A 115,343-nucleotide genomic window follows, 5' to 3' on the forward strand; every position below is an offset into this window, starting at 1 on the left:
GCCGATCCGCATGCGGAGGCAGGCCAGCGATGGCGGGGCGTCTTCATGCGAATCGGTCAAACAGAACAACAAGAATCCCGGCATTCGCCACCCTCAGCAGGCAATCGGAATCCCTTGGAGGAACGACATGAGTTATCAGGCCCCGATCAAGGACATGCAGTTCGTCATGAACGAACTGGCGGACCTGACGAGCATCTCGAAGCTGCCCGGCTATGAAGAGGCTTCTCCCGAACTCGCACAGGCAGTCATCGAAGAAGCGGCGCGTTTCAATCAGGCAGTGCTCGCACCGTTGAACGTCATTGGCGATCAGCAACCGAGCACGTGGAAAGACGGTGTCGTGACCACCACGCCGGGCTTCAAGGAAGCGTTTCGTCAGTTCTCCGAAGCGGGCTGGCAAGGCGTGGTGCATCCGCAGGAATTCGGCGGTCAGGGCTTGCCCAAGCTCGTGGCCACGCCGTGCACGGAAATGCTCAATGCCGCGAACCTGTCGTTCGCGCTGTGCCCGCTGCTGACCGACGGTGCGGTCGAGGCTCTGCTCACGGCAGGCTCCGACGCGCAGCGCGCACTGTACGTGCCGAAGCTGCTCTCCGGCGAATGGACCGGCACGATGAATCTGACGGAGCCGCAGGCCGGCTCCGACCTCGCGCTGGTCCGCACGCGTGCGGAACGCGAAGCCGACGGCACCTATCGCATTTTCGGTACGAAGATCTTCATCACGTTCGGTGAACACGACATGGCCGAGAACATCGTCCACCTCGTGCTCGCACGCACCCCCGATGCGCCGCCGGGCGTGAAGGGCATTTCGCTGTTCATCGTGCCGAAGTTCAACGTCGACGCCGAAGGCAAACTCGGCGCGCGTAACGACGTGCATTGCGTGTCCATCGAACACAAGCTCGGGATCAAGGCCAGCCCGACGGCGGTGCTGCAATTCGGCGATAACGGTGGCGCAACGGGCTACCTGATCGGTGAAGAGAATCGCGGCCTCGAGTACATGTTCATCATGATGAACGCCGCGCGTTTCGCCGTCGGCATGCAGGGCGTGGCCGTGGCCGAGCGTGCCTATCAGCACGCGGTGGCGTACGCACGTGATCGCCTGCAAAGCCGTCCGGTGGACGGGACGTCGCGCGAAGCCGTATCGATCATTCATCACCCCGACGTCAAGCGCATGCTCATGACGATGCGCGCGCTGACCGAAGGTGCGCGCTCGCTCGCGTATGTCGCTGCCGCGCAGGCCGATATCGGCCATCACGCGAGCGACGCAGCCGAGCGCAAGCGCGCACAGGCTGTCTATGAGTTCCTGGTGCCGATCGTGAAGGGATGGAGCACCGAGATGTCGCTGGAGGTCACGAGCCTCGGCGTGCAGGTGCATGGCGGCATGGGCTTCATCGAAGAGACGGGGGCGGCGCAGTACTATCGCGACGCGCGCATTCTTCCGATCTACGAAGGCACGACCGCGATTCAGGCGAACGACCTGATCGGCCGCAAAACGCTGCGTGACGGCGGTGCCGTGGCCCAGGCGCTGTGCGAGCAGATCATGGCGACGGAAAACGAACTGCGTGCGGCCGGCGGCGTGGGACAAGTCGTGGCGGAGCGTCTGGCCAAGGGGCGTGAGGCGCTGTCGATCGTCGTCGACTACGTGGTCGCCAATGCCCAGGACAACGTGAATGGTGTGTTCGCCGGCAGCGTGCCGTATCTGAAGCTTGCCGGCATCGTGCTCGGTGGCTGGCAGATGGGACGTTCGTTGCTTGCGGCGCAGAAGCTGCGCGATCAGGATCCGCCGTTCTACGACGCCAAGATTGGCACGGCACGCTTTTTTGCCGATCACATTCTCACGCAAGCCCCGGGCCTGGCGCAGTCGATCACGGAAGGCGCGGATTCGGCGCTGTCGCTGAACGAATCGCAGTTCTGATCGGACCGGTCGGGCCACGCGCCCGCCGAAAAAACGATGGCGGCCTGCGGGCCGCCATTTTCATTGGGTGATGGAATTATCGTCCTTGCGGTCGCAACGAACGAAAAGCAGGAAAAAAAACGGCACTGCGTACGCAGTGCCGTGTATTGGGTCCCCGCCTCAGCCGCTAAGCCGGCATCCTGAACCGTGAGGTTCAAGGTGGTCGCGGTTAGTAGCGCTTTGGGTTCATCAGACAGAGTGACGCTCACGCCAGCACTACAAACTTCCGCAACCTGCAACAGAGCATTGGTTCAAGGAATCTATGACTTTCGCGAACCAGGCAGGGAAAACTAACCTTTTGAATCGAACGGTGGCTTGTGTTGTTCAGCTTTGATACTGATCGATCACTGCGCTCAGTCGTTCGTCCATGTGTTGAATTCTACTCTGAATTTCTTCGGCAGGGAATGCTTGTCCTGCAGCAATACTTTTTTCCAGGGCAAGCAATTCGGATGCCAGGCTCAGGGCTGCCATGACGGCAATCCGGTCGGTGCCGCGCACGCTGCTCTGGGCGCGAACCTTGCTCATCTCGGCGTCGACACGCGACACCGAAGCGAGCAGATCGGCTTCGTGCTCCGGGGGGCAGGCCAGGCGATAGGACTGTTCCAGGATATTGACTTCGAGCTGCTTGATCGTCATGCGTGTTCTCCACCGGGGGTGCCGAGAAGATCCATCTGCCCTTCAGTGGGGTTCTGGCTCGGGAGTTTTTCCAGGATGGCATTCAGGCGAACCTGTGCCTCGTCGATCTTGGCGGCGAGCTGGTCGCGCTGCAGTCGCAGGGCGTCGCGTTCGGCGCGCAACTGCTCGATGGCAGTGCGCGTGTCGTCGCATTCCGCGCGCGCGCGGTCGAGCTCGGCGAGCAGAGCCTGATTGTGTTGATGAAAACGTTGGCTGATCACAACCAACTGTTCAATTTTGTCGGTGAGATTGTCGAGATCGGTGAGCATCGGGCTGCGTCCTCTTGATTGCCCTACATTCTAACGGAATCGGCGGCCAACGCCCGAAGAACGAGCATTGACGCTCATTCGAATGGCCCCTACACTTGCGGCACTTCGGTGCTCGCGCACGCCCCCCCGGCATGCGCAGTTAAACGGGAAACAGGGAGCCGCGTCCCCACACGGGCTGGCCAACCTGTGCTGCCCCCGCAACGGTAAGTCATCCTTTCGGTCACAAAGGTTTCCGAAAACGCGCTTCGCCTCCATTGCCACTGTGAGCCATCCGCTCGCGGGAAGGCCGGTCAGGCGCCATGATGACCAGCCCGGATACCGGCCGCAAGTGAGTGGGGAAAGCCCATGCCGCCCGGCGTAGCCGTTGGCGGCATTCGTCGTTTTCATGTGTCGATGCCTTGCATTCGTGACGTGTTTTCGGCGCTCCCCTTGCGCCGGCGGCCCGCGGGGGAACGGGCCTGGGCAATAAGAAAACTACGGAAGTCACACCAGACCATGCGCTCCCACGATCGCGCGATGGCGCTGCACGCGCCTGCTTTTGCACGTCCCGCTTCGGCACCTGCCGCCTTTGTTTCCGCTCCGAGCCGTCTTGCGCATGTCGCGCTGGCTGCTGCCATGCTGGCCGCGAGTGTCGGCGCGCAAGCGCAGTCGAACGATGCTGCGCTCAACACGACCGTCGTGACAGCCTCGCGTACCGAGCAAAAGCTTGCGGACACGCTGGCGTCCACGTCCGTCATCACGCGCGCGCAGATCGAAGCCAGCCAGGCGCAGGACCTGCCGACGCTGCTGCGCGGTCAGGCCGGTGTGGAAATCGTGCAGAACGGCGGCTTCGGCACGTCGGCCAGCATCTTCATGCGCGGCGCGGCGTCGAACTCGTCGCTGGTGCTCATCGATGGCGTGCCCGTGAACTCGGCCACCAGCGGGACGACCAACATCGCGCAGATCCCCGTGTCGCAAATCGACCACATCGAAATCGTGCGCGGTAACGTGTCCGCCCTGTACGGCTCGCAAGCCGTGGGCGGCGTGATCCAGATCTTCACGCGCAAGGGCGATGGCGGTCCGCCCCGTGCCTACGCGGAAATCGGCTACGGCACGAACAACACGACGCAGGCCAACGCCGGTATCGCCGGTTCGTTCGACGAGGGCAAGACGCGTTTCTCGCTCGACGTCTCGCGCTTTCACACGAATGGCATTTCGGCGCAGGACCCGCGCTTCTTCCCCAAGGTCAACCCGAATCGTAACGGCGACGACAACACGAGCGTGAGCGCCTCGCTCTCGCGCAAGCTGGGCGATACGTGGGAAGTCGGCGCGCGCCTGTTCCAGAGCGACGGCAGCACCAGCTACGACAACGCCTACGGCAAGCCGACCGACCTGAACGACACCGATGCCCGCGTGCGTCAGATCTCCGCCTATGCCAAGGGCAACATTACCGACAAGTGGAATACGCGCTTCACTGTCACGCAGGGCGATGACTACAGCTACAACTACCTGAACGGCAATGGCAACGGCAACTTCCACACGTCGACCAACCAGATCGACTGGGCCAACGAATACGCCTTCATGCCGGATCACAAGCTGATTGCCGGTTACACGCGTCAGGAACAAACGGTCGAGAGCAGCTCGGTCTACAACCGCAACAACCGCCACCTCGACTCGTTCTATGTCGGCTACGAAGGCGTGATTGCGCAAAAGCACGAGGTTCAGGCCACCGTGCGCCGCGACATCTACTCCGACTTCGGCGGCGCGAACAGCTACTGGGTCGGTTACGGTTATCGCCTGACGAATCAGTGGAAGCTGATGGCCAATGCGTCTGATGGCTTCCGCGCACCGACCTTCAACGAGTTGTTCTATCCGGGCTATGGCGATCCGAACCTGCAGCCGGAGCGTTCGATCTCGAAGGAACTCGCCGTGCAGTTCTACGACGAGCACTTTGGCCTGGCCAAGCTGGCGCTGTTCCGCACCAGCTACACGAACCTGATCCAGTCGCTGCCCGTGTATCCGTTCACGGCCGCGAACGTGGCGAATGCCCGCGTCGAAGGCCTCGAGCTGACGTACCAGGGCAAGATCCAGTGGACGGGCACCGACGTGCATGCGTCGTTCACGCGTCAGAACCCGACCGATCTCGATGCGAACAAGGTACTGGCACGCCGAGCGAAGCAATACGCCTCGATCGGCCTGTCCCAGAAGTTTCTCGGCAAGTACACGGTGGGCGGCGACGTGTTCTACAGCGGCGAGCGTTACGATACGGGCGGCCAGCATCTCGGCGCCTATACGCTCGTGAACCTGCAGGCGCGCTACGATATCGACAAATCGTGGTACGTCTCGGCGCACCTGGACAACGTTTTCAACAAGAACTACCAGACGGTCTATGGCTACAACACCCTCGGACGGGCAATTTACGTCTCGCTCGGCTGGAAGCAGTTCTGACGACACGCCTGCGGGCGTTGCACGGCGTAGCGACGCATGACGTTGCGCCGCGCCCTCGTCATCTGGACGGGACTGGCCGGCATTGCGCTGGTCATTCTCGTGGCGTCGCTCATGCTGGGGAGCGTGCCGGTCTCGCTGCGTGAGATCGGCACGCTCGTACTCGGCCACGACGCCGGCCTCGCGGGCGACGTGGTCTGGCGCCTGCGCCTGCCGCGTGCGCTTGCGGCATTCGCGTGCGGCGGCCTGCTCGCCGTGGCCGGCACGCTCATGCAGACGTTGCTGCGCAACCCGCTGGCCGACCCCTACGTGCTCGGCATCTCCGGCGGGGCGGGCGTGGCCGCACTGGGCGCACTCGCGCTCATGCTGCCGTTCTTCTGGGTGCAGACAAGCGCTTTCCTCGGCGCACTGGCCGCCATTGCCATTGTGATGGCCCTCTCGCACCGCAGCTTCCTGCGTCCCGGCGATCAGGACAGCAGCACCAAACTCCTGCTCACCGGCGTGATGATGGCGGCCGGCTTCGGCGCACTCGCCACCCTCATTCTTACCCTCGCACCAGACGCCAGCCTGCGTGGCATGCTGTTCTGGCTCACGGGCGACCTGAACGGTGTCGACCGGGCGGCGTTGCCGCTCGCGGCACTCGCCGTGGCGCTGCTCATCGTTTGCCCCGTCGCCCATCGCCTGAACGTGCTGCTGCGCGGCGACGCCGTGGCACAGGCCGTCGGCGTGGCCGTCGGCCCGCTGCGTGCGCGCATCTACCTGGCTGCGTCGCTGGCCACGGCGGTCTCGGTGACCACCGGGGGAAGCATCGGCTTCGTCGGCCTCGTCGTGCCGCATATCCTGCGGCTGCGCTTCGGCAACGACCAACGCATGTTGCTTCCGGCGGCCGCGCTCGCAGGCGGCGCGTTGCTGATGGCAGCCGATCTGATCGCCCGCACGATCATCGCGCCGACGCAACTGCCCGTGGGTGTCATCACCGCCATGATCGGTGTGCCGGTCTTCCTCTGGCTGCTCTCGCGCAGGGCGATCCGATGAGCCATCCCACGAATTTCCCGGTGAACGTTGCGACGAGCGCACCGCTACTCCAAACGCACGCGCTGACGCTGCATGCGGGTGAGCGCGTGCTGGTCGACTGGCTCGACCTGAGCGTTGCGCCGGGCGAGTGCTGGTGTCTCGCCGGTCCCAACGGCGCGGGCAAGACCACGTTGCTCGGCACGCTCGCCGGGTTGCGCACGCTCGACGGAAAACCGCAACGCGACGCCACGCTCGCCGCGAGCGGGCGCGTCGACATCGGCGGCAAGCCGCTGGCGCAATGGCGTCCGGCGCCGCTGGCCAAGGTGCGTGCGCTCATGCCACAGCAGGCCAGAGACGCCTTCGGTGCGACCGCGCTCGAAGTCGTACTCGCCGGACGTCATCCGTACCTCGCCGCAGGACGCTGGGGCGCGTGGGAGTCGGACGACGACATCGACATCGCGAGGCAGGCGCTTTCGCAGGTCGGTCTGGCGGACTTCGCCGAGCGCGACGTGACCACGCTCTCCGGTGGCGAGCGCCAGCGCGTCTCGCTGGCCGCGGTGCTGGCGCAGGCAACGCCGTTGCTGTTGCTCGACGAGCCCGTCTCGCACCTCGACCTGCATCACCAGATCGACGCCCTCGAATTGCTGGCCGGCCATGCGTCTCGCGACGATGCGGCGGTCGTCTTCTCCTGCCACGATCTGAATCTCGCGCGACGCTTCGCCACGCACGCCTTGCTGCTCGACGGCCGTGGCGGATGGCGCGCCGGCCCCGTGCGCGACGTGCTGTCGGCCGAGCATTGCAGCGACGCCTTCGGCTATCCGCTACGGCTCATTCGCGATGGCGACGACGAAGCCCTCGTGCCGGTGCGTCTGCCGGGTTCGCGCGGATGAACGCCTCGCCGTGCCCGCGCCACCCGGCGTACACTCACATCCGCGTGCGACGACCCGTGTCGCACGCACGCTTTCGACAAGTTCCGACAGGTGCCGCCCATGACGCAAGAGACCTCCCCATCGTCCGCTGACGCTTCCGATACCCCTGATGACGCCGGCCGCAACGAGCGCCATCGCAATCGCATGGTGCGCAAGAAGGCCGTGGTCGACGACAAGATCGCGCAGGCGCAGCGCGACTGCGGCGTGATCGTGATCACGACCGGCAACGGCAAGGGCAAATCGAGCTCGGGATTCGGCATGGTCGTGCGCGCGATGGGCCACGGCATGAAGACGGGCGTCGTGCAGTTCATCAAAGGCGCGATTCCCACGGGCGAGGAAAAATTCCTGCGCCGCTTCCCCGACGAGTGCGAGTTCCATGTGATGGGCGAGGGCTACACGTGGGAGACGCAGGACCGGACGCGCGATATCGCCAAGGCGGAAGCCGCGTGGGAGCAGGCGCGCCGCATGTTGCGCGATCCGTCGTTCGGCCTCGTGCTGTTCGACGAACTCAACATCGCGCTCAAGCTCGGCTATCTCGACGTCGACACGGTGATCGCCGATCTGCAGGCACGCCCCGAGATGCAGCACGTGGTCATCACCGGTCGTGGCGCGCCGCAGGCGCTCATCGACGCGGCCAACACCGTGACCGACATGACACCGGTCAAGCACGCGTTTGCCGACGGCATTCGCGCGCAGCCCGGCGTCGAAATGTAATTTCAGCATCACCGTTTCAGGAAGTCCTTACGTATGACCGCTTTCAGCCCTTTGCTCACCGATCTGTTCGACATCGCCGCGCCGTCCACGGCGATGGACGCCGCCCTGCAGCACGCCATCGACATCAAGACGAAGCCGCCCGGCAGTCTCGGCGCGCTGGAGCGTGTGGCACTGCAGGTCGGCCGGATTCAACAGCGCGCAACGCCTGAGCTCACGCGTGCGGCCATGCTCGTGTTCGCGGGCGATCACGGCGTCGTGGCGGCGGGCGTGAGTCCGTATCCGCAGGCGGTGACTGCGCAGATGGTGCTCAACTTCCTGCGTGGCGGCGCCGCCATCAATGTGTTTTGCCGTGCGCAGAACATCGAGATGGAGGTCGTGAACGCGGGTGTCGCTGCTGATTTCCCCACGCATGCGTCGCTGGTCGATATTCCCGTGGCGCGCGGCACGCAGAACTTCCTCGATGCGCCCGCCATGACCCGGGAACAGCTCGAGACGGCGCTGACTGCCGGGGCCGCACGCGTGGTGACGCACGCGGCACGCGGCACGCGCATGATCGGCTTCGGTGAGATGGGGATCGGTAACACGTCGTCGGCGGCGTGCCTGATGCAACGCCTCACGGGCCTGCCGCTTGCGGCGTGCGTGGGGCGCGGCACCGGCGTGGACGACGCCGGTCTGGCGCGCAAGACCGCCGTGCTCGAACGCGCGCTGGCGGCGCACCCGTTGGCCGGCGACGTCCCCGATCCGCTCGAGACACTCGCCACGTTCGGCGGCTTCGAGATCGCGATGATGACGGGCGCGTATCTCGCGGCCGCGAAGCTGGGAGTCGTCATCGTGGTCGATGGCTTCATCAGCACGTCGGCACTGCTGGTGGCGGCGCGCGTGGCACCGGCAGTGCTCGATTACTGCGTGTTTGCCCACGCGTCTGACGAAACCGGTCATCGTGCCATGCTCGACGTGCTGGGTGCACAACCGTTGCTGCAACTCGGTTTGCGTCTGGGCGAGGGCACCGGCGCCGCGCTCGCGATGCCGGTTGTCCAGGCAGCGGCCGCGTTCCTGCGCGAGATGGCAACGTTTGAAGGCGCCGGCGTGAGCGACCGTGAGGCCGACGGGCAATGACAGGACCTTTCCCCGATCCGTCGCAGGATTCCCGCGAAGCCTCGCGTGAATCGTCGCGCGACCTCGTGGCGCAGACGCCACCGGCGCACGCGTCGTTCGGGGGAATTCGGGAACAATGGCGGCTGTTCCTCACCGCGCTCGGATTCTTCACGCGCGTGCCGATTCCGCAGTGGGTCGGCTATTCGCCGGAACAACTGAACGCCGCGACACGCTATTTCACGCTCGTCGGCGTATTCGTCGGCGCGCTCGTCGCATTGTTGACGGTCGCGATGGGCTTGCTGTGGTCGCCGCGCCTGGCCATCGCGCTGGGGCTCGCGGCGAGCGTGCTGCTCACCGGGGCGTTTCATGAAGACGGCCTCGCGGATTCCGTCGACGCCTTCGGTGGGGCGTTCGCTCGTGAGCGTGTGCTGGAGATCATGCACGACTCGCGCATCGGCACCTACGGTGCTGTCGCGTTGTGGCTGGCGCTCGCCGTCAAATGGCAGGCGCTCGTCGACATTCAGGCGGCGGTGGGATGGGGCGGTTTTGCCGTCGTCCTGATCGGCGCGCACGCCGCGAGCCGCAACATGGCGATCAGCCTGCTGCGCTCGCTCGATTACGTGCGTGCCGAGGGCAAGGCGAAACCGATCGCGCAGCGTCTGAGTCTCGGCGGGTTGATGTTCGGCGTGCTGTGCAGCGTGCCGTGGTGGGTCTGGCCGGACTGGCGCGCCGGCGTGACCGGTGCAGTGGTGCTGGTGGCGCTACGAGCGGCGTTCATTCGCTATTTGCGCAGGCGATTGGGGGGCTATACCGGCGACACGCTGGGCTTCGCACAACAACTCGGTGAACTCGCGTTGTATCTCACGGTGTGTGCATGGATCTGATCCTGTTGCGGCATCCGCCCCCCGACGTGTCGGCGGCGCTTTGCTACGGCCGGACCGATCTGGCGGTGGATGCGGCACGCTTCGATGCAACGGTCGCGTCGATGCGTGCGCGTCTCGTGCATCTGCTCGACGGGCGCACCCCCACCGCGATCCACAGCAGCCAGTTGCAGCGAGCGCGCGAGGCGGCGGGCGTGTTGGCGACGGCATTCGGCGTCGGTGTGACGGAAGACGAGCGTCTGGCCGAGATGGACTTCGGGGCGTGGGAAATGCAGCCGTGGTCTGGCATCGACCGTCACGATCTCGATGCGTGGGCGCGCGACGTGGCCGGATTTGCGGCCCCGGGCGGCGAGTCGGCGCGCGATGTTGTCTTGCGGATGGACGCGTGGGCGAGCGAGTTGCGCCGCAGCGCCAGCGGGAGTGACGCCGTGCATGTGGCCGTCACGCACGCCGGACCGATTCGTCTGCATGCGGCCACCGCATTGCGACTGCCCACGACCGCGTGCCTGTCATGGACGCTCGATTTCGGCGCCATCTGCCAGCTTCACGTTGCCGACGACGGCTACGCGCGACTGATCCGCTGGAACGCGTAGGCAGGCAGGCGGCCCCGGATTCCCGGAGCGCCGGCGCTGCGTTCGTCCGATCCCCGCCCGGAACGTTACTTTGTCGACGACGTGCGGCGCGAGCGCGCGATATCGAGGTCCTCGCACATCGTGCGCGCGCCGTCGAGAATGCGAGGGCTGGGACGATTGATGAGATCGCCGTCGATGCCGAACAGGTTGTTGTGCGCCACAGCGGGCAACTGCGGCCACTTGCGCCAGCTATCGAGCGTGGCGAGCGGCTTGTCGGACTTCGTCGCGCCCGGCGTTGCGGTGAACATGGCCTCCGGCTGCTTCGCGAGCACGGCTTCGACGGACACGCGCGGCACGAGCGCCGGTTCGTCGGCAAAGACATTCACGCCGCCGCAAAGGCGGATCACGTCGCTCACCATGTGCGTGCCGTTGAGCGTCATCAGCGGCTGCGTCCACACCTGATAGAAGACGGGCACCGGCGGGCGCGATGCGAATTGCTTGCGCAGCGCTTCGTAGCGGGCGCGGAAGGCTTCTGCCGACGCCTGCGCTTTCACGGGCGTGCCCATCAGGGTGCCCAGCGTCTCGATCGCCGCAGGCAGATCGGTCAGATGTTTCGGTTCCGAGTAAAACACCGGCAGCTTCAACTGGCGCAGGGCTTCGACCTGTCGTTGCGAGTTGCCGTGCATCCACACGACGATCAGGTCGGGTTTGAGCGCGAGAATGCGCTCCAGGTCCAGGGCGCTGTTGTCGCCGACGCGCGGTAACTTGCGCGCCGCCTCGGGATAGTCGGAGTAGGCGACCACGCCCACAACCTTGTCGCCGGCACCAGCGGCGAACAGCAGCTCGGTGGCATGAGGCGACAGGCTTACCACGCGTTGCGCGGGGGCAGGCAGGGTGACGGTGGCACCGGTGTCGTCCTTGACGGTGACGGCGGCGTGGGCGGCGTGCGTCGCCAACACGGCTGCACAGGTCGCGAAAGCCGCCAGCAGTTGACGGCACGGGCGTCGCAGGACAAAGCGGTTGCGCGGGGCGAACGGGGTGAGCGACATCGAGGTAGTGATGTGGGTGTTGGACGGCGCAGGCGCAGGACCGCCGCGTCTGCGGACGCGTCATTGTCAGTGGGTTATGCCATCCGGACAAGGTTTCCGCGCATTCCGCCCGCGAACCGATAGCGCGCCGATGCTGTCGAACGAAGCGTGACGTGACCTCCGAACGGCATTGTCCGTCGACGTCACGGGTTCAATCGAAGATTCCCCGGGCCGTGAGCGCGGGAGTTCAAGCGTAGAGGAGTCGAAGACGCGATGCGAAATATTGGAACGATCGGGGCGCTGGCACTGGTGCTGGCGACGATGCTCGGGGCATGTGCCGCACCGGGCGGCTCGGAAACTGGCAGCCGTTCGACCGGGACCGGGAAAGTGGAAGCCTACGGCGTGATCGACGGCGGCGTGACGGTGGTGAGGTAATCGCACAAGGCAGGCCCCAGAAACAACCGCGCCCCCTGACTCCGGAGAGTTCAGGGGGCGCGGTCGCTAACGCATGCATCAGGCGATTTCGGACAGTGTCGGCACGTTACTGGAGCCTGAATTCGACACTGGGAGACACGGTACACCGCATGACTGAACGCAGTCCGCGGCAGTGCCGTGCGCGTCTTTCTGCAGCGTTAGTTGGAGGCCGGGGCCGGGGCGTCTGCCGCCGGTTCCGATGCCGGTGCGCTCATGGCGCCGTTGGCGTCGCTGGCCGGGGCGTTATCCGCCGGGGCAGCTGCCGGTGCCGATGCCGACGTGTCGGCGGCCGGCGCGGCCGATTGATCTTCCTTCTTCGAGCAACCCACCGTCACAACAGCGGCGGTCAGAAGCGTAGCAAGCAACAGAGGCAGTTTTTTCATTTGGTCGTCCTTTTATCTTGGGAAAGCCCTTGCGAAAGAACCTTCAGTCTAACGGCGCCCTAAGGCGATGACTGTGTGCATTTGTTGCAGAAATGCTTCAATTTGTAACGAAAAGGGTGGCAACACGCGTCAAATAATACGGTGTAAGCCAACTGGGTCACCGCCTCGACGCGTCGCAACCTGTCGCACCCTAAAGGGAAGCATAACGGGAAAATTGGATGGCTGCGGTCCTGGGCAGTTCCCCAAAACGGTGTTTGGCCCTGTCAGGTGTTGCGCAAGGTGCCGAGCGCGGTCTGCAAGCGTTGCCATTCGGATTCCGTAGCGGGAAGTCCGAGACGCAGGCTAGGCGTGGCCTGCGCGCCGTCACCGGGCCGCGCGATGTCCGTGACAAGCGGGATGGGACGGGCGTCGAACAAGCGAGTCCAGACCCCTAGCGAGGCCAACTGCGCGTGCCATTGGGGCGTACTTGCGTGCGGCGTCCAGGCGAAGAGCGGGGTGCCGACGGCGGGCCAGCCATGATCCCGCAGCAGTTTCAGAAGCCGCGCTCCCTCCTGCAACAAACGTTGACGCGTGGCCGTTTGCCACGCCGTATCGCGCAACGCGGTTCGGACGGCGAACCGTGCCGGTCCGCTGACCGTCCACGCGCCGAGCGATACGGCCAGGCGCGTTGCCAGGGCCGGCGGGCACAAGGCGAATCCCGCACGAATGCCCGCCAGTCCGAAGAATTTCCCGACGGAGCGCAGCACGACCAGCCCGTCCTCGCCAACGTTCGACGTCATCGACGCTGCCGCAGGGTCGGCCAACGCGTCCGCGAACGCTTCGTCGACGATCAACACCCCCCCGCGTTCCGCCAGTTGCCCTTGCCATCGTGAGAGGGTTTCGCGCGCTACGTGTCGCGTCGTCGGATTATCGGGATTCACCCAAACGAGATAGTCGACGTCGGGCATGCCGGCTTCCGGCCCGGCCCAGGGAACGAGCGTATGCCCGGCGCGCGCAAACGCGGGCGCGTACTCGCTGTAGGTCAATGTCGCGACGGCAACGCGCCCGGGCTTCAGCAAAGTCGGCAACGTGCGAATGACGGCCTGCGAGCCCGCACACGGCACCACGGTCTGCGAGGCAACGCCGTAGTACGCCGCAGCAACGTCGCGCAGGTCGTCGAAGGCGTCGGGCAGGTCTCGCCAGGCGCTGGCGGGCGGCATCGGTACCGGATAGCCGCACGGATTGATGCCGGTGGACAGATCGAGCCAGTCTTCGCGAGGGCGCTGATACCGGAGGATCGCCTCACCGAGGTTGCCGCCGTGGCGTGGCACGAGAGGCGAACCGTCTGATGGGGGCGATGACGTTGATGCGAAGCCATCGTTTGCTGCCATTGAAGCCATTGAAGCCATTGAAGCCATTGCCTTTACACCACACTGATGGGCATCGAGTCGGCCTGCGACGCGGCGAAGAGCGCGAGCGCGCCGCTCACGATGAGCCACATCCACATGGCGCGGGAGATGAGCCGCCACGCAGCCTTGATGTGTTTGGCCGACGGCTCCATGCCGCAGCCCAGTGCCGGTCGCGTTTCCCATTCGCCGTGATAGCGCGCGGGGCCGCCCAGTTGCACACCGAGGCTGCCTGCGCCCGCAGCCATCACGGGCCCGGCGTTCGGGCTGGACCACGCGCTGGCCTGCGTGCGCCAACAGTCGATGGCACGCGCCACGTCGCCGAAGATGGCGTAACTCGCCGCCGTCAGCCGTGCCGGAATCCAGTTCAGGACGTCGTCGATGCGCGCGGCCGGACGTCCGAAATACAGAAACTTGTCGGTGCGATAACCCCACATGGCATCGAGCGTATTCGCGAGCCGGAACAGCACCACGCCTGGCGCGCCCGCAATGGCGAACCAGAAAAGCGCGCCGAAGATGGCGTCGTTGCCGTTCTCCAGCGTCGACTCCACGGCTGCGCGGGCGAGATCCGATGCGCTCGCGTCCTCCGTATCGCGCGAGACGATGCGTGCGGTGAGCGCGCGGGCTTGCGTGAGGTCGCCGTCACGCAGCGCTCGGGCGATGGGCATCACATGGTCTCGCAGGCTGCGCGCACCCAGTGCGGCGTACAGGGCCAGCGCCTGCCACAGCACGCCGCCCCAGCCCGGCAGGAACGTCAGCGCCCACGCAATCAGCACGGGCAGCAACAGCATGATCGTCCATGCCCACATCCCGCGCGTCATCGCGCTGAAGGGCTTGTCGCGCGTGGCAGGCTCGTTGAGCCAGGCTTCCACCCCATTGGCGATGTAGCCGAAACCGACGAGCGGATGCCAGCGCCGCGGCTCGCCGAGCCAGGCGTCGAGCAGCACGCCAATCAGGGCAGCGAGCCAGAGCGATTCGGGAGCGAGGCCGGTGAGCATCGGCGATTATCCTTTGACCGCCAGCGGCAGGCCGGCGACGACAAAGCGCACTTGCGGGGCCAGCGCGGCGACACGCTGGTTCAGACGTCCGAGTTCGTCGACATAACGGCGCGTGAGCGAACCCATCGGGATCACGCCGAGCCCGATTTCATTGCTGACGACGACGGTCTTGCCCGGTAACGCGGCGAGTGTCTCGGCAAGCGACTCGACCACATCGTGCCATTGCGCGTCGCTGGCCGGGCCGTCGGGATGGTCGTCGGGCGGGCACAGCCAGCCGGCGAGCCACAGCGGCAGACAGTCGACCAGCACGCATTGCCCGTCTCGCGCCACGTCGCGCAACGCGCCCGCGAGATCCCGGCCGACCTCGTGCGTCGGCCAGTGCGCAGGACGGCTCGCGCGATGGTGCGCAATGCGTGCGCGCATCTCGGGCTCATCGCTCACGGCCGCCGTGGCGAGATAAGTCACCGGCAGGCCGCAGTCTCCGGCGAGGCGCTCGGCGAACGCGCTCTTGCCGGAGCGCGCGCCGCCCAGCACGAAGGTCAGGTCGATGGCACTCATGGGCGATATTGTACGAGTGCCCGATGCGATAATTCGCGTCATGAGTGAAATCCCTGTCAATTTCGATGCGACGCCGTGCACGCGCCGCGGCACCCTGATGATTCAGGGCACGTCGTCGGACGCGGGCAAGAGCACGCTGGTCGCGGGACTGTGCCGCCTGCTGCATCGCGACGGCGTGCGCGTTGCGCCGTTCAAGCCGCAGAACATGGCGCTCAATAGCGCCGTGACCGCCGACGGCGGCGAGATCGGCCGCGCGCAGGCCTTGCAGGCGCAGGCGGCGGGCGTCGCACCGCACACCGACTTCAATCCCGTGCTGCTCAAACCGAGCAGCGATCGGGGCGCGCAGGTCATCATCGGCGGCAAGGTCGTAGCCGATCTCGACGCTCGCGCGTATCACGAGTACAAACCCCGCGCGATGGCGGCGGTGCTGGCCGCTTACGAGCGCTTGCGCAGCGGCTACGACGCCGTGCTGGTCGAAGGCGCCGGCAGTCCGGCCGAAGTGAATCTGCGGGCGCGCGACATTGCGAACATGGGCTTTGCGGAGGCGGTCGACGCACCAGTGCTGCTCGTGGCCGACATCGATCGCGGCGGCGTGTTCGCGCAACTGGTCGGCACACTCGCGTGCCTGTCGGAGAGCGAGCGTGCGCGCATCAAGGGCTTCGTCATCAACCGCTTTCGCGGCGATCCGTCGCTGCTGACGAGCGGCCTCGAATGGGTTGAATCGCGTACCGGCATTCCGGTCCTCGGCGTGCTGCCCTATCTGCACGGGCTGCATCTGGACGGGGAGGACATGTTGCCCGGCGAGCGCCATCGCGCGGCCAGTGGCGAAACCCGTCTGCGGGTGGCGGTGCCGGCGCTGCCACGCATCAGCAATCACACCGATTTCGATGCGCTGCGAGCCCATCCGCAGGTCGATTTCCGCTACGTCGGCACGGGCGAGCCGTGGCCGGCGAGCGATCTCGTGATCCTGCCCGGCAGCAAGCATGTGCGCGCCGATCTGGCGTGGCTGCGGGCGCAGGGATGGGAACCGGCGATCGCCCGGCATCTGCGTTATGGCGGCAAGGTACTGGGGATCTGCGGCGGTTTGCAGATGCTGGGTTCCGCGATTCACGATCCGCACGGGCTCGAAGGCGAGGCGGGTACCACGACCGGCCTTGGATGGCTGGAGATCGAGACGACGATGGCGACGCAAAAGCAACTGCGTGTGGTCGCCGGACGGTTGACCGCCGGCGATGCGCCGGTGCAAGGCTACGAGATTCACATGGGCGTGACGCGTGGGGCGGCGCTCGCCCGTCCGGCGGTCTGGCTGAAGGCCGGCGCGGGTGAGGGTGGTGATGGTGAAGCGCGCGCACCGGCTGACGAGGTGCCCGACGGCGCGCGTTCCGTCGACGATCAGGTCATGGGCACGTACCTGCACGGCTTGTTCGACACGCCCGAGGCGTTGGGTGCGCTGCTGGGCTGGGCGGGCGCTCGCGATCTGGAAATGCAGGATTACAACGCGCTGCGCGAGGCCTCGCTCGACCGGCTGGCCGACTCGCTGGCGGCTCATCTCGATCTACCTCGCGTGTGGGGTTGCCTGCGCTGACGCCGGACAATCTCGGAGGATCGCGTCCGATGGTGACGGATCGCGGGTCATGGGCCCGCCATCGAGCCGTTGTAAGATGAGCGGAAAATCGATTTCGGGGAGTCCAGAATGCCGGTGATCGTGGTAGCGAATCCTAAGGGCGGCGTGGGCAAGAGCACGCTCGCGACGAATCTGGCCGGGTTTCTGGCCGCACAAGGGCACGCCGTGATGCTTGGCGACACCGACCGACAGCAGTCGTCGCGGGCCTGGCTGGGGCTGCGTCCGCGTGAGGTGCGCCCGATTGTCACATGGGACGTCGATCACAACGAAGTCGCGCGTCCGCCCAAGGGCACCACGCATGCGGTGCTCGACACACCGGCCGGCTTGCACGGCAAGCGTCTCGACTCGATCCTCAAGCTGGCCGACCACGTACTGGTGCCGTTGCAGCCGTCGATCTTCGATATCCTCGCCACGCGCGATTTCCTGCAGAAGCTCGGGGAAGAGAAGGCCGTGCGTCAGGGCGATGTGCGCATCGGTGTGGTCGGCATGCGGGTCGATGCGCGCACGCGTGCTGCCGACCAGTTGGCGCGGTACTGCGAGGAGGCCGGGCTGCCGGTGCTCGGCATGCTGCGCAATACGCAGAACTATGTGCAACTCGCCGCGCACGGGCTCACGCTGTGGGATGTGGCGCCGGGGCGTGTCGAGCGCGATCTGCCCCAGTGGGACGGCATTACGGCGTTCGTCGGCAAGTGAGATCCGGCCCCGGTGGCGGGGCAGGGGGGCAGGGGGGCAGGGGGGGCAGCGGGGAAGTCTCGTCGCAACATCATGACAAAAGGGGCCCGAGGGCCCCTTTGTCGTGATTGCCTGCGGCATGCGGATCGGCCTGAAGCCGGTCCACCGTGGCCGGTATTACTTGGCGGCGGTTTGTGCGGCAGCTTCAAACGCGCGCGTTTCTTCCCAGGCTTGCAGCGGCACGTGATCGCGCTCGCCCTTCTGCACGTTCTTCTCGTCGACGAACACGAGCTGCGGCTTGAAGCCGGCGAGCACTTCCTTGTTTTCGACCTGCGCGTACGAGACGATGATCACGATATCGCCCAGTTGCGCGCGACGGGCTGCGGCGCCGTTCAGCGAGATCATGCCGCTTCCACGCTCGCCACGAATGGCGTAGGTGGTGAAGCGTTCGCCGTTGTTGACGTTGAAGATGTCGATTTGCTCATTTTCGACAAGGCCCGAGGCTTCGAGCAGGTTCTCGTCGATCGCACACGAGCCTTCGTAATGCAATTCGCAATGCGTCACGGTGGCGCGGTGGATCTTCGACTTGAGCATGGTGCGGTACATGGCTTGCCTCTTGTGTTGCAGTGTCGCGCGCTCGGCGCGACGAAAAGATGCGCTCGCTATCGCCGTTGGCGATACGGGCGCGACTTGCGCCAGGTACGCGGCGCGGGCCTTGCAGCCCTGCGGCGCGCACCCGGCGCTCAGATTTCCAGATTATCGATCAGACGCGTCGCGCCGAGCTTGGCCGCGGCGAGCACGACCAGGCTCTCGGCTGGTGCCGCGCCCGGGGCCGGTGCGCGCAGGTTCGCGCGCTGGCGAATCGCCACATAGTCCGGCTTCCAGCCGCGCTCGACGAGCGTTTGCATCGCAGCCGCTTCGAGCGCCGCGTAGTCCGTCTTGCCCGAATTCACCTCGTCGCGAACCTGGTTGAGCAGGCGATACAGCTCCGGCGCTTCGGCGCGCTCGGCATCCGACAGATAGCGGTTACGCGAGGACAGCGCGAGGCCGTCGTCGGCGCGCACCGTCTCGGCGGCGATGATCTCGATGGGCAGTGCAAACTGACGGCACATGCTGCGAATGATCATCAACTGCTGATAATCCTTTTTGCCGAACACGGCCACGCGCGGTTGTACGCACGAGAAGAGCTTGGTAACGACCGTACACACGCCCTTGAAGAAGCCCGGGCGGAACTCGCCTTCGAGGATGTCGCCCAGATCGTGCGGCGGTTCCACGCGGTATTCCTGCGGCTCCGGATACATCTCCCTTTCGTCGGGGGCGAACAGCACGTAGACATTCTCGCGCGTGAGCTTCTCGACGTCGTCGGCCATCGTGCGCGGGTACTTGTCGAAGTCTTCGTTCGGCCCGAATTGGAGGCGGTTCACGAAGATGCTGGCCACGACCGGATCGCCGTGCTGGCGCGCCAGGCGCATGAGCGACAGGTGCCCTTCATGCAGATTGCCCATCGTGGGCACGAAGGCGACGCGATTCTGTCCGCGCATCTGGTCGCGCAGTTCCTGAATCGAGGGAATGACTTTCATTGGGGTTCCGTTCGTGGCGTAAGGCAGTCAGGCAGGCCTTACGCGTTGGGGGAATAGGTCAGGCGCACATAGATCGGTGCGAACGGCTCGGCCTGCGTGATTTCCAGCAGCGACTCGCGCGAAAGTTCGAGCATGGCGATGAAGTTGACCACCACGACCGGCACGCCGCGCGTGACGTCGAACAACTCGGTGAACTCCATGAACCGCGCGCCTTGCAGGCGCCGCAGGATCTGACTCATGTGTTCGCGCACCGACAGCTCTTCGCGCGAAATCTTGTGATGCTGTACGAGCTTGGCCCGGCGCAGCACTTCGGCCCACGCAGCGCGCAGGTCCTCGGCGTCGACATCGGGGAAGCGCGGCTGCAGGCTCTGTTCGATATAAACCTGCGAGCGCAGGAAATCGCGCCCGAGCACCGGTAGCGTATCGAGCTTTTGCGCCGCGAGTTTCATCTGCTCGTACTCGAGCAGGCGGCGCACCAGTTCGGCACGCGGATCCTCGGCTTCCTCGCCGGTGTCGGTCTTCTTGACCGGCAGCAGCATGCGCGACTTGATCTCGATGAGCATCGCCGCCATGAGCAGATACTCGGACGCGAGTTCGAGATTTGTCCGGCGAATCTGGTCGACGTACAGCAGATACTGCTTCGTGACCTGTGCCATCGGAATGTCGAGCACGTTGAAGTTCTGCTTGCGGATCAGATACAGCAACAAGTCGAGCGGGCCTTCGAAGGCTTCGAGAAAGATCTCGAGGGCGTCCGGCGGGATGTAGAGATCGTTCGGCAGCGCGAAGAGCGGCTCGCCGTAAAGGCGCGCGCGCGCCACGCCGTCGACCGTGTCCGGGGTGGAGTCCTGCCCGTCTTGCGGTGCGGGCAGCTCCGTGGCGGTGCGCGGTTTTGCCGCAGCGGTGCCCTCGGCGCTTTTCTGACTCCCGGCGACTTCCGCCGCCGCGGCGGGAGCGGCCGGCGTTACTGCATCGTGGGCATCGGCCGGATGGGCGGACGCCTCATGCCCTTGTGCGGCATCGTCCTGCGGCGTTGCCGAAGACGCCACCCCGGATACCGGCGCGTGCTCAGACACCGGCGCGATCTCGGGGATCGGCTCGGACTGATGCGACGGGTCGTCGGGCGTGCTCGGATTCAATGCAGGACTCGGCCGGAGCGGGCGGACAACAGCGCCTTACTCGCCTTGGTAGACGTACGGCTGCTGGGCCACACGCGATTGTTGGGCGCGGCTGCGCTCGTCCATATCGATCGGCTGCTTGTCCCACAGCAGGGCGCGGCCCTGGCGCTGTTCCGCTTCCAGCGTCGGCTTTTCGGCCTTCAATTGCTTGATGAATTGGGTAATGTCGGACTCGTACATGGTCGGATTGCTTAAAAAATAGGCAAAAGCGACGCCGTCGCAACGGCGCCAATCGACGCAGATTCTACCGCAAACGCATCCGGATTCACCGATTCAGGTGGTTTCACAGGTTTTGGGACATACGGATGAACCGGCGTTGGGGATATGTTCAAATACGGCTCATCGCACCGCGCACGATGCGTGACGCCGCAACGCAGGCATGGCATCGTGTAACCGGGCACCGATTGGCACCATAAGCCGTATGCCGTTGGCTGGCGACACCGGCCGACGGACCAAGACTCCAAGGAAGGTTTTGACCGTCTCGCAGATCAAACCCGGAAACGACGTTTGCCGTCGCTTCGGTGTGCGTGCGTTGCGCACCCGTCCCGCCACGCTCGTGGCTCTGGCCGCACTCGCGTGCGGCCTTTCGCTGTCGATGCCCGCACGGGCCGACTACCGTGTCCGGATCGACGCCTCGAATGGCCTCGCCAAGCTTCTCAAGGACAATCTCGACCTCGTGCGCTTCTCCACGCGCGACGATATTGGCGACGCCCAATTCGAGCACCTCATCGCGACCGCGGGTGCGCAGGTGCAGGAACTGACGTCGACCGAAGGCTATTTTTCGCCGGTTACCCATATCGATGTCGCCACCATCAACGGCAAGCGCGATGTCCACGTGACGGTCGACGCCGGGGCTCGCACGCATATCAAAGACACCGACGTGAAGATCACCGGCCCGATCCTCGAACAGTGGCCGCAGCGCGCCGAGCAGTTGCACAACGCGTGGGAATTGCCGGTGGATGCGCCGTTCCGTCAGGCCGATTGGGACAAGGCGAAGAACGACACGCTGTTCCAGCTCGGACAGAAGCATTACCACGCGGCCAGGATGAGCTTTTCGCGCGCCGTGATCGACGCCGACAACCATGCCGCCTCGCTCGCCGCCACCTATGAAAGCGGACCGCCGTTCACGCTCGGTCCGCTCGTGATTACCGGCACGCGACGCTATCCCGAGCAGATCATCCGCAACGTGAACCCGCTGAACGTCGGCGAGCCGTTCGACGCCGATCGGATTCAGGAGCTGCAACGCCAGATTCAGGCCACGCCGTATTTCTCGAACGTCATCATCTCGGTGACGGAAGACCCCGAGAAGGCGGAGCTTGCCCCGGTCGAAGTGAAGGTGCGCGAGTTTCCGACGCAGCGCGTGCAAAGCGGTGTGGGTTACACCACCGACACCGGCGCCAGCGTGAACGGCCGCTATTCGTACTACAACCTGTTCGGTCGGGCATGGACATTCGACACGCAGGCGCGTCTGGAGCAGTTCCGTCAGGGCGGGTACGCGGAGATAGCGATGCCGCCGGACAGCACGGCCTACACCAACAGTGCGCGCGCGTCATACGAGCGCACCGACCTGAACGGCCTGGATCAGCGCTCGGCGCAGATCGGCATCAAGCGGGCCCGCTCGCGTGACCGGTACGACTGGGCCTACACGCTCGACTGGTACCACACGGACGAGCGTCCCGACGGCGGTACGCGCTTCGTCAACAAGGCACTGGTGCCCGCCTTCGCATGGACCCGGCGCGACGTGGACGACCTGATCTTCCCGCGCAAGGGCAACATCATCAACACGCAGATCGGTTTCGCGGCCAAGCCCGTGCTCACCGATCAGAGTTTCGCGCGGCTGTACGGCCGTATCCGCCAGTACTTCCCGGTGGGACAGCGCGATCTCGTACTCGCGCGCCTCGAACTGGGGGCGGTACTGACGAACGGGAACAGCAACCGCATTCCGTCGTCGCTGCTGTTCTTCGCGGGCGGCACGTCGTCGATTCGCGGCTACACGTTCCAGAGCATCGGCCGTCAGCAGAACGGTACGACCTTCCCGACCAAATATCTCGGCACGGCCAGCCTCGAATACCAGCGCTGGGTCACGCGCGAATGGGGCGGGGCAGTGTTCTGGGATGTCGGCACGGCGACCGATGACTACAAGCATCCCACGCCGCTGTATCACGGCGTGGGCTTCGGTCTTCGCTGGCGCAGCCCGGTCGGCCCCGTGAATGTCGACCTCGGCTACGGCGTGCAGGACCGGCGCTTCCGTCCGTCCATCTCGCTGGGGGTGGCGTTCTGATGACGACGACCTCCCTCGACACTTCGATGTCCGTCACCCGTCCGATGGCGGCGTCCGACGCCCGCGACGCAGGACAAGAGCCGACGATGACGCACCCCGGCGCGCAGGGCCCTTCGGCGCGCGGCGCAAGCCAGCCGCCTTCGCCACCCGGATCGGGTGGTCCGGGTGAGCCGGGGGGCAGCCCGCCGCCGCAGCGCCGTCGCTGGAGCCGCTGGCTGGCCGGCGCGGTGTTCACGGCGCTGCTGATCGTCGTGCTGGCGATCGGCGCATTGCTCTGGGCGATGTCCACCGAGCGCGGCAGCCGCTGGCTGTGGCAGACGGCCGTCGCGACGCTCGGCGGCAAACTGTCCGGCGACTGGCGCAGCGGCAGCTTCGCGCACGGCTTCACCGTCAACGACGTGAAGTATCTCGACGGCGCGACGCGCATCACGGTAAGCCATCTCGAGAGCCGTTGGGGACTGCGCTTGCGGCCGTTGCACTTCACCGTCGACAAACTCCACGCGGGCGACGTCGAACTGGCGTTCGCGCCGTCGCCGCCGTCGAACAAGCCTGCGACGATGCCGTCGAGCCTGCGGCTGCCGCTAGGCCTCACGCTCGACGACGTGCGCGTGGCGAAGCTCACGATGCACGCGCCGGCGCTGGTGCTGGAGGACATCCGCGTGGCCGCGCGTAGCGACGGCACGCAGCACACGATCCGGATCGAGCATGTCGGCACGCCGTATGGCGAGGGGCAGGCCAACGTGCAGTTGAACGGTCAGCGTCCGTTCGCGCTGGGCGGGGACGTCGGCTTGCAGGCGAAGGCGGGCGACATCCCCGTGGCACTGGCGGCGAAGTTGTCCGGCTCGCTCGACGCGCTCGTCGTCGATCTGACCGCCAGCGGCGAAAAGCTGAACGGCACCGCGCACATTGCGGCGTCGCCGTTCGGGGCGGTGCCGTTGTCGCGCGCGCAGATCGCGCTCGATCATCTGAACCCGCGCGACTTCGCGCCTTCCGCGCCGCAGGCCGACCTCGCCGTACAGGCCGATCTGCGTCCGGAGCCGGGGGCGAAGACGTTCCGCGTGCTGGGGCCCGTCTCGGTGACGAACGCCAAACCCGGCAGCATCGATGCAGGATCGCTGCCTGTCGAGAGCCTGCGCACACAGGTGCTGCTCGACGCGACGCGTCAGGCGCTGACCGGCATCGAGCTCAGGCTCGCCGGTCGCGCTGTGCTGACCGGCAGCGGCGAGTTGCGTCGCGAGACGATCGCAGCGGGTGGCACCGCAGTCGCTGCAGCGCCCGTGGCGTCGGCGGCCTCGGTGGCCTCGGTGGCCTCGGTGGCATCGGTGGCAAGCGGCGACGGTGGGGCATCGGCAACCCCCGAGGCAGGGACCGGCGCGCAGGCCACCGTGGGCGGCTTTGCGTTCACGATGCGCGGTCTCGACTTGCGCGCGTTGCACGGCAAATTGCCGGCAACACAGTTCAACGGGCCGCTCGACGTCAAGCTCGACGCCGCCGGCCAGCGCATCGTTCTCGACTGGCGCGACGCGTCGCGCCGCGTGACTGCCGATGTCGGCCTGGACGCGAAGGCCACGACGATCCATGCACTCTCACTCGACGCGGGTAACGGCAAGGTCGCGGCGACTGGCGTACTTGAGAACGGTGATACCGGCGCGTACCGCGCGCAAATCAAGCTCACTCGCTTCGATCCTGCGGCGTGGTACGACCTTTACGGTCCGCCGAGGCGCGGTGCGAAGACGCCGACGGCGAGCGTCACCGGGCAGTTCGACGCGCAAGGCACGCTGCGGCCTGAATTCGGGCTCGCGCTCAAGTTCGCGTTGCAGGACAGTGTCTATGCCGACCTGCCGATGAGCGGTGCGGGCAACGTGCGTCTTGCGGGCACGCGGCTGCTGCCGAGCGATGCCAATCTGCTCGTCGCCGGCAACAAGGTGGTGTTGCGCGGCAGCTTCGGCGCGCCGGGCGACCGGATGGCCGTGAACGTCGATGCGCCGTCGCTCGACAAGCTCGGTTTCGGTCTCGCGGGGCGTTTGCAACTCGACGGGCAGGTGTCGGGCACGATCGAGCGACCGGCCGTGGTGGCCACGCTCGCCGCCGACAAACTCGTCTTCGGGGCGCAGAAGCTCGAGCATCTGGCGGGCAAGGTCGACGTGAGCGGCGGCTTGCCGGGCGCCGCCGGCGATCGTCTGAACGTCACGCTCGACGGCAACGGCTTCACCAGCGGCATTGCACGTCTGGATCGCCTCTCGCTCGCGCTGGCAGGCACGCGCGGCGCGCATACGCTGCATCTGAAGGCCGCTGGCAAGCTGCGCCAGGCGCCGCTCGACATGAATCTGGACGCCGCCGGTGCCGTGACCAACACGCGTGGCAAGCCGGGCTGGCGCGGCACCATTCAGTCGCTCGAGAACGCGGGCGTGCCGAAGCTCAAGCTCGCGGCGCCGTGGCAAGTCGAGGCGAGTGCCGAACGCGTGCATCTCGGTGCGGCCAAACTCGTGACCGGCGCCGGGGCGTTGTCGCTCACGAACCTCGACTATGGCGACGGGCAACTCAAGACGGCCGGTGCCATCGACACACTCGACGTCGCGCAGGTGCTGCGCGTGGTGCAGTCGTACACCGGCGAATCGTCGCCCGTCGAGAGCAATCTCGTGCTCGACGGCAAGTGGGACGTGCGTGCCGGCCAGCGGGCCGATGGTTTCATCGAAGTCGTTCGCCGCAGCGGCGACGTGACGTTGCGCCGTGGCGGCATCGACGAGCATGTGAAGGTGACGATCACCGGCATGCCCGGGCTCACCGGAGAAACGGGCGGCGTAGGGGCGCGCGTGGCGCTCGGCATCTCGGAGTTGCGCACGCGTATCGACCTGTCGGGGCAGTCGGCGAACGCTACGGTCAAGGCCGTGTCGTCGCTCGTGGGTACGCTCGACGCCGACGTGAAGACCGGACTTCGCGTGCAAGACGGGGTGCCGTCGGTGCCCGATGACGCACCGCTGTCCGGGCGCATCGCCGTGGTCGTTCCGAACCTGTCGCGTTTCGAGGACATTGCGGGGGCGCAGTTTTCCTTCCGGGGACGTGCGAACCTGCAAGTCACGCTGGCGGGCACGGTGGCCAAGCCGCGTCCGACCGGCGAGCTGACGGCCGACGATCTCGCCGTGCAGATGTTCGACACCGGCGTGAGCGTAAAGGACGGCCGGGTGCGCATTGCGCTCACCCCCACCGAGATCGTGTTGAACGATGTCGTCGTGACCGGCGGTGGCGGTGGCACGGCGCGGGCCACGGGCAACATCCGGCTCGATACCCCCGAGCCGACGCTCGGCATCACGCTCACGGCCGACAAGCTGCAACTGTTCGCGGCACCCGACCGGCAACTCTCCTTGAGTGGCGAGGCCAAGGCGACGGGCGGCGGCGACGCCATGAACGTGAACGGCAGCTTCACCGTCGACCGGGCGCGATTCGCCTTGCCGCCGTCGAGCGCGCCGAGGCTGGGCGACGACGTCGTAGTGGTGCGTGGCGGCGCGCAGGCGCGTGCCAAGCCGCTCGATCCGCGCGACGAAGCCGCGCGTATCGGTGACAAGCCGGCGAGCCGCTTCTCGCCGCGTATCGACCTCGCCTTGAATCTGGGCCGCGACTTCCGCTTCCAGGGCGGTGGCGCCGACCTGCTGTTGCGCGGTAGCGTTCGCCTGCAAAGCGAGCCGCTGACGCCGATGCGGGCGACCGGCACGATCACGGTGGCGGAGGGGACCTATGAGGCGTTCGACCGCAAGCTCGCGATCGAGCGCGGCGAGATCAACTTCGTCGGCCCGCTCGACAATCCCAACGTCTACATTCAGGCCATGCGCCGCAATCAGGAAGTCGCGGCCGGGGTGCTGGTCACGGGCACCGTGCGGCAGTTGCGTGTGTCGCTCGTGTCGGAGCCGAACGTGTCCGACGAGGAGAAGCTGTCGTGGCTGCTGTTCGGTCACGGGCCGGAAAGTGCGGGCCTCGGCCAGCGTCAGGCGATGGCGGGCGCGGCCAGCGCGTTGCTTGGCGCCACGGGCGGGCGGCGCGTCATCCAGGATCTGGGGATCGACGAGTTCAGCATCGGCACCAGCGACGCCGGATTGCCCGACGACCAGCAGGTCGTGAAGGTCGGCAAGGCGATCTCGGACAGCTTCGCGTTAGGCTACGAACAGAGCCTGACCAGTGCAGCGAGTATCGTGAAGGTGACGTGGCAGGTCTCGCGGCGCTGGCAGTTGGTGGTGCGCACCGGTTCGCTGTCGGGCTTCGATGTGTTGTTCAACCGCCGTTTCGACTGACGGTGGATGACGACCGGAACAGACAAGAGGAGGGATGCCGATGACAACGTCGCGTAGTTTCGATCATTCGACGCGAGGGTCGCAACGCGGCCTTCGCCGGGGAGTCGCCATGGGTTTGCTAGCGGGGCTGTTGGGACTGTTCGGCTGCGATCAGCAGCAGATCGACAAGGTGCGTGAGAAAGCGCGCGACACGTTCAATGCGGTCAAGCCGGACGACATGCTGTTGCGCAATCTCACGCCGGGGGTCACGACCGAGGCGCAGGTGCGCGACCAGATGGGCAAGCCGGAGATCGTGTGGGAGAACGACGATGGTTCGCGTCGTCTGGAGTATCCGCGCGCGCCGGGCGGACTGCGGACCTACATGGTCGATATCGGGCCGGACGGCAAACTGCGCGACGTCATCCAGGCACTGTCGGCAGAGACTATTCAGCAGGTGCAGCCGGGAATGACGCAGGACGAGGTCCGGCGTTTGCTCGGCAAACCGACGAATGTCGCGGAGTATCGGCTGAAGAAGGAAACGGTGTGGAGCTGGCGTTGGCTCGAAGACGGCGTTAACACGCCGGGCATGTTCAACGCCCACTTCGGCCCGGACGGCCGGGTGACGGTCACGTCGCGCTCGCCCGATCCGGCGTCGGAACGGCCCTGATCACCGCAACGGCCGAACCGGCCGGCATGGCCGGAACGACCGCGAGCGTCGAACGCTGACGGCTTAGTGCGTTGCCTGTGTCGGCCGGGTAGCGTCGGCGGTGTGGTCTGTCTGGGCCGCATGGCGATGGCGATTCGTCACCATGCGCTCGTGCAGACGGACGATGATCCGGCTGCCGGTCTTTTCGAACAGGAACGGCAGGACGGCGTGTACGAGGCAAGCCAGAAACGCGCCGAGCAGCGGCAGCGCGAACGAGAGTGCCGAGCCCATGTGCTGGAAATAGTTTTCGCCGACAGAGGCGGGATGCTGGGTGAAGATTTTCATGACGACCCCTGATTTCGGAATGTTTACGAAGTCTACGTGCCATCACGGGGTAAAGGCTTTCAAATTTCCTCGCAAATCGGGTAGGATTTGGAAAAGTTTTCCTCCAGAGAGGCATCGTGGACAAAACCGATCTCGCTATCCTTGAAAATCTGCAAACCGATGCCTCACGCTCGCTGGGCGAACTGGCCGAAGCGGTGCATCTGTCGCCGACGCCTTGTTGGCGGCGCGTCCAGCGTCTGCGTGAAAGCGGTGTCATTACCGGACAGGTCACGCTCTGTGACCCGCAGCAACTCGACTTGCGCGTGACGGCTTTCGTCTTCATCAAGGCCGCCACCCACAGCGAAGACTGGATGGTCCGTTTCGTGGCCGGCGCACGCGAACTGCCCGAGATCGTGGAAATCCACCGCATGGCGGGCGAGATCGACTATCTGCTCAAGGTCTATCTGCCCGACATCGCCGCTTACGATCGCTTCTACAAGAAGCTCATTCGCGTGGCCGATCTGCAGGACATCAGCGCGAGTTTTTCGATGGAAACCGTCAAGTTCACGACGGCATTGCCGGTCGATCACCTGCGCTGACCGGCACACAGTGTTCGGCATCAAACAAAACGCCCCGAGGCCGTGAGGCACTCGGGGTGTTTTGCTTGGGAAAGCGGCGCTTCCCCGATCGTCGCACTCGCGCGTTATTTCACGCGCATGCCCGGCTTGGCGCCGTTGTGCGGCTCGAGGATGTAGATCCCCGGTTCGGCTTTCTCGTCGGCAGCCGACGCGGCCAGCACCATGCCTTCGGACAGACCGAACTTCATCTTGCGCGGTGCGAGGTTCGCCACCATCACCGTGAGCTTGCCCACCAGCGCTTCGGGCTGCGGATAGGCCGACTTGATGCCCGAGAAGACGTTGCGGGTCTGTGCTTCGCCCACGTCGAGCGTGAGCTGCAGCAGCTTGTCCGAGCCTTCGACCGCCTTGCAATCGACAATGCGCGCGATGCGCAGATCGATCTTCGCGAAGTCGTCGATGGTGATCACGCCGTCATCGGCAGCCTTTGCGCCCGTGTCAGCCTTTTCCGTGGCCTTGGCCGACTTGTCCTTGCCCTTGGCGGCAGCCGCTTGCGTGGCCGGTGCCGTGGCTTGCAACGAGTCGCGGTTGGCCGCGAGCAGCGCTTCGACCTGCTTGCCCTCGACACGCGTCATCAAATGCTTGTATGCGGTGATTGCGCTGTCGGCGGTCAGCGGGCGATTCACGTCCTGCCATGTCTGCGGCGCGATGTTCAGGAAGCGTTCCACGGCTTCGGCCGTCACCGGCAGCACCGGCTTGAGATAGAGCGTGAGCAGACGGAAAGCTTCCAGGCAGACCGAGCAGGCTTCGTGCAGGGCGGGAGCTTGCTCGGGATCCTTCGCCAGATCCCACGGCTTGACCGTGTCGACGTAACCGTTCACGGCGTCGGCCTGTTCCATCACCAGGCGCAGGGCCTTGCCGAACTCGCGCGCTTCGTAGTGCGCGGCGATCTGCGGGGCGGCGGCGCGAATCTGTTCGAGCAGGGCCGCTTGCATGGCGTCCGGCGACACGCGGCCGTCGAAACGCTTGATGAGGAAGCCCGCGGCGCGGCTGGCAATGTTCACGTACTTGCCGACCAGATCGCTGTTCACGCGTGCGATGAAGTCGTCGAGGTTCAGGTCGAGGTCTTCCATCGTGCTGCCCAGCTTGGCGCCGATGTAATAGCGCAGCCATTCCGGGTTCAGGCCCGTGTCGATGAAGCTCTGCGCCGTGATGAACGTGCCGCGCGACTTCGACATCTTCTGGCCATCCACGGTCAGGAAGCCGTGGGCGAACACGTTGGTCGGCGTGCGATGGCCCGAGAATTCGAGCATCGCGGGCCAGAACAGCGTGTGGAAGTACAGGATGTCCTTGCCGATGAAGTGATACTGCTCGGTGTTCGAGCCCGGCTTGACCCACTCGTCGAAATTCAGGCCGCGCTGCGCGCACAGGTTCTTGAAGCTGGCGTAGTAGCCGACCGGCGCGTCCAGCCAGACGTAGAAGTACTTGCCGGGCGCACCGGGGATCTCGAAGCCGAAGTACGGCGCATCGCGCGAGATGTCCCAGTCGGCCAGCGTGGATTCGCCGTCTTCACCGAGCCATTCCTTCATCTTGTTCGCTGCTTCGGGCTGGGCGAGACCGGCCACCCACTTGCGCAGGAACTGCTCGCAGCGCTTGTCCGAGAGCTTGAAGAAGTAGTGCGTGGACGTCTTGCGCACCGGCGTGGCGCCCGAGACGACCGAATACGGATTGAGCAGGTCGGTCGGCGCGTAGGTCGAGCCGCAGACCTCGCACGAGTCGCCGTACTGGTCCTTGGCGCCGCACTTCGGGCATTCGCCCTTGATGAAGCGATCCGGCAGGAACATTTCCTTGACCGGGTCGTACGCCTGTTCGATATCGCGGGCTTCGATCAGACCTTGATCCTTGAGCGCGAGATAGACGTTTTCGGACAGTTCGCGGTTTTCTTCGGAATCCGTCGAATAGTAGTTGTCGAACGAGATGCCGAAGCTGTCGAAGTCGCGCTTGTGCTCCTTCCAGACGCGCTCGATCAACTGCTTGGGCGTGAGCCCTTCCTTTTCGGCGCGCAGCATGACGGGCGTGCCGTGCGTGTCGTCGGCGCCCACGTAGTAGACCTCGTGTCCCTGCATCCGCATGAACCGTACCCAGATATCGGTCTGGATGTACTCCACCAAGTGGCCGATGTGAATCTGGCCATTGGCGTACGGCAGGGCGGAAGTGACAAGAATGCGACGGGACATGAGGATTGACTGTGCGTTGAGGGAACCGGGAAAGGACGATTCTAGCAGGCGGGGCGGGTTGACGCCCAAACGGACGCTGCGGTGCGGAATCCGGCGTCGCCGGGTGGCGGGAAGACGGGGCGATGTGGCCGGTGTCAGGCCGGTGTCAGGCCGGGGAGGCGGCAGAGGCAGCGGAGGCGGCGGAGGTGGGGTGAGGCCGGGACGAGCGGCCAAAAAAAAGCCGGAACGAGGTTCCGGCAGAACTAGGCACACGTAACGTCAATAACAAAGAGGAGATGGAAGCGCCCACGGTAGGCACTTCCGAAAGGTCTGAGCGGCGCGACACCGGATTAGTTCAACCGATGTGGTGACTTTCGATGCTGCGACGCAGCATTCAACGGACAGGCCGACGGAAGGGCGGCCGTTCAGCCCCTGAAATGCAACATGCCCGGCGAACCGGGCATGTATTCAAGCGACGAACCTTTCTGGCGGGCCTGGCGATCAGCGCGGCGCCTGCTGGTTCGGGGCGGCCAGCGTGATTTCCACACGACGGTTCTGCGCACGGCCGGCGGCGGTGTTGTTGTCCGCGATCGGGCGGGTCGAGCCGTAGCCCACGCCTTGCAGACGGTTCGCGGCAACGCCACGGCCGGTCAGGTACTGAATGACCGCATTGGCACGGTTTTGCGACAGCGGATTGTTGATCGCGTCGTTGCCGGTGCTGTCCGTGTGACCGGCGATGACAGCGGTAATGCCGGGGTTCTGGTTCAGCGACGTGGCAAGGTCGTTGAGCACGGCGGCGAAATTCGGCTTGATGGCGTAGCTGTTGGTGTCGAACGTCACGTCGCTCGGCACGGCGACCTTGAGCGTGCCGTCCGGCTGTTCGGTGATCGTGGTGCCCGTTCCGGCCGTGTGGCCGCCCAGCGTGTTCCGGATGGATTGCCAGTTGTAACCGGCCGCACCGCCCGCGGCGGCGCCCACGGCGGCACCGATCAGGGTGCCGGTGGTGTTGCCGCCGATGAGGTTGCCGAGCCCCGCCCCGACGGCCGCACCGACGCCGGTGCCGACCGCCGTGTTGGTGCCTTGCTGCGTCTGGCAACCGGCCAGCATGGCAGCAGCGACCAGGACCAGCGCGGAAGCGCGCAGAGTATTCTTATTCATGTGGAGCTCCTTCTCGATTAGCTAGCAGTGATGAGACACGCGTGAGCACTTCGTCGAAGCACGTGCGAACCGCAGGGGTTTTGAACCCGTCGGCGCGCCGTCTTTTACAATAGCGCTGAGTGTCGACCGCAGGCAAGGACAGATTGCCGCGACGGCTGGTTCCCCATAACACGCGCGCCCCGAATGCTAATCGAGAGCGTGCGCCACGGATGTTACAAGTTGTTAGCGCTTCGCCGGGCTTTGTCCGGCGCGGCCCGACAGAGTGAGAGACCATGGAAGTCGCCCAAATCAATGAAGTGCTGCGTGGCATCGTCGACCCGGATACGGGGCTCGATCTGATTGCCGGAAAGTATGTGAAACAGGTGGCGGCCGAGCACGGCCACGTCGGAATCCAGATCGAGTTCGGCTATCCGGCGAAAAGCCAGTTCGAGGCCATGCGCGCGCGCATTACCGAAGCCGTCGGCAAGCTGCCCGGCGTGGAGCGCGTTGCGGTCGAAATCGACCAGAAAATCGTGGCGCATGCCGTTCAGCGCGGCGTGAAGCTCATGCCCAACGTCAAGAACATCGTCGCCGTGGCGTCGGGCAAGGGCGGTGTGGGCAAGAGCACGACGGCGGTAAACCTGGCGCTCGCGCTGGCCGCCGAGGGCGCGAAGGTGGGCATTCTGGACGCCGACATCTACGGCCCGTCGCTGCCCACGCTGCTCGGCATTCACGGCAAGCCCGAGTCGAAGGACGGCAAGACGCTCGAACCGATGGTCGGTCACGGCCTGCAAGCGAGTTCCATCGGCTTTTTGATCGAGCCGGACAATCCAATGGTCTGGCGCGGCCCGATGGTCACGCAGGCGCTCGAACAACTGCTCAACCAGACCAACTGGCACGACCTCGACTACCTGATCGTCGACATGCCGCCGGGCACGGGCGATATCCAGCTCACGCTCGCGCAGAAGGTACCGGTCACGGGCGCGGTCATCGTGACCACGCCGCAGGACCTGGCGCTGCTCGACGCGCGCAAGGGGCTGAAGATGTTCGAGAAGGTCGGTGTGCCGATTCTGGGCCTGATCGAGAACATGAGCCTGCATATCTGCTCGAACTGCGGCCATGAGGAGCCGATCTTCGGCGTGGGCGGCGGCGAGCGCATGAGCCACGATTTCGATGTCGACCTGCTGGGCAAGTTGCCGCTGGAGATGAGCATCCGCGTGCATGCGGACGCCGGCATGCCGAGCGTGGTGGGTGACCCGGGCGGTCGCGTGGCCGAGCTTTACAAGGCCATCGCTCGCAAGGTCGCCGTCAAGATCGCTGCGAAGCAGAAGGACATGACGAGCAAGTTCCCGTCGATCGTGGTGCAGAACACCTGAGGAAAGCCTGCTGGAGGGGCTCGCGAGCCCCGCGCGGCGCGGTGCGGGGGAAAATCTCACCGCACCGCAACAATCGCGTAAAATACGCCCACTTTTTCACGTACTACCCCAATTCAGGCCCACCCATGAGCATCAAGTCCGACAAGTGGATCCGGCGTATGGCCGAAGAGCACGGCATGATCGAGCCCTTCGAACCGTCGCAGATCCGGTATTCCCAGGACGGGCAAAAGATCGTCAGCTACGGCACGTCGAGCTATGGCTACGATATTCGCTGTGCGCCTGAATTCAAGGTCTTCACGAACATCAACTCGACGATCGTCGACCCGAAGAACTTCGATGAGAAGTCCTTCGTCGACGTCGAGAGCGATGTCTGCATCATTCCGCCGAATTCGTTCGCGCTGGCCCGCACCGTCGAGTACTTCCGCATTCCGCGCAGCGTGCTTACCGTGTGTCTGGGCAAATCGACGTATGCCCGTTGCGGCATCATCGTGAACGTGACGCCGTTCGAACCCGAATGGGAGGGCTACGTGACTCTGGAATTCTCGAACACGACGCCGCTGCCGGCCAAGATCTACGCCAACGAAGGCGTGGCTCAGGTGCTGTTCTTCGAATCCGACGAAGTCTGCGAGACCTCGTACAAGGATCGCGGCGGCAAGTATCAGGGACAGCGTGGCGTCACGCTGCCGAAAACCTAGCCTGATACGCCAGACCCTCGCCGCCGGTGAGCATCCCCCAATTCGTTTTGCCCCAGAGCCACGGCCGTGTCGGACCGTGGCTCGTTCTTTTGTCGAAGGAACGCCAATGAAATTCCGTTTTCCGATCGTCATCATCGACGAGGACTTCCGCTCCGAAAACATCTCGGGATCCGGGATTCGCTCCTTGGCGGAAGCCATCGAAGCCGAGGGCATGGAAGTCAACGGCCTCACCAGCTACGGTGACCTGACCTCGTTCGCGCAGCAGGCCAGCCGCGCATCGAGCTTCATTCTGTCCATCGACGACGACGAGTTCGGCACTTTCTCGAGCGAAGCGGGCGGCGAAGGCGAGGGTGAGCTCGCGCTGGCCATCATCAACCTGCGTGCGTTCGTGCAGGAAGTGCGCCGCCGCAATCCGGACATTCCGATTTTCCTGTACGGCGAGACGCGCACGTCGCGCCACATTCCGAACGACATCCTGCGCGAGCTGCACGGCTTCATTCACATGTTCGAAGACACGCCGGAGTTCGTGGCGCGTCACATCATCCGTGAAGCCAAGTCGTATCTTGATTCGCTGCCGCCGCCGTTCTTCCGCTCGCTCACGCACTACGCGGCCGACGGCTCGTACTCTTGGCACTGCCCGGGCCACTCGGGCGGCGTAGCGTTCCTGAAGAGCCCTGTGGGCCAGATGTTCCACCAGTTCTTCGGCGAGAACATGCTGCGTGCAGACGTCTGCAACGCCGTGGAAGAGCTCGGCCAGCTGCTCGATCACAATGGTCCGGTGGGCGCGTCGGAGCGCAACGCAGCGCGCATTTTCAATGCCGACCACCTGTTCTTCGTGACGAACGGCACGTCGACGTCGAACAAGATCGTGTGGCACGCCACCGTGGCGCCGGGCGATATCGTCGTGGTCGACCGCAACTGCCACAAGTCGATCCTGCACGCGATCACGATGACGGGCGCCGTACCGGTGTTCCTCACGCCGACGCGTAACCATCTCGGCATCATCGGCCCGATTCCGAAGTCGGAATTCGAGCCGGAAGTCATTCGCGCCAAGATCGAGGCGAACCCGTTTGCGCGCGAAGTGCTGGAGCGCGACCCGAACGCCAAGCCTCGCATCCTGACGATCACGCAAAGCACGTATGACGGCGTGATCTACAACGTCGAGATGATCAAGGAAGTGCTGGGCAACAACATCGATACGCTGCACTTCGACGAAGCCTGGCTGCCGCACGCGGCGTTCCACGAGTTCTACCGCGACATGCACGCCATCGGCGAGGGCCGTCCGCGCTCGTCGGAAGCGACCATCTACGCCACGCACTCCACGCACAAGCTGCTTGCCGGTATTTCGCAGGCGTCGCAGATCGTGGTGCAGGATTCGGAGGCGCGCACGTTCGATACGTACCGCTTCAACGAGGCGTACCTGATGCACACCTCGACGTCGCCGCAGTACGCGATCATTGCGTCGTGCGACGTGGCCGCCGCCATGATGGAGCCGCCGGGCGGCACGGCGCTCGTGGAAGAGTCGATCGTCGAAGCGCTCGACTTCCGCCGCGCCATGCGCAAGGTGGCCAGCGAGTACGGCGATTCGTGGTGGTTTTCGGTCTGGGGCCCGGAGCATCTGGGCGACGAAGGCGCGATCCACCGCGACGACTGGGTGCTGCGTGCGAATGAGCGCTGGCACGGCTTCGGCGATCTGGCCGACGGCTTCAACATGCTCGACCCGATCAAGGCCACGATCATCACGCCGGGGCTCGACGTGGACGGCGAGTTTGGCGAGAGCGGCATCCCGGCGGCCATCGTCACCAAGTATCTGGCCGAGCACGGCATCATCGTGGAGAAGACCGGTCTGTACTCGTTCTTCATCATGTTCACCATCGGTATCACGAAGGGCCGCTGGAACTCGATGGTGACCGAACTGCAACAGTTCAAGGACGACTACGACCATAACCGTCCGCTGTGGCGCGTGCTGCCGGAGTTCGTCGCGCAGTTCCCGCGCTACGAGCGTATCGGCCTGCGCGACCTGTGCGATCAGATCCACAGCGTCTACAAGGCGAACGACGTCGCGCGCGTGACCACCGAGATGTATCTCTCGGACATGGAACCCGCCATGAAGCCCACGGATGCTTTCTCGAAGCTGGCCCATCGTCAGATCGATCGCGTGCCCATCGACGAACTCGAAGGCCGCGTCACCAGCGTGCTGCTCACGCCGTATCCGCCGGGTATTCCGCTGCTGATTCCGGGGGAGCGCTTCAACGCGGCGATCATCGAGTACCTGCGCTTCGCCCGCGACTTCAACGAGCGCTTCCCGGGCTTCCATACCGATATTCACGGCCTGGTGGTCGAGGAAGTGGACGGACGTCCCGAGTACTTCGTGGATTGCGTGCGCCAGTAATCGTCGTCCGGCGCCGGTTCGGGCGCCATTTCCGGACGCAGAATGCAGCCCCGTGTGAAAGCACGGGGCTTTTTTGTGCCGCGCCATATACGCCTGTTTTGGGTGTCCGGATTGCGTGGTTCGGGGGGGTGTCAGCGTATGCGCGTGAGGCCATGCGTGGGTGACATCGAATCTGCTGTGAATGGACGCGAAATCCTCGTAAATTGATGCGACCTGGATGAAAACGTGTACTTTGTGTTTTTGCTCGAGTCTCTTGTTTTTGGGATGTTTCCCATCTTTTTGCGTGGCCCGGATTGCTAAACTCGACGCATTTTTTGCGCAGGAGGGATCATGGACGTCACCGGAATCTTGGTGTTCAGCACTTACGGCACGCTGGTCTGTGCCACGTTGGTGCTGTTGATGGGACGCAAGCTCGTGGAATGGATCGGGCCGCTGCGCACGTACAGCATCCCTGAGCCGGTGGCCGCCGGCCTGCTGGTCGCCCTTGCCACGCTCGCCCTGCGCCAGTTCGGGCATTTCGAATTGCGGTTCGACACGTCGCTGCAAGGACCGCTGATGCTGGCGTTCTTCGCGACCATCGGCCTGTCGGCCAATCTGGCCAGCCTGAAGGCGGGCGGCAAACGCCTGGTGCTGTTTCTGGCCATCGTGGCGGGCATGCTGATCATGCAGAACGCCATCGGCCTGAGCCTCGCCATGGCCATGGGATTGCCGCCGGGCGTGGGGTTGCTGGGCGGATCGATCACGCTCGCCGGCGGACATGGCACCGGGGCGGCGTGGGGCGAGACGCTCTCGGCGCGCTACGGCGTGCAATCCGCACTGGAGATCGCGATGGCCTGCGCCACGTTCGGTCTGGTGCTCGGTGGCCTGCTGGGCGGGCCCGTGGCGCGCTTCCTGGTGGGGCGTCTGCGGGGCAAGGTGCCGGGCGCCGAGCGCGCGCAAAGCGACGTTCCGGAGGGTTTCGAGCAGCCCCATACCGTGCGTCTGATCACGGCGCAGGCGTTGATCGAGACGGTGGCCATGATCGCCATTTGCCTGCTGGGTGGCGAATTGATCGCGCAGTGGCTGTCGAGCACGCCGCTGGAACTGCCGACGTTCGTCTGTGTGTTGTTTACGGGCGTGGTCGTGCGTAACCTGCTGTCGCTGGTCGGTTACGAAGTGTTCGATCGTTCGCTGTCGGTGCTGGGTAACGTGAGCCTGTCGCTATTTCTGGCCATGGCGCTCATGTCGCTGCGACTCTGGGACCTGTCGACGCTGGCGTTGCCGATGATCGTCATTCTGGTCGTCCAGACGGTGGCGATGGCCACTTACGCGATCTTCGTCACGTTCCGGGTGATGGGGGGCAACTACGACGCGGCGGTGCTGGCCGCGGGCCACTGCGGCTTCGGGCTCGGCGCAACGCCCACCGCGATCGCCAACATGCAGGCGGTGACAGAGCGCTTCGGGCCGTCGCACATTGCGTTCCTGATCGTGCCCATGGTGGGGGCGTTCTTCATCGACATCCTCAATGCGCTCGTCATCAAGGGGTTCCTGTCGTTGCCGATGTTCTGAGCGAGGTGCCGATGTCCCGGTGTGCGCTGATGCACCGGGGCGCCGATACAAAAAATGCCACCCCTCGAGGTGGCATTTTTCGTTGGCGTGGACGCCGCGAGCGACTTACTTTGCGAGCTTCGCGCGGGCGGCCGCGATGGCGCGTTGTACTTGCGCCGGTGCGGTGCCGCCGATGTGGTTACGGCTGGCGACCGAGCCTTCGAGCGTGAGGTAGTCGAAGACGTCTTCGCCGACGAGCGGCGAGAACTTCTGCAGTTCGGCCAGCGACAGGTCCGCCAGATCGATATCGCGATCCGAGCAGATCTTCACGGCGTGAGCCACGATCTCGTGCGCATCGCGGAACGGCAGACCCTTCTTGACGAGATAGTCGGCCAGGTCGGTTGCCGTCGAGAAGCCTTGCAGCGCAGCGTTGCGCATGTTGGCTTCGCGCACCTTGATGCCCGGCACCATGTCCGCGAAGATGCGCAGCGTGTCGATGACGGTGTCGACCGTGTCGAACAGCGGCTCCTTGTCTTCCTGGTTGTCCTTGTTGTACGCGAGCGGCTGGCCCTTCATCAGCGTGAGCAGGCCGATCAGATGCCCGTTGACACGGCCGGTCTTGCCGCGCGCCAGTTCGGGCACGTCCGGGTTCTTCTTCTGCGGCATGATCGAGCTGCCCGTGCAGAAGCGGTCGGCCAGGTCGATGAAGCCCACGCGAGGGCTCATCCACAGCACCAGTTCTTCGGAGAAACGCGAGACGTGCGTCATCACGAGCGCGGCGGCCGCCGTGAATTCGATCGCGAAGTCGCGATCCGACACGGCGTCGAGCGAGTTCGTGCAGACCTCTTCGAAGCCGAGCGTAGCGGCAACGCGCTCACGATCGATCGGGTAGCTCGTGCCGGCCAGTGCTGCGGCACCCAGCGGCAGGCGGTTCACGCGGCGGCGCACGTCGAGCATGCGCTCGGCGTCGCGGCTGAACATCTCGAAGTAGGCCATCAGGTGATGACCGAACGTGACCGGCTGGGCAACCTGCAGGTGCGTGAAGCCGGGGAGAATCGTGGCGCTGTGCTGGTCCGCCAGATCGAGCAGGGCGCGGCGCAGATCGCCGAGGTGCTCGCCGATGCGATCGATTTCGCTGCGCAGCCACAGGCGGATGTCGGTCGCGACCTGGTCGTTACGCGAGCGGCCGGTATGCAGCCGCTTGCCCGCGTCGCCGATCAGCGCGGTCAGACGCGCTTCAATGTTCAGGTGAACGTCTTCGAGGTCCAGTTGCCACTCGAACTCGCCGCGCTCGATCTCACCGCGAATCTGCGTCATGCCGCGCTGGATATCGGCCAGGTCCTGCGCGCTGATGATGCCTTGTGCGGCCAGCATGTCGGCGTGGGCGAGCGACCCGTCGATGTCGAACAGCGCCAGGCGCTTGTCGAAGAATACCGACGCGGTATAGCGCTTGACGAGTTCGGAAACGGGTTCGGAAAAGCGGGCCGACCAGGCTTCGCCTTTCTTGTGGAGTTGGGAGGTCATTGTCGTAGCGTGGCTAATCGAGGCCCACCTGGGCGGAGTGAAGCAGACTGAAGCGAACCGTGGCAGGGCACGGCAAACCGCAATTATACAACCCCGGCGCCTGCGCTACGACACGCGAGACGCTCGGGTCGCCGGGGGCGTGCTTACTGCACCCACGAGAGTGTCCAGACACGCGGTGGTGCCGACAGGCACAGGCCGGAGGTCGCTTCGTCGAACGCCGCACGTTGCAACGCTTCGAGCTTGGCCGCCCGGGCGATACGCTCGCGTGCCTGATGAATGCGCGCCATGCGTTGCGGATCGTCGGGCAGCGCACACACGCGGCCGAGATCGTGGAGCAGAGAGGTGCCCAACCGGTCGAGCGCGGGGCGCAGACGCGTTGTCAGGTCCACCGGCTCGCCCGGCGCCCGGCCCTCACGGGTCCAGCGGGCCAGCAGGGCGGTCTGTACCAGCTTGCCCGCCTCGATCTGAATGCGGAAAAACGTGCGCGCCTGTGCTGGCGTCAACCCGAACTGCGTCGCCCGGTCTCCCACGCTGTCAAGCAAGGCCTGTTCGCGCGGCGGATCCTGGATCGGCTTGCCGGAAGCGAACTTGGTCCGGGCTACGGCTTCGCTGATCGCCAGACGCTCGAGAATGCCGTTCATCAACGGATCGAACACCGGATCGACCACCTGGCGGGGCTTGGTCGCGCGAGTGGGCGATGTGGAGAGCGTCTGCGAGACCAGGCGGATCGCGAAGCCACGCACCCCATGCGGGGCGGCAGCGAAGTGCGACGGCGTATCGAAGACGGCGGCGCTGACGTCTTGCCCGGCCGTCTGGGCAGCAGTGTCGGCCTGCGCCGTGGTTCCCAGCAGGCAGAGCAGTGCGCCCGCTACGGCAGCGGCCACACGTCGCATGGCACGGCGGTACGCCGTGCGCGCTGGGAAAGCAGTGGAATCGGAATGCATGATGGAGTGGCCCCCCGGCAGCCATCGGGTCGAATCCGTCGAAATATACCGTCCTATCGACCGCGTGTCGTTGGGGAGATTCCCAAGGGGTGATCGGAAACGGCCGTGAACTGGCGCCGCGCGATGCAGCGCCAGCTCACGGTCGGGCGGGGTCGACGCGATTCAGCCGGTATTGCGCAGGCCGGCCGCAATGCCGTTGATCGAAAGGTGAATACCGCGTCGCGCGCGCTCATCCGACTCGCCGGCACGGTGACGGCGCAGCAGTTCGACCTGCAAGTGGTTGAGCGGATCGAGATACGGGAAGCGGTTCTTGATCGAGCGCGCGAGCAGCGGGTTGTCTGCCAGACGCTCGTCGTGACCGGTGATCAGCGCGAGCGCCTGCGTCGTGCTTTGCCACTCGGCCACGATGCGGTTGAACACGCGCTTGCGCAGCTTCTCGTCCGGCACCAGCTCGGCGTAGCGGGAAGCCACGGCGAGGTCCGTCTTGGCGAGCACCATGTCCATGTTCGAGAGCAGGTTCGCAAAGAACGGCCAGCGCTTGACCATCTGACGCAGTGTATCGAGACGCTTGTCGCGGCTTGCTGCCTCTGCGTCACCGTCGAGGTAGGCACTTACGGCGCTGCCGAAACCGTACCAGCCCGTGATGAGCAAACGGCACTGCCCCCACGAGAAGCCCCACGGAATCGCGCGCAGATCTTCAATGCGGCGATGCTTCGGATCGGAGAACTTGCGCGACGCCGGGCGCGAGCCGATGTTGAGCTCGGCGATTTCCGCGATCGGCGTGGCGGAGAAGAAGTAGTCGGTAAAGCCCGGCGTCTCGTAGACGAGGTCGCGATAGGCGGAGAAGGCGGTATCGGAAAGCGCCTGCATGACCTGCTCGTAAGCTGCCAGACGCGGCGGCTGGTTCCGGCTGGGCAGCAGCGTCGCTTCGAGCGTGGCTGCGACGATCGTCTCCAGATTGCGGCGTCCGATCTCCGGGTTGGCGAACTTGCTGGCGATGATCTCGCCTTGCTCCGTCAGGCGAATCTGCCCCTTCACCGTGCCCGGAGGCTGCGAGAGGATGGCCTGATAGGTCGGGCCACCGCCACGACCGACCGTGCCGCCACGGCCGTGGAACAGGCGCAGCCGGATGCCCTTCTCTTCGAACAGATGCACGAGGGCAAGCTCGGCGTTATACAGCTCCCAGTTCGAGGTGAGGAAGCCGCCGTCCTTGTTGCTGTCGGAATAACCGAGCATGACTTCCTGCTCGCCGCCTTGCTGCACCACGACATCCGACATGCCGGGGATGTCGAAGAACTCGCGCATGATGACCGGCGCATTGCGCAAGTCGGCAATCGTCTCGAACAGCGGGATGACCATCGCGCCGACCTTCGGCTCGACGGCCTTGGCGCCCTTGGCCCCGAGCGCGCCCTGAAACAGCCCGGTCTCCTTTTGCAGCAGCATGACTTCGACCAGATCGCTCACGGTTTCCGTGTGCGAAATGATGTAGTTGCGCACGGCGCGCGGGCCGAAGCGGGCGCGAATCTCACGCGCGGCGGCAAATACGGCCAACTCGTCGCGGGTGCGCTGCGAGTAGTCGAGGTACGGCGAAAAGAGCGGACGCGGCTCGCGCAGCTCCTGCAGCAGCAGGGCGAGCTTGGCGTCTTCATCGAGCTTGGCGTAGTTCGCCTCGACGCCGGACCTGGCAAACAGCTCCGCGATGACCGCCTCGTGCACGTCGGAGCTTTGACGCAGGTCGATGCTCGCGAGATGGAAGCCGAACACCTCGGCCGCACGCACCAGCGGGCCGAGGCGCTGCGAGATCAGCGCGCTGCCGTGATGCGCCATGAGCGAGGCCACGACCGTGTTCAGGTCGGAGATGAATTCGCTGGCGTCGAGATAAGGACTGGCGTCGCCGACGGCGCCGCGATGCGGCACGTGGCCGACCCACTCGCGTGCGGTGGCGGCCAGTCGCGCATACACGCCGATCAGCGCGCGGCGATACGGCTCGTCGGTGCGGTGCGGTGAGTCGTCGGGCGAGCGGCGGGCGAGGGTGAGCAGTGCGTCGCTCGCCCCGGCGAGCAGTTGCGAGACGGACAGCTCGGCGCCGAGCAAGTGCACCTGCTCGAGGTAGTGCGCAAAGATCTCGGTGGCCTGGCGCGTGATGGCCAGTTGCAGCGTCTGCGCGGTGACGTTCGGGTTGCCGTCGCGATCGCCGCCGATCCAGCTGCCCATCTGCAGGAAGCGGCCGAGGCCTTCGGCGCGCACGCTGGGCACGGCGTCGTGCAGCTCGGCGCTCACGTCGTCGTACAGGGCTGGGATCTCGGACAGGAAGGTCGCGCGGTAGTACGACAGTGCGTTCTCGATCTCGTCGGCCACGGTCAGGCGCGAGCTGCGCAGCATGCGCGTCTGCCACAGCGTGGTGACGTAGGCGCGCATGGCGTCGGTGTTACGCACCGACTCGCGTTCGGTGAGCGCGTCGTCGCGATGCTCCAGCAGGCGGGCGATCTCGCGCTCGGCGTCGAGAATGCTCTTGCGCTGGACTTCGGTCGGGTGGGCGGTGAGCACCGGCACGATGAGGGCGCTGGCGAAGAAGGCTTGCAATGTGGCGGGATCGGCGCGATCGGCGTCCTTGAGGCTTTGCAGCGCGGCGCGGATCGTGCCGGGCTGGGCGCGGCTGCCGGCGAGCGCATGCACGCGGCGGCGGCGGTTGTGATGGCGGTCCTCGGCGATGTTGGCCAGGTGCGAGAAGTAGCTGAACGCACGCACCACCTGGATGGCCTGCTCGTTGGTCAGGCCATTGAGCAGCGTGTCGAGCGCGCGGGCCGCGCTGCGGTCGCCTTCGCGGTGAAAGCGCACGGCGTTCTGGCGAATGGTCTCGACGAGATCGAAGGCGTCGCTGCCTTGCTGCTCGCGCAGCACGTCGCCGAGCAGGCGGCCGAGGAAGCGGATGTCCTCGCGCAGCGGGGCGTCCTTGTCCTCGCGAGAGCGGCGGGCCTTGGGCGCCTTGCCGATGTCCTCGGCACCGGATACGCGCGACGCGTCCGATACCTTCGGGGAAATGGATGGGACCGCGGCTGCTGCCTTCGCGGGAGACGTCTTGCCGACCGACTTGGCGAGGCCCTCTTGTGGGGCTTTTGCCTTTGCGCTGCTCTTCATGTCGCTCCTCTCGAGACCAGCCGTTCGGGCCGGTCAAGCGTGTTACCATTTTTTCTTTTGGTCTTCACGCGGTTGCTGAATGAACTTCGCTGCTCCTGAAACCCTGGTGATCGCGTCGCGCGAGAGCCGTCTTGCCATGTGGCAAGCCGAACACGTCCGTGACGCGCTGCACAAATTATATCCGCAGTGCCGCGTCAGTATCCTCGGCATGACGACCCGCGGCGATCAGATTCTCGACCGCTCGCTCGCGAAGGTCGGCGGCAAGGGGCTGTTCGTCAAGGAACTCGAACTGGCGCTTGCCGACGGACGTGCCGATCTCGCCGTCCATTCGCTCAAGGACGTGCCGATGCAACTGCCCGACGGCTTCACGCTGGCGGCCGTGCTCGAGCGCGAAGATCCGTGCGACGCCTTCGTGAGCAACGACTACGACAGCCTCGACGCCCTGCCTGCCGGGGCCGTGGTCGGCACGTCGAGCTTGCGCCGCGAGGTGAGCCTGCGCACGCAATACCCCCATCTCAAGGTCGCGCCGTTGCGCGGCAATCTCGACACGCGTCTGGGCAAGCTCGACCGGGGCGACTTCGCGGCGATCATTCTCGCCGCCGCCGGTCTCAAGCGCCTGGGGCTGGGCGCACGTATCCGGGCCACGATTCCGACGACGGCGAGCCTGCCTGCCGCGGGTCAGGGTGCGCTCGGCATCGAAGTGCGTGCCGGACGTCCGGAAATCCTGCAATGGCTCGCGCCGCTGCACGACGCCAGCACCACGCTGGCCGTGAGCGCCGAGCGTGCCGTCTCGCGTGCACTGGGCGGCTCGTGTCAGGTGCCTCTGGGCGCCTTCGCCGAATTCACGCCGCAAGGCGAGTTGACGCTGCGCGCCTTCATTGCGTCGACGGACGGCGCGACGGTCTTGCGCGCTCAAGGCGCGGCCAACGTTGCCGCAGGCGATGTGGCGAGCGCCGAGGCGCTGGGCCGTCGCGTGGCGCAGGAGCTCATCGATGCGGGTGGACTGGCGCTGGTGCCGCCGTCCGATGCGAAGGATTCAGACATTTGAGCCCGCGCACGCCGGTGCTCCCTGCGTCATCGCCTCCCGCGCCGTCGAATGCCGGGCTGCGCGCTTCCGGTGCGTCTGCCCCCCTGTGCGCGATCCTCACGCGCCCCGACGGTCAGGCGGACAGCTTCGCCCGGGACCTGAACGGGGCGGGTATCGACACGCTGGCGTTCCCGTTGCTGCACATCGCCGCGCAGGCCGATCCCGACGCGTTGCGCGCACTCGACGACGCGTTGCGCAACTTGTCGTCCTATGCGCTGACCGTGTTTGTATCACCCAACGCCGTGGCGCACGCGCTGGCGCGGCGGGCTGACCTGCAATCTCTCGATAATCGAGACACGGCACTCCCCGGCGATACCGATGCCGGCGCCTTCTGGCCGCCGACGTTGCCCGTCGCGGTGGTCGGACCGGGTAGCGCGCAAGCGCTTGCCGACGCGGGCATCGCACCGCCCCGGCATCGCGTGATCGTGCCGCCGGGCGGCCCCGCCGCGCGTTTCGATTCGGAGGCATTGCTCGAACAGCTCAATCTGACGGCACTGGCCGGACGCCGGGTGTTGCTCGTTCGGGGTGACGGCGGGCGCGAGCTGCTCGCCGATACCCTGCGGGCGAACGGCGCGCAGGTCGACATCGTGAGCGCGTACACGCGCCGCGCACCCGAGCCGGACGCCGCCGCATGGGCCGCGCTTGAAGCGCGGATGGCATCGGTATCGCCGTGCGTCTGGGTGCTGACGAGCTCGGAAGCGGTGCGGCATCTGGCCACATTGCTGGCGGCACGCTACGGTACGCGCGACGGCATCCATACCCCGGGCACCCCGCAAGTGCTCGCGCAAATCCTTGCGGCGCCGTGCCTGACGTCGCATGCACGCATCGCCGATGCCGCGCGAGCGGCGGGGTTTGATAGGATTACGCAGTGCGCGCCCGGCGACGAGAACTTGCTGGCAGCACTCAAAACATGGGCGGATCCCATTCAAGTCAAGCATGACGACAGATAATCGCGTTCCAGAGTCTTCTCAAAACCCGTCGGCGTCGACCGGCCCGACGGCGACTTATTCCACCGGATCGACCGGCTCGAGTGCCTCGAGCGGTGCGACCTACGGCACGGCAGGCGTGCCGCCCGCGTGGCAACCGCCGGAGCCGCCGCAGAGGCGTCGCGGCTCGGGCGCGGCGCTACCGTGGCTGCTGTTCGTGCTCCTGGCGGCCGGCGCCGGCATCGGCGGCTGGTCGCTCAACCAGAAGCTCGACCGCGTGCAGCAGGAGATGGCGCGTCGTCAGCAGGCGGGCGACTCGCAGGTGATGCAGGCGCAGGTGCGCACGGCGCAGGCGCTCGACAACCAGCGCGACCTGCAGAACCGGCTCACGGCGCTCGAAGGCCGCGTGGCGGATTCCCGCAGCCAGCAGGCCGCGCTCGAACAGCTCTATCAGGAGCTTGCCCACAACCGTGACGAATGGGTGCTCGCCGAAACCGAGCAGATCGTCACGAGTGCCAATCAACAACTGCAGCTCACCGGCAACGTGCGCGGCGCGCTGATCGCGCTCGAAGGCGCGGATGCACGCCTGGCCCGTACCGGTGCCCCGCAACTCGCCGGTGTGCGCGACGCCCTCCGCAAGGACATCGACCGCCTGAAGGCCGTCCCGGCGGCCGATCTGCCGCAACTGACCGGCAAGCTCGATCAGGCGATCGCGATGATCGATACGCTGCCGTTGCAGGCCGAGGAGCAACGCATCGCCCCGAAGGCGGACACCAGCGGCCCGAGCGGCGCAGGTGAGACGGGCTGGACTGCCACGTGGCATCGTCTGTCGTCCGAAATGCTGGGCAGCCTCAAGCAACTGGTGCAGGTGCGCCGTCTGGACGATCCGGACGTGATGCTCGTGGCGCCGGAACAGGGCGCTTTCCTGCGGGCGAACCTCAAGCTGCGACTGCTCAACGCGCGTCTGGCGTTGCTCGCGCGCAATGCCTCGGCCGTGCATAGCGATGTGACCGTCGCTCAGGCGGCGCTCGACAAGTACTTCGATGGCAAGTCGCGCCGTGTGATCGCGGTCAAAGCACTGCTCGATCAGATCGATTCGGGCGCGCGCACGATCGAACTGCCGACCCTTGACGCCAGCCTGACCGCCATCGGTCAGGTCAAGGACGTCAAGGAAAAGCCGTAAGGAGCCGGGCATGCGAGGACTGATCTGGTTGACGCTCCTGTTCGCGGTGGCGGCCGGCTTCGCCGTGCTGGCCACGTTCAATCACGGGCAGGTGGTGATGCTGGTGCCGCCGTACCGGGTGGACGTATCGCTGAACCTGTTCGTGTTGGCGTTGCTCGCGCTGTTCGTGGCGCTGTACGTCATCATTCGAATTCTGCGCAACATCTACAAGATGCCGGAGCGCGTGGCCGCGTACCGCAATCGCCAACGCAGCCGCCGCGCGAACATCGCATTGCGCGATGCTGTGGCCAACCTCTTTGCCGGACGCTACACCCGTGCGGAGAAGGCGGCCCGCGAGGCAGCCGAGCAGGATGACAATCGCGGCGTGGCGGCGATCATCGGCGCGCGCGCAGCGCACCGGATGCGCGAGTTTGCGCGTCGCGACGCGTGGCTCGACGAAGCGCAGGGGGCGAATCTGGAGGAAGCGCGTCTGCTGCAAACGGCCGAGTTGCGTGTGGACACCCGCGATGCGGAAGGCGCGCTCGAAGCGCTGACCGAGATGCGCGCACAGGGCGCACGTCGCATGCAGGCGCAGCTCGTTGCCCTGCGTGCGCATCAGCACCTGAAGCACTGGCCGGAAGTGCTGAATCTGCTCAAGGTGCTGGAGAAGCGCGAAGCGCTGCACCCGGCGCTGGCCGCCAAGCTCAAGCAGACGGCGAGCGAAGGCATTCTGCGCGATCACCGCCACGATGCCGACGCGCTGCTCAAGTGCTGGCATGAGTTGCCCGCCGACGCGCGGACGTCCGCCCGCATTGCGGACGTGGCGGCCGAACTGCTGATTGCGCTCGATCGTCCGCGCGAAGCGCGCGATATCGTGGAAGCCGCGCTGGCGGAGCATTGGGACCCGCGCCTGCTGCGTCGCTATGCCGAATGTGCGGGCGGCGACGCTTTGCCGCTCATCCAGAAGGCGGAAGCCTGGCAACAGCGCCATCCGAACGATCCCGACCTGCTCTACGCGCTGGGCAAGCTGTGTCAGCACCAACGCCTGTGGGGCAAGGCGCAAACGTTCCTGGAAGGCGCGCTGCGTCACACCGACGACCGCCATTTGCAGCAGCGCGTGCATCTGGCGCTGGCCCAACTGTTCGAGGGGCTCGGTCAGATGGAGCAGGCCAACCGTCACTACCGGGCTTGCGCCACGGCCTGATCCGCGAAAGCCGGTCTCAAAAGCACGACACCCGCGTAATGCGGGTGTCGTCGTTTACAGGCGGCTGATCCGGCCGATCACAAGGCCGTCTGTGCGACCAACCTCATTCGATCGCCGTTGCCTCGTTCCCCGAGCTTTGCCGCAGCGGCAGTTCGGGCAACCGGCTCAGGGCGACGATGGCGAGTGCCGCGATGAAGGCACTTCCCGCGAAGAAGGCGCCGAAGGCGAGTCGCAGATGATCTTCCATCCCGGCCGGCGCACCGCCCGGACGCAGGAAGTCGGTCAGCTCGCGCGGTGCGCCGCCGCTGTCGCCCGACACCAGCAGGCCGACGATGAGCGCGCCGAACGCGGCCACGCCGATCATGCCGCCCAGCGCGCGAAAGAACGCGTGCGCTGCCGTGGCGATCCCGATGTCGCGTGGTGCGACGGCGTTCTGCGTGGCCACGGTCATGACCGGCATGGCCGAGCCGAAGCCGATGCCTACCAGCCCCAGGCAGATGCCGATCACCACGAGCGGCAACGACTGCACGCCAAGCGCAATGATGGCGAGTCCGGCGAACGCCACCGGCAGGCCGATTTGCGGCGGCCGCTTGTATTGTCCCGTCGCGCGCATGTAATGCCCCGAACTCAACGCGCCGACGACGATGCCCAACAGCGGCAGAATCAGCATCAACCCCGAACTACTGGCCGACTCGCCGCGCTGCAACTGCAGATAGAGCGGCACGTAGATGCCGATACTGATGTTGACCATCATGACGAGCACGGCCATCGTGGAGGTCATGCGAAACACCGGGTTGGCGAGCAGGGCGAGCGGCAGCAGCGGCTCGCGCACGGTACGCTGATGCCGCAGGAACACGGCGCCGACCACGACGGCCGCAACAATCAGCCCGCCGATCTCGAGCGACAACCACGCATAGCGATGGCCGCCCCAGGTGAGCGCGAGCAGCAGGCAGACGGTCGCCACGATGAGCAGCAACGATCCGAGATAATCGATGCTCGGTTTGCCCTCGCGACGCGGCAGCCGGCGCAGCGCGCGGTCGCTCAGGTAGATGGCGAGCAGGCCGAGCGGAATGTTGATCCAGAAAATCAGCGTCCAGTTCAGGTACTGCGCGAACACGCCGCCCGTGACCGGGCCGGCGACGCCGGAGACGGCGAACATCCCCGAAATGTAGCCCTGATAGCGACCGCGCTCGCGCGGCGAGACGATGTCGGCAATCACGGTATTGGACAGCGCGATCAGTCCGCCGCCGCCGAGGCCCTGCACACCGCGCGCCACGATCAGCGCCAGCATGTTCGGCGCCAGGGCGCACAGCACCGATCCGACGAGAAAGACGGCCACGCTGACCGCGATGACCCCGCGCCGCCCGAACAGGTCGGAGAGCTTGCCGACGATGGGCGTGATTGCGGTCGAGGAGAGCAGGTAGGCGGTGACGACCCATGACACGGCGTCGAAGCTGCCGAGGTCTCGCGCGATGGTGGGCAGGGCGGGCGCGACGATGGTCTGGTCGAGCGAGCCGAGGAACATGATGAGCAGCAATCCCGAGAGAATCTGCTTGACCTCGGCGGGCGTGAGCGAGACGCCGGCAGGCGTCGTCTGTGAGTCGGTGGCGGGCATGCGAATGTCTGGGGGCAAAAAAACAGGCCGTCCCGGCGAGGACGGCCTGGGCCATGTTACTCCCAAGGGGGCGGCGCAGCCAGCCGCCCCGTGGCGTCTCGGTCTTGGCGGCCGAGACGGGGTTTTGTCAGGCGATCCGCCTCGGGTTCAGTGGGCGGCGCGATCGCCGTTCACGAGCCGCGCCGGCACAGCCAACGTGAGCAAACCGCCCAGAATCATGAAGGCCGTGAGCAGGAACATGCCGCTATTGGTGCTCTGCGTGGTGTCCTTGAGGAAGCCGATCAGGTACGGGCCGACGAAACCGGCCAGATTCCCCAACGAGTTGATCATCGCGATACCGGCCGCGGCGGCCGTGCCGCCGAGAAACGCCGTGGGCAGGCTCCAGAACAACGGCAGCACGATCATGATGCCCATCGTGGCGAGCGTGAGCGCGACCATGGCGAGTTGCGTGTTGTGGCTCCATGTCGTCGACAGGAACAGACCGATGGCGCCGAGGAACGCGGGAATCGCAATGTGCCAGCGCCGCTCGCCGCGCAGGTCCGAACGTCGGCCGACCACGACCATGGCGATCACGGCGAAGAAGTACGGAATCGCCGTGAGCAGGCCGATCTGCAACGGGTCCGTGACGCCGGTGGCCTTGATGATCGTCGGCAGCCAGAAGCCCACGCCATACAGGCCGATCACGAACGAGAAGTAGATCAGGCTCATCATCCACACGCGCGGGCTGGAGAAGACCTGGCTCAGGGGCAGGTCTTCCTTGGTCAGCACGTCGCTCGCGATGTTGCGCTCGAGCATCGTCTTCTCGGCGTCGTTGAGCCACTTGGCGTCGCGGATCCGGTCGTCGAGAACGAACAGCACGGCGATACCGATCACCACCGACGGAATCGCTTCGATCAGGAACATCCATTGCCAGCCGGCCAGTCCGTTCGCGCCGCTCATGTCCTTGAGAATCCAGCCCGAGAGCGGGCCGCCGATCAGTCCCGAGAGCGCGACGGCCGTCATGAACAACGCCGTCATGCGGCCGCGCCGCGACGCCGGGTACCAGTACGTGATGTACAGGATGATGCCGGGGAAGAAGCCCGCTTCGGCCACGCCGAGCAGGAAGCGCATGACGTAGAACATCGAGGGCGTCGTCACGAACATCGTCGCACCGGAGATGATGCCCCACGAAATCATGATCCGCGCGATCCACACGCGCGCACCCACGCGGTGCAGGATCACGTTGCTCGGCACTTCGAAGATGAAGTAGCCGATGAAGAAGATGCCCGCGCCGAGACCGAATACGGTTTCGGAGAACTGCAGGTCGCCGACCATCTGCAACTTGGCGAAGCCCACGTTCACGCGGTCGAGATACGCGACTACGTAGCACAGCAGCAGGAACGGAATCAGCCGCCAGCCGACCTTGCGATAGGTGGCGGCTTCGAAGTCCGCCGATGGGGCGTCGGTCATCGGCGACGGGGGCGTCGGAACGCTGTTCATACGGATCTCCTCCGGTTTGACGTTGTGTTGTCTATCGTTATGGTGTGAGTACGACAACTGCTACGGCAACTGCAGGTGCAACCGACTACAGGGACTTCAAGGACAGCGAAAAGCGGTGGATGGCTCAGATGCAACGCCCGCCGTCGACCTCGAGGCAGACGCCGGTGATGAAGGCGGCGTCGTCGCTGGCGAGATACAGGCACGCGTTGGCGATGTCCTGCGGCGTGGAAAAGCGTCCGAGCGGAATGCCTGCGAGGAACTTCGCGCGGTTCTCGGGCGTGTTGGGCACGCCCATGAATTCGGCGGTCAGGCCGGTATCGCCGATCACCGGATTGACGCAATTTACGCGGATGTTCTGCGGACCGAACTCGGCCGCCATCGCCTTGCTCGCGGTGATGACGGCGCCTTTGCTGCCGTTGTACCAGACGAGCCCCGGGCGGGGACGCACGCCCGCCGTCGACGCAATGTTGATCATCACGCCGCCGCCGCGCTGCTGAAAGTACGGGATGACGGCGCGCGCGCTCCAGAAGATGCTCTTGACGTTGACCGCATACACACGATCGAACTCGGCTTCGGTGACTTCGAGCAGCGGCTTGTTGCGGTGCGTGGTGCCCGCATTGTTGACGACGACGTCGAGATGCCCGAATCGCGTGACGGCCTCGTCGAGCAGGGTGACGTGATCGTCTTCGCGCGACACATCGCCGTAGACGAACGCAGCGCGCCCGCCGGCCTCGGCAATTTCCCCGGCGACGCGCTCGCCGGCTTCACGGTTCAGATCGTTGACGATGACGGCCGCGCCTTCGCGCGCAAATGTCCTGGCGATGCCTTCGCCGAAGCCCGACCCGGCGCCCGTGACGATGGCCACTTTGTCTTGCAAACGCATGCCTTGTCTCCTTCGTTCGTGAGTTGCTTCTTGGGTGCGAGGTGCTCGCGCCGGGTACGCACGCGCGGTCCGCTTCGGAGTACCCGGGTGGTTCGCGTGCGATGTGGGGCGGGCGGCGCGATTCAACCGTGCCGGATGGCCACGGTCTTGAGCGTGGTGAAGCCGTAGAGCGCTTCGAAACCCTTTTCGCGACCGTGTCCCGAGTGCTTCATCCCGCCGAACGGCAGTTCCACGCCGCCACCGGCGCCGTAGTTGTTGATGAAGACCTGACCGGCGCGAATGTTGCGCGCCAGTCGCATCTGACGGCCACCGTCGCGTGTCCAGACGCCCGCCGCCAGACCGTAGGGCGTACCGTTGGCCAGTCGCAGGGCATCCGCCTCATCGGTGAACGGCATGGCCGCGAGCACCGGGCCGAACACTTCTTCGTGGGCGAGGCGATGGGTCGGCGGCACGTCGCGCAGCAGCGTCGGTGCCTGATAGAACCCGGCCTCCGGCGCGCTATGCACGACTTCACCTTGCGACATGACCGCAATGCCGTCGTGTTGCGCTTCCGACAGGAAGTCCCACACGCGTTGTTGCTGGCGCGCGTTAATGAGCGGGCCGAGATCGAGGTCGTCCTGCGACGGCCCCACGCGCAGGCGTGCGAAGGCTTCGGCCAGATGCGCGAGCACGGTTTCGTAGGCGTCGCGCTCCACCAGCAGACGGCTACCGGCGGAACACGTCTGCCCGGCGTTCTGGACGATCGCGTTCACGACGACCGGCAGCACGGCGTCCATCTCGGCGTCGGCGAAGATGATCTGCGGCGATTTCCCGCCCAGCTCCAGCGTGACCGGCGTGTGGTTCTCGGCGGCCATTTGCGAGATCAGCGTGCCGGTGGCGGGCGAACCCGTAAACGAGATGTGATCGATGCCCGGGTGCCGGGCGAGGGCAGCGCCGGCCTCGGCGCCGTAGCCCGTCACGATGTTCAGGGCCCCCGGCGGCAGGCCTGCTTCGAGCGAGAGTTCGGCCACGCGCAGCAGCGACAGGCAGGCGTCCTCGGCGGGCTTGACCACGCAGGCATTGCCGGTCGCGAGCGCGGCGGCCACGCTGCGTCCGAAGATCTGGAGCGGGTAATTCCACGGAATGATGTGACCGGTCACGCCATGCGGCTCGCGCACGGTGAAGACCGTGAAGCCTTGCTGATACGGGATCGTCTCGCCGTGCAGCTTGTCCGCCGCACCGGCGTAGAACTCGAAGTAGCGCACGATGGCTGCTGCATCTGCACGTGCCTGCTTGAGCGGCTTGCCGGTGTCGCGCGCCTCGAGTTGCGCGAGGGCCTCCTGATGTTTGGCGAGGATATTGGCAAACGCATAGAGCACGCGGCCACGCTCGGCGGCGGCGGTGCGTCCCCAGTCGCCCTCGAACGCCGCGCGCGCGGCCTTCACGGCGCGGTCCATGTCTTCGGCGTCGCCTCGGGCAATGTCGGTGAAGGGCTGTCCGTCGGAGGGATCGATGACGGCGATGACCGCGTTGGCGGCGCTGGCGGAAGTGGCAGAACTGGCGGCGCGCTTTGCGGGCGCGATCCATTGATTGCCGATGAAGTGTGTAGCTTCGGGCATGTCGACGGCACCTCGTGTCAAGGGTGGAGCCATTATCACTTAACTCTCGAGGGCGTTGACCGCCGTATCGGTCACATCCGCATAAACACCTAAAACGATTGGAATGCAATTAAAGAGATTTTATTGCAATTTTTTCTCGCCTATCCTTGATTACATCGAATCGCCAGACGGGCAAGCGGTACGGTACTTCGGCTGTCGACACGAAAGCATCGAACCCACGCCGTCCGGCGCGTTCAGGGCAGTTTCGGGCACTTCCAGGTCATTCAGGAGCAGGCAGGCAATGAACGATGCAGTCACGCGCGACACGCTGATTTCCCGGTTGCAGGACGTACTCGGTGCGCACGGTGTGCTCGGCGACGCGCTTGACACTGCCGGTTACACGGAAGACTGGCGTGGCCGTTACCGCGGCGAGGCCTTGTGTGTGGCGCTGCCGTCGTCGACGTTGCAGGTCAGCGAAGTCGTGAAGTTGTGCGCGGCTGCTGGCGTGCCGATCCTGCCGCAAGGGGGCAATACGAGCCTGTGTGGCGGCGCGGTGCCACCGGCTGCAGGTCCGGCGCCGGTCATTCTCAATCTGGCGCGCATGCGCAGCATCCGGCACCTCGACGCGGCCAACGGATCGATGGTCGTCGAAGCTGGGTGCATTCTGAAAACCGTGCAGGATGCGGCTGCCGAAGCCGGGCGTCTGTACCCGGTCAGTCTCGGCGCCGAGGGCTCGTGCCAGATCGGCGGCACGCTCTCGACGAACGCCGGCGGTACGAGCGTGCTGCGCTATGGCAACACCCGCGAGAACGTGCTCGGCCTCGAAGTGGTGTTGGCCGACGGCACCGTGTGGGACGGCCTGCGCGCACTGCGCAAGGACAACACCGGCATCGATCTCAAGCATCTGTTCATCGGTGCGGAGGGCACGCTGGGCATCATCACGGCCGCGGCACTCAAGCTGCACCCGCTGCCCACGCATCACGCGCTTGCCTGGTTCGCGCCACGCGATCCGTCTGCGGCCCAGCAGATTCTGGGGATGTTCCAGAACGTGTGCGGCTCGCGTTTGTCGGCCTTCGAAATCATGAATCGACACCAGCTCGAACTGGTGCTCGCGAACGTGCCGAATCGCCGTAATCCGCTCACGGGCGCGCACGACTGGCATGTGCTCGTCGAGTTGGGCGACACGCGCGACGCCGAAGGGCTCGAAGCGGTGCTGACCGAAACGCTGGGCGAAGCGATCGAGCGGGGGCTCGTGCAGGACGCGGTCGTCGCCGCGAACGAGACGCAGCGCGCCGATCTGTGGGAAGTGCGTCACAGCGTGAGCGAAGCGAACAAGAAGGCGGCGATCGGCCTGACGACCGACTGCGCCGTGCCGGTCTCGAGCGTGCCCGAATTCATCGAAGCGGCAACGCGCGCCGTGCACGCGATCGTGCCCGGTCTCGATATCGCAGTCGTCGGCCACATGGGCGACGGCAACGTGCACTTTATTCCGATGTTCTCGTTCGACGACTGGGCGGCGCTGGCCGACAGCGCGTCGATGGGCGACGCGATGCGCGCGTGCGTGAACGACGTGGCTGCGCGCCTGTCGGGCACGTTCAGCGCCGAGCACGGCGTCGGTCAGACGGGGCTGCCGCTCATGGCGCGCTACAAGTCGCCGGCAGAGCTTGCGCTCATGCGTCGCGTGAAGGCGGCGCTCGATCCCGCGCAATTACTCAACCCGGGGCGCCTCGTTCCCTGAGCCGCTTCACCGCGCGATCACGCGCCCACCCAGTTTTGCCGTTTGTTTTGCCCTAACTGCGCGCGCGGCGGCTATGTCGTCACAGAGATCCGTCGCCGCGCCCACCCTCCCAGTGAAGACCGGAGACCATGATGAAACGCAAGACCTCCGCAAGCCCCAGCCACGCACTCGACACGACCACTGAGCACGGCGCGACGCTCGCACAACCGGGCCGCCGCACGGCCATGAAGACGGCGCTGCTCGGCGCCACGGCCGTGGCGTTCCCGTTCGTCTGGACGCCCTCGCGCGCCGCATCCAAGCGCATCGTGGTGCGCGACGACGGCGGCATCTACACCAAGGCCTACGACGCCGTGTACTACAAGCCGTTCGCCAAGGCGACGGGCATCGAGGTGGTCGGCGTGCAGGCCAACGCGGAGCCCACGGCACAGATCAAGAGCATGGTCGAAGCGGGCAGCTACACGTGGGACATGGCCAAGATCAGCCAGCCGGCGATCCTGCTGCTGACGTCCGGCGGCAAGGAGTATCTGGAGCGTCACGGTCTTGAATCTGACCCGACCATCGCCAAGATTCCGAAGCAGTACATGTCGCCGTTCGGCGTGGGCACCAACGTCTATTCGACGGTGCTGGCGTATCGCACCGATGCGTTCAAGGGCCGCAAGGCGCCGTCGTCGTGGGCCGACCTGTGGAACGTGAAGGACTTCCCGGGGCGTCGCTCGATTCGCAAGTATCCGTTCGACACCATCGAGGAAGCGCTGCTGGCCGACGGTGTAGCACCGGGGTCGGTGTATCCGTGCGACTTCGACCGCGCGTTCAAGAGCCTGGACAAGATCGCCAAGCAAGTCGCCGTGTGGTGGACCACGGGCGCGCAGGTCGAGCAGATGCTCGGTTCGGGCGAAGTGGACATGGTCGCCACATGGGCCTCGCGCGCCCAGTCGGCGCAGGCCAACGGCGTGCCGGTGGAAATCGTGTGGAACCAGAACGTCTGGGGCTGCGACAACTGGTCGATCCTCAAGGGCACGCCGAATGCCGCCGCGTGCCGCGAGTTCATCAAGTTCGCGAGCGATCCGAAGCGTCAGGCGGAACTGGTGAAGTACTTCCCGGCTGGCATGACGCAGCCCGAGGCGTTCAATTACGTGAAGCCGGAGATCGCCAGGAACTGCCCGACCTTCCCGGACAACATGAAGAGCGGCGTGCACATCAACGCGCAGTTCTGGCAACAGAACCAGAGCGCCGCGCTCGAACGCTTCAATCGCTGGATCCTGACCTGATCCTCACCTGCCGTTTTGTTTCATGTTTGATGGGGTGCTGATCTCATGACCATTGCCAATCTCCAAGTCTCGGGCCTGTCCAAGCGCTACGGCGATTTCGTCGCGCTGGCACCGACCGACCTCGATGTCGCCCAGGGCGAATTCCTGACCTTGCTCGGCCCCAGCGGCTCGGGCAAGACCACCTTGCTCTCGCTCATCGCCGGTCTGTCGCAGCCCGATGCGGGCGCGATCCGCATCAACGGGACCGATGTCACGTACGGTGCGCCGTACGAGCGCGACATCGGTATGGTGTTCCAGAACTACGCGCTGTTCCCGCACATGACCGTGGCGGAGAACATTGCCTTCCCGTTGCAGATGCGTCGCACCGACGCACAGGCCGCTCGCAAGATGGTCATGAACGCGCTGGAAATGGTGCATCTGCCGCATGTGGCGGAGCGCTATCCGCGCGAGCTTTCGGGCGGTCAGCAGCAGCGCATCGCGCTCGCGCGCTGCATGGTCTACCGGCCATCGATCATTCTGATGGACGAGCCGCTCGGCGCGCTCGACAAGAAGCTGCGCGATCACATGCAGCTCGAGATCAAGCGCATTCACCGCGAGCTGGGCACCACCATCGTCTACGTGACGCACGATCAGGAAGAAGCGATGACGATGTCCGATCGCATCTGCCTGATGAACGCGGGCGAAATCGCGCAGTTGGGCACGCCGGACGATCTGTACTTCCGTCCGAAGAGCGTGTTCGTGGCCGACTTCCTCGGCGAGTCCAATCTGCTCGACGCCACCGTGCTGGAGCGCGCCGGCGATCAGGTGCGGGTGGCGATGCCCGGCGTCGAGTTCGCGCAGGGTGCGAGCGGGGCCGGGGCGATGGTTTACGACCCGCAGGTCGAGCGCGGCCGAACGGTCAAGCTGATGCTGCGTCCGCAGAACCTGCACGTGCACGACGGCGAGCCGGCCGCCGACGGCGTGGCGACGATCTCGGCGAAGCTCACCGACATCATGGTCACGGGCGGCATGACCAAGCTGTATCTGCAATCGCCGGTCACGGGCAGCGACGCGGGCAAGTCGCTCGTGGCGGCGTTCCCGACGCATCGCCAGGGCAACCGTTTCGAGATCGGGCAGACGCTCGGCCTCGCGTGGCGCGCCGACGACGCCGTTGCGATCGCGGGGTAAGCGATGAGTGCCTCCGCCGTGGTTCGCCCGTCTTCCTCCCAACCCGCCCAGCCGGTGCCGCGTCGCGCGCGCTGGCGTGCGCGTGTGCGCCCGCTGCTCATGGCCGCGCCCATCGTCGTGCTGCTGGCGGTCATGCTGATCTATCCGGTCGGCCAGTTGCTGTTGCTCAGCATTCGCGGCGAAGCGGGCTTCACGCTCGTCGAATACCAGCGATTGTTTGCCTCGTCGGTGTATGTCGAGGTGTTGCTCATCACACTCAAGATCTCGCTCTATACGACCGTCTTCGCGGTGCTGACCGGGTATCCGATCGCCTATCGTCTCTCGACGTTGACCGGTGCACGCAAGCAACGGCTGCTGTTCTGGCTGTTGCTCTCGTTCTGGACGAGCTTTCTCGTGCGCACCTTCGCCTGGGTCGTGCTGCTCGGGCGGAACGGTGTGGTCAATCGCACGTTGCTCGATCTCGGCCTGATCGATGCGCCGCTCTCGCTGCTCTACAGCTTCCCCGCCGTGGTGCTCGGCATGGTGCATGCCCTAATGCCACTGGCCGTACTCACGATGCTCTCCGTCATGGAAAACATCGATCGGCGTCTGCCGAGCGCGGCGTCGACGCTGGGTGCGCGGCCGGGCACGGTGTTCTGGCGCGTCTATTTCCCGCTGTCGCTGCCGGGTGTGGCGGCCGGTGCGTTGATGGTGTTCGTCACGTCCATCGGCTTCTTCATTACGCCGACGCTGCTTGGCGGACGTCACGAAACGATGATTACGCAGCTCATCATCGATCAGGTGATGCAGGCCCTGAACTGGGGCTTTGCGGGCGCGATCTCGGTGTTGCTGCTGGCCGTGGTGCTGGTGGTGTTCTTCGTCTACGACCGCATGGTCGGACTCTCGACGATGGCCGGCGGCGCGGGCGACGTGAAGACCGGCAAGCGTCGTGGCGGCTGGAGTCGCGCGCTCGGCGAAACCGTACTCGCCACGCTGGGCACGGCCACCGATCTGCTGTTGCGCGCGATGCCGCGCCGCAAGGGCGCGGGCAGCGAGCCGGGCGACGGTCTGGCGCTGCGGGTAGTCGTCTTCCTGCTGGTGGTGTTCCTGGCGGCGCCGGCGCTGCTGATGATTCCGATGTCGTTCGACTCGGCTTCGGGACTGGCATGGCCGCCGAAGGGTTTCTCGCTGCAGTGGTATCAGCAGATCTGGGATTCGCCGCTGTGGATGCAGGCCGTGACACGCTCCATGCTCGTCGGTATTGGCGCCGGTCTGTTGTCGATGCTCATCGGCACGCCCGCCGCCTTCCTGCTGGTGCGTGGCGGCATGCGCGGCAAGTCGGCGATGCTCGCCTTCGTGCTCGCACCGATTGTCGTGCCGCGCATGATTCTGGCGGTCGGCGTGTTCTATTTCTTCGCCAGGATCGGGCTGGTTGGTTCGAGCGTCGGGCTCACGCTCGCGCACACCGTCGTGGCCGTACCGTATGTCGTCATCACCATGATGGCGGTGCTTCGCAACTACGACACGCGACTCGATCTGGCGGCGTACAGCCTGGGGGCGCGCCCGTGGGCGACGCTGCGGCGCGTGACCTTCCCGATTCTCGGCGCGGGCCTGCTGTCGTCGTTCCTGTTCGCGTTCGCCACGTCGTTCGACGAACTCACGATTGCGCTGTTCACCTCGGGCGGGCTGTCGACCACGCTCCCCAAGCAGTTCTGGGACGAGATCACGATGCAGATCTCGCCGGTGATCGCCGCCGTCTCCACGTGCCTGTTCCTTTTCATCGCCGCACTCATCTGGGTGGCCGAGCGCTTGCGCCGACGCAGCCTCGCGACCTGATGGTGAAGCGCACTTCACAACCCGTGCATCTTCCGATGCTTTCGAACTCACGAACCACGGACGTTTAACTCATGCTTCGCTCTGCACAACTCAAGGGCATCCTGCCGGCGATTCCCACGCCGGTGAATGCCGACGACACGATTCACGCCGACGCCGCGCGCGCGCTGCTGCGTTATCTCCTGAAGCAAGGCATCGACGGTGTGGTGCCGCTCGGCGGCACCGGCGAATACGGGGCGCTCTCGCGCGCCGAGCGCGTGCGCATGGCCGAACTCACCGCACAGGAGGTGCGCGAGCACGGCCGCGACGTGCCGGTGATCGCCGGCGTGCTCGACCCGGGCTATCACGACGCCATCGAAGCCGGCCGCGATTTCGCTGCCGCCGGTGCCGACGGCCTGCTCGTGCTCACGCCGTACTACACCAACCCGACGCAGGCAGGCATTCGTGACTACTTCCTGCGCTACGCCGACGAGTCGCCGCTGCCGATCCTGATCTACGAGATTCCGTATCGCACGCGCATTGCGATTGCGCCGGAAGTGCTGCACGAGCTTTCGCGTCACGAGAACATCATCGGCATGAAGGCGTGCAACACCGACATGTGGCACTTCCTGCGCACCGTGGCGGGCGTTGACGAGTCGTTTGCGGTGCTCAGCGGGGAAGACACGTTGTTCCCGCTGCATGTGGCGGCCGGTGCGCGTGGCGGGATCGTGGTGACGGCGTCGCTGCTGCCCACGGCATGGCAACGCATCTTCGCGCTGGCCTCGGAAGGCAAGACGGCGCAAGCGCTGGAACTGCATCGCTCGCTGATTCCGCTGATGAACCTGGCGTTTGCCGAGACGAACCCCGGGCCGATGAAGTCGGTGATGGATCTGATCGGCGTCGACGCCCCGTCCATGCTCGCACCGCTCGTGCCGCCCGCGGCGGCGCTGTCGGCCGAACTGCGCACGGAACTGACCCGTCAACTGGCGATTTTCGAAGGACGGTGATGGGGGGCTGCCGCCCGGCGGTTCGGGCGGCGGGCGCCTGATGCGCTGACTTGCCACGGGCGGATCGGCCGAATCCGTGTCCGGACCGGCCATCGACTCGACGAAGACTTCAGCGGCGGAACGTCGACAGTCGCGACTTCGAAATCGAGGTCGCGGCGACCTGGATATGCGGGGCGAGTTCGGCCTCGGCGCGCTCGCGTGTCCAGCGCGAGGTCGGCACGGAGATGTTGATGGCGGCCACGGCGTGACCGTCGTGGTCGGTGATCGGCGCGGCGACCGAGATGTCGCCCATCACCGTCTCGTTCTCGATGATGGCGTAGCCGCGTCGTGCCGTGGTCTGGATTCGGTCGACGAGCTTCTTCTGGTCGGTGAGCGTGTAGGGCGTCATCGGTTCGAGCGGCGCGCTCGCGAGGATCTCGCGCACGCGGGTATCGGGCAGGCGCGACAGGATCGCGATGCCCGACGCCGTGAACAGCGCGGGCAGCCGCGCGCCGACCACGATATCGATGTTCACCAGATGCTGGCCGGGAAAGCGCGCGACAAACACGATCTCGTGGCCGTCCAGCTCTTGCAGGTTGGTCGTCTCGCCCACGCGACGACTGATGTCGAGGAGATAGGGCGACGCCTTGTCGACCAGCTCGTTCGCACGAATGTAGTTGTACGAGAACTGCAACACCTTGGTCGTGAGGCCATAGGTGCGGGTCTCGGGCACGCGGTAGAGATAGCCGAGCGCTTCGAGCGTATGCACGAGGCGTTGGGTCGCGCTGCGGTCGAGGTCCGCGGCCTTGGCAATGTCGCCGAGCGTCATGTAACGCGCCGGGCCGTCGAAGGCGTGCAGCACCTGAAAGGTCTTCTCCGTCGAACCGACGAAGAGCGACGAACGCGGCGCGGCGGCCGGGACGTCGCCGGAAGTGGGGACTGCGGTGTCTTCGACCGCGTGGGACGACCGGGCGGATTGGCGCGGCATGGGGTGCGTAGGTATGTTCGGATTGTAATGATTTTGATTGTAATGCAATTGTTTGTGCCCAGGTCGTGAACTTTGCCCCGGCAACGAGGCGCGGAACCAGTGGGACCAGCGGAACCAGTGGAACGGGCGGCACGGACATGCGCAGACATCGGGATAGGGGGAGCAATGCACGCGTTTTCCTGCGTGGAGGATTACCGCCGGGCCGCCCGGCAACGGCTGACGAAGCTGGCGTTCGATTATCTGGAGGGCGGGGCCGAGGACGGCGACGCGTTGCGACGCAATCGCGAAGCGTTCGCGCAATGGGGCTTTTCGCCGCGCGTGATGACCGACACGTCGCAATGTTCGAGTGTCACCACGTTCTGGGGACGCCACTCGGCCGCGCCGATGGTGGTCGGGCCGACGGGCCTGAACGGCCTGTTCTGGCCGCGCGCCGACGAGTTGCTTGCGCGCGCCGCCGCCGACGCGGGGCTGCCGTTCGTGCTGTCGACGGCATCGACGTCGTTGCTCGAAGACGTGCGTGCGGCGGTGCCCGATGGCGAACTCTGGCTGCAACTGTACGTGCAGCAGGATCGCCGGATTGCCGAGAGCATGATGCGCCGCGCGCGCGAAGCGGGCTTTCGCACGCTGTTGCTCACGGTCGACACGCCGGTGCACGGCAAGCGCGATCACGACGTGCGCAACGGCTTCAAGCTGCCGCTGCGCTTCACGCCGCGTCTCGTGGGCGATTGTCTGCGGCATCCGCACTGGACCTGGCAGATGCTCTCCCACGGCGCGCCGCAGTTGCGCAACATTGCGAAGAGCGTGGGTGAGCGCGCCGATCTGGCGCGTCACGCCGCGATGCTCAGCCGGCAGATGGATCTTTCGCTCAGTTGGGACGACCTCGCGTGGGTGCGACGTCACTGGCCGGGCGAGGTGCTCGTCAAAGGCATTCAGACCGTGGATGATGCGCGACTGGCGCAGGCGCACGGCGCAGACGGCATCGTCGTGTCGAACCACGGCGGGCGGCAACTGGGCAGCACGCTGGCGCCGCTCGAGGCGCTGGTGCCGATTATCGAGGCGGTCGGCGCAGGTGGTCCCGCCATGGCGGTGTTCGTCGACGGCGGCGTACGGCGCGGGGCCGACGTGGCCAAGGCCGTGGCACTCGGGGCCAAAGGGGTGCTGCTTGGCCGTGCGCCGTTGTACGGCGTGGCCGCGCGCGGCGGCTCCGGTGCGGCCGGGGTGCTGACGCTGCTGCTCGGCGAGCTGCAGACGACGATGCAACTGCTCGGGTGCGCCAGCGTGGACGAACTCACGCCGCAGCGGCTGGCCCGGCTGCCGGCACTGCCGGGAAATCGGGCAAACCCGCTATAATGTTCCGCGCCCGATTGCCGTCGGGCGGCGTGGCATCCGGCCGATTGGCGGGCGCGCGCGCCGCGCGGCGGCACGCCCATTTTCATACACAGGAATGCCATCATGAGCTTCAACCACGTGCCTGCCGGTAAGGACATCCCCAACGATTTCAACGTCATCATCGAGATCCCGGCGCAAAGCGACCCGGTGAAGTACGAAGCCGACAAGGATCTGGGCCTGCTGGTCGTTGACCGCTTCATCGGCACGGGCATGCGTTACCCGGCCAACTATGGCTTCATTCCGCAGACGCTCGCCGGCGACGGCGACCCCGTCGACGCGCTGGTCGTCACCCCGTTCCCGCTGCTGGCCGGCTCGGTCGTGCGTTGCCGCGCGCTGGGCATGCTCAACATGACCGACGAATCGGGCGTGGACGCCAAGCTGGTGGTCGTGCCGGTCGACAAGATCTGCCCGATGACGGCGCACATGAAGTCGATGGACGACGTGCCGGGTTACCTCAAGGACCAGATCAAGCACTTCTTCGAGCAATACAAGGCGCTCGAGAAGGGCAAGTGGGTCAAGGTCGAAGGCTGGGAAGGCATCGACGCCGCCCACAAGGAAATCGTCGACGGCGTGGCCAACGCCAAGAAGTGATGCTTCGCGACGTTTCGTGATGGTTGTACGAAACGCCGCACGTCGACATCGAAAAACCCGGCTGCGCGCCGGGTTTTTTGTTGCCCGTCTGAAAGCGCCGTCAAGTTCGGCGACAATGGCAACCAGTTCGGTTTCAACGCGGTATCCACGCCAGGGGCGTGGCGTTCGACCCGCAGATTCGCAGACGAGGTGAGCAGTGAGCAGCGACGTAGTCATTCGTGTCGTACATTCCATCGAAGACGTGCCGGCCGACGCGTGGAATGCGCTCGCGCAGGGCAATCCCTTCGTGCAGCATGCCTTCCTGAACGCGATGCACACGAGCGGATGCGCAGCCAAGCGCACCGGCTGGCAGCCGGCCTATCTGCTCATGCACGCGGGAGATCCGTCAGACGACTTCGCCGGCGCAACGTTGCTGGGGGCCATGCCCCTCTACGTCAAATCGCACTCGCGCGGCGAGTATGTCTTCGATCACGCGTGGGCCGACGCGTTTGCGCGTCACGGCCTGAACTACTACCCGAAGCTGCTGTGCGCCGTGCCCTTCTCGCCGGTGACGGGACCGCGTCTGCTCGCGCGCACCCATGCGGACCGTGTTGCGCTCGCACGCGGCGCGATTGCGTTTGCAAGGCAGGTCGAGTTGTCGTCGATTCACGTGCTGTTCACCCACGATGACGATCTGGCCGCGCTGACTGAGGCGGGCTACCTGTTGCGCGAGGGCGTGCAGTTCCATTGGGAGAATCCGGGCTTCGCCGCGTTCGACGACTTCCTCGCGCAGATGAATCAGGAAAAGCGCAAGAAGCTCAAACAGGACCGGCGCCGCGTTCGCGAGGCGGGGGTGACTTACCGTTGGCTGCGCGGTGCACAGATCGATGATGCCGCACTCGACTTCTTCTACCAGTGCTACGAGAACACCTATCGTGAGCACTGGAATGCGCCGTATCTGAGCCGGGGGTTCTTCGGGCAGGTGCACGCCACGATGCCCGACGCGCTGCTGCTCGTGATGGCCGAGCGCGAGGGCGAACCGCTTGCCTGCGCGCTCAACGTGATCGGTGGCGACACGATGTACGGCCGCTACTGGGGCACGACGGACTTCGTCTCCGGCATGCACTTCGAGACCTGCTACGCGCAGGGCATCGAATACTGCATCGCCCACGGGCTGCGCAGCTTCGAGGGCGGCGCGCAGGGCGTGCACAAGATGTCGCGAGGGCTGTTGCCTACGCCTACGTGGTCGGCGCATTGGATCGCGGATTCGCGCTTTGCCGACGCCATCGCCGAATTTCTCGACGCGGAGACGACCGCCATGGACGAGCATATCGGCGAGCTTGAGGCGCACACACCGTTCAAACGCCCGGCATCGGACGGTTCGCGCTGAGTCCCGCGCCGCAGGCCCCGGCAAGACGGGGCCTCGCGTAATATACTGGCGTTCTCACGTCCGCCGCTCGCGCCGGGCGGGCGCGCCAAGCGAGGCCGCCCCGCCTGCGACGGGCTGGCACATGGGCGATGCCTGGTAGCCGCCGACATGACCAACCGATTCCTCAATCTCTATAACCACGATTTCGCGCGTGTGGCCGTTGGTGTGCCGCAATGCCGTGTAGCCGATCCCGCCTATAACGCCGAGCAGACCATTGCGCTTGCCCGGGAAGCCGACGCCGCCGGGGCGGTGCTTGTCGCGTTCCCCGAATTGGGGATTCCCGCTTACAGCTGCGAGGATCTGTTCCAGCAACGTGCGTTGCTCGACGCGTGCAACGCTGCGCTGGCCGATATCGTGGCCGCGAGCCAGGCGTTGGGGGCGGCGCTGATCGTCGGCATGCCGGTGCGGGTGCAGCAGCGTCTGTTCAATTGCGCGGTCGTGGTCGCACGCGGGCGCATCCACGGCGTGGTGCCCAAGACCTATCTCCCGAACTACAGCGAATTCTACGAAGCGCGTCAGTTCAACGCGGCGGACGATGCCGGCGTCGATACCGTCACGCTGCTCGGCAACGACGTGCCGTTCGGTTCGCTCATCTTTGAAGCCGCCGACCAGCCGTTGCTGCGTTTCCACATCGAGATCTGCGAGGACGTCTGGGTGCCGGTGCCGCCGTCGTCGTTCGCGGCGCTGGCGGGCGCGACGGTCCTCGTCAATCTGTCGGCATCGAACGTCGTGGTGGGCAAGTCGGCATATCGTCATCAGCTGGTCGGTCAGCAGTCGGCACGCTGTCTTGCGGCGTACCTGTACACGTCGGCCGGGCAGGGCGAGTCGACCACCGATCTCGCCTGGGACGGTCAGGCCCTGATTTACGAAAACGGCGACATGCTCGCCGAGTCGGACCGTTTCGCGAGCGAGTCGCATCTGATTTTCGCGGACGTCGATCTGGAGCGGCTCGCCCGCGAGCGCATGCATCAGACGACGTTCGGCGTATCCGTGCGCCGTCATGCCGACGAGGTCGCGCGCTTTCGCACCGTAAAGGTCGACGTCACGATCCCGCGCGACACCGAATTGCCGCTCGCACGCGTCGTGCCCCGCTTCCCTTACGTGCCGGCCGATGCGCAACGTCGCGACGAGCGCTGCCACGAGGTCTACAACATCCAGGTGCAGGCGCTCATGCAGCGCCTGGCATCGTCCAATATTCGGAAGGTCGTGATCGGCGTGTCCGGCGGTCTCGATTCCACGCATGCGCTGCTCGTGTGTGCGAAGGTGATGGATCGCCTCGGACTGCCGCGTACCAATATCCTCGCGTACACGATGCCGGGGTTCGCGACCAGCGAGCGCACGCTGCGTCAGGCGCGCGAATTGATGGACGCGGTCGGTTGCACGGCGCGAGAGATCGACATCCGACCGAGCTGCATGCAGATGCTCAAGGACCTCGATCATCCGTTCGCGCGCGGCGAGGAAGTCTACGACGTGACGTTCGAGAACGTGCAGGCGGGCGAGCGCACCAATCATCTGTTCCGTCTGGCGAACCATCTCGGCGCGATCGTGATCGGTACCGGCGACCTGAGCGAGCTGGCGCTTGGATGGTGCACGTACGGCGTAGGCGATCACATGTCGCACTACAACGTGAACGCCAGCGTGCCGAAGACGCTCATCATGCATCTGGTGCGCTGGGTGGCCGAGACCGGGCAGTTGGGCGGCGCGGCGTCGGCCCAGGCCGTGAAGTCGTCGAAGGGCGCGGCGCATCGCAACGTCCTCATCGATATTCTCGAGACGGAGATCAGCCCGGAGCTGGTGCCGGGCAAGGCCAACGGCGCGCCCGAGCAGCGCACGGAGCACTTTATCGGGCCGTACGAGTTGCAGGACTTCAACCTCTACTACACGCTGCGCTTCGGCTACGCGCCGCGCAAGGTCGCGTTCCTGTCGTGGAGTGCGTGGCACGATGCGTCCGTCGGCCGTTGGCCGGACGAGGGCCATCTTGCGCGCCATGCCTACGACCTGGTGGCGATCAAGCGGAATCTGCGGATCTTCCTCGACCGGTTCTTCCGCACCAGCCAGTTCAAGCGCTCGTGCATTCCGAACGCGCCGAAGGTCGGCACGGGCGGCTCGCTGTCGCCTCGCGGCGACTGGCGCGCGCCGAGCGATTCGGAGTCGGTGGTGTGGCTGGCGGACCTCGATACGGTGCCCGACGACCCGCATGCCTGAGCCCGCGTCGGGCGTGGCGCGCTGTCATCGGCGTGCCGCCCCCGGCCCGGTACAATAGCCCGGCGAATTTACAGAACAATCCAACCAAGATATCGAGGCGACAATGAAACGCGTAACTGCCATCATCAAACCCTTCAAGCTCGACGAAGTGCGTGAAGCGCTGGCCGAAGTCGGCGTGACGGGTCTGACTGTCACGGAAGTGAAGGGCTTCGGCCGCCAGAAGGGCCACACGGAGCTGTATCGCGGCGCCGAGTACGTGGTCGACTTTCTGCCGAAGATCAAGATCGAAGTCGTGGTGAGCGCCGCGCAGGCCGAGCAGGTCATCGACGCCGTGCTCGGCGCCGCGCGCACCGGCAAGATCGGCGATGGCAAGATCTTCGTGACCGACGTGGAGCGCGTGATCCGCATCCGTACCGGGGAAGAGGGCGAACAGGCGGTCTGACGGCCGGCCCCGACCGGTGACGCGACGCGCCAGCGGGCGCGAAGGCGGTGCCGGGGGAAGCGGGGGAGGCAGGGGAAGCGGGACCTGGATGGATCGAGAAGGGCGACGGCTGCGCAAGCGGCGTCGCCCTTTTGGCGTTTACGGGCGATGTCGCGGCCGGATCAACGTCACTTCGTGAGGGATCCGGTCATGACTTGAGGCGGACGTCGAATGCCACCGTGATCAGGCGAACGAAAATGACCGACAGCGCGCTGATCGACAGGGTATATAGGGGATCGAGGTCCGCGTAGGTCAGCGCAATGTAGATCCATCCGCCGATGAAGGCACACACGGCGTACGGGCGCGTATCGCGCAGTACCAGCGGCACTTCGTTGCAGAGAATGTCGCGCACCACGCCGCCGCCCACGCCGGTAATCACGCCCATCATCACGGACATGAACGCCGACATGTCGGTCTGCAAGGCGAGCGAGGTGCCGGACGCGCTGAAGAACCCCAGGCCGATGGCGTCGGTGATGAGCAGCACACGCTCGGTCGCCACACGCGAGACGAGCTTCATGACACCGGAGGTAGACAGGGAGAGCACGAGAATGATGGCCGTGTACCACTGATGCTGCACCCAGTAGAACGGGCGGTGGTCGAGCAGTACGTCGCGCAAGGTACCGCCGCCGAAGGCGGTAGCGAAGGCCAGCACGAACGCGCCGACCGGGTCGAGATGCTGCTTGCGGGCTTCGGCAAAGCCGGAGATGGCGCAGGACATTACGGCGATGGCCTCCATGATGGCCAGGACCGTATGCAACTGGGCGCTCATCTCATGAATCATCGGCGAATCCTGTGAGTGAAACGTCGTGATCCGCGGCGTTGCTTACCCGCGCGGCGACCGCGTCTGTGCAGCCTGGAGCAATACTACCAGCGCACCGCCCCCGCCGTCGCGTCCTTGTGCCTGTGCCCAGGCGAGCACTTCGTTCTTTTGCGCCAGCCAGCCGCGGACCTTGTCCCGGAGCACGGGCTCGCGGTTCACCGAGCCGAGGCCCTTGCCGTGAATCACGCGCACGCAGCGCAGGCCGCGCTTGACGGCGTCGTGCAGGAACGCGGACAGCGACTCGCGGGCCTCGTCGCGACGCATGCCGTGCAGGTCGATCTGCGCCTGCACCACCCAGTCGCCGCGTTGCAGCTTGAGTACGGCGTCCTGACTGATCCCGGGGCGGCGATACGACAGGCGGTCGTCGGTATCGAGCAGTGCTTCGGGGTCGAACTCGTCCGAGAGCGATTCGAAGAGCACGGCCGCTTCGTCTTCCTGCGTCTGGCGTGCCACCGGCTCGGGTGGGCGACGCGGATGCTCGACGCGATTCGTCGCGCCCTTGCCCGCGATCGGGGCGATGTCGCCGATGCTGTCGCGGAACACGTTGGCATCGCGCTTGGCCTGGGCGGCACGTTTGGCGGCGGCCACGCGCTCGGCTTCGCGCGCGGCGGTTTCCTTGGCGAGCGACTCGCGAAGGCTGGCGAGATCGCCGAGGCTGAGTTTCGGTGGCTTCTTGCTCATGGTCGTGCGAACAAGGTCAGTGACGGATTAGCGACGGACGGACAAAACGACAACGGCGCCCGCGCTGCATGAAGGATCGGACAAGTCCGGAAGATTCACACAACGAGGGCGCCGCCACACGGCGCGGCGTACGTTACTGGTCGAGGTTTTCGAGGTAACGCTGGGCGTCGAGTGCGGCCATGCAGCCCGTGCCGGCACTGGTGATGGCCTGACGGTAGATATGGTCCTGCACATCGCCCGCGGCGAACACGCCCGGCACGCTCGTGGCCGTGGCGTTGCCGTTCAGGCCGCTGTGCGTGACGATATAACCGTTCTTCATCTCCACCTGGCCTTCGAAGATGTCCGTATTCGGCTTGTGACCGATGGCGATGAACACGCCGTGCAGGCCGATGTCTTCATGGGCGCCGGTCTTCACGTTCTTGATGCGCACGCCGGTCACGCCGGAGTCGTCGCCGGTCACTTCGTCGAGCACGTGGTCGTACTTGAGTTCGACCACGCCCTGCTTGGCCTTCTCCAGCAGACGGTCGATCAGGATCGGCTCGGCGCGGAACTTGTCGCGGCGGTGGATCACGGTGACCTTGCTGGCGATATTGGAGAGGTAGAGCGCTTCTTCGACGGCCGTGTTACCACCGCCGACCACGCACACTTCCTTGCCCTTGTAGAAGAAACCGTCGCACGTGGCGCAGGCCGAGACACCGCGGCCCGAGAAGGCATCTTCGGACGGCAGGCCGAGGTACTGCGCCGAGGCGCCGGTGGCGATGATCAGGGCGTCGGCCGTGTACTCGCCGGCGTCGCCGATCAGGCGCAGCGGGCGCTCGTTCAGGTGCACCGTATGGATGTGATCGAAGATCATCTCGGTGTTGAAGTGCTCGGCGTGCGCCTGCATGCGGGCCATCAGTTCGGGGCCTTGCACACCGGTCGGGTCGCCGGGCCAGTTCTCGACGTCCGTGGTGGTCATCAACTGACCGCCCTGGGCTATCCCCGTGATCAGGACGGGGTTGAGGTTGGCGCGCGCGGCGTAGACGGCGGCGCTGTAGCCGGCGGGGCCGGAACCGAGAATCAGGACTTTTGCGTGCTTGGCGACGGACATGGACGGACTCACCGGAAAGGGGGTAGGGGCTGGCGCCGGCCCCGGTCGCTCGAACGCGGCATCGGGACTGGCGCAAACCGACATTATAAAGGGCCGACGTCGTTTCGTTGATGGAGCCTGCCAATCGTCGCGATAGCCCAGGCGGGACGCCCGGCGCATCGCGCGCATGAAAAGCGGCACAATGGCCGCGATGGCAGGACACACTCCGAATTTGGGGGCAGATGCACGGGATGCAAGGCACCGTCGTGCGGCATGCTCTCGGCGAAGGGTGACCGAACGGCCCGGGAAGGCCCGGCGTTACTGCTTGTCACCTTTTCCTGCATTAACGAATGTAATAGTTGTTTACAATGGAGCCTTGCCGCGCGGCAGGCCGCCCGTCTGCCCGCCCAACCCCATGGCTTGATGACGACGAAATCTTCTTATTCTGCTGGTGCCGGATCGTCGTTGCCCAATCGGGTGACGCACCTTTTCCATGAAATCCGCTGGATGGCGCAGGTCGCGCTGATGGTGTTCCTGTTGATGGCGCTGTTCTCCTACAGCCGTCTGGACCCCAGCTGGACGCATGCGGCGCACGTGGAGCGCATTGCCAACTGGGCGGGGCGCGTCGGCGCCTGGGTGGCCGATATGCTGCTGCTCACGCTCGGCCTGTCCGCCTATTGGCTGGTCGTCTTCATCGGCCGGCGCGTGGTGTCGGGCTATCGCCGGATTTCCGCCAGACGTGAAGCCCCCCCGCTGCGCGAACGTCTCGCCAGCGGCGGCTGGGTGGAAATCGTCTCTTCCCTGATGGTGCTGCTCTCCAGCGCCGGTATCGAATCGCTGCGTCTTTACCGCTTCAAGGTGCAACTGCCGCGCGCGTCGGGCGGCGTGATCGGCGAAACCGTCGGCGGCTTCTTCCAGCATGCGCTCGGCTTTACGGGCGGCACGCTCGCGCTGCTGCTCATCTTCGCCTTCGGGCTGTCGTTGCTGTTCCATTTCTCGTGGCTGTCGGCGGCAGAGAAGCTCGGCGCGCTGATTCTCGATACGGGCACGGTGATTCGCCGCCGTCGCGAGGCGCGTCAGGACCGTCGTATGGGCGAGGAGGCGGCCATCGCACGCGAGGGGGCCGTCGTGCAGAACCGCGTGCGTGCCGAGGTGCATGAGCCGGTGCAGATCGTGCCGCCGGTCAAGGTCGTGCCCAAGAGCGAGCGCGTGGAGAAGGAGAAGCAGGCGCCGCTGTTCGCCGATCTGCCCGACTCGATCCTGCCGCCGCTCGCCTTGCTCGATCCGGCGCCGGCCGCACAGGAAACCGTTTCCGGCGAGACGCTCGAGTTCACCTCGCGTCTGATTGAGAAGAAGCTCAAGGACTTCGGTGTCGAGGTCAGTGTCGTGGCTGCCTATCCGGGGCCGGTCATCACGCGTTACGAGATCGAACCGGCCACGGGCGTGAAGGGCAGCCAGATCGTGAATCTGGCGAAGGACCTGGCGCGTTCGCTCTCGCTGGTGTCGATCCGCGTGGTCGAAACCATCCCGGGCAAGAATTTCATGGGGCTCGAGTTGCCGAATCCGCGCCGCCAGACGGTGCGCCTGACGGAGATTCTGGGCTCGGAGATCTACAACGATTCGCCGTCGCTGCTGACGCTGGCACTCGGCAAGGACATCGGTGGCAAGCCTGTCGTGGCCGACCTGGCGAAGATGCCGCACTTGCTGGTCGCGGGTACGACCGGTTCGGGCAAGTCGGTGGGGATCAACGCCATGATCCTGTCGTTGCTCTACAAGGCGACGGCCGAGCAGGTGCGCCTGATCCTGATCGACCCGAAAATGCTCGAAATGAGCATGTACGAGGGGATTCAGCATCTGCTGTGCCCGGTGGTCACGGACATGCGTCAGGCAGGCCATGCGCTGAACTGGGTCGTGGCCGAGATGGAGCGCCGCTACAAGCTCATGAGCAAGCTCGGCGTGCGCAATCTCGCCGGGTACAACAACAAGATCGACGACGCGGCCAAGCGCGAAGAACACATCCCGAATCCGTTCTCGCTTACGCCGGACGCGCCGGAACCGTTGCAGCGTCTGCCGTACATCGTGGTCGTGATCGACGAACTGGCCGACCTCATGATGGTCGTCGGCAAGAAGGTCGAAGAGCTGATCGCCCGTATCGCACAGAAGGCGCGTGCGGCGGGTATTCACCTGATTCTGGCGACGCAGCGCCCGTCGGTCGACGTGATCACGGGGCTGATCAAGGCGAACGTGCCCACGCGTGTGGCGTTCCAGGTTTCCTCGAAGATCGATTCGCGCACCATCCTCGACCAGCAGGGTGCCGAGACGCTGCTCGGCATGGGCGACATGCTCTACATGCCGCCGGGCACCGGCTTGCCGCTACGTGTGCATGGGGCGTTCGTGGCCGATGACGAAGTGCATCGTGTGGTCGAACGGCTCAAGGAGCAAGGCGAAGCCAATTACGTCGAAGGCATTCTGGATGGTGCTGCCGAAGGCGAAGATGGTGGTGTCGACGGCGCGGGTGGCGGAACTGGCGAGGGCGGCGGCGAGTCCGATCCGCTATACGATCAGGCCGTTGCCGTGGTGCTCAAGCAGCGCCGTGCGTCGATCTCGCTGGTACAGCGGCATCTGCGCATCGGCTACAACCGCGCGGCGCGTCTGCTCGAACAGATGGAACAGTCCGGCGTGGTGTCGGCAATGGCGAGCAACGGCAACCGGGAAATTCTGGTGCCCAATCGCGAAGGAGAATAAGCAACATGCTGGGATTCAAGCGAAGCCTGCCGCTCGTGGCGGGCGCCGTCGGTGTGACGTTGGCCGCGTTGGTCGCGCCCGCGTATGCGAGCGGCACGGCGCAGCTCAAGGCGTTTGTGGCGCAGGTCAAGTCGGCGCGTGGCGAGTTCGAGCAGAAGCAGGTCAAGGGCCAGCAGGACGGCGCCATGAAGGTGACGAACACGGCCTCGGGGACCTTCGAGTTCTCGCGTCCGGGCCGCTTCATCTGGCGTTACGTCAAACCCTACGATCAGTTGCTGCAGGCTGACGGCGAGACGCTCTACATCTATGACAAGGATCTGAATCAGGTGACCGAGCGCAAGCTCGGCGCGTCGCTGGGCGCGAGCCCTGCCGCGATCCTGTTCGGCAGCAACGACATCGAGAAGAATTTCTCGCTCAAGGATGCCGGCGTGAAGAACGGCATCGACTGGGTGGAGTTGAAGCCCAAGTCGCAGGACACGCAGTTCCAGCGCGTGGGCATCGGGTTTCGCGACGGCAATCTTGCCGCGATGGAGCTTTACGACGCGTTCGGTAACGTGACCTTGCTGACGTTCGACAAGATCCAGAAGAACCCGCCCATGCCGGCAGATAACTTCAAGTTCACCGTGCCCAAGGGGGCCGATCTGATCAAGGGGTGAGCGTCGCGCGTTTTTGCCCATGCCTGGCGTCGTGACGACGGCAGTGAAAGTGCCGAAGTGACCGAGACCCGTGTTACGGGCATGCCGGCCGCCGGGCTGGCATAATGGGGACATCTGATTATCCGAATGCGGCCGGGGACATCCCCGGCCGCGCTGCTTGAGAACATGCCACACGACGCCCCGCTGTCGGCTTCGGTGCCTCTGGCCGAGCGCCTGCGCCCCCATACCATCGACGAAGTGATTGGCCAGCGCCATTTGCTGGGCAAGGGCAAGCCTTTGCGTGTGGCATTCGAAGCGGGCCGTCCGCACTCGATGATTCTGTGGGGGCCGCCGGGCGTGGGCAAGACCACGCTCGCGCGCCTGATGGCCGACGCGTTCAAGGCCTATTTCATCGCGCTGTCGGCGGTGCTCTCCGGTGTGAAGGACATTCGCGATGCGGTCGAGGCCGCACAGATCCAGCGCGCGCATGGCAAGCAGACCGTCGTGTTCGTCGACGAGGTGCATCGCTTCAACAAGGCGCAGCAGGACGCCTTCCTGCCGCACGTCGAGTCGGGACTCTTCATTTTCGTGGGCGCCACCACCGAGAATCCGTCGTTCGAAGTGAACGGCGCATTGCTCTCGCGCGCTGCCGTGTACGTGCTCAAGAGCCTGAACGACGAAGAGCTGGGCGAGATGGTCACGCGCGCAGCACATGAACTCGACGACATCGGCATTACCGACGAAGCGCGTCAGGCGCTGATCGACTCGGCCGACGGCGACGGGCGCAAATTGCTCAACAACGTCGAGATCGTGGCGCAGGCGGCGACGTCTCAGGATCTCGATACTGTTGACGAAGCATTGCTCGCGAGTGTTCTCGCCGAGAATCTGCGCCGCTTCGACAAGGGCGGCGACGCCTTCTACGATCAGATCAGCGCCCTGCATAAATCGGTGCGTGGCAGCTCGCCCGACGGCGCGCTGTACTGGTTCTGTCGCATGCTCGATGGCGGTGCCGACCCGCGTTATCTCGCTCGACGAATCGTTCGCATGGCTTGGGAGGACATCGGCCTGGCCGACCCGCGCGCGGCGCGTATTGCGCTCGACGCCGCTGAAACCTACGAGCGTCTCGGCACCCCCGAGGGCGAACTGGCACTGGCGCAGGCGATTCTGTATCTCGCGTCGGCACCGAAGTCGAACGCGGGCTACAACGCGTATAACCAGGCGAGGGCCTTCGTCGGCAAAGACAAGTCGCGCGCCGTGCCGATTCATTTGCGTAACGCGCCGACCAAGCTGATGAAGGAGCTGGGCTACGGACATGAGTATCGCTACGCGCACGACGAGCCCGACGCCTATGCCGCAGGAGAGACCTATTTCCCCGACGACTTGCGTGCGCAGAACTGGTATCGGCCGGTGCCGCGCGGGCTGGAAGGCAAGATTGGGGAGAAGCTCAACTGGCTGAAGTCGCTCGACGCCGAATGGCGGCGAGCGAATGCCAAGGGGAGGAAATCCGAGGCGCCGGTGAAGGCATCCGGTGCGGGCGGGACGTCTTCCGACAAGGCGCCACCGGCCGAGCCGTCCGACGACGAATCGGCCTGACGCGAACGCTGCCGCCGTCTCATAAGGGCAAGTCCTCACCGGACTGTGGCAGGCGCCGAACACCGAACGTGCCAAATGGGGTCATCCCGTTGTGCGTTTGGTAAAATCCCCGGTTTGATGCCGCATTCGGCGCCGAGAGACGGCGCGGGGCGGCCAGAACGAATTTCATGGCCCACGTGTGTGGGCCGCTAACGACAGACATCCCACCATGCTCGACATTCAACTTCTTCGCAAGGACCTCGACGGCGTTGCTGCGCGACTCAAGGCGCGCGGTTACACGCTGGACGTGGCGGCATTTGCCGCACTCGAGGCGGAGCGCAAGCAGATTCAGACGCAAACCGAGGAGCTGCAGGCGCGCCGCAATGCGCTCTCGAAGCAGGTCGGCATGAAGAAGGGCAAGGGCGAAGACGCCTCGGCCGAGATCGCTGAAGTCGGTGGCATTGCGGACACGCTCAAGGCGTCGTCTGTGCGTCTGGACGAGATTCAGACGCGTCTGTCGGATCTGTTGCTGGGCGTGCCGAACCTGCCGCACGAGAGCGTACCGGTCGGCTCGGACGAAACGCAGAACGTGGAGGTGCGCCGCTGGGGCACGCCGCGTCAGTTCGATTTCACGCCGCGCGATCACGTCGATCTCGGTGCGGCGTTGGGTCTGGACTTCGACGCAGCGGCCAAGCTGGCTGGTGCGCGCTTCTCGGTCATGAAGGGGGGCATTGCGCGTCTGCATCGCGCGCTGGCGCAATTCATGATCGACACGCACACGTCGGAGCATGGCTATACGGAAACGTATGTGCCGTACATCGTGAATGCGGCGTCGATGCGTGGCACGGGTCAACTTCCGAAATTCGAAGACGACCTGTTCAAGGTGCCGCGCAAGGTCGGCGGTGGTGACGAAGGCGAGCGCATCGAGAACTTCTATCTGATTCCGACGGCGGAAGTGTCGCTGACGAATCTGGTGCGCGACGAGTTGCTCGACAAGGATGCGTTGCCGATGCACATGGTGGCGCATACGCCGTGCTTCCGCTCGGAGGCGGGCAGCTATGGCAAGGACACGCGCGGCATGATCCGTCAGCATCAGTTCGACAAGGTCGAGTTGGTGCATGTGGTGCGTCCGGAGCAGTCGTACGACACGCTGGAGATGCTCGTCGGCCATGCCGAAGCGATCCTGAAGAAGCTCGAACTGCCGTTCCGCACGATTGTGCTGTGCACGGGCGACATGGGCTTCGGTGCGGCGAAGACGTACGACATGGAAGTGTGGATTCCGGCGCAGAACACGTATCGCGAGATCTCGTCGTGCTCGAACATGGAGAACTTCCAGGCGCGCCGCATGCAGGCACGTTTCCGCAACGACCAGAACAAGCCGGAACTGGTGCATACGCTGAACGGTTCGGGTCTGGCGGTGGGACGTGCGTTGGTGGCGGTGCTGGAGAACTACCAGAACGTTGATGGTTCGGTGACGGTGCCCGAAGTGCTGCGTCCGTACATGGGCGGCATCGAACGCCTCGATCCGGCCAAGTAAAAAAAGTTGAAAAAGGGGTTGGCAGCCAAAGAAATTCGGCTATAATCTCTTTCTCGCTGCTTGAGGCCACTCAGGCAGCGAACCAAAGCAGAAAGAACGCTTGGAGAGGTGGCAGAGTGGTCGAATGCGCCGGACTCGAAATCCGGTATACGGTTATACCGTATCGTGGGTTCGAATCCCACCCTCTCCGCCAAGCACTTTGCTTTGCAACGAAATGCCCGCTAACCCTAGCGGGCATTTTTGTTTCTGCGGTAGGGACCTTTTTGTCCAATCATGCTCACCGCATTGGCGAGTGAATCCACGGCGAAGTGGGCGGGGCGTCAAAGCCCTTCATCGTTCGCCCATCCAGGTATTTCCATCAACTTCTGTAGCGGCGCAATTCTTTGAACGTGCCAGCCTGCCCATGCCCGGTGCAAGTCGTACGGCCGGTCCGGGCCTTCTCGGATTCCATCGACGAGCCGACCGCATGGCCCCGTGACACTCACAACGCGGATAAATGGCCTCCCGACGAGAGGCCAGCGCACCACCGGCGCGCATCATGGCTCGTCAAGCGCGACGCGGAGCCAATGCCCGATCGCATCGGGCTCGACAGGCTTACCCAACACCACCAGTGCGCCCGCGGCAAGTGCTCTCGACGTCAGGTCGGCCGTCGGAAACGACGTGATGAAAATGGTGGGGATCTGGTAATGAAGTGCTCGCATCCGAATTAGCATCTCGACCCCCGACATTCCGGGCATCATGACGTCGGAGATCACGCAAGCCGTTTCGTTGAGACAGCCAGATCTCAGGAATTCCTCTGCCGACCCGAACAGGTGTGTTTGTCTACCGAACGACCGCACGAGACTTCCCGTCGCGAGGCGGAAGGCTTCGTCATCGTCAACAATCGAAACAATCTTGGCGGCACGCAAGAGATCGGCCTCGGACATCAGGAAAGAGGTAGCACATGCCTAAGCGTCAGACCGCGTGGCGGGAACTTCGGCACATGCTTTGAAGGTGACCAGCGTAAATCTCATACCCCGGACGGGGAATAGTACCGACGTATTAGTGCAGTGCATCATATGGTGTATTGACTGCATACCGAGAACTGCTATCGTTCTCCGCGGCATCAGGTAGATTTCAGCGCTGCTTGCGGGTGGGGCATGGGGCGAATTGCCCGTGACGTGTGGGAGGGCCCGGACTGCCTGGCGGTTGCAGGGCAAGCGTGGCGCGAACTTGCGGCCGGGGCGTCGCTCATGCTGAACGTGTTCTCACCAATGGCGTAATGTCTGCACAGCTACGCCAGCAACACATCGGGTTTTGCCGCCAATCGTCGTTTTTACGATGACGTGGATTGAAATACCTTCAACGTTCGCCGATCGGGATGTGCCGGGAAAATGACGTGGCGCCCGTTAGGGAAACTGTCCGACGCCAGGCGGCTGAGGACTGCTGATAAAGATTGACACAGGGCGACGGTTCCAATGGGTGAGAGACTTCAGATTCTCTGGGACGATGGCGAGCGGATCGTCTCTCGAGGTGTTCGTCCGCACGAGGGCGGAAGCCGCAGCTTTCTCTATGCGTATCCGACCGCGGAACATCCATTGCCGGCCAGTATCGAGCGGCTCAGCCACGAGTTCGGTCTAAGGGACGATCTCGATGCCGCCTGGGCCGTCCGACCGCTCAAGCTGTTGCGTGAGGACGACCGCACCATGCTGCTGCTGGAGGATCCCGGCGGAGAACCGCTCACGACGCTGATCGGTGCCCCCATGGAGACGGGAGAATTCCTGCGAATGGCGCTCTCCATTGCCGCCGCGCTCGTCGAACTCCATAAGCACGGGCTGTTTCACCGCGATCTCAAACCGACTCACATCCTTGTCAATTGCGGGGACGGACGCGCTCGTCTGACGGGATTCGGGCTGGCCTCGCGGTTGCCCCGGGAGCGCCAGGCACCGGAACCTCCCGAGACCATTTCCGGCACCCTTGCCTATATGGCGCCCGAGCAAACCGGTCGAATGAATCGGTCCGTCGACTCGCGTTGCGATCTCTATGCGTTGGGTGTCACCTTCTACCAGATGCTTACCGGCGTGCTGCCGTTCTGGGCGACGGATGCCATGGAGTGGGTGCATTGCCACATCGCCAGAATGCCCGTGCCGCCTGCCGAGCGCGTGAGTGTTCCGAGTGTGGTGTCCGACATCGTCATGAAGTTGCTCGCGAAGACTGCCGAGGACCGTTACCAGACGGCTGCGGGTGTCGAGCACGACCTCAAACGTTGTCTGGCGCATTGGGAGGATCAGCGTCGTGTCGATGGTTTTCAACTGGACGAGCACGGCTCGCGAGACCGGTTGATGATTCCCGAAAAACTGTATGGGCGCGAGCGCGAGGTCGGCACGCTTTGCGACGCGTTCGAACGGGTGGCCTCGAGTGGTGAATCAGGGCTGGTCCTTGTCTCAGGCTATTCCGGTATCGGAAAATCTTCTGTCGTCAACGAATTGCACAAGGTGCTGGTCCCGCCGCGCGGGCTCTTCGCGTCCGGCAAGTTCGATCAGTACAAGCGCGACATTCCCTATGCAACGCTGGTTCAGGCCGCCCAAAGTCTGGTGCGAGGACTCCTCGGCAAGCCAGATGCCGAATTGGCTGCATGGCGTGACGCGTTGCTGGGCGCGCTCGCGCCGGATGCGCGCCTCGTCACCGATCTCATTCCCGAACTCGCGCTGATTATCGGCGAGCCGCCCCCGGTTCAGATGTTGGATGCTGCGCAGGCGAAGCGCCGATTTCTACGGGTGTTTCAACGCTTCATCGGGGTCTTTGCAACGCAGGCACACCCACTGGTGCTTTTCCTGGACGATCTGCAATGGCTCGACAACGCGACGCTGGACTTGCTCGAAGGCCTGGTGACCGACACCAATCTGCGCTACCTCATGCTCGTGGGTGCGTATCGCGACAACGAAGTCGACGTTTCTCACCCGCTGAGCGGCAAGCTTCAGGCGATTCGGGACGCGGGCGCAAGCGTCGAAGACATCAAGCTGACGCCGCTGTCCGTCGAGCACATCCGACAGTTGGTCGAGGAGACCTTGCAGGGCGATGCCGAGGGAAATGCACCGTTGGCACGATTGGTCGCGGAGAAGACGGCGGGTAACCCATTCTTCGTCATTCAATTCCTGCACGCGCTGGCAGAAGAACAACTGCTGCACTTTGATTACATTGCGCTTCGTTGGCGCTGGGACGCTGACGGCATCCATGCGAAAGGCTTTACCGACAACGTTGTCGATCTGATGGTAGGCAAACTGACCCGACTACCAGCGCCAACGCAGCAGGCGTTGCAGCAGATGGCGTGCCTCGGCAACGTGGCGCAAACGGATGCGCTGGCCACTATCTTGAGTGTTGAAGGGGCCGCAGTCCCCGACATGCTGTGGGAGGCGGTGCGACAAGAGCTGGTCGTGCCGCTCGGCGATGCCTACGCGTTTGTTCACGATCGGGTTCACGAAGCGGCGTATTCGATGGTTCCCGCAGGTAGCCGGGCAGAGACTCACCTGCGGATCGGCAGACTGCTTTCATCGCAGATGTCGCAGGACCGCCAGGAGGAGGCGATCTTTGACATCGTCGGGCAACTCAATCGCGGATTGACGTTGATATCGGACGCGAGCGAGCGGGAGCGATTGGCGGAATTCAATCTGCGCGCCGCGAAACGTGCCAAGGCCTCAACGGCGTATGCGTCGGCGCTGGCTTATCTTGTGACCGGCGCCGGACTACTGGCCGACGATTGCTGGGGACTTCGGCATGATCTGATCTTCGCGCTGGAGTTGCATCGCGCGGAGTGCGAGTTCCTCACAGGACAGCTTGCGGCGGCGGAGTGTCGACTCGCCACGCTGTCGACGCGAGCCATGTCGACGCAGGAGCGCGCCCGTGTGACGTGTCTTCAGGTCGACCTGTATCTGGTGCTGGACCAAAGTCAAAACGCCGTGACGGTTTGCCTGGCCTTCCTTCGTCATGTCGGTATCGAATGGACGCCACATCCCGACGAAGCCACGGTGCGTCGCGAGTACGAGCGCATCTGGTCATTGCTCGGCGAGCGCGATGTTTCCGATCTCATCGATCTGCCGCCCATGAGCAACGCAGCTGCGCTGGCAACGATCGAGGTATTGACATCGCTCCAACCCTCGGCGGTGCTGACCGACCGAAATCTCGGCTGTCTGTCGAACTGCCGGGCGATCACGCTTAGCCTTGAGTATGGCAACGGCGACGCGTCGTGCGTGGCCTATGCCAACTTTGCCCGGTTCGCCGGACGGCTCTTCGGGAACTACCCCGGGGGATTTCAATTCGGAAAACTCGGTTGCGCATTGGTGGAGCGAGGCGGGCTGGTGCGCTACGAAGCCCGGACATATCACGCATATTCCATATTCGTCGCGCACTGGGCGCAGCCGATTCGAAACTGCGGGGCCCAACTGCGTCGCGTCTTCGATATTGCCAATCGTGTTGGCGATCTGCCGTACGGCGCGTTTTCGAGCAACTGCCTCATATCGAATCTCCTCTTCATTGGTGTGCCGCTCTCCGAACTGCAGATTGAAGCGGAGCGCTGCCTTGCGTATGCGAAGCGGGTTCGGTTCGGCGTCGTCATCGATTTTCTGGAAAGCCAGCTCGCCATCACCCGGATGTTGCGAGGATTGACGCCGAAATTCGGCTGTCTCGACGACGATACGTTTGACGAAGCACGTGCCGAGCAACACGTGTCGAGACCCTCCGGTGCGATAGCGGCTTGCTGGTACTGGGTGAGAAAGCTGCAGGCACGCTATTTTGCCGATGACATCGAGTCGGCGATGCACGCGGCCTCAAGGGCGAGCGAGTTGGGGTGGACCTTGCACGCCTTCCTGGAGGAAGCCGAATATCACTTCTATGCCGCGCTGGCGCGAGCGCGTCATTGCGATAGTATCCCTGCCGACGAACGCCTGCAGCACTTGAGCGTGTTGGGCGAGCATCATCGGGATCTTCAGACTTGGGCAGGTCTGTGCTCGGAGAATTTCTCGAGCCACGCGCAATTGGTGGGCGCCGAGATCGCCCGCCTGGAAGACCGGTTGATTGATGCGGAGCATCTCTACGAGCAGGCCATCCTGTCGGCACAGGAGAGCGGCTTTGTTCATATTGAAGCGCTGGCCAACGAGCTCGCCTCCCGGTTCTACGCGGCGCGAGGACTTGGAAAAATTTCTCGCGTGTACCTGCGCGAAGCGAAGTTCTGCTACCACCGTTGGGGCGCCGACGGAAAAGTGGCGCAGCTGGAGGAGAACTGCCCCTCCCTGATTTCGTCTCGGCGAACGAACGGGATGACGCCGGCGTCGACGATGACCATCGATACGCCGGTAGAACAACTCGATCTGGCAACCGTCATCAAGGTGTCGCAGGCAGCGTCTGGCGACATCGTCCTGGAAAGGCTGATCGACACGGTCATGCGAACGGCGGTCGAGCAGGCGGGCGCAGAGCGAGGGCTGTTGATCCTGTCGGCAAGGGGCGATCATCGTGTTTCAGCACAGGCGACAACCGGTGACGGGGGCGTGCGTGTGCAACTGCACGATGTGCCGGTGAGCCCGCAGATACTACCGGAATCGATTCTCTATCACGTTCTGCGCGCAAGGGAGAGCATCATCCTTGAAGACGCGACGGCTTCACATGCGTTCGCCACCGATCCCTACATTCGCGAGAACCGCGCCCGTTCGGTGCTATGCCTGCCCCTGATGAACCAGGCAAAGGTGGTGGGTGCACTGTATGTCGAGAACAATTTGACGGCAGGCGTTTTCTTCCCCGCACGCATCGCGGTGCTCAAGCTGATCGCATCGCAGGCAGCAATCTCACTGGAAAACGCGCGGTTGTATCGAGACGTCGAGGCACGTGAGGCAAAGATCCGGCGCCTCGTGGACGCCGACATTATCGGGATCGTTGTCTGGAATGCCGAAGGCGATATTCTCGAGGCCAATGACGTGTTCCTTCAAATCGTTGGATACGGACGCGACGATCTTGTGGCGGGGCGGCTGCGTTGGCGGGATCTGACGCCTGTGGAGGCGCACGAGGGTGCGGATCAGAAGCAGCGGGAGCTCAGGGAAACCGGGCGTGTCGATCCGTTTGAAAAAGAGTATGTGAGAAAAAATGGCACGCGCGTGCCCGTCATCGTTGGTCTGGCCACTTATGAGTCCGGCAGGAACGAAGGCGTCGCCTTCGTCCTCGACATCACGGAGCAGAAGCAGGCCGAGGAGAGAATTCGCGAGACCGAACGACGCTATCGCGAGGTACAGACGGAAATGGCGCATGCGAACCGCGTGGCAACCATGGGGCAACTCGCGGCGTCGATTGCACACGAGGTGAATCAGCCGATCGCCGCGACCGTGACGAACGCGCAGGCTGCACAGCGATGGCTCAACCTGCAAAAGCCGAATATCGATGAGGCGGATCTCGCGCTCACCCGAATCGTCAAGGACACCAATCGCGCTGCCGATGTCCTGGGAAGAATTCGGCAATTGATAAGGAAGGCGCCGCCCAAGAAGGAAAAGGTGGATATCAACGCCGCTATCCTCGAAGTGATCGAACTGACGCAGTGCGAGGCGAGGAAGAGCGGCTCCGAGGTCGAGATACAGCTGGCGGAGGCGGTGCCGTGCGTTGAGGGTGACCGTGTCGAGCTTCAGCAAGTGCTGCTCAATTTGATCCTCAACGCGCTGGAAGCCATGAGCTCGGGGGGATGCGCGAAGCGTCTTTTGCAGGTGAGCACCGAGGTATCGTCGGTGGGCGGCGTGCTCGTGACGGTGAGAGACTCGGGGCCCGGCTTCGCGCAAGCCAACCCGGCGCATGTTTTCACGCCTTTCTACACGACAAAATCCACAGGATTGGGCATGGGGCTATCGATCTGTCGCTCGATCATCGACGCTCACGGCGGGGAGCTTTGGGCAAGCGCAAACGCTCCGTGTGGCGCCGTCGTGCAGTTTGCGGTGCCTGCGCATTCGAACGCCGCTGACTAAAGCAAACCAAAGCACGCCACGGCGTCATCGGGCAAAGCGATGGCGCAAAACTGTGCGATCCCACGATACCGCGCGAATTGGTGCTGTTTGAACAACACCATGAAGCGTGCCGCGTATCTACCGTCGGCATTGCCCCCCACCTACGATTCACTCCGTGCCCGGCTGGCGTCTTCGCCAAGGCCGGGTTTCACGATGACGCTCGCCTGCGTCTGCAGGCCGCCAACGCCATAGGCGCATCGCGCGGCCGACACAGTTGACCGGCGAGCCGATCCCTTCCGCAACCGGAGCATATTGCATGAAACCTGAACTTCAATTGCCTTCTGAAGGCGTGAACCGTCGAGATCTGATGCTGGGCGGTGTCCTGGCAACCGTCGCGGCCGTCGCGCCAGGCGTTGCCGGCGCCACTCCGACTCGCGATTCGGGCGGCGTTGCCGCTCATGGCGCCTCGGGAGGTCATGCCGTCGACCGAATTACGACCAAGGACGGCGTCGACATCTATTACAAGGACTGGGGTCCGAAGAATGGTCCGGTCGTCACGCTCAGTCATGGTTGGCCGTTGAGCTCGGACAGTTGGGATTACCAGGCATTCTTCCTTGCTTCGAACGGCTTCCGCGTGATTGCACACGACCGTCGCGGTCACGGTCGTTCGAGCCAGCCGTGGGACGGCAACGACATGGACCACTACGCCGACGATATGGCTGCGGTTATCGATGCCCTGAATCTCAAGAACGTGACGGCAATCGGTTTCTCGACGGGCGGGGGCGAAGTGACCCGTTACGTCGGCCGCCATGGCAGCTCGCGCGTGGCGAAGGTCGCGCTGGTGTCGGCGGTTCCCCCGCTGATGGCCAAGACGCCCGGCAACCCCGGCGGCGTGCCGGTGGAAGTCTTTGATGGCATGCGGGCGGCAATGCTCGCGGATCGCTCGCAGTTCTTCCGTGACGTGGCGAGCGGCCCGTTCTATGGCTTCAATCGACCGGGTGCAAAGCCTTCCCAGGGGATGATCGACTCGTGGTGGAGCCAGGGCATGATGGGCGGCTTCAAGAACACCTTCGACTCGGTGAAGGCCTTCTCGGAAACGGATTTCACGGCAGACCTTGCTAAATTCACGATGCCCACGCTGATCGTGCACGGCGATGACGACCAGGTGGTGCCGATCGACGTCGGTGGCCGCGCAACGAAGAAGCTCGTTCCGCACGCGATTCTGAAGGTCTACAAGGGCGCGCCCCACGGTCTTGCTGAAACGCACAAGGATCAGCTCAACCAAGACATTCTGGCCTTCCTGCGTAGCTGACCATCCACTGGGAGCGTCTTCGATCGATTCCTGTCTTTCGAGACGCTTCCGACACACTGACGAGATCCCCCATGTCTGATCGGAAGCTGACGACGGCGAATGGTGCGCCGGTCACCGATGATTTCAATATTCAAACCGCCGGCCCGCGTGGGCCGGCGTTGCTTCAGGATGTCTGGTTGCTCGAGAAGCTTGCACACTTCGATCGTGAAGTCATTCCCGAGCGTCGGATGCATGCGAAGGGGGCGGGCGCGTACGGCACCTTTACGGTGACGCACGACATTACCCGCTATACGCGAGCCAGCCTGTTCGCTTCGATCGGCAAGCAGACACCGCTTTTCGCGCGCTTCTCGACGGTCGCCGGCGAGCGGGGTGCAGCCGACGCGGAGCGAGACATTCGAGGCTTCGCGCTCAAGTTCTACACGGATCAGGGAAACTGGGATCTCGTTGGCAACAACACCCCGGTCTTCTTCTTCCGCGATCCATTGCGCTTTCCGGATCTGAATCACGCGGTCAAGCGAGATCCGCGCACGGGGATGCGCAGCGCTGAAAACAACTGGGACTTCTGGACGCTCCTTCCCGAGGCTTTGCACCAGGTCACGATCGTGATGAGCGACCGGGGCATCCCCAGGAGCTTTCGTCACATGCACGGATTCGGCAGCCACACCTATAGCCTCGTCAATGCAGCCAACGAGCGTCATTGGGTGAAGTTCACACTGAAGACGCAGCAAGGTATCGAGAATCTCACGGACGCGCAGGCGGGGGAGCTGATCGGGGCCGATCGCGAAAGCCATCACCGGGATCTGTTCGAGAGCATCGAGCGTCGCGCGTTTCCGCGCTGGACCATGTATGTGCAGGTCATGACCGAAGCCCAGGCGCGAGCGCACGATGTCAATCCGTTCGACTTGACGAAGGTCTGGTCGCACAAGTCATACCCGCTGCTGGAGGTCGGTGTCCTGGAGTTGAATCGAAACCCGGAGAATGTCTTTGCCGAAGTCGAACAGGCCTCGTTCGCGCCGTCGAACATTGTCCCGGGTATCGGCTTTTCTCCGGACCGCATGCTGCAGGCGCGCCTCTTCTCCTACGGCGATGCGGCGCGCTATCGGTTGGGCGTGAATCACCAGCAGATTCCGGTGAACGCGCCACGGTGTCCGGTTCACAGCTATCACAGAGACGGTGCCATGCGTGTCGACGGAAACCACGGTGCGACGCCCGCCTATTCGCCGAATGGCGCAGGGGAATGGGCAGAACAACCGGACTTCCGTGAGCCGCCACTGGCACTGGACGGCGCTGCTGCACATTGGGAGCACCGTGTCGACGACGACCACTTCCAGCAGCCGGGAGACCTGTTCCGACTGATGTCCCCGGCCCAGAAGCAAGCGTTGTTCGAGAATACGGCGCGAGCGATGGCGGGCGTGTCCCGACACATCCAGGCGCGCCACGTGGCGCACTGTGCCAAAGCCGATCCGGACTACGGGGGCGGTGTAGCGCGAGCCTTGGGCCTGGAAGCCGGTCAGGCGCGAGCCTGAACGATCAGCGAGGTCCGGTTCGCTGAACTCGGCGTTCCGGACCTTGTGTTGCCATACTGCGCCGCGTGGGCGCTCGATTCTGGGGCCTTCAAGTGAAGACGCTCAACACCATTGCCCTCTGGCTTGCCACCGCCATCGTGGCGGTCGCGATGTCGGGCCTTTATGAATACCTGGATCGCGAGGCGGACCTTTCCATGAGGTGCCTCTCCTGTGAGCCGCCACATGATGCAGCGCAGGCGGGGTTGTCGATTCGCCGTGAGCAGGCGGAGCCTGCGTGCCCTACGCGGCTTGTCGCTGTGACGACGAGCCAAGGCTATCGACGCCGGTCTCGTTCATGTCGAGTGCTCGCACGTGCTCCGTCATGAAATCCACGAAGACGCGAACCCGAGCGGGCAGGTGTTGCCGACTGAGAAAGCAGATGTAATGGCCCTGGTCCATGGAGGTGTGCTGCGTCAACGTGGTGACGAGCGCATTGCGTCGGACATGATCCCAGATCTGGTGAGCCGGCATCTGCGCGACGCCCCGGCCGTCGAGCACGGCTTTCAGTACCAGATCGGAGTCGTTGAACGTCAGCTTGGATGTCGGCAGGTACTTCCGCAGCAGACCGTTCTCCTTGAACTCCCAGTCGAACACACGGCCGGTGGCCCCTCTCGTGTTGATGCAATCGTGATCCTGAAGCTCGTCAATCGTTGACGGTAGTCCTTTGCGTTGCACATAGCAGGGAGACGCGCAAACGACCATTTGCATGGGGATCAGGCGCTTGGCAATAATGCTCGAATCCTCGAGGTAGCCGTCGCGAAAGGCGACGTCGATCTTGCCGACGACGAAATCCGCCGGCTTGTCATCGAGCAGCAACTCGACCGAGATATCCGGGTACGCCCTGGAAAATTCAAGCAGCAGCGGGGCGACGACATTTCGCCCGAATCCGTTTGACGAGGACACGCGCAGGGTGCCGGTGGCCGGACCGTGACGGAGTTCGAGCATGTCGTTCATGGCGCTGACGATGTGTGTGACACCGAGGTTGCAGTGCTCGAAAAAGCGCTCTCCTTCTCGTGTGAGACTCGTGGTCCGGGTGGTCCGCAGGAACAGGCGCGTGCTGAGTTGCTCTTCGAGCCGCTGGACATTTCGCGAGACGGCAGAGCGCCCGATCCCGAGCCGGTCGGCAGCCTTCGCGAAGTTCCCTTCGGTAGCGACTGCCATGAAGGCAATGATGCCGGTGTAGCTCGTCGAAAAACAATTCGACAGATAGTCCGCATGATTCGACAGGCTCGGGCGTAAGTCGCCCTGCGAAAGGCTTAGCTGACTCATGGAAGGCTCCAAAGGTAGTGCACTCAGAACCGCGGAGGTCACGTCAATATCGCTCGCGCGACTCCCCTGCGACTGTGATTCAAGAATACGCATGCACCTCGAATTCACAATGCTTCCACAGGGTAGTGGCGCTTTCCTTGTGGCATCGTCGGGTAATACCAAAGTATGGAAAAACTAGGCCCGGTGGCCGTTCAGGGCACCCCTGTCGACGATTTGTCTTGTGCCTGCCGCCTGGGATAGTCTGAGAGCGTGATGTCGCGGCACCCTCGAGGCGATTTCCCCGAGTGCGGACAACGTCGCCGTGACGGGCTATCCGACCCGACGGCGACATTGACCCCACATCCGACCTTCAACGCGGCTTTTTCTCATGGATACGAACTCGTCGCCCCCACCCTCAGGTCGTACCGAAGACCGGCCGCTCAATGTCCTTTTCGTCGTGTATGACGATGTCAGCCTGCTGGATCTCGCGGGTCCGCAAACGGCGTTCTGGACCGCATCCAGTCACGCGTGCGAACGGGGGATGCCAGGCTATCGCTGTCACACCGCAAGCATTCGCGGTGGCGCCGTGACGACTGTGGAGGGGACCGTCATGCAGACGATACCGCTCGGCGCGATCGGACTCGACTCGGTGGATACCGTCATCGTGCCGGGGTCGCCCGGTATTCTCCAGGTGGCGAAGCGCGAAAAGGCGCTGATCGAATGGCTGACCGATGCGCATCAACCCGTACGTCGTGTTGCTTCGGTGTGCAGCGGGGCGTTCCTGCTGGCGTTTGCGGGGCTGCTGGACGGCAAGCGAGCGACAACACACTGGGCCATGATCGATCGCTTCAGGGAACTCTTTCCTACGGTCGATCTGGATCGTCATGCGATCTTCGTGCAACAACAGGACCTGTGGACCTCTGCCGGCGTCACGACAGGCGTCGACCTTGCGCTTGCGATGGTCGAGGCGGATTACGGCCACGAAGTGGCGTTAAACGCGGCGAAGGAGCTTGCCGTTTACATGAAGCGGTCCGGGGCGCAGCCGCAACTCAGCGAGATGCTGATGTCGCAAAGCCGACAGGTGCCGCGCTTCGATTCGTTACACCTGTGGATCGTCCAGAATCTGGCGAAGGAGGACTTGTCCGTCGAGCGGTTGGCGCAGCACGTTGGCATGAGTCCTCGAAATTTTGCGCGTGTCTACAAGCAGCGAACCGGTCGTACACCGGCCAAGGGGGTGGAGCAGTTTCGTCTGGAGGCTGCGCGACGCTTGTTGCAGGACGTCAGCAAGCCCATCGACGTCATCGCACGGGAGTGCGGATTTGGCAGCGTCGAGAGCATGCGGGTCACGTTTCACAGGCACTTCGGGGTGTCGCCGGGGGAATTCCGTCGTAACTCGAACCGCTAGGCTCGGGTATGACGATTGATGCCATTCGGGCAACACTGTGTACCCTGGTGTGCTCTGGCGCGGGGGCGTAGCGTTGCCTAGTATGCCGGGACAGTGGAAGTGGTCCACGTCCATCGCGGAGAAGCATGATGAAGATCGTAGTCATTGGCGGTACGGGTTTGATCGGTGCAAAGGTCGTGAAACGACTGGCCTCGCAAGGTCATGAAGTGATTGCAGCAGCCCCTTCGACGGGCATCAATGCATTGACGGGCGAGGGCCTGAGCCAGGCGTTGACCGGTGCAGACGTCGTGGTGGACGTTGCGAACTCGCCGTCGTTCGAGGACGCGGCAGTCCTGCACTTCTTCGAGACGTCAGGACGGAATCTGGCCGTGGCGGAGAAGGTCGCCGGTGTGAAGCACCATGTCGCCCTGTCCGTTGTCGGCACCGATAAACTGGCGCAGAGCGGGTACTTCCGCGCCAAGATTGCTCAGGAAGCGTTGATCCGAAAGGCCGGCATTCCCTACACGATCGTGCATTCGACCCAGTTCCTGGAATTCCTGGGCGCGATTGTGCAATCGGCCGGTCAAACCGACGCAATACGGCTCACGACGGCTCTTATCCAGCCCATCGCATCCGACGATGTCGTGCATGCTGTCGCCGACGCTGCCGTGTTGCCGCCCACGAACGCGGTGTTCGATATCGCAGGGCCCGAACGCTTTCCCATGAGCGGTCTGGTTCAGCGTTATTTGAAGGACATCGGCGATCCCCGTGCCGTTGTGGCGGATCCTGACGCACTGTACTTCGGCGCGTTGCTTCAGGAGGGAACGCTCGTGCCCGAGGGCGAGGCTCGCCTCGGGGGTATTTCCTACAGCGACTGGATGCGATCGCAATCCCGGTAGGCCTGACAGGGGCAATGTCCGACATGAAGCCGCCGCAAATCCGTCAATGGCTTTCCTGACGGCACTGCGGCGGCATTCGGATCAAGCCAGCGACATGCCGCCATCGACTCGCAGGTTCACACCGGTGATGAAATGTCCCTCGTCACTGGTCAGAAACAGCGCTGCGTCTGCAATTTCCGACGCTTGCCCCATTCGACCCAATGGGATCGCGCCCGCCATCGACGTTTCAAATTCCGGGCGTTGGTGCTCCTGTATTCCGAGCTTTCCGAGAATGGGGGTGTCGGTCGGCCCGGGGCTGATGACATTCACACGGATACGTCGCGCCTTGAACTCGAGCGCCCAGCTGCGGGCGAAAGCTTCCGTCGCGGCCTTGCTCCCGGCGTATACCGCGTGGCCGTCCAACACCTTGTGACTGGCGATCGAGCTGACCAGCACGATGGAACCGCCGTCGCGAATGAGCGGGGCGATCTTTTGTACGCCGAAAAACGTTGCCTTCGTGTTCGTTGCGAATTGCGCGTCGTACTCGTCGATCGACACCCGATCGGAGGGCGTTATTACGTTCATGCCCGCGTTTGCGACGTAGATGTCGACGCCACCGAAGCGCTCTGAAACCGACTGCGCGACCCGGTCATGCGTGGTCATGTCCGAGAGGTCGCCCGTGATTCCATAGGCACGCTCACCAAGCAATGCCGTGGCCTCATTGACGGCGTCGGCGCGCCGGCCAACCACAATGACCCTGGCGTCCTCGGCAACGAACCGCTTTGCAATGGCAAACCCGATGCCGCTATTCGCCCCTGTGACAACGGCAATCTTTCCTGAGAGCTTTTTCATGATGGAGTTGTGAAGCGTTGATCAAGCGGTGAATCTAAACGGGCGGGAGTTGATCCACTAGTCCTTCACTGAACCATTCATTCGTGCGAATCTGTCATCAATGTCCATCGAACATCTGCACGGCTTGTCAGCGTTCGTCCGCGCCATGGAGGCGGGGTCTTTTACCGGTGCCGCCAAGCGGCTCGGAACGACGCCGTCTGCCGTATCCAAAAGCATTGCGAGACTGGAGGCCCGCCTCGGCGTGAAGTTGTTTCATCGGTCCACCCGCGCGCTCTATCCGACCGACGACGGCAAGGCCTACCACGCGCGGGTGGCATCGCTTGTCCGTGGACTGGAGGAGGCGTCGGAAGTTCTGAAGACGACTTCGGCCGTGGCGGGAAAGCTCCGGGTCAGCATGCCGAGCGATCTTGGTCGGACGTTACTCGACCCCATTACATCCCGACTGCTGCGCCAGTATCCCGGCCTCAGGCTGGATGTCAGTCTCAGTGACCAACACGCCGATCTGGTGAAGGAAGGCTTCGACGTGGCCCTGCGTGCCGGTCACGTGACACAGGCGGGGTTGTATGTCCGTCGTTTGGCCGAGTTGCCGCTCGTACTGGTGGCATCGCCGGATTATCTAGCCCGGTTCGGTGTGCCGCGAAATCCTGCGGAATTGGCGCAGCATCGGCATGTTCGGTATCTGTTGGCAGGGCAGGTTGTGCCGATCCTGCTGGCCGATGGTGGTAGTTTGTCCGTCGATGGCGCCTTTGACTCCGACAGTGGCGAGGCGATGAAGATTGCGGCGCTCAACGGTTTGGGTATTGCGCAGATGCTCAAGCCGGCGGTGCAGGCGGAGCTCGATGCCGATCGCCTGCGGCTGTTGTTGCCGAATCTGCCATTGCGCTCGATGCCTGTTCAGGCGGTGCACGCATTGGGGCGCCGACTTCCACAGCGTGCAAGGTGCTTTCTCGAATTCGTTGCTGAAGCACTCGCGGCGCGAGCGTCGTAGCGAAACGCGCTTTGCATTGCCCCCGGACGCAAAGCGAGGGACATCTTCCGACAGGCAAAAAAAACCCGCCATAGGCGGGTCGAAGTGGCGGGAGGACGGATCGCCACAGGAGACATCTCGGAAGGAGGCATCAGATCGCACCGCTGCAACTGATCGCCATTGCCAGACCGACGTTGAGCGTAGACACCGCGACCCAACACGCCAGCAGAATTCCCGGTGCATGACGAGGGCAATGCGGGCAATGCGCGTAGCGAGGGTAACGAGGGTAATGCGTGTAACGCGTGTAACGCGGGTATCGCCGCATGGTGAACTCCCGTCGTTCGTTCAGACACTGTATGGGGCAATGGTAGGCGTGAAAGCGGCACTGGAGTAGAGATGGCCGGGACGCATGAGCGTTTCCGAAAATGCATCAATGTCGTGGGTTCCGGCGCGGGGGCGGTGAGGCGGAATGGCGTTTCCGTGCGACGACTTTGCTTACTACGACGGCACCGAGGTTGCGAGGTCCCCGGAATTCCATTCGGCAATCCGATGCAGCGGTTGTTCCCGGATCTGCTCGGCCATGAAGTCGATGAAGGTGCGAACGCGTGTTGGCAAATGCTGACGACTCAGATAGCAAATGTAATGGCCCAGGTCCTCGGGAGAATGTCTGCCGAGGGCCACCACGAGTTCGTTCCTTTCAACGTGATTGCCTATCTGGTATTCCGCCAGTTGCGCAATTCCCCATCCGCGCAGCACGGCCTTCAGCACGAGGTCTGCGTCGTTGAACGTCATGCGGGCGGTCGGCGTGTACTTTTGCACGGCGCCGTCGACGTTGAACTCCCAGTCGTGCAATCGTCCGGTGAAGGTGCGGAAATTGATGCATTCGTGGTGAGGCAATTCGTCAAGCGATTGCGGCAGGCCATACTTTTCGACGTAGGAAGGCGCAGCACACAACGCCAGTTGCATCGGAATCAGCCGTCTGGCGATGATGCTCGAATCCTCGATGCGGCCATTTCGGAAGGCGATATCGATCTGATCGGTAGCGAAATCCGTGGGGCGATCATCGAACTGCAGGTCGACGGAGATGTCGGGGTACGTTCTGACGAACGCCTCAAGCAGGGGGGCGACGACTTTCCTGCCAAAATCGGCCGTCGATCGAATACGCAACAGGCCACGCGGCGGACCTTGTCGCAGCTCCAGCATCTCGTTCATGGCTGCGGTGAAGTGAGCAACGCCGTGGCGACAGTTCTCGAAGAATCGCTCACCTTCACGCGTTAATTGTGTCGTGCGGGTGGTACGTAGGAACAGCCGGGTCATCAGTAGCTTCTCGAGTTTCTGCACGTTGCGGCTGACAGCCGAACGGCCGATGCCCAGGCTTTCGCTTGCCTTGGTGAAGCTCCCTTCACGCGCGACCGCCATGAACGCCATGATGCCCGCGTAGCTCGCCGCAAAACTTGTGGAAAGCGCGTTTACATGCCCTCGCGGACCGAGTTCCGCGTTGCGTCCCATTTTGTCGGGGCGGTTCATGATTGCCTGCCCCGAAAAGACACGTTGTTCGGCCTGGGTCCTCGCGCGTCACCTCCCGCGGGCAATGGCTGCCCGCGTCTCTGGTCGATCGCCATACTCATACTTTCGCCCTTCGTCGTACCGAGACGGTGCCAGGAGCCCCCGGCACCGTCTCGAATTCACAGTTTTGCAATGTGGTGATAACCGATCCTACCTCTCCCGACGGAACCTGATCGCCAGGATGCCGATGGGGTACCCATCGATCGGACCACCCAGGCGGGTGGATTTGTTTATCGAGCTTAGCGATCGTGCAAAGCGAGGTAAATGACAATGAATCCAGAATTTCTGCCAGCCTGCCAGACAGCTGGCGTATGCCAATCGTCATGATTTGATTGGTGCTTAACTGGAAACGCGGGTGATCGACAGATCGTCTTGTCGCGCATCGGTGCGGATACTAGACTCGGCCCCAAAATATCCAGGCACACCTCACCGGCTCACTGGACGTGGCAAGTGAGGTAGCGCACGCCCCGATCGTGCTTTGCCTGTGAAAACCAGACAAGGGGGCATTGAGGCATGTCGCGCAGTGTTGTCTTTATTGCATATCAAGGGATGAGCCTGCACGACATTGCGGGTCCTCAGGCGGTCTTCTGGGCCGGGTCCAGGCATGCGCAGACGAAGGGCATGGCGGAGTACCGCTGTCGTATCGCCAGTGTTTTCGGGGGCGCGGTCAGGACCGTCGAAGGTACCGAGATACACACGGTGGCGCTGGGCACCGTGGACCTGAGTGCGATCGATACCATCGTCCTGCCGGGTGCGCCGTTCATACTTGACGTGGCGAGATCTGAGCGTGCGCTGATCGAGTGGCTGACACGTGCGGTGCCCGGCGTTCGCCGGGTGGCTTCGGTGCGAAGCGGGGCATTTCTGCTTGCCTACGCCGGCCTGCTCGACGGTCAACGGGCGACGACACACTGGACCATGCTGTCGGGTTTCCGCGAGGGGAGTCCTTCGGGGGCCGTCGCTCCGGATGCCCGGATCGCGAGACAGCCCCTGCTTTGGACGTCCGCCGGTGTCGCCACCGGAATCGACCTTGCACTGGCCATGGTCGAGACCGATTGTGGTCATGACGTGGCACGTGATACCGCCAGAGATCTGGCCGTCCCGATGGCCTGCAGCGAAGCCCGACCATCGCGCCAGGAAATATTGACGACGCAAAGCCGTCCCGTTCCGATGTTCGAGGCCCTGCACCTGTGGGTTATTCGGAATCTCGCAAACGAGGTGCTGTCCGTCGATGTGCTGGCGAGGCAGGTCGGCATGAGTCCGCGCCACTTCGCTCGCGTCTATAAGGAAAAGACGGGCCGCACGCCATCGATGAGTGTCGAGCACTTCCGCCTTGAAGCCGCGTTACGGTTGCTGCACGACGCCAGTCTGTCCCTGGATTCGATCGCAATTGCTTGCGGGCTGGGCTGCGAAATGCAAATGCACAGGAAGTTCCAACGGCGATTCGGGGTATCGCCAAGCGAGTATCGGGCCACGCTAAGCGGTGAGATGCCGGCCGATTGATGCTTCTGAGGCAACAGAGTGGGCACCGTCCGAGGACTACCGGCTTGCCATGTCGAGACTTACGATGGGTAGCAAGAGGCATCTGCGTCGCAACATGCGATGCCGGCCTTTTATGCCCTATCCCTTGGCACCTCAGGAGAAAGCCATGACCCAACGTCTCAATTTTTTTCAGCAATCGCCGGAATTGTCGAAGAAGCTCATCGAATTCGGTGCGCTGTTCCAGAAGACAACGATCGAGACCAACATCCGTGAGCTTGTCGAGATCCGCGCATCGCAGCTCAACGGCTGCGCGTTCTGCGTCGACATGCACATCAAGCAGGCAAAAATCCACGGCGAGCGCGAACTGCGCCTGCACCACGTGGCGATCTGGCGCGAGTCGACGTTGTTTGTCCCTCGCGAGCGCGCCGCATTGGCGTGGACGGAAGCCGTCACGCACCTGGGCGCGCAGGGCGTGCCGGACGAGATCTACGAACGTGTCCTCACGCAATATTCCGAAAAAGAACTGTCGGATCTGACGTTCCTGATCGGTTCGATCAACGCATGGAATCGCCTGAACGTGGCATTCCGCATGGTGCCGGGATCGTCGGACAAGGCCTTCGGTCTCGACAAGGCCGGTCTGGAGTAACGACATGAAACGTCTTGTGCTCGCAGCCGCGACCGTACTGATGTCCGGGCAACTGCTGGCGGCGCCTCCGGCAGGGGCCGGCGACGTCAGCGTCAAGCCGCTGCTCACGCAGCCGTTGCCGGAGTATCCGGGCAAGGAAGTCCAGATGATCGTTGTGGACTACGCACCGGGCGCCGCCGATCCGGTTCACCGCCACGACGCTCACGGCTTCGTCTACGTGCTGGAAGGCAGCGTCGTGATGAACGTGAGAGGTGGCAAGGAAGTCACGCTCAAGGCGGGCGAAACCTTCCATGAAGGCCCCGACGACGTTCACACCGTCGGACGGAACGCCAGCAAAACCAAGCCCGCCAAGTTCGTTGTGTTCCTGATCAAGAAGCAGGGCGCACCGATTCTGACGCTGGAACAGTAGGCGCCCATTCTCGACGCGGTGTGTCGACGGCACCTGCGTCGTATTCCGTCTGTCGTTGCCCGCACGCCGCGAGTCACCTGAGTCGGTGACCAGTGGCGTGCATCGTTGGCTTCCTGTCCCGCTTTGCCGGAGGGTGCGCGCGCCTTGCCGCAGGTCATCCGGGAGCGTTGCTCGACCGAGTCGTCTCGTGCGTAGTCCACTGTAGATTGCGCTCACCGTTGGCTGGCGTCTCTTCCCCTGGGGCCGCCAGCTTTTTTTTCGTGACGTCCTTGTTCGGTCTTGATTTGGGGCGGGAGATATCTGGTGTACATCAAGGAAATCGAGGCATTTCGAGCGGTCATGCTGGCCGGTTCCACGGGCAAGGCGGCGCGACTGCTTTCGGTGTCGCAGCCGGCTGTCAGCCAGGCGATTCGCAAGCTGGAAGCGTTGGCAGGGTTGCGTCTTTTCGATCGAATCGGCGGGAGACTGCAGCCCACGCAAGAAGCCCGCGCGCTCATGACGGAGGTAGACAAGCTGTTCGTCGGCTATGAGGCAATCGAACACCGAATCCGAAGCTTGCGAATGTTTGGACTCGGCCGTCTGTCCATCGCCTCGTACCCCGCCTTGGGCATTGCTTTCGTGGGGCGGGCTATTGCTGCATTCGCACCGCAGACACGCGATGTCCGGATGTCGTTGCAGGTGGGAAGCTCAAAGGAGGTCTACCAACTGGTTTCCGCCGGGCTGGTGGATTTCGGGTTAATGAACGACGAGGTTGCGGTTCAGAACGTAGAACACTCCGACTTTTCTACGCTTTCCGGCGTGATCGCCATGTCACCCGAGCATCCGCTGCGTTCGAGACGTGTGATCCGGTTGGAGGATTTGGCATCGGACGCCTTTATCGACATGAACCCGGAAGACCTTGGGAGGGCGCGACTCGAAGCGGCGCTCTCCGAGCGCGGCCTGACGTTGCATCGTGCGATTGAAACGCCGCTTTCGGCAACGGCTTGCGAGATGGCGTTGGCTGGCGTCGGGCTGGCGCTTGTCAATCCCATTGCCGCATTGGATCTCATCCCCCGCGGACTCGTGATCCGGCGTCTGGAAGTGGCGATCAACGCACGCACGCTGCTCGTCATGCGTCCGGGGCGGCCGATTTCCACGAATGGCCAGGCGTTCTTGAAGTACTTGCGTCTACAACTGCAATCGGAAACGCAGAGAGTCAACAAGCTTCTCGACGGCCAGTTTTCCTGACGACGAGGCGATGTCGCTAAGTCGGTACCTCTCGGGTGGTTTTCCTGCTGCGAGGGCACCGTCGATTGAGGGTTCAGGCCGCCTCGGCGGAAAGTCGTGTGGCAACATTTTTGCAATAAGTCAGGCTTCTGGACCAAGAAGCACCGAGGGTGGAACGATGTGACCGGGTGATGAAAAATGCATGCATCTTTTCATCGGCATTGAAAAATGAGCAAGCCACCGGTCGATTCCCGTGTCCACGATTTCCAAAGTCTTTCTCCGGCCGTTTTCCGGGCCTCGACGATCGTATTCGATTCTTACGCGGAGTTTGTTGCACGAAAGTCGCGTCAGCCCGACGGCTTCAGCTATGGCGTTACGGGCACACCGACGCACCGTGAGCTCGAGCAGAAGATTGCGTTGCTCGAGGGGGCAAATCACTGCGTTGTTGTTCCGTCGGGACAGGCCGCGCTCGTCAGTGCGGTGATGCCGTTCGTAGTAGCCGGCGATCACGTACTGATGTCCGATGCGTGTTACGGCGGTCTCAAGGCATTTGCGAGCGATGTCTTGGGTCGTCTTGGCGTTCACGTCGACTACTATCCCGCGGACATCGGCAGTGAGATCGATGCGTACATTTTGCCGACGACGCGAATGATCTGTCTGGAGTCGCCGGCGACGATTTCCATGGAAATCCCGGACGTCCCCGCGATTGCGGCGCTGGCACGACAACGCGGCATTCTCACGATGATGGACAACACCTGGGCCAGTCCGCTCGGGTTCCGCCCGATCGAACATGGCGTGGACATGAGCGTTGAGGCGGCGACGAAGTTCTTCGGCGGACACTCGGACTTGCTGATGGGTTCCGTAAGCACGAACGACTTCAGCCTGTACGGGCGACTGCGGGAAACGCAAGCTGTCATGGGCTACGCCGTGAGCTCGGACGACTGCTTCCTGGTCCTGCGCGGGCTCGAGACCTTTGCGCTGCGCTTCGCGCAACAGGGCAGAAGTGCATTGGAGGTGGCGAGTTGGTTGAGTCAACACCCTGTTGTAGAGCAAGTGCTGTTCGCGGCATTGCCCGGCGACCCCGGGCACGAACGATGGAAGCGAGACTTTACGGCCAACGGCTGCCTGTTCTCATTCATTTTGAAGCCAGCGCAGGAAGATGCCGTCGCCGCGTTCTTCAATTCACTGACGTGTTTTTCGATTGGCGCGAGTTGGGGAGGGACGCACAGTTTGATCGCGTTCTATCCCGCAGATATTCAGGCATCACGCCGGTATCCGATGACAGAGCAGCCGATTTTTCGCATCTCCATCGGACTGGAAGACACGCAACGCCTCATCGACGACCTGGCGCACGGCCTCTCGCAGTACGCCGCTTACACGACGCCTTGCCTCTCCTGACACAGGGAATCAACATGGAAAACGGGACATTTCAAACAAGACTTGCACGTGCCATTGCGCTCTGCTCGCTGCTCGGAATCTGGTCAACGGTGCACGCAGCCGATTTACTTCCCAGGATCATGGCCGACGGCGTGTTACGTGTCGCGAACACGCAGAGCAGCCCGCCATGGAGTTTGCTTGACGAGAAGAATCAACCGGCAGGCTACGACGTCGAGATTGCCAAAGAGGTTGCGAGGCGAATGGGCGTTCAGAAGGTCGTGTTCATCGCCGACTCCGGAAAGAACTTCATCGAAGGCCTGAAAGCGGGCAAATACGATGTCGTGATGAACGATCTGACGCCGACGACCGAGCGCAGTCAGCAGGTGGACTTCGGTACCGCGTATGGCGCGGAAGACTTTCGGATCTTCGTGCGCAACGACAACACGTCCGTCAAAGGACGTGGAGATCTTAAGGGCAAGCGCGTCGGCGTCACAACGGGCTCCAGCAACGAGTCCTGGGCCAGAAGGCATCTCGCGACGTCTGAATTGCGCTCGTACGACAACGGCGGCCTTCTATTCAGCGATCTTGCCAATGGGCGTGTCGACGCGGTGATCGTGTCTCATTTCGGTGGTCTGCGTTATGCCACGGTCAACAAGCTGCCGTTGAAGGAGGTTGGAGAGCCGTTGACCTATGAGCTGTCCGCGCCAGCCCTTGCGAAGCACCAGCCGGCACTGACGGCAGCCGTCAACAAGGCCATCGGTGAGATGCTGGCGGACGGGACGGTCGATCGATTGGCCAAGCAATGGGTGAGCAGCGACTTCGATATGCGCGGGGCTATCGCCAAAGCGAACGCGGATAAGGAGTGACGGATGGGTGAGCTCTTCATTCGTTCCTTGCCTCTGCTCAAGGACGCCGTTCTGATGACGGTGTTCCTGGGGCTCGGGGCATTCACCTTCGGGTCGATCCTGGGGTTGCTGGTCGCCCTTGCGCGGCTGTCGCGATTCGGCGTGCTGCGAGCGTTCGCCTTTGCGTACGTGTCGGTATTCCGAGGTACGCCGTTGCTCGTACAGATTCTGTTGATTTACTTTGGCCTGCCGCACTATGGCCTGACGCTCGAGCCCGTGCCTGCGGCTTTGCTGGCGCTCACGCTGTTCGCTGCCGCTTACCTCAGTGAGAATTTCCGGGCGGGTATTGGGGCGGTGGACAAAGGACAGTGGGAGGCCGCCATGTCGCTCGGAATGGGGTACTGGAAGGCCATGTCCCGGGTGATCTTGCCGCAGGGGCTTCGTATTGCCATTCCTCCGGTTGGCAGTCGCATGATCGCGCTCATCAAGGACACCTCGTTGGCATCCACGATTACCGTCGTGGAATTGACCCGGGTGGCCGAGCAGGTGGGAGCGGCCACGTTCCGGTATATGGAGATGTTCCTGATCGTCGGCCTCATCTATTGGGTGGTAAACCAGATCCTGACAATCTTGCAGACGATACTGGAAAGCAAGACGTCGAAGCGATATCAATGAAGACTACGGAAATCACAATCAGCGTCAGGGACCTGAAGAAATCGTTCGGTGGCAATCAGGTGCTCTGCGGTGTGGAGTTTAGCGTCGCCCGGGGCGAGGTGGTCGTGATCATGGGACCATCGGGCTCCGGAAAGACCACGTTACTGCGTTCGCTGAATTTTCTGGAACAACCGGACGCCGGGTCCATTACGGTTTGTGGCACCGAAGTGGTGTGTGGCACCGAGCGGAATTTGTCTCGCGAGAACAGGAAGAAGATTGCGCAGATTCGTCAACGATCCGCGATGGTGTTTCAGTCGTTCAATCTGTTTCCGCACCGGACAGTGCTCGAAAATGTGATCGAAGGACCGGTCAGCGTCAAGAAGATCGATCGCAACGCCGCAGCGCGGATTGGAATGCAACTGCTGGAGCGAGTCGGACTGAGCGCGAAGGCAAACGAGTATCCGTCGCGCCTGTCAGGAGGGCAAAAGCAGCGAGTCGCGATAGCGCGAGGGCTTGCGATGGATCCGGACGTCATCTTGTTTGATGAGCCGACGTCGGCACTCGATCCCGTTCTGAGAGAGGAGGTCCTCCAGGTGATGCGGGAGCTGGCGCGAGACGGGATGACGATGCTGGTCGTGACTCACGAAGTGCGCTTTGCGCGAGATGTCGCCGACCGTGTCGTTTTCATGGATGGCGGCGTCGTGGTGGAAGATGCGCCCCCGGCGAGGTTCTTTCAGGACAACCGAAATGCGAGGGTTCAACGGTTTCTGAACCTCATTGACGGTTGATTTCGGCCGGGCGGCGCTTTGATCGGGAAACTTAACGAGCATCCAGCCAGCGAACTACGTCCTCGTGAAAATACTGAGGTGCCTTGCGACCCACGCTCCTGGCCAGGTCCAGGATGGTCTGCTGAGCCAAAGCCTCTTCCATCCTTTTCTGTGCCGTCAGCATGACTGCATGGATCGAGCAGGTACCGCGCATCGCCCAATCCGGTGGCGCGTTATCGAAGATGGCGCACCTGCCGCGGATCTCGCGACACTCGAAGATCGACTTATCTCCGTCGATGGCTCGGACGATGTCCAGAACGGAGATCTCGTTGGCAGGCTGCGCCAGCTTGAAGCCGCCTCGAACGCCTTCGGTCGCGACTACCAGGCCAGCCTTCGCGAGCTTCGTGAAAACCTTGGCCAGGAGTTCCGGAGGCACGCCCTGCAATTCGGCGAGCGTACGAACGCTGGCGTCGCGACTATCTCCCTTTTCATCCGTCAGGAAGAGCAGGCAGTGGATCCCGTACTCGACCCCGGCACTGAATAAGGCCATCACAAACTCCGACATTTCAAGTCGTACTATTGTGCTGCCTACATTCTCCATGCGCAAGCGCTTTGCCATAGCGTGAGTGGCAGTACCGGCGACAAAGATCACCATGTCCTTTCGGTAAAGCCTGGATGATCATCTGACCCTCAAATAGGCGGTACTCGTCGCTCGGAAAAAATCTTGATTCTCATAACTGCGACAAGTATATTCGTAGTTATTGCGCGGTCCGGGCACCGGGCATGACGTCGGGTCCTCGGCTCGAGGCACAGAGAACAGCTTGTAAGGAGGAGTGATGAGCTCGCGGTTGCGTTCCACGATGCCCCCGCAGCACGACGATCGCAAGGATCCCGTAGTCTATGTGGTGGACGACGACGAGTCGATCCGGCAGGCGCTCGACGCGCTGCTGCGCTCCGTCGGGCTGCGCGTAGAAACATTTGAATCTGCGCAGGACTTTCTTGCGTGTCGGAAGAGTCATGCGCCGAGTTGTCTGATTCTTGATGTGAGGCTTCGAGGGGAAAGCGGCCTTGCGTTTCAGGAGCAGATCATGAACAGCGATGTGCGCATGCCGATTGTGTTCATGACCGGTCATGGTGATATTGCGATGACGGTCAAGGCGATGAAAGCCGGCGCTGTCGATTTTCTGGCGAAGCCATTTCGTGATCAGGACATGCTCGATGCCGTCGCCAATGCGTTGGCGCGCGACGGTCAACGTCTGGTGGCGGAACAATCCAGTGCGGCGCTGCGCGCTGCCTATGACTCGCTGACACCGCGCGAGCGGGAAGTCATGGGCTTCGTGGTGTCGGGCTGGATGAACAAGCAAATCGCTTACGAATTGAATCTCAGCGAGGTGACCGTGAAGATTCATCGTGGCCAGGTCATGAGAAAGATGTCGGCCCGCTCCATCGCTGACCTCGTCCGACACTCGGGGTCGTTGGGCGTGAAGCCACAGTCCAACGACTAGCGTCGGTTCGAATGGCGCTGTTGCCAGGCGTTTCAAGAACGTCAATCGGTGCGCAACGGTAACCTGTGTAGTTCCCATGAACGACATGGGAAGTAGCACCTATGTATTAGTCGCTTATCTTGAGAGTTGATCCCGGAGCCGGCATGATCGACGTGATTCCGAACCGGCAGATTCCATGGTCAGGCACATCGCGGGAGCCTGGAATCGGTTCGAAAGAGGGGCTACGCGCATGAATCGAGATCGCGCCGGCATGGCTTGCCATTGCCTGAGCTACGGGGCATGTTCGGCCAGAACGTGAAGGTGCTTCCCGGAGCAGGTCGGTTGCCGGAGGCGCCAGATACTACATAGGGTGTCGGTTCCGATGGGCGAGAGACTTCAGGTGCTTTGGGATGATGGGGACCGGATTGTGTCTCGTGCGACGCGTTCGGGCGAGCGGGGCGAAGACAGTGTGCTCTATGTCTATCCGGCCACCGAGCATCCCCTGCGGACCAGCCTCGAACGCTTTGCACACGAATTCGGGCTGAAGGACCATCTTGATGCTGCATGGGCGGTAAGACCGCTGAAGCTGCTCAGCGAAAACGGGCGCACGAGGCTAATGCTCGAGGACCCGGGGGGCGAGCCTCTCACGCGGCTGATCGGTGCCCCCATGGAGACGGGGCGTTTCCTGCGCATTGCTGTCGGGATTACCGCCGCGTTGGTGAAGCTCCACCAGCATGGGCTTGTCCATAAGGATCTCAAGCCCAATCATATTCTCGTGAACTGCACTGACGGGCAGGCACGCCTCACCGGATTCGGGCTTGCTTCGCGCTTGCCTCGTGAGAGAAGGGCACCCGAGCCGCCTGAGTCCATTGCCGGCTCGCTCGCCTATATGGCGCCCGAGCAGACCGGCCGGATGAATCGCTCCATCGATTCGCGCAGCGATCTGTATGCGCTGGGCGTCACCCTATACCAGATGCTGACGGGCGTGCTGCCGTTTACGGCTTCCGCCCCCATGGAATGGGTGCACTGCCATATTGCCAGGGTACCCGTACCGCCGATCGGGCGCGTGAGCGTCCCTGGCGCAGTGTCCGGCATCATCATGAAGCTGCTGGCCAAGACAGCCGAAGAGCGGTACCAGACGGCTGTGGGTGTCGAACATGACCTCCGGCGCTGCCTGGCGCAATGGGAACGCGAGCGGCGCGTGGACGACTTCCCATTGGATGAACTCGGTGCACTGGATCGACTGTTGATCCCGGAAAAGCTGTACGGCCGGGAACGCGAGGTCGACATGCTGAGCGCGGCATTCGCTCGGGTGGTCAGTAGCAGTGAGCCGGAACTGGTGTTGGTATCCGGCTATTCCGGTATCGGCAAGTCCTCTGTCGTCAACGAGCTGCACAAAGTGCTCGTCCCGTCGGGCGGACTCTTCGCTTCCGGAAAGTTCGACCAGTACAAACGCGATATCCCCTATTCGACGCTGGCACAGGCTTTTCAAAGTCTGGTGCGTGCGCTATTTGGCAAGCCCGATGACGAGTTGGGGAAATGGCGCGACGCGTTGCTCGAGACATTGGGGGACGACGCGGGACTCATGGTCGATCTCGTTCCCGAGCTCAAGCTCGTCATCGGCGAGCCACCACCGCCACCTGAATTCGATCCGCAACAGGCGCAACAGCGGTTCCTGCTTGTGTTCAGGCGTTTCATCGGGGTATTCGCCACCGCAGAGCATCCACTCGTGCTCTTCCTGGATGACTTGCAGTGGCTTGACGGCGCGAGTCTGGATTTGCTCGCGGATCTGCTAAGCGCATCCGATCTGCGCCACCTGCTGCTCGTCGGCGCCTATCGCGACAACGAAGTCCATCCGTCGCATCCGCTGACCGGCACGTTTCGGGCGATTCGAAATGCGGGGGGGAGGATCGAGGAAATCAAGCTGGCGAAACTCTCGAGCGAGCACATCGGGCAGTTGATTGCGGAGTCGCTGCATTGTGAGCCCACAAGTGTCGAGCCTTTGGCGCAACTCGTGGAAAAGAGAACCGCAGGGAATCCCTTTTTCGTCGTCCAGCTCGTGCAGTCGCTTGCGGAAGAGGGGCTGCTGACGTTCGACTATGACGCGATGGTCTGGCGCTGGGACATGGGGCGTATCCATGCCAAGGGATATTCCGACAACGTGGTGGACCTCATGGTGGGCAAGCTGGCCCGCTTGCCTGGCGAGACCCGGCGCGCGCTGCAACAGTTCGCGTGCCTGGGCAACGTGTCGGATATCGCGACGCTGTCGACAGTCTTCGGAATTCCGGAACCGGCCGTCCCCGTGACCCTGTGGGAGGCAGCGCGTCAGGAGTTGGTCGAGCGACGGGGCGACGCTTACGCTTTTGTTCACGATCGTGTTCAGGAAGCCGCCTACTCTCTCATTCCCGTTGCGGCTCGTGCCGAAGCTCATCTGCGGATCGGCCGGCTTCTGGCTGAACGGACACCGCCGGAGCGGCGCGAGGAGGCGATCTTCGAGATCGTCGGGCAGCTCAATCACGGGCACGCACTGATCAGCGAACGTAGCGAGCGCGAACAGCTGGCAGAGTTCAACTTGCTCGCAGGACAGCGCGCAAGGGCGTCAACAGCCTATGCCTCGGCACTCGCCTTTTTCGAGGCCGGCGTGAAATTATTGAGCGAGGAGTGCTGGCGGCGCCGGCATGACTTGTGCTTTGCGCTGGAACTGGGGCGGGCCGAGTGCGAATTCCTGACGGGCCAACTGTCCGATACCGAAGTGCGACTGGCGGCGCTGTCCGAACGTGCAACGACGACGCTCGAGCGGAGCCGGGTCGCCTGCTGGCAGATGGATCTTTATATGGTGCTTGACCAAAGCATCAGCGCGGTGGCGGTCGGCCTCGGCTTCCTGCGTCATGTCGGCATTGAATGGTTGCCGCATCCGCTGGAAGCGACGATGCGCAGCGAATATGAACGTATCTGGTCACTACTGGGTGAGCGATCCGTCGAGGACCTGATCGATCTGCCGCCTATGACAGATGTGGCGGCCCTTGCCACGGTCGAAGCACTGACAAAACTGGTCGCGCCCGCCTTGCTGACGGACGGGACACTCGCTTGCCTGACGATCTGCAAGGCAATCAACCTCAGCCTCGAACACGGAAACGGCGATGCTTCGTGCGTGGCCTTCGCACAATTTCCCAGGTTCGCCGGGCGGTTGTTCGGTGACTACCAGGCCGGACTTCAATTCGGCCGGCTTGGCTGCAGACTCGTCGAGCGTCGCGGTCTCGTCCGCTATGAAGCCCGCACCTACCTATCGTTTTCTGCGTGGGTCGAACGCTGGATGCAACCCGTGCGAAGTTGCGGCGAACAGCTGCGGCAAATATTCGAAATCGCGAACCGAACCGGCGATCTCTCTTTCGGTGCGTTCACCTGCAGCCAGTTTGTCTCGCATCTGCTCTGGACTGGCGAGACATTGACGGAGACACAACGAGAGGCCGAATCGGGCCTCGCATACGCAAAGGCGGTTCGGTTCGGCCTTGTTACTGACTATATCGAACAGCAACTCGCGCTGATCCGGATGCTGCGGGGGATAACGCCGGTCTTTGGCTGCCTTGACGACGAACGGTTCAATGAGTCTCAAGTCGAACAGCAACTGGCGAAACCGCCTCAGGCGATGAAGGCTTGCGCGTACTGGGTCTGGAAACTACAGGCGCGTTATCTCGCCGGCGACTACGAGGTAGCCGTGGTAGCCGCTGCAAACGCGGACCGGCTTCTCTGGAGCTTGCACTCGTTCCTGGAGGAGGCGGAGTATCACTTCTACGCCGCGCTTGCGAAGTCTGCCTGGTGCGACCTTCATCCGGCTGGCGATCTCGAGCCCTACCTGAACGAACTGAGCGGCCACCACGATCAGTTGCAAATCTGGGCGGATCTCTGCTCGGAGAATTTCACAAGCCATACGGCGCTCGTCGGCGCGGAGATCGCCCGACTCGAGGACCGACTGATCGACGCCGAGATGCTTTACGAGCAGGCGATCCAGTCGGCGCAAAATGGTGGCTTCGTCCACGTCGAGGCGTTAGCCAACGAGCTTGCGTTTCGCTTCTATGGGGGCCGCGGGCTCCGGAGAATTGCGCATGTTTATATGCAGGATGCCCGTCACGGATATCGGCGCTGGGGGGCTGACGGCAAGGTGAGGCAGTTGGAGGAAAATTATCCGTTCCTGAGCGCTTTCCAGCGTGCGGACTGGGTGACGTCCGGCGCGATAGCCACGATGGATACTTCGATTGACCACCTCGATCTCGCGACTGTCATCAAGCTGGTGCAGGCGGCCTCCGGCGATATCGTTCTGGAAAACCTCATCGACATGGTAATGCGCACGGCCATTGAACAGGCAGGCGCTGAACGGGGCGTGTTGATATTGACCGTCCGTGACGACCACCGCATCGCGGCGGAGGCGAACACGCGCGAGGACGGCATTCAACTGCAGCTATGCGATGTGCCTGTGAGTGCAGCGATGTTGCCGGAGTCGATTCTCTACCATGTGTTGCGTACCCGGGAGAGCCTCATTCTCGGTGACGCCGCCGCAGAACCCGCCTTTGCCACTGACGCCTATATCCGGGAGCATGGCGCTCGCTCGATTCTATGCTTGCCCTTGATGAATCAGACGAAACTGACCGGCGCGTTGTACCTTGAGAATAACCTCTTCGCACGGGCATTCAGCCCCGCCCGAATCGCGGTGCTCCGACTGGTGGCGTCGCAGGCGGCGATCTCGCTGGAGAATGCCCGTCTCTATCGTGAGGTCGAGGAGCGCGAGGCGAAAATCCGACGCCTCGTCGATGCCAACATTATCGGCATTCTTGTCTGGCACACGGACGGCGCGATTCTGGAAGCCAATGACGTTTTTCTTCGCATTGTGGGTTATGACCGCGACGATCTCGACGCGGGGCGGCTACGCTGGCGGGACATGACGCCAGTGGAATTACACGATGGCGCCAACCAAAAGCAGTTGGAGGTCAGACGCACAGGTCGCGTGACGCCCTTCGAGAAGGAATACATCAGAAAGGACGGTACGCGCGTTCCTGTGGTTGTCGGCCTGGCCACATTTGCGGCCAACAGGAAGGAGGGGGTCGCATTTGTTCTCGAACTGACCGAGCAAAAGCAGGCGGAGGCGCGAATTCGCGAGACTGAGCGGCGCTATCGGGAGGTGCAGACCGAAGTCGCGCACGCGAATCGAGTCGCCACGATGGGGCAGCTTGCGGCGTCAATAGCGCATGAAGTCAACCAGCCCATCGCCGCTACCGTGACCAACGCCCATGCGGCACTGCGATGGCTGCACCTTCAGCCACCCGGCATCGACGAGGTCAACCTCGCACTCAACCGGATCGTCAGGGACGCCAATCGCGCTGCGGACGTTCTGGGACGCATTCGACAACTGATTCGGAAGGCGCCGCCAAGGAAGGAGCCTGTCGACATCAACGAAGCGATCCGCGAAGTGATCGAACTCACTCAGGGAGAAGCCAAAAAGAACGGCGCCACCGTGGCGACGGCGCTCGCGGAGGGATTGCCGTGTATCGAGGGCGACCGGGTGGAGTTGCAGCAGGTGTTCCTGAATCTGATCATCAATGCGCTCGAGGCGATGTCGTTCGCTGGCGCCGCCGTCCGGCAATTGCATATCCGTACGGGAAGCGATGAGGTGGGAGGCGTGTCAGTCACCGTACGCGATTCGGGCCCGGGCTTCGGGGAGGGGGTAGATCGCGTGTTCAACGCGTTCTACACCACGAAGGAGGCCGGGCTGGGTATGGGGCTTTCGATTTGCCGGACGATCATCAACGCGCACGGCGGCCGCATATGGGCGAGCGAGAACTCGCCGCGAGGCGCTGCCATTCATTTTTCGTTGCCGCGGTATCCGACCCAGGACATGTGACGTCGGTCTGCGCGGTCTGTGCCAATGACATGGTTCCATTGGCACCCTCCACTCGACTCCAGCACTTCACTTCGACGCTCGGCGGTACTTCGCCACAACCTTCGCCCGGGCAATGACATTGCCGTGCATCTGATACGCGACAAGGGCGGGGCTGGACGCCGCCTTTACGTCGACGGCAGGGATGCCGAGTGCGGAAACCGTGACGATATATCGGTGGAACTCCCCCTCAGGCGGGCAAGGTCCGCCGTACTTCGGCGCCCCGAAATCCGTCATGGTCTCGAGCGCGCCCACGGGCAGCAGGCGTGCATTTCCCGACGCGCCCTTTTCGATTGCCGTTTCCGACGGGGGAATGTTGACGACGTTCCAATGCGTCCACCCCAGGCCACCGGTTGGCGCATCGGGATCGTGAATGGTCACGGCGATGCTCTTCGTTCCAGGCGGGAGATGGGACCACGAGATGCGTGGAGACACATTCTCGCCGTGGCACCCAAAGCCGTCGTAGACCTGTGCATTCGCAAATTGTCCACGGCGGTCGAGGCCATCGACCTTGACGGTGAAGGGCGCAGCAAAAACGGCGGCCGGCATTGCAGAACAAAGCACTGCGGCGCAGAGGCTTGCGCGCAGGAAGATGTCAGATCGCATGGTGAGCGCCTTTGAGAAGTTCATGAGGTGCTGTCCGAAAAACGCCGCGCGTCTTGCGACCCGCGGCGCCCACGATTGCGCAAGCGTCAATCAGTAGTCCCAATGCACCGGCACGAAGCGGAACCCGTTACCGTTCTTGATCACGTGCCCGACGGACGGAAACGCGACGTGCGCAGCGGCCAGCATCGCGCCAGTTTCAGCGGCCTCATTCATCAGGGCCAGACGAACGTCCAGGGCCGTTTCGGGGTCATGCTCGAAGCCGTTCTGCCACTGGGGATTGTCGAAACCGACTTCGAAAAGCGCGTCGCCCACGAACGTCAGTTTCTCGCCATCCGACGCAATCTCCACGACACAGTGTCCCGGCGTGTGTCCACCCGTCACACGCGCCTTCACGCCTGCCGCGACTTCCACGGTCTGATCGAACAGCACGAAGTTCTCGCTGTAGAGTTCCACGAACTTCGCCGCCGCCTTGCGAAGGGAGGGGGGCACGGCTTCGGGCATGACGGTCCTGCTGAAGTCCGGGTTTTGCCAGAACTTCACTTCGGTTGCCGACACGTGAATGCGTACGTCCGGGCGCAGCTTGGCCTTCACGCCATCGACGTTGAGCCCGCCGACGTGATCCATGTGCATGTGCGTGATCACGATATCGGTAATCGCGGACAGGTCGATGCCGGCGGATTCAAGGCGCATGACGGTCCGACCGGCGCGCGTGAAGTATTCGAAACCGTCGCCCACGCCGGAGTCGATGAGAATCAGACGATCGCCGCTGCGCACGAGCGCAATGTTCAGCGCCCAGTCGAACATGTCGCGCTGCAGGAAGCGACCGTCGAACCATGCGTTGCGATCGGTTTCGCTCACGTTGGTGGACAACGTGGAGGTCGGGAGCGGAAGGATGCCGTCGCTGATCATCACGACATCAACGTCACCCACACGCACGGCGTAGCGCGAAGGCACGAGCTCGCCGGAACCTTCCTTGCCAAGGCTGGTGATAACCGGCCGCAAATTGCGAGTTGTTTCGCTCATTTTCGTAATCCTATTGGGGAAAGCCGCACGCTGCGGCGGGGGGGCATGAATTTCGCGCGCGTCGTATAGCTCGCGTTTCGAGCGGGTGCGCAGACCTCGTTCGGTTTGCGTCGCCGCGCGGAAATCCTCATCGACCGTTGCGACTACCAATGCAACTTTCGTCCCAATCGATTGTAGTGAGAGGTGTCGAGCGCCAGTAGCATCGCCGCCGGGCTCAGCGTGTTGACCGATCGACAACAATGCATAAGCCGGAGAGCGGCGTATGCATTGTGTCAGTCGGAATATCGCCGGACGCTAGGGCTGAAATGAAATCTGGGGACCGGCGTTGGCCGCCGCCGTCATTGCGGTGCGAGCGAAGTTGAGGGTTGCGGGCACGGCAGAGGATATGGCGGCAATGATCGCCGCTGAGTTGGCCACGAGGGCATCAACCGAAGCGGCAGTGGCAAGTCCGGTCAGATAGACTTGCGCCGACCCTATCATGATCGGTGCGAGGTAGATGGCGGCCACCACAATCGCTACGGCGAGTGTGGCGACTGCCGCATAAGCCAGAATCTTCTTGAGGTCGGCGTTGTTGTCTTGCCAATAGCGCGTGACTTCAGGCGTGGGCAACAACTCCAGGCGTTGCCACTGGCGCTGCTGTTGACGTGCCCAGGCGGCGAATCGCTTGTAGACTTCTTCGGGCACGCCCTGAGCGGACGATGTCTGATGGTAACTGTAGGCAATCAGGCCACGCGCCGGTGCTTCCTCCGGTTCCATGCCGTTGATGAAGGGCGGAATCGGCATCGGACGATAGTTGTATGTCGGCCCGAAACAAATCCACCGATACGCCGACGGCGCGGAAGTGCTGACGTCCTGAAAGATCGGGACGATAGCCAAGTCCGGGGGGATAACCCAGGGCGTGCCATAGGCCGTCATCTTCTCAGGCAACATCACAGAGGCGTTCAGGCGCAGTTCTGCAAGCTCCCGATCAACCAGCGTCTTAATCGGCCCACGTAACAGTGCGACCTTTGGCTGGATGTCCTCGATGATGGTCGCGTCCGCCTCGTCAACTGTGGTGACCTCAAGTAGTTCTGCAACGATCACGCGTTGGATGGGATCCAGGCCAAGTCCCAGCCCATCCGCACGAATGCTGCGCCCCTCCCGTAGTCCCGACGCCGGCGTACCGCTCTTGATGAGATTGCGGTTTCGTTGACTCTTCGAGTAGTAGTTTCGGAAGTCGGTCATGATGCGGCGCAGGACCATGTCTTGTGCCGTCTTGCCCGTGCCTACGCTGGTCCGCCCAACCAGATCCCATTCACTGAACGTCTCTCCCGCAGGATAGCGCCGGCGGAAGTCGGCGCGAAACAGACCGAGGGCATAGAGCTGGGCGATCTCAGGCGCAACCGAATTGCGTGGCACTTTTTGCTGACCGGGGCCGCACATCGTGGTGAAAGTCGATCCGTTGGACATCGTCGACTCCTTACTGGTCGAACGTGGGCAGATCAGGCTCCTTTTGCAGCCATACGAGCGTCGTCGGGAGCGTGAACTCCCATGGATCTCCTTCTGGCACCGCGCCGGCGAGATCATCGGTGCGGTTGCGCAGTTCTTCATGAATCGAGATGAACAGCGGATCGTTGAGTCGCGGTGTCTCGCCGCCCTCCCAGATGCTGTCGTTTTCCAGGTAGTACAACATGGCGTCCTTGTACGCCATCGGTACGGGCAGGACAACGCGTGCCGCACCGGCTTGCAGGAAATTGGCGAAAAGCGGATCTGGATCTGTGAGGTTGCTGGTAGCGAGCCATTGGGACTTCTGCGCCCAGAAATAGGGATAGAACAGGTAGGTAATCTGCTCCCAATCGAAAGCCTGTTCGAAGAACTGTGCCCTGGCGCCCTCTTCGAGGGCTCTGAGCACATCGATCTCGGGCAAGGCTTTTGACGGTGATTGCGGATACACCATCGATCCATTTTGGTTAAAGTGCTTTCCCGTCAGCAGCGTGAGGCACAGCTTCTTGAGTTCGCGCTTTTCGATCTCACGGTTCATCGCCTCGTTCCGCCCTTCGATCGTGATCGCGCCCTGTTGGGCCTGAGCTTGGGAGAGCTTTTGATCATATTCGGTCTGCAACGCCTTGTACGCGGTGTAGACCTTGTCGAATGTCGTCAATTGCCACTGTTGATAGTGTTCGTCGGTACGCCTGCAACAAACGGAGACATGAACGACGTAGGCATTGACGTCGTATCCAATCGCCGTGACGGGGATGATGCCGCGGGGATCGTCCGCCGTATCGCCGCCCCAGTACTCGCCATAGCCTCCCGCCCATGCGTGCCGTGCCCGCGTGTCGTTCAGGGCGTGGTGTTGCTCGTCGCCGATCTGGAGGCTGAATTGCGGGTAGTTCTCGTAGATCACCGATGCGTTCGCTTGATAGTGATCCCAGATATAGCCATCCGGGATCACCAGGTCTTTCACGTTTTTCGAGAACGTTTGACCGTTTTGGAGCCCGCTCTGCTCGAAGCCGGTCGAGACGTAGAGGTACTCTTCAGGCGGCGGGCTGACGCCGGTCGCGTTGTAACGCGCGGCGAATATCTCATAATTGGTCGCATTGAAATCGCTCGGTGTCAGCGCACCGCCGGTCTGATCGAGAAATGGCACGGGCGGCGTGGCGTTGAGCGAGATCTGTTTGGCGGCTTCCAGCGACGCACGGAAGTAGGCCGCTGGCTCCGGTACGACAAACTCGATCATCATGCGCACGCCATAGTTGTAGATCTGAGCGCGGTACTTCTTGTCCACCCAGCGATACACGCCGGTGATATGGCCCTGGCCTTCCTTGTTATCCAGACCGTGATCGTTCGTCTCCTCGACCTCGTGCAGAGTCGTGGTAGTGCGTTCGGTTTTTACCTTCTTCTGGATCTTGCTGACGGTTCGATCTACGACTTCGCGCGCGAAGTTGGCGCTGTTTTTTTCCGATTCCTGCTGTGACGTCGCATACGCAAAGTTGCCCTGTGCCGTAATGCTCACCGGCCCGAACCCTCCGGTGACGGTTAATCCCGCCGAGACGCTCATATCCTCTTTGATCGTCTTCTCCGCTTCACGCTTGAGCTCAAATCGGTCTGTTGTCTGCGTATCGCGCTCAGTCTCCTCCGTGTCTTCCTCCGACTGAAATATCGTGGTCTCCGTGCGGTCGAGCACGCGGTGCTTGCGCTCCTTGAACTCTCCCTTCAGGACGTTTTCTATGTGGGCAACCTCGCCGGGTACGTAGGCAAGCAACGTCTGTTTGACCACTTTGAGGTCGCCGATGCCCAAGGGTTTGATGCGTCCCTTCACACTCACGTCACCGGTATTGCCCTTGCCGAAGATGCCCGGAAGAATGCCGGGAAAAAGGCCGACATAGGGGGGGATCAATTTTTTGAGGTCTGCGTTGCCCCACTTGATCACGGCAGCGGCAAACGCCGGATCGCTGCGTAGCACGTAAGCTTCGCGATTCAACTGAGTGAGGTGCGTTTCCAGCGTGCGTGTCGCTGCCGGAAGCGTTGTCGCGTCATTGACGCCAATCCGGGAGAGCACCTTCACCTCGGCCTCAGTTGCCCGAGTCGCTGTCGCGCGGTTCAGCGTGGGCACGGCGCCGATGGCAATGTCGGCGCGACGCAGGGTCCCCTGATCCTGGATCGTCTCCCCCTTGACCGGGGTAACGGGTGTGCGGGCATTGCGTGCCGCAGCAAGCAGACTCTGCGTTGCCGTAATTTCCTTGATGAGACTTTCATGATGAATCTGTGCCGATTCGTCAGACGGCGCGGGCGCATTGCCTGTCGCGGCTTGCACTGGCGCATTGGCCTCCTTGACTGGCGCGGAAGGCAAATCAATTACCGGCGTGGCTGAGAGCGCATCGGCGAAGGTGCGGCGGGTCGTGAGCTTTTGCTGCTCGGCCAGTGCGATGACGTGCAGCCAGCGCAGCGCCGCGACAGGGGTCTCCAGCTTCGGCCCCGCGTCGGGACCGGAAGCATACGCCGCATAGATCGCGTTCCACGCCCAGTTGACGAACTCCGCGCGGCGCTTGGCGTTGATCGATTCGCCCGCAGACGCGATTAGCGCATCGGGGTCGAAGGGATCGTCGGGGCCGAGGTTCGCGAAGGCCGCTCGCGCGGCGTCGCACGCGTCAGCGAGGGTTGCCAACATCGGAAGCTGTTCTTTTTGCTGCCGAAGCTGGTCCGCCGTAGCCTGAGCGCGCCCGGCGGGTATTGACGCCGACGCCCGCCGACGCACGTCCGCACTTGCCCGGTCGTCGCGTATGAGAGAGACCTGCGTGCCGGCCTCCTTCGCGCGCTGCGCAGGGCGCAGCGCCACGAACTTGAACACATCTACCTTCGCGGGATCGGGCATATTCGCCTCCAGTCGCACGACATGACGTAGTCAACGGAGCGAATAATAGGATATCTAACTGGACTACTACAAGAATTCCGAGAGCTTCTTTCGTTGCCGGCGGCGCTCGGCCATCCGTCGGATGCGTTTAGCGCGGCGTCGGACATCTGTCGCAGCGGGCGAGGTCACGACAGGAGTCCGGCATCAGGCATTACTTCGGAGTGTTTGATGTCGCCATGTGGCGAGGGGAGGGGGCTGCGCCAAGACCGTTATCGGGTGTGCAGCACGGGGTGTGAAACAGTCGTATCGACGCAGCAGACAATCGCGTCAACGCCGGCGGCATGCTCACTCAGATACACATGCCCGACGCCGCTGTCGAAGTAAAGGCTATCCCCTGGCCCAAGGCGGTATTCGCTGCCGTTCTCGAACTGCAGCAACAGGCTTCCCGACAAGACGAAGACAAACTCCTCGCCGTCATGGCGAATGTAGTCGGGAAAATCCTCCAGCTTGCGCGCACGAATGTGGGCATGCATCGGCACCATGCGTTTGTCGGGAAGATCGGACGCGATCATTCCGTAGCGATAGTTCGGCGTCTCGTAGATCGCCTGCTTTCCCGCCGCCGTGAATGAGGGGCGTATTGCACCGCCAACGCTGACGTTGCCGTCACCAAAGATGGCCGAGTAGTCGAGATTCAGTGCACGCGCCAGTGCGCCGAACTTGTCGTACGTGAGTGCGATGTCGCCGCGCTCCGCCTTCGAGATGGTCGATACCGCCACGCCCGAGCGCTCGCTCAGCGCCTTCAGTGTCAGCCCAAGCCCTGTGCGCGCAGCACGCAGGCGTGCGCCGACGGTCTCGTGGCTGACTTGGCTATCGGCCTGACGCCGTTTGGCCGGCGAAGGCGGTTTCTTGGGAGCAGGTGGCGTCATGGGCTTCGCTGTACGTGCCGTACTCACATCGTTGGAATGGCACGCGACGTCGTTGATCGGATGGCGTCTCTCAGTGTTTTCTCGTATACGAGAACTGAAATTCTCATATATGATAACTGAAATGTCGGCAGACCCATTCGGTCTACGCCAGCGATCGCATGTTCCCCTTTCCTGAGTTCAAAGAAATGAAGAAAGACATCACGCGTATGCAAACCAACGGCCGCATGAGTCAGGTGGTCATTGCGGCAGGGGTTGTCCATCTGGCCGGGCAAGTGCCGGATTCGCCGGATGGCACGGTCACCGAACAGACGATAGAAGTCCTGAAGCGCATCGACACACTGCTTGCTTCGGCAGGCGTCGACAAGACACGTCTTCTGACGGCGAACATCTGGCTTTCCGACGCGCGTCATTTCGACGAGTTCAATCGCGTGTGGGACGTGTGGATTCCGGAAGGTCATGCGCCCACGCGGGCGTGCGTTCAATCGCCGTTGATGCGCGCCG

General features: G+C 63.7%; 89 protein-coding genes, 1 tRNA gene, 1 other RNA gene and 1 riboswitch (1 of these 92 running past the window's edge). Of the genes, 55 read left to right on the forward strand and 36 right to left on the reverse strand.

All coding sequences use genetic code 11. The features are described 5' to 3' along the window. Positions 1–127: 127 nt before the first annotated feature. The gene (locus ABWO90_RS02790; protein WP_353189679.1) at positions 128–1,909 is read left to right on the forward strand and encodes an acyl-CoA dehydrogenase; all 1,782 of its coding nucleotides are present in this window, start codon (positions 128–130) and stop codon (positions 1,907–1,909) included. A gap of 147 nt (positions 1,910–2,056) precedes the next feature. Here the strand turns inward: ABWO90_RS02790 and ssrS are convergent. From ssrS to ABWO90_RS02805, 3 genes are all read right to left on the reverse strand, one after another. Next, positions 2,057–2,238: non-coding RNA, 6S RNA (ssrS, locus tag ABWO90_RS02795), on the reverse strand. 34 nt (positions 2,239–2,272) lie between these two features. Beyond that, complete coding sequence (locus ABWO90_RS02800) at positions 2,273–2,584, reverse strand: cell division protein ZapA (RefSeq protein WP_353189680.1); 312 nt, start codon at positions 2,582–2,584, stop codon at positions 2,273–2,275. After that, positions 2,581–2,892 carry an ATPase gene (locus ABWO90_RS02805; protein WP_353189681.1) on the reverse strand — a complete coding sequence of 104 codons (312 nt, stop codon included), beginning with the start codon at positions 2,890–2,892 and terminating at the stop codon, positions 2,581–2,583. The genes ABWO90_RS02800 and ABWO90_RS02805 overlap by 4 nt, the downstream gene beginning before the upstream one ends. 89 nt (positions 2,893–2,981) lie before the next feature. Beyond that, positions 2,982–3,233: riboswitch (cobalamin riboswitch) on the forward strand. 154 nt (positions 3,234–3,387) lie between these two features. On the opposite strand from ABWO90_RS02805, the gene ABWO90_RS02810 reads away from it, so the two are divergent. From ABWO90_RS02810 to ABWO90_RS02840, 7 genes are all read left to right on the forward strand, one after another. After that, complete coding sequence (locus ABWO90_RS02810; RefSeq protein WP_353189682.1) at positions 3,388–5,319, forward strand: TonB-dependent receptor plug domain-containing protein; 1,932 nt, start codon at positions 3,388–3,390, stop codon at positions 5,317–5,319. Positions 5,320–5,355: 36 nt separating this feature from the next. Further along, positions 5,356–6,351, forward strand: coding sequence for a FecCD family ABC transporter permease (locus ABWO90_RS02815; RefSeq protein WP_353189683.1), 996 nt, complete (start codon positions 5,356–5,358; stop codon positions 6,349–6,351). Then, a complete protein-coding gene (locus tag ABWO90_RS02820) occupies positions 6,348–7,220 on the forward strand; it encodes an ABC transporter ATP-binding protein (protein ID WP_353189684.1) in 873 nt (290 codons plus the stop codon). The genes ABWO90_RS02815 and ABWO90_RS02820 overlap by 4 nt, the downstream gene beginning before the upstream one ends. Positions 7,221–7,319: 99 nt before the next feature. After that, a complete protein-coding gene (gene cobO, locus ABWO90_RS02825) occupies positions 7,320–7,973 on the forward strand; it encodes a cob(I)yrinic acid a,c-diamide adenosyltransferase (protein ID WP_353189685.1) in 654 nt (217 codons plus the stop codon). Positions 7,974–8,006: 33 nt separating this feature from the next. Beyond that, the gene (gene cobT / locus ABWO90_RS02830) at positions 8,007–9,089 is read left to right on the forward strand and encodes a nicotinate-nucleotide--dimethylbenzimidazole phosphoribosyltransferase (protein ID WP_353189686.1); all 1,083 of its coding nucleotides are present in this window, start codon (positions 8,007–8,009) and stop codon (positions 9,087–9,089) included. Further along, positions 9,086–9,952: an adenosylcobinamide-GDP ribazoletransferase gene (locus tag ABWO90_RS02835; protein ID WP_353189687.1), complete on the forward strand. Its 867-nt coding sequence runs from the start codon at positions 9,086–9,088 to the stop codon at positions 9,950–9,952. The genes cobT and ABWO90_RS02835 overlap by 4 nt, the downstream gene beginning before the upstream one ends. After that, positions 9,943–10,542 (forward strand): histidine phosphatase family protein, encoded by a 600-nt coding sequence (locus ABWO90_RS02840; RefSeq protein WP_353189688.1) that lies wholly within the window; start codon positions 9,943–9,945, stop codon positions 10,540–10,542. Before ABWO90_RS02835 ends, ABWO90_RS02840 begins: the two co-directional genes overlap by 10 nt. A gap of 65 nt (positions 10,543–10,607) precedes the next feature. Here the strand turns inward: ABWO90_RS02840 and ABWO90_RS02845 are convergent, their stop codons facing one another. Beyond that, entirely contained in the window at positions 10,608–11,570 is a 963-nt protein-coding gene (locus ABWO90_RS02845) for a cobalamin-binding protein (protein WP_353189689.1), read from the reverse strand. Positions 11,571–11,822: 252 nt separating this feature from the next. Between ABWO90_RS02845 and ABWO90_RS02850 the strand changes: the two genes are divergently transcribed. Then, a complete protein-coding gene (locus ABWO90_RS02850) occupies positions 11,823–11,984 on the forward strand; it encodes a hypothetical protein (RefSeq protein WP_353189690.1) in 162 nt (53 codons plus the stop codon). 197 nt (positions 11,985–12,181) lie between these two features. Here ABWO90_RS02850 and ABWO90_RS02855 read toward each other — a convergent pair whose 3' ends face one another. The 4 genes from ABWO90_RS02855 to cobU all read right to left on the reverse strand — a co-directional run bounded on the left by ABWO90_RS02855 (position 12,182) and on the right by cobU (position 15,347). Beyond that, positions 12,182–12,406 (reverse strand): hypothetical protein, encoded by a 225-nt coding sequence (locus tag ABWO90_RS02855; protein WP_353189691.1) that lies wholly within the window; start codon positions 12,404–12,406, stop codon positions 12,182–12,184. 263 nt (positions 12,407–12,669) lie between these two features. Next, positions 12,670–13,716, reverse strand: coding sequence for a threonine-phosphate decarboxylase CobD (gene cobD / locus ABWO90_RS02860; RefSeq protein ID WP_353189692.1), 1,047 nt, complete (start codon positions 13,714–13,716; stop codon positions 12,670–12,672). Between the two features lie 92 nt (positions 13,717–13,808). Beyond that, a complete protein-coding gene (cbiB, locus tag ABWO90_RS02865; RefSeq protein WP_353189693.1) occupies positions 13,809–14,789 on the reverse strand; it encodes an adenosylcobinamide-phosphate synthase CbiB in 981 nt (326 codons plus the stop codon). A 6-nt stretch (positions 14,790–14,795) separates the two neighbouring features. Beyond that, entirely contained in the window at positions 14,796–15,347 is a 552-nt protein-coding gene (gene cobU / locus ABWO90_RS02870) for a bifunctional adenosylcobinamide kinase/adenosylcobinamide-phosphate guanylyltransferase (RefSeq protein ID WP_353189694.1), read from the reverse strand. Positions 15,348–15,387: 40 nt separating this feature from the next. Here cobU and ABWO90_RS02875 point away from each other — a divergent pair, with 40 nt between their 5' ends. Together ABWO90_RS02875 and ABWO90_RS02880 are read left to right on the forward strand one after the other, a co-directional pair. Continuing rightward, positions 15,388–16,932 carry a cobyric acid synthase gene (locus ABWO90_RS02875; protein WP_353189695.1) on the forward strand — a complete coding sequence of 515 codons (1,545 nt, stop codon included), beginning with the start codon at positions 15,388–15,390 and terminating at the stop codon, positions 16,930–16,932. 108 nt (positions 16,933–17,040) lie between these two features. Then, positions 17,041–17,664: a nucleotide-binding protein gene (locus ABWO90_RS02880; RefSeq protein ID WP_353189696.1), complete on the forward strand. Its 624-nt coding sequence runs from the start codon at positions 17,041–17,043 to the stop codon at positions 17,662–17,664. 156 nt (positions 17,665–17,820) lie between these two features. On the opposite strand, the gene panD is transcribed toward ABWO90_RS02880, so the two are convergent. The 4 genes from panD to ABWO90_RS02900 form a co-directional block, all read right to left on the reverse strand. After that, on the reverse strand, positions 17,821–18,249 hold the full coding sequence (gene panD, locus ABWO90_RS02885; protein WP_353189697.1) for an aspartate 1-decarboxylase: 429 nt from the start codon (positions 18,247–18,249) through the stop codon (positions 17,821–17,823). A gap of 137 nt (positions 18,250–18,386) precedes the next feature. After that, positions 18,387–19,223, reverse strand: coding sequence for a pantoate--beta-alanine ligase (gene panC, locus ABWO90_RS02890; RefSeq protein WP_353189698.1), 837 nt, complete (start codon positions 19,221–19,223; stop codon positions 18,387–18,389). A gap of 38 nt (positions 19,224–19,261) precedes the next feature. Next, the gene (locus ABWO90_RS02895) at positions 19,262–20,092 is read right to left on the reverse strand and encodes a segregation and condensation protein A (protein ID WP_353189924.1); all 831 of its coding nucleotides are present in this window, start codon (positions 20,090–20,092) and stop codon (positions 19,262–19,264) included. A gap of 303 nt (positions 20,093–20,395) precedes the next feature. Then, positions 20,396–20,578: a DUF3460 family protein gene (locus ABWO90_RS02900; RefSeq protein ID WP_353189699.1), complete on the reverse strand. Its 183-nt coding sequence runs from the start codon at positions 20,576–20,578 to the stop codon at positions 20,396–20,398. A gap of 292 nt (positions 20,579–20,870) precedes the next feature. Between ABWO90_RS02900 and ABWO90_RS02905 the strand changes: the two genes are divergently transcribed. The 3 genes from ABWO90_RS02905 (at position 20,871) to bamE (ending at position 27,608) form a co-directional block, all read left to right on the forward strand. Beyond that, positions 20,871–22,679, forward strand: a complete 1,809-nt coding sequence (locus ABWO90_RS02905) for an autotransporter assembly complex protein TamA (RefSeq protein ID WP_353189700.1) — start codon at positions 20,871–20,873, stop codon at positions 22,677–22,679. Beyond that, positions 22,679–26,962 carry a translocation/assembly module TamB domain-containing protein gene (locus tag ABWO90_RS02910; RefSeq protein WP_353189701.1) on the forward strand — a complete coding sequence of 1,428 codons (4,284 nt, stop codon included), beginning with the start codon at positions 22,679–22,681 and terminating at the stop codon, positions 26,960–26,962. The genes ABWO90_RS02905 and ABWO90_RS02910 overlap by 1 nt, the downstream gene beginning before the upstream one ends. Before the next feature lie 109 nt (positions 26,963–27,071). Then, entirely contained in the window at positions 27,072–27,608 is a 537-nt protein-coding gene (bamE, locus tag ABWO90_RS02915; RefSeq protein WP_353189702.1) for an outer membrane protein assembly factor BamE domain-containing protein, read from the forward strand. A 63-nt stretch (positions 27,609–27,671) separates the two neighbouring features. Here the strand turns inward: bamE and ABWO90_RS02920 are convergent, their stop codons facing one another. Then, positions 27,672–27,932, reverse strand: coding sequence for a DUF6356 family protein (locus tag ABWO90_RS02920; RefSeq protein WP_353189703.1), 261 nt, complete (start codon positions 27,930–27,932; stop codon positions 27,672–27,674). Positions 27,933–28,048: 116 nt separating this feature from the next. Between ABWO90_RS02920 and ABWO90_RS02925 the strand changes: the two genes are divergently transcribed. Beyond that, complete coding sequence (locus ABWO90_RS02925; RefSeq protein ID WP_353189704.1) at positions 28,049–28,510, forward strand: Lrp/AsnC family transcriptional regulator; 462 nt, start codon at positions 28,049–28,051, stop codon at positions 28,508–28,510. 104 nt (positions 28,511–28,614) lie between these two features. Here the strand turns inward: ABWO90_RS02925 and metG are convergent, their stop codons facing one another. Together metG and ABWO90_RS02935 are read right to left on the reverse strand one after the other, a co-directional pair. Beyond that, on the reverse strand, positions 28,615–30,723 hold the full coding sequence (gene metG / locus ABWO90_RS02930) for a methionine--tRNA ligase (protein WP_353189705.1): 2,109 nt from the start codon (positions 30,721–30,723) through the stop codon (positions 28,615–28,617). A 480-nt stretch (positions 30,724–31,203) separates the two neighbouring features. Next, a complete protein-coding gene (locus ABWO90_RS02935) occupies positions 31,204–31,860 on the reverse strand; it encodes a YiaD family glycine zipper/OmpA-like lipoprotein (protein ID WP_353189706.1) in 657 nt (218 codons plus the stop codon). 272 nt (positions 31,861–32,132) lie between these two features. On the opposite strand from ABWO90_RS02935, the gene apbC reads away from it, so the two are divergent. The 4 genes from apbC (at position 32,133) to gltS (ending at position 37,850) form a co-directional block, all read left to right on the forward strand. Beyond that, positions 32,133–33,215 (forward strand): iron-sulfur cluster carrier protein ApbC, encoded by a 1,083-nt coding sequence (gene apbC, locus ABWO90_RS02940; RefSeq protein ID WP_353189707.1) that lies wholly within the window; start codon positions 32,133–32,135, stop codon positions 33,213–33,215. A 125-nt stretch (positions 33,216–33,340) separates the two neighbouring features. Then, the gene (gene dcd, locus ABWO90_RS02945; RefSeq protein WP_039373928.1) at positions 33,341–33,910 is read left to right on the forward strand and encodes a dCTP deaminase; all 570 of its coding nucleotides are present in this window, start codon (positions 33,341–33,343) and stop codon (positions 33,908–33,910) included. Between the two features lie 106 nt (positions 33,911–34,016). Next, complete coding sequence (locus ABWO90_RS02950) at positions 34,017–36,302, forward strand: Orn/Lys/Arg family decarboxylase (RefSeq protein ID WP_353189708.1); 2,286 nt, start codon at positions 34,017–34,019, stop codon at positions 36,300–36,302. A 330-nt stretch (positions 36,303–36,632) separates the two neighbouring features. After that, positions 36,633–37,850 (forward strand): sodium/glutamate symporter, encoded by a 1,218-nt coding sequence (gene gltS, locus ABWO90_RS02955; RefSeq protein ID WP_353189709.1) that lies wholly within the window; start codon positions 36,633–36,635, stop codon positions 37,848–37,850. Positions 37,851–37,955: 105 nt separating this feature from the next. Here the strand turns inward: gltS and argH are convergent, their stop codons facing one another. The 3 genes from argH to ppc all read right to left on the reverse strand — a co-directional run bounded on the left by argH (position 37,956) and on the right by ppc (position 43,435). Continuing rightward, positions 37,956–39,353 carry an argininosuccinate lyase gene (argH, locus tag ABWO90_RS02960; RefSeq protein WP_353189710.1) on the reverse strand — a complete coding sequence of 466 codons (1,398 nt, stop codon included), beginning with the start codon at positions 39,351–39,353 and terminating at the stop codon, positions 37,956–37,958. A 143-nt stretch (positions 39,354–39,496) separates the two neighbouring features. Then, complete coding sequence (locus ABWO90_RS02965) at positions 39,497–40,297, reverse strand: chorismate mutase (RefSeq protein WP_353189711.1); 801 nt, start codon at positions 40,295–40,297, stop codon at positions 39,497–39,499. 162 nt (positions 40,298–40,459) lie between these two features. Then, a complete protein-coding gene (gene ppc, locus ABWO90_RS02970) occupies positions 40,460–43,435 on the reverse strand; it encodes a phosphoenolpyruvate carboxylase (RefSeq protein ID WP_353189712.1) in 2,976 nt (991 codons plus the stop codon). A gap of 79 nt (positions 43,436–43,514) precedes the next feature. On the opposite strand from ppc, the gene hemC reads away from it, so the two are divergent. The 4 genes from hemC to ABWO90_RS02990 are packed head-to-tail and all read left to right on the forward strand — an operon-like array spanning position 43,515 to position 47,814. Then, positions 43,515–44,483: a hydroxymethylbilane synthase gene (gene hemC, locus ABWO90_RS02975; RefSeq protein WP_353189713.1), complete on the forward strand. Its 969-nt coding sequence runs from the start codon at positions 43,515–43,517 to the stop codon at positions 44,481–44,483. Further along, a complete protein-coding gene (locus tag ABWO90_RS02980; RefSeq protein WP_353189714.1) occupies positions 44,480–45,472 on the forward strand; it encodes a uroporphyrinogen-III synthase in 993 nt (330 codons plus the stop codon). Before hemC ends, ABWO90_RS02980 begins: the two co-directional genes overlap by 4 nt. After that, positions 45,459–46,631, forward strand: a complete 1,173-nt coding sequence (locus ABWO90_RS02985) for a uroporphyrinogen-III C-methyltransferase (protein WP_353189715.1) — start codon at positions 45,459–45,461, stop codon at positions 46,629–46,631. Before ABWO90_RS02980 ends, ABWO90_RS02985 begins: the two co-directional genes overlap by 14 nt. 10 nt (positions 46,632–46,641) lie before the next feature. Next, positions 46,642–47,814 carry a heme biosynthesis HemY N-terminal domain-containing protein gene (locus tag ABWO90_RS02990; protein ID WP_353189716.1) on the forward strand — a complete coding sequence of 391 codons (1,173 nt, stop codon included), beginning with the start codon at positions 46,642–46,644 and terminating at the stop codon, positions 47,812–47,814. Between the two features lie 103 nt (positions 47,815–47,917). Here the strand turns inward: ABWO90_RS02990 and ABWO90_RS02995 are convergent, their stop codons facing one another. The 4 genes from ABWO90_RS02995 to ABWO90_RS03010 all read right to left on the reverse strand — a co-directional run bounded on the left by ABWO90_RS02995 (position 47,918) and on the right by ABWO90_RS03010 (position 53,389). Further along, on the reverse strand, positions 47,918–49,429 hold the full coding sequence (locus ABWO90_RS02995) for an MDR family MFS transporter (RefSeq protein WP_353189717.1): 1,512 nt from the start codon (positions 49,427–49,429) through the stop codon (positions 47,918–47,920). Between the two features lie 147 nt (positions 49,430–49,576). After that, on the reverse strand, positions 49,577–50,908 hold the full coding sequence (locus ABWO90_RS03000) for an MFS transporter (protein ID WP_353189718.1): 1,332 nt from the start codon (positions 50,906–50,908) through the stop codon (positions 49,577–49,579). A gap of 124 nt (positions 50,909–51,032) precedes the next feature. Continuing rightward, a complete protein-coding gene (locus tag ABWO90_RS03005; protein WP_353189719.1) occupies positions 51,033–51,791 on the reverse strand; it encodes an SDR family oxidoreductase in 759 nt (252 codons plus the stop codon). Positions 51,792–51,913: 122 nt separating this feature from the next. Continuing rightward, a complete protein-coding gene (locus tag ABWO90_RS03010; RefSeq protein WP_353189720.1) occupies positions 51,914–53,389 on the reverse strand; it encodes an aldehyde dehydrogenase family protein in 1,476 nt (491 codons plus the stop codon). Between the two features lie 280 nt (positions 53,390–53,669). On the opposite strand from ABWO90_RS03010, the gene ABWO90_RS03015 reads away from it, so the two are divergent. The 5 genes from ABWO90_RS03015 (at position 53,670) to dapA (ending at position 60,339) form a co-directional block, all read left to right on the forward strand. Then, positions 53,670–55,106: an FAD-binding oxidoreductase gene (locus ABWO90_RS03015; RefSeq protein WP_353189721.1), complete on the forward strand. Its 1,437-nt coding sequence runs from the start codon at positions 53,670–53,672 to the stop codon at positions 55,104–55,106. A 224-nt stretch (positions 55,107–55,330) separates the two neighbouring features. Continuing rightward, positions 55,331–56,374: an ABC transporter substrate-binding protein gene (locus ABWO90_RS03020; RefSeq protein WP_353189925.1), complete on the forward strand. Its 1,044-nt coding sequence runs from the start codon at positions 55,331–55,333 to the stop codon at positions 56,372–56,374. A gap of 45 nt (positions 56,375–56,419) precedes the next feature. Beyond that, positions 56,420–57,541: an ABC transporter ATP-binding protein gene (locus ABWO90_RS03025; protein WP_353189722.1), complete on the forward strand. Its 1,122-nt coding sequence runs from the start codon at positions 56,420–56,422 to the stop codon at positions 57,539–57,541. Positions 57,542–57,640: 99 nt separating this feature from the next. Then, entirely contained in the window at positions 57,641–59,356 is a 1,716-nt protein-coding gene (locus ABWO90_RS03030; RefSeq protein WP_353189926.1) for an ABC transporter permease subunit, read from the forward strand. A 71-nt stretch (positions 59,357–59,427) separates the two neighbouring features. Beyond that, positions 59,428–60,339: a 4-hydroxy-tetrahydrodipicolinate synthase gene (dapA, locus tag ABWO90_RS03035; protein ID WP_353189723.1), complete on the forward strand. Its 912-nt coding sequence runs from the start codon at positions 59,428–59,430 to the stop codon at positions 60,337–60,339. Positions 60,340–60,448: 109 nt separating this feature from the next. Here the strand turns inward: dapA and ABWO90_RS03040 are convergent, their stop codons facing one another. Continuing rightward, positions 60,449–61,306 carry an IclR family transcriptional regulator gene (locus tag ABWO90_RS03040; protein ID WP_353189724.1) on the reverse strand — a complete coding sequence of 286 codons (858 nt, stop codon included), beginning with the start codon at positions 61,304–61,306 and terminating at the stop codon, positions 60,449–60,451. 165 nt (positions 61,307–61,471) lie between these two features. On the opposite strand from ABWO90_RS03040, the gene ABWO90_RS03045 reads away from it, so the two are divergent. From ABWO90_RS03045 to ABWO90_RS03065, 5 genes are all read left to right on the forward strand, one after another. Further along, positions 61,472–62,656 (forward strand): alpha-hydroxy acid oxidase, encoded by a 1,185-nt coding sequence (locus ABWO90_RS03045; protein ID WP_353189725.1) that lies wholly within the window; start codon positions 61,472–61,474, stop codon positions 62,654–62,656. A gap of 102 nt (positions 62,657–62,758) precedes the next feature. Next, positions 62,759–63,286: an inorganic diphosphatase gene (gene ppa / locus ABWO90_RS03050; RefSeq protein ID WP_353189726.1), complete on the forward strand. Its 528-nt coding sequence runs from the start codon at positions 62,759–62,761 to the stop codon at positions 63,284–63,286. A 196-nt stretch (positions 63,287–63,482) separates the two neighbouring features. Next, positions 63,483–64,655, forward strand: a complete 1,173-nt coding sequence (locus ABWO90_RS03055) for a GNAT family N-acetyltransferase (protein ID WP_353189727.1) — start codon at positions 63,483–63,485, stop codon at positions 64,653–64,655. 147 nt (positions 64,656–64,802) lie between these two features. After that, the gene (locus ABWO90_RS03060) at positions 64,803–66,899 is read left to right on the forward strand and encodes an NAD(+) synthase (RefSeq protein WP_353189728.1); all 2,097 of its coding nucleotides are present in this window, start codon (positions 64,803–64,805) and stop codon (positions 66,897–66,899) included. A 103-nt stretch (positions 66,900–67,002) separates the two neighbouring features. Next, positions 67,003–67,341, forward strand: a complete 339-nt coding sequence (locus tag ABWO90_RS03065) for a P-II family nitrogen regulator (protein WP_010805431.1) — start codon at positions 67,003–67,005, stop codon at positions 67,339–67,341. Between the two features lie 187 nt (positions 67,342–67,528). Here ABWO90_RS03065 and ABWO90_RS03070 read toward each other — a convergent pair whose 3' ends face one another. The 3 genes from ABWO90_RS03070 to trxB form a co-directional block, all read right to left on the reverse strand. Further along, complete coding sequence (locus tag ABWO90_RS03070; protein ID WP_502922535.1) at positions 67,529–68,149, reverse strand: trimeric intracellular cation channel family protein; 621 nt, start codon at positions 68,147–68,149, stop codon at positions 67,529–67,531. A 54-nt stretch (positions 68,150–68,203) separates the two neighbouring features. Further along, positions 68,204–68,881, reverse strand: coding sequence for a Smr/MutS family protein (locus ABWO90_RS03075; protein WP_353189730.1), 678 nt, complete (start codon positions 68,879–68,881; stop codon positions 68,204–68,206). Between the two features lie 133 nt (positions 68,882–69,014). Continuing rightward, a complete protein-coding gene (trxB, locus tag ABWO90_RS03080) occupies positions 69,015–69,971 on the reverse strand; it encodes a thioredoxin-disulfide reductase (RefSeq protein ID WP_353189731.1) in 957 nt (318 codons plus the stop codon). A gap of 402 nt (positions 69,972–70,373) precedes the next feature. Between trxB and ABWO90_RS03085 the strand changes: the two genes are divergently transcribed. From ABWO90_RS03085 to ABWO90_RS03105, 5 genes are all read left to right on the forward strand, one after another. Next, positions 70,374–72,695 (forward strand): DNA translocase FtsK, encoded by a 2,322-nt coding sequence (locus ABWO90_RS03085; protein WP_353189732.1) that lies wholly within the window; start codon positions 70,374–70,376, stop codon positions 72,693–72,695. A 5-nt stretch (positions 72,696–72,700) separates the two neighbouring features. Further along, the gene (lolA, locus tag ABWO90_RS03090) at positions 72,701–73,351 is read left to right on the forward strand and encodes an outer membrane lipoprotein chaperone LolA (RefSeq protein ID WP_353189733.1); all 651 of its coding nucleotides are present in this window, start codon (positions 72,701–72,703) and stop codon (positions 73,349–73,351) included. A 165-nt stretch (positions 73,352–73,516) separates the two neighbouring features. Further along, positions 73,517–74,923: a replication-associated recombination protein A gene (locus ABWO90_RS03095; protein ID WP_353189734.1), complete on the forward strand. Its 1,407-nt coding sequence runs from the start codon at positions 73,517–73,519 to the stop codon at positions 74,921–74,923. 208 nt (positions 74,924–75,131) lie between these two features. After that, a complete protein-coding gene (serS, locus tag ABWO90_RS03100) occupies positions 75,132–76,439 on the forward strand; it encodes a serine--tRNA ligase (RefSeq protein ID WP_353189735.1) in 1,308 nt (435 codons plus the stop codon). A 102-nt stretch (positions 76,440–76,541) separates the two neighbouring features. After that, positions 76,542–76,632: transfer RNA gene (locus ABWO90_RS03105), tRNA-Ser, on the forward strand. Positions 76,633–76,975: 343 nt separating this feature from the next. Here ABWO90_RS03105 and ABWO90_RS03110 read toward each other — a convergent pair. Further along, complete coding sequence (locus ABWO90_RS03110) at positions 76,976–77,365, reverse strand: response regulator transcription factor (protein ID WP_353189736.1); 390 nt, start codon at positions 77,363–77,365, stop codon at positions 76,976–76,978. Positions 77,366–77,896: 531 nt separating this feature from the next. Here ABWO90_RS03110 and ABWO90_RS03115 point away from each other — a divergent pair. The 3 genes from ABWO90_RS03115 (at position 77,897) to ABWO90_RS03125 (ending at position 86,227) form a co-directional block, all read left to right on the forward strand. After that, complete coding sequence (locus ABWO90_RS03115) at positions 77,897–83,410, forward strand: trifunctional serine/threonine-protein kinase/ATP-binding protein/sensor histidine kinase (RefSeq protein ID WP_353189737.1); 5,514 nt, start codon at positions 77,897–77,899, stop codon at positions 83,408–83,410. Positions 83,411–83,705: 295 nt separating this feature from the next. Next, positions 83,706–84,701, forward strand: coding sequence for an alpha/beta fold hydrolase (locus ABWO90_RS03120; protein WP_353189738.1), 996 nt, complete (start codon positions 83,706–83,708; stop codon positions 84,699–84,701). Between the two features lie 71 nt (positions 84,702–84,772). After that, positions 84,773–86,227: a catalase gene (locus ABWO90_RS03125; protein WP_353189739.1), complete on the forward strand. Its 1,455-nt coding sequence runs from the start codon at positions 84,773–84,775 to the stop codon at positions 86,225–86,227. 279 nt (positions 86,228–86,506) lie between these two features. Here the strand turns inward: ABWO90_RS03125 and ABWO90_RS03130 are convergent, their stop codons facing one another. Beyond that, positions 86,507–87,535, reverse strand: coding sequence for a LysR family transcriptional regulator (locus ABWO90_RS03130; protein ID WP_353189927.1), 1,029 nt, complete (start codon positions 87,533–87,535; stop codon positions 86,507–86,509). A gap of 367 nt (positions 87,536–87,902) precedes the next feature. Between ABWO90_RS03130 and ABWO90_RS03135 the strand changes: the two genes are divergently transcribed. Next, positions 87,903–88,919, forward strand: a complete 1,017-nt coding sequence (locus tag ABWO90_RS03135; RefSeq protein WP_353189740.1) for a GlxA family transcriptional regulator — start codon at positions 87,903–87,905, stop codon at positions 88,917–88,919. A gap of 128 nt (positions 88,920–89,047) precedes the next feature. Further along, on the forward strand, positions 89,048–89,797 hold the full coding sequence (locus ABWO90_RS03140) for an SDR family oxidoreductase (protein WP_353189928.1): 750 nt from the start codon (positions 89,048–89,050) through the stop codon (positions 89,795–89,797). A gap of 81 nt (positions 89,798–89,878) precedes the next feature. Here ABWO90_RS03140 and ABWO90_RS03145 read toward each other — a convergent pair whose 3' ends face one another. Continuing rightward, the gene (locus ABWO90_RS03145) at positions 89,879–90,628 is read right to left on the reverse strand and encodes an SDR family NAD(P)-dependent oxidoreductase (protein WP_353189741.1); all 750 of its coding nucleotides are present in this window, start codon (positions 90,626–90,628) and stop codon (positions 89,879–89,881) included. Between the two features lie 100 nt (positions 90,629–90,728). Here ABWO90_RS03145 and ABWO90_RS03150 point away from each other — a divergent pair, with 100 nt between their 5' ends. Further along, positions 90,729–91,616 carry a LysR family transcriptional regulator gene (locus tag ABWO90_RS03150; protein ID WP_353189742.1) on the forward strand — a complete coding sequence of 296 codons (888 nt, stop codon included), beginning with the start codon at positions 90,729–90,731 and terminating at the stop codon, positions 91,614–91,616. Positions 91,617–92,093: 477 nt separating this feature from the next. Here ABWO90_RS03150 and ABWO90_RS03155 read toward each other — a convergent pair whose 3' ends face one another. Beyond that, complete coding sequence (locus ABWO90_RS03155; RefSeq protein ID WP_353189743.1) at positions 92,094–93,122, reverse strand: LysR family transcriptional regulator; 1,029 nt, start codon at positions 93,120–93,122, stop codon at positions 92,094–92,096. A 552-nt stretch (positions 93,123–93,674) separates the two neighbouring features. Here ABWO90_RS03155 and ABWO90_RS03160 point away from each other — a divergent pair. The 8 genes from ABWO90_RS03160 to ABWO90_RS03195 all read left to right on the forward strand — a co-directional run bounded on the left by ABWO90_RS03160 (position 93,675) and on the right by ABWO90_RS03195 (position 100,565). Beyond that, complete coding sequence (locus ABWO90_RS03160; RefSeq protein WP_353189744.1) at positions 93,675–94,661, forward strand: GlxA family transcriptional regulator; 987 nt, start codon at positions 93,675–93,677, stop codon at positions 94,659–94,661. Between the two features lie 145 nt (positions 94,662–94,806). Further along, entirely contained in the window at positions 94,807–95,286 is a 480-nt protein-coding gene (locus ABWO90_RS03165) for a carboxymuconolactone decarboxylase family protein (protein ID WP_353189745.1), read from the forward strand. 4 nt (positions 95,287–95,290) lie between these two features. After that, on the forward strand, positions 95,291–95,695 hold the full coding sequence (locus tag ABWO90_RS03170; protein ID WP_353189746.1) for a cupin domain-containing protein: 405 nt from the start codon (positions 95,291–95,293) through the stop codon (positions 95,693–95,695). 303 nt (positions 95,696–95,998) lie between these two features. Continuing rightward, positions 95,999–96,922, forward strand: coding sequence for a LysR substrate-binding domain-containing protein (locus tag ABWO90_RS03175; protein WP_353189747.1), 924 nt, complete (start codon positions 95,999–96,001; stop codon positions 96,920–96,922). 207 nt (positions 96,923–97,129) lie between these two features. Continuing rightward, positions 97,130–98,299 (forward strand): cystathionine beta-lyase, encoded by a 1,170-nt coding sequence (gene metC, locus ABWO90_RS03180; RefSeq protein ID WP_353189748.1) that lies wholly within the window; start codon positions 97,130–97,132, stop codon positions 98,297–98,299. A 14-nt stretch (positions 98,300–98,313) separates the two neighbouring features. Beyond that, positions 98,314–99,144, forward strand: a complete 831-nt coding sequence (locus ABWO90_RS03185) for a transporter substrate-binding domain-containing protein (RefSeq protein WP_353189749.1) — start codon at positions 98,314–98,316, stop codon at positions 99,142–99,144. Between the two features lie 3 nt (positions 99,145–99,147). Then, positions 99,148–99,798, forward strand: a complete 651-nt coding sequence (locus ABWO90_RS03190; protein ID WP_353189750.1) for an amino acid ABC transporter permease — start codon at positions 99,148–99,150, stop codon at positions 99,796–99,798. Further along, positions 99,795–100,565 carry an amino acid ABC transporter ATP-binding protein gene (locus tag ABWO90_RS03195; protein ID WP_353189751.1) on the forward strand — a complete coding sequence of 257 codons (771 nt, stop codon included), beginning with the start codon at positions 99,795–99,797 and terminating at the stop codon, positions 100,563–100,565. Before ABWO90_RS03190 ends, ABWO90_RS03195 begins: the two co-directional genes overlap by 4 nt. Positions 100,566–100,596: 31 nt before the next feature. Here the strand turns inward: ABWO90_RS03195 and ABWO90_RS03200 are convergent, their stop codons facing one another. Beyond that, positions 100,597–101,094 (reverse strand): RrF2 family transcriptional regulator, encoded by a 498-nt coding sequence (locus tag ABWO90_RS03200; RefSeq protein WP_353189929.1) that lies wholly within the window; start codon positions 101,092–101,094, stop codon positions 100,597–100,599. A 286-nt stretch (positions 101,095–101,380) separates the two neighbouring features. On the opposite strand from ABWO90_RS03200, the gene ABWO90_RS03205 reads away from it, so the two are divergent. Both ABWO90_RS03205 and ABWO90_RS03210 read left to right on the forward strand, forming a co-directional pair. After that, complete coding sequence (locus ABWO90_RS03205; RefSeq protein WP_353189752.1) at positions 101,381–102,049, forward strand: response regulator transcription factor; 669 nt, start codon at positions 101,381–101,383, stop codon at positions 102,047–102,049. Between the two features lie 361 nt (positions 102,050–102,410). After that, positions 102,411–107,921, forward strand: a complete 5,511-nt coding sequence (locus ABWO90_RS03210) for a trifunctional serine/threonine-protein kinase/ATP-binding protein/sensor histidine kinase (RefSeq protein ID WP_353189753.1) — start codon at positions 102,411–102,413, stop codon at positions 107,919–107,921. 66 nt (positions 107,922–107,987) lie between these two features. Here ABWO90_RS03210 and ABWO90_RS03215 read toward each other — a convergent pair whose 3' ends face one another. The 5 genes from ABWO90_RS03215 to ABWO90_RS03235 all read right to left on the reverse strand — a co-directional run bounded on the left by ABWO90_RS03215 (position 107,988) and on the right by ABWO90_RS03235 (position 114,842). Continuing rightward, the gene (locus tag ABWO90_RS03215) at positions 107,988–108,563 is read right to left on the reverse strand and encodes a YbhB/YbcL family Raf kinase inhibitor-like protein (protein WP_353189930.1); all 576 of its coding nucleotides are present in this window, start codon (positions 108,561–108,563) and stop codon (positions 107,988–107,990) included. A 90-nt stretch (positions 108,564–108,653) separates the two neighbouring features. Continuing rightward, positions 108,654–109,586, reverse strand: coding sequence for an MBL fold metallo-hydrolase (locus ABWO90_RS03220; RefSeq protein WP_353189754.1), 933 nt, complete (start codon positions 109,584–109,586; stop codon positions 108,654–108,656). Between the two features lie 294 nt (positions 109,587–109,880). Further along, the gene (locus ABWO90_RS03225) at positions 109,881–111,035 is read right to left on the reverse strand and encodes a hypothetical protein (RefSeq protein WP_353189755.1); all 1,155 of its coding nucleotides are present in this window, start codon (positions 111,033–111,035) and stop codon (positions 109,881–109,883) included. A 10-nt stretch (positions 111,036–111,045) separates the two neighbouring features. Beyond that, positions 111,046–113,937, reverse strand: coding sequence for a hypothetical protein (locus tag ABWO90_RS03230; RefSeq protein ID WP_353189756.1), 2,892 nt, complete (start codon positions 113,935–113,937; stop codon positions 111,046–111,048). A gap of 248 nt (positions 113,938–114,185) precedes the next feature. Then, entirely contained in the window at positions 114,186–114,842 is a 657-nt protein-coding gene (locus ABWO90_RS03235) for a helix-turn-helix domain-containing protein (RefSeq protein ID WP_353189757.1), read from the reverse strand. A gap of 185 nt (positions 114,843–115,027) precedes the next feature. On the opposite strand from ABWO90_RS03235, the gene ABWO90_RS03240 reads away from it, so the two are divergent. Next, a protein-coding gene (locus ABWO90_RS03240; RefSeq protein ID WP_353189758.1) for a RidA family protein crosses the window boundary here: on the forward strand, positions 115,028–115,343 show its 5' portion. 38 nt of this gene lie beyond the right edge of the window; the window shows 316 of its 354 coding nt (coding positions 1–316); the start codon lies at positions 115,028–115,030; the stop codon falls past the right edge of the window.

The sequence above is a fragment of the Pandoraea pnomenusa genome, from assembly GCF_040391475.1.
GTDB classification, from domain to species: domain Bacteria; phylum Pseudomonadota; class Gammaproteobacteria; order Burkholderiales; family Burkholderiaceae; genus Pandoraea; species Pandoraea pnomenusa_C.

What these genes read in the sequence shown, in the direction of transcription:
- ABWO90_RS02790 (WP_353189679.1), top strand. Translation starts at nt 128, where the DNA reads ATGAGTTATCAGGCCCCGATCAAGGACATGCAGTTCGTCATGAACGAA.
- ABWO90_RS02800 (WP_353189680.1), bottom strand. Translation starts at nt 2,584, where the DNA reads ATGACGATCAAGCAGCTCGAAGTCAATATCCTGGAACAGTCCTATCGC.
- ABWO90_RS02805 (WP_353189681.1), bottom strand. Translation starts at nt 2,892, where the DNA reads ATGCTCACCGATCTCGACAATCTCACCGACAAAATTGAACAGTTGGTT.
- ABWO90_RS02810 (WP_353189682.1), top strand. Translation starts at nt 3,388, where the DNA reads ATGCGCTCCCACGATCGCGCGATGGCGCTGCACGCGCCTGCTTTTGCA.
- ABWO90_RS02815 (WP_353189683.1), top strand. Translation starts at nt 5,356, where the DNA reads ATGACGTTGCGCCGCGCCCTCGTCATCTGGACGGGACTGGCCGGCATT.
- ABWO90_RS02820 (WP_353189684.1), top strand. Translation starts at nt 6,348, where the DNA reads ATGAGCCATCCCACGAATTTCCCGGTGAACGTTGCGACGAGCGCACCG.
- cobO (WP_353189685.1), top strand. Translation starts at nt 7,320, where the DNA reads ATGACGCAAGAGACCTCCCCATCGTCCGCTGACGCTTCCGATACCCCT.
- cobT (WP_353189686.1), top strand. Translation starts at nt 8,007, where the DNA reads ATGACCGCTTTCAGCCCTTTGCTCACCGATCTGTTCGACATCGCCGCG.
- ABWO90_RS02835 (WP_353189687.1), top strand. Translation starts at nt 9,086, where the DNA reads ATGACAGGACCTTTCCCCGATCCGTCGCAGGATTCCCGCGAAGCCTCG.
- ABWO90_RS02840 (WP_353189688.1), top strand. Translation starts at nt 9,943, where the DNA reads ATGGATCTGATCCTGTTGCGGCATCCGCCCCCCGACGTGTCGGCGGCG.
- ABWO90_RS02845 (WP_353189689.1), bottom strand. Translation starts at nt 11,570, where the DNA reads ATGTCGCTCACCCCGTTCGCCCCGCGCAACCGCTTTGTCCTGCGACGC.
- ABWO90_RS02850 (WP_353189690.1), top strand. Translation starts at nt 11,823, where the DNA reads ATGCGAAATATTGGAACGATCGGGGCGCTGGCACTGGTGCTGGCGACG.
- ABWO90_RS02855 (WP_353189691.1), bottom strand. Translation starts at nt 12,406, where the DNA reads ATGAAAAAACTGCCTCTGTTGCTTGCTACGCTTCTGACCGCCGCTGTT.
- cbiB (WP_353189693.1), bottom strand. Translation starts at nt 14,789, where the DNA reads ATGCTCACCGGCCTCGCTCCCGAATCGCTCTGGCTCGCTGCCCTGATT.
- cobU (WP_353189694.1), bottom strand. Translation starts at nt 15,347, where the DNA reads ATGAGTGCCATCGACCTGACCTTCGTGCTGGGCGGCGCGCGCTCCGGC.
- ABWO90_RS02875 (WP_353189695.1), top strand. Translation starts at nt 15,388, where the DNA reads ATGAGTGAAATCCCTGTCAATTTCGATGCGACGCCGTGCACGCGCCGC.
- ABWO90_RS02880 (WP_353189696.1), top strand. Translation starts at nt 17,041, where the DNA reads ATGCCGGTGATCGTGGTAGCGAATCCTAAGGGCGGCGTGGGCAAGAGC.
- panD (WP_353189697.1), bottom strand. Translation starts at nt 18,249, where the DNA reads ATGTACCGCACCATGCTCAAGTCGAAGATCCACCGCGCCACCGTGACG.
- panC (WP_353189698.1), bottom strand. Translation starts at nt 19,223, where the DNA reads ATGAAAGTCATTCCCTCGATTCAGGAACTGCGCGACCAGATGCGCGGA.
- ABWO90_RS02900 (WP_353189699.1), bottom strand. Translation starts at nt 20,578, where the DNA reads ATGTACGAGTCCGACATTACCCAATTCATCAAGCAATTGAAGGCCGAA.
- ABWO90_RS02910 (WP_353189701.1), top strand. Translation starts at nt 22,679, where the DNA reads ATGACGACGACCTCCCTCGACACTTCGATGTCCGTCACCCGTCCGATG.
- bamE (WP_353189702.1), top strand. Translation starts at nt 27,072, where the DNA reads ATGGGTTTGCTAGCGGGGCTGTTGGGACTGTTCGGCTGCGATCAGCAG.
- ABWO90_RS02920 (WP_353189703.1), bottom strand. Translation starts at nt 27,932, where the DNA reads ATGAAAATCTTCACCCAGCATCCCGCCTCTGTCGGCGAAAACTATTTC.
- metG (WP_353189705.1), bottom strand. Translation starts at nt 30,723, where the DNA reads ATGTCCCGTCGCATTCTTGTCACTTCCGCCCTGCCGTACGCCAATGGC.
- ABWO90_RS02935 (WP_353189706.1), bottom strand. Translation starts at nt 31,860, where the DNA reads ATGAATAAGAATACTCTGCGCGCTTCCGCGCTGGTCCTGGTCGCTGCT.
- apbC (WP_353189707.1), top strand. Translation starts at nt 32,133, where the DNA reads ATGGAAGTCGCCCAAATCAATGAAGTGCTGCGTGGCATCGTCGACCCG.
- dcd (WP_039373928.1), top strand. Translation starts at nt 33,341, where the DNA reads ATGAGCATCAAGTCCGACAAGTGGATCCGGCGTATGGCCGAAGAGCAC.
- ABWO90_RS02950 (WP_353189708.1), top strand. Translation starts at nt 34,017, where the DNA reads ATGAAATTCCGTTTTCCGATCGTCATCATCGACGAGGACTTCCGCTCC.
- gltS (WP_353189709.1), top strand. Translation starts at nt 36,633, where the DNA reads ATGGACGTCACCGGAATCTTGGTGTTCAGCACTTACGGCACGCTGGTC.
- argH (WP_353189710.1), bottom strand. Translation starts at nt 39,353, where the DNA reads ATGACCTCCCAACTCCACAAGAAAGGCGAAGCCTGGTCGGCCCGCTTT.
- ABWO90_RS02965 (WP_353189711.1), bottom strand. Translation starts at nt 40,297, where the DNA reads ATGCATTCCGATTCCACTGCTTTCCCAGCGCGCACGGCGTACCGCCGT.
- ppc (WP_353189712.1), bottom strand. Translation starts at nt 43,435, where the DNA reads ATGAAGAGCAGCGCAAAGGCAAAAGCCCCACAAGAGGGCCTCGCCAAG.
- hemC (WP_353189713.1), top strand. Translation starts at nt 43,515, where the DNA reads ATGAACTTCGCTGCTCCTGAAACCCTGGTGATCGCGTCGCGCGAGAGC.
- ABWO90_RS02985 (WP_353189715.1), top strand. Translation starts at nt 45,459, where the DNA reads ATGACGACAGATAATCGCGTTCCAGAGTCTTCTCAAAACCCGTCGGCG.
- ABWO90_RS02990 (WP_353189716.1), top strand. Translation starts at nt 46,642, where the DNA reads ATGCGAGGACTGATCTGGTTGACGCTCCTGTTCGCGGTGGCGGCCGGC.
- ABWO90_RS02995 (WP_353189717.1), bottom strand. Translation starts at nt 49,429, where the DNA reads ATGCCCGCCACCGACTCACAGACGACGCCTGCCGGCGTCTCGCTCACG.
- ABWO90_RS03000 (WP_353189718.1), bottom strand. Translation starts at nt 50,908, where the DNA reads ATGAACAGCGTTCCGACGCCCCCGTCGCCGATGACCGACGCCCCATCG.
- ABWO90_RS03005 (WP_353189719.1), bottom strand. Translation starts at nt 51,791, where the DNA reads ATGCGTTTGCAAGACAAAGTGGCCATCGTCACGGGCGCCGGGTCGGGC.
- ABWO90_RS03010 (WP_353189720.1), bottom strand. Translation starts at nt 53,389, where the DNA reads ATGCCCGAAGCTACACACTTCATCGGCAATCAATGGATCGCGCCCGCA.
- ABWO90_RS03015 (WP_353189721.1), top strand. Translation starts at nt 53,670, where the DNA reads ATGAACGATGCAGTCACGCGCGACACGCTGATTTCCCGGTTGCAGGAC.
- ABWO90_RS03020 (WP_353189925.1), top strand. Translation starts at nt 55,331, where the DNA reads ATGAAGACGGCGCTGCTCGGCGCCACGGCCGTGGCGTTCCCGTTCGTC.
- ABWO90_RS03025 (WP_353189722.1), top strand. Translation starts at nt 56,420, where the DNA reads ATGACCATTGCCAATCTCCAAGTCTCGGGCCTGTCCAAGCGCTACGGC.
- ABWO90_RS03030 (WP_353189926.1), top strand. Translation starts at nt 57,641, where the DNA reads ATGGCCGCGCCCATCGTCGTGCTGCTGGCGGTCATGCTGATCTATCCG.
- dapA (WP_353189723.1), top strand. Translation starts at nt 59,428, where the DNA reads ATGCTTCGCTCTGCACAACTCAAGGGCATCCTGCCGGCGATTCCCACG.
- ABWO90_RS03040 (WP_353189724.1), bottom strand. Translation starts at nt 61,306, where the DNA reads ATGCCGCGCCAATCCGCCCGGTCGTCCCACGCGGTCGAAGACACCGCA.
- ABWO90_RS03045 (WP_353189725.1), top strand. Translation starts at nt 61,472, where the DNA reads ATGCACGCGTTTTCCTGCGTGGAGGATTACCGCCGGGCCGCCCGGCAA.
- ppa (WP_353189726.1), top strand. Translation starts at nt 62,759, where the DNA reads ATGAGCTTCAACCACGTGCCTGCCGGTAAGGACATCCCCAACGATTTC.
- ABWO90_RS03060 (WP_353189728.1), top strand. Translation starts at nt 64,803, where the DNA reads ATGACCAACCGATTCCTCAATCTCTATAACCACGATTTCGCGCGTGTG.
- ABWO90_RS03065 (WP_010805431.1), top strand. Translation starts at nt 67,003, where the DNA reads ATGAAACGCGTAACTGCCATCATCAAACCCTTCAAGCTCGACGAAGTG.
- ABWO90_RS03070 (WP_502922535.1), bottom strand. Translation starts at nt 68,149, where the DNA reads ATGAGCGCCCAGTTGCATACGGTCCTGGCCATCATGGAGGCCATCGCC.
- ABWO90_RS03075 (WP_353189730.1), bottom strand. Translation starts at nt 68,881, where the DNA reads ATGAGCAAGAAGCCACCGAAACTCAGCCTCGGCGATCTCGCCAGCCTT.
- trxB (WP_353189731.1), bottom strand. Translation starts at nt 69,971, where the DNA reads ATGTCCGTCGCCAAGCACGCAAAAGTCCTGATTCTCGGTTCCGGCCCC.
- ABWO90_RS03085 (WP_353189732.1), top strand. Translation starts at nt 70,374, where the DNA reads ATGACGACGAAATCTTCTTATTCTGCTGGTGCCGGATCGTCGTTGCCC.
- lolA (WP_353189733.1), top strand. Translation starts at nt 72,701, where the DNA reads ATGCTGGGATTCAAGCGAAGCCTGCCGCTCGTGGCGGGCGCCGTCGGT.
- ABWO90_RS03095 (WP_353189734.1), top strand. Translation starts at nt 73,517, where the DNA reads ATGCCACACGACGCCCCGCTGTCGGCTTCGGTGCCTCTGGCCGAGCGC.
- serS (WP_353189735.1), top strand. Translation starts at nt 75,132, where the DNA reads ATGCTCGACATTCAACTTCTTCGCAAGGACCTCGACGGCGTTGCTGCG.
- ABWO90_RS03110 (WP_353189736.1), bottom strand. Translation starts at nt 77,365, where the DNA reads ATGTCCGAGGCCGATCTCTTGCGTGCCGCCAAGATTGTTTCGATTGTT.
- ABWO90_RS03115 (WP_353189737.1), top strand. Translation starts at nt 77,897, where the DNA reads ATGGGTGAGAGACTTCAGATTCTCTGGGACGATGGCGAGCGGATCGTC.
- ABWO90_RS03120 (WP_353189738.1), top strand. Translation starts at nt 83,706, where the DNA reads ATGAAACCTGAACTTCAATTGCCTTCTGAAGGCGTGAACCGTCGAGAT.
- ABWO90_RS03125 (WP_353189739.1), top strand. Translation starts at nt 84,773, where the DNA reads ATGTCTGATCGGAAGCTGACGACGGCGAATGGTGCGCCGGTCACCGAT.
- ABWO90_RS03130 (WP_353189927.1), bottom strand. Translation starts at nt 87,535, where the DNA reads ATGAGTCAGCTAAGCCTTTCGCAGGGCGACTTACGCCCGAGCCTGTCG.
- ABWO90_RS03135 (WP_353189740.1), top strand. Translation starts at nt 87,903, where the DNA reads ATGGATACGAACTCGTCGCCCCCACCCTCAGGTCGTACCGAAGACCGG.
- ABWO90_RS03140 (WP_353189928.1), top strand. Translation starts at nt 89,048, where the DNA reads ATGAAGATCGTAGTCATTGGCGGTACGGGTTTGATCGGTGCAAAGGTC.
- ABWO90_RS03145 (WP_353189741.1), bottom strand. Translation starts at nt 90,628, where the DNA reads ATGAAAAAGCTCTCAGGAAAGATTGCCGTTGTCACAGGGGCGAATAGC.
- ABWO90_RS03150 (WP_353189742.1), top strand. Translation starts at nt 90,729, where the DNA reads ATGTCCATCGAACATCTGCACGGCTTGTCAGCGTTCGTCCGCGCCATG.
- ABWO90_RS03155 (WP_353189743.1), bottom strand. Translation starts at nt 93,122, where the DNA reads ATGAACCGCCCCGACAAAATGGGACGCAACGCGGAACTCGGTCCGCGA.
- ABWO90_RS03160 (WP_353189744.1), top strand. Translation starts at nt 93,675, where the DNA reads ATGTCGCGCAGTGTTGTCTTTATTGCATATCAAGGGATGAGCCTGCAC.
- ABWO90_RS03165 (WP_353189745.1), top strand. Translation starts at nt 94,807, where the DNA reads ATGACCCAACGTCTCAATTTTTTTCAGCAATCGCCGGAATTGTCGAAG.
- ABWO90_RS03170 (WP_353189746.1), top strand. Translation starts at nt 95,291, where the DNA reads ATGAAACGTCTTGTGCTCGCAGCCGCGACCGTACTGATGTCCGGGCAA.
- metC (WP_353189748.1), top strand. Translation starts at nt 97,130, where the DNA reads ATGAGCAAGCCACCGGTCGATTCCCGTGTCCACGATTTCCAAAGTCTT.
- ABWO90_RS03185 (WP_353189749.1), top strand. Translation starts at nt 98,314, where the DNA reads ATGGAAAACGGGACATTTCAAACAAGACTTGCACGTGCCATTGCGCTC.
- ABWO90_RS03190 (WP_353189750.1), top strand. Translation starts at nt 99,148, where the DNA reads ATGGGTGAGCTCTTCATTCGTTCCTTGCCTCTGCTCAAGGACGCCGTT.
- ABWO90_RS03195 (WP_353189751.1), top strand. Translation starts at nt 99,795, where the DNA reads ATGAAGACTACGGAAATCACAATCAGCGTCAGGGACCTGAAGAAATCG.
- ABWO90_RS03200 (WP_353189929.1), bottom strand. Translation starts at nt 101,094, where the DNA reads ATGGCCTTATTCAGTGCCGGGGTCGAGTACGGGATCCACTGCCTGCTC.
- ABWO90_RS03205 (WP_353189752.1), top strand. Translation starts at nt 101,381, where the DNA reads ATGAGCTCGCGGTTGCGTTCCACGATGCCCCCGCAGCACGACGATCGC.
- ABWO90_RS03210 (WP_353189753.1), top strand. Translation starts at nt 102,411, where the DNA reads ATGGGCGAGAGACTTCAGGTGCTTTGGGATGATGGGGACCGGATTGTG.
- ABWO90_RS03215 (WP_353189930.1), bottom strand. Translation starts at nt 108,563, where the DNA reads ATGCGATCTGACATCTTCCTGCGCGCAAGCCTCTGCGCCGCAGTGCTT.
- ABWO90_RS03220 (WP_353189754.1), bottom strand. Translation starts at nt 109,586, where the DNA reads ATGAGCGAAACAACTCGCAATTTGCGGCCGGTTATCACCAGCCTTGGC.
- ABWO90_RS03225 (WP_353189755.1), bottom strand. Translation starts at nt 111,035, where the DNA reads ATGTCCAACGGATCGACTTTCACCACGATGTGCGGCCCCGGTCAGCAA.
- ABWO90_RS03230 (WP_353189756.1), bottom strand. Translation starts at nt 113,937, where the DNA reads ATGCCCGATCCCGCGAAGGTAGATGTGTTCAAGTTCGTGGCGCTGCGC.
- ABWO90_RS03235 (WP_353189757.1), bottom strand. Translation starts at nt 114,842, where the DNA reads ATGACGCCACCTGCTCCCAAGAAACCGCCTTCGCCGGCCAAACGGCGT.